This window comes from Pseudomonas sp. PDM10 (assembly GCF_014852295.1).
GTDB lineage: Bacteria > Pseudomonadota > Gammaproteobacteria > Pseudomonadales > Pseudomonadaceae > Aquipseudomonas.
On record NZ_JACVBJ010000001.1, the window covers coordinates 343,836 to 456,130 of the forward strand.

The window sequence follows — 112,295 nt, forward strand, 5'->3', positions numbered from 1 at the left end:
CGACACGGCGCGTCAGATCAATGTGACTGTCGCGCAGTATTTCGGAGCGGGCGGTAGTGTGGATACAGTGACGCCGGTTGGCAGCTTTCAACTCAAAACTTCCTGGACCCGATACAGCGCGACGATTCAAATACCGTCCCTGGCAGGCAAAACGTTGGGAAGTAGCGGCAATGACTTTCTGCGGCTCTCCTTCGACCTGCCTTTGAATGTTTTGCAGGTGATAGACCTGGCACAGATCCAGTTGGAAGAGGGGCGGGTGTCGACGCCGTTCGAACTCCGTAGTCCTGGCGATGAGTTGATGTTGTGCCAGCGTTATTACGAAAAAACCTATAGCCAGGATCTGCCGCCTGGAAGCATGACAGGTCCCTACGGTGCACTGTTGTCCACCGTGAGACAGGGCCAGACGGGATTTGCTTCACAACCCATGGCTCAGTGGACCTTCAAGGTTGAGAAGAGAACTATTCCAAGTCTCAGTTTGTTTGCCACTACTTCGAAGGGAGTCGCTGGGCAATGGCGTTCGGGGAGCGATGACGTTTCATCGGCTAATGCTCGACCTTTTGGGGTGTCGACTCGCGGCATCTGGGTAGATAACTCCGATATTGGGCTGGTTACTCAGACTTATTACATTCACGCCACTGCCGATGCCGAACTTTAAGGAGGTTTTCCCTATGCACTATCAACTCACTGAAGATCCGGCCACGGTCATTCGTCTGCCTGACGGAGCAACCGTGCCTCGGCATCACCGTTTCTGGGATGAATACCAGCAATGGCTGGCGAGTGGTGGTGTGCCATTGCTCGCCATGTTGGAAGACGATCCGGAGGCAGAACCTGAACCAGCCACAGTTGCCCGAGCCTGGCGGAACCAGGAACTGGCCGCCAGCCAATGGCTGGTCGACCGTGATCGCGATGAGCAAGCTGCCGGCACTCCGTTGACTTTGAGCAGCGATCAATATCATGAACTGTTGGATTACCGACAGGATCTGCGCGACTGGCCCTCGCTAGCCAACTTTCCAAAAGACTTCAGCAAACCCCTGGCGCCGGTCTGGTTTAAAACAACGGCAAATGGAACATGAACCATGTCTCTTACTTCAACGCAGTTGCAACAAATTTTTCCCAACGCCCGCTCTCAAGCGGGCGTTTTCATTTCCGCCCTCAACAGCGCCATGGCCCACCGCAATATCAATACCCTCAAACGCATCGCCGCTTTCCTCGCCCAAGTCGGCCATGAATCTGGACAATTGCAGTACGTGCGTGAAGTGGGCAATGACCAATACCTGAGCAAATATGACACTGGCACCCTTGCGGCTCGTTTGGGCAACACTCCAAAGGCGGACGGTGACGGCCAGAAGTACCGAGGCCGTGGACTGATCCAGATCACCGGGCGCAACAACTACCGTCAATGCAGTCTCGGACTCTTCGGTGATGATCGTTTACTGTTTTTGCCGGAACTACTGGAGCAACCGCAATGGGCCGCCGAGTCAGCCGCGTGGTTCTGGGAGCAAAATGGCTTCAATGAACTGGCCGACCGCGACCAGTTCAACAGCATCACCCGTCGCATCAACGGCGGCCTGAACGGTTTGCAGGATCGCTTGCAACTCTGGGCTCGGGCGAGGGCGGTGTTATGCCAGCCTTCGGTTTGATCCCGGTGCCTTACCACGTCATTGGCGTTGTTGTGTTTCTGGCTGTGTTGGCCGGCGGCTCGGCGGCGCTGGCCTGGCGCTTTCAGGATTGGCGTTATGGCCGGCAACTGGCGGAACAGGCCACGCTGCACGCCGAGGTACTGAATCAACTGACTCTGGCAGTCGCAACGCAGCAACAGGCCGAGCAGGACAAGCGTCTAGCACTGGAGCAGCGTCTTTCGACCAGCGAACAAACCCATTACCGAGCGCTTAGCGATGCCCAACGTGATCAAGGTCGCCTGCGCGATCGTCTTGCCACTGCTGATGTGCGCCTGTCAGTCCTCCTCGATGCCCGTGACGCGGCCTCTGTCTGTGCAGTGCCAACCGCCTCCGGAGCCAGCCGCGTGGATCATGGAATCGCGCGCGCCCGACTTGACCCTGCGCATGCTCAGCGAATTATCGCCATCACCGACGCCGGCGACCGCGGACTGATTGCCTTGCAGGCCTGTCAGGCTTATATCAGAGCCCTCGCTCGTTAACATTTTGATCGATCCTGCGCCTTGCAAGCGCGTTACGCTCGTGTACGGTAGTTCTCATTCCGCTTGCTCAGGAGATGACCGTGAAAGAAATCACCCAACTGGCCGCTGAACTTGGCAGGCGTTTGCAGGTTCTCAATGCCCACGTCACCGCCGCAGAGTCCTGCACCGGCGGCGGGATCAGCGAGGCGATCACCCGGGTTCCGGGGAGTTCGGCGTGGTTTGAGGCCGGTTATGTCACCTATTCCAATCGCCAGAAAACCGAGCAATTGAATGTCCCGGTCGAGTTGTTTTCGACGGTGGGGGCGGTCAGTCGCGAGGTCGTCGAGGCCATGGTCCGAGGCGCGCAGGAGAAAAGTCATGCGCGTTTTGCCGTCGCGGTCAGCGGTGTTGCAGGGCCGGACGGCGGTACCGCGAGCAAACCGGTGGGCACCGTCTGGCTAGCCTGGGGCGTCGGGGAGGCGGTGTTCAGCGAGGTCCGGCACTTCCCCGGAAACCGCGACGAGGTCCGCCGACAAACGGTCAAGGCCGCGCTAGAGGGGCTGCTGCGCCATACCGCTGGAGAAATCTCAAATCAGGGGTAGGCGATCCTGAAACGCTGTGGAATAATACTGGCTACTTATACAGGTGTTGGCCGTCAGGCCTTATTGATTACGTGAGGACTTTAATGGACGACAACAAGAAGAAAGCCTTGGCTGCGGCCCTGGGTCAGATCGAACGTCAATTCGGCAAGGGTGCCGTAATGCGTATGGGCGATCAGGACCGTCAGGCGATCCCGGCTATCTCCACTGGCTCTCTGGGTCTGGACATCGCGCTCGGCATTGGCGGTCTGCCAAAAGGTCGTATCGTTGAAATCTACGGTCCTGAATCCTCCGGTAAAACCACGCTGACACTGTCGGTGATCGCCCAGGCTCAAAAAGCCGGCGCGACCTGTGCCTTCGTCGATGCTGAACACGCCCTTGACCCTGAATACGCCGGCAAACTGGGCGTCAACGTCGACGACCTGCTGGTTTCGCAGCCGGACACCGGCGAGCAAGCCCTGGAAATCACCGACATGCTGGTGCGTTCCAATGCGGTTGACGTGATCATCGTCGACTCCGTGGCGGCTCTGGTTCCAAAGGCTGAAATCGAAGGCGAAATGGGTGACATGCACGTGGGCCTGCAAGCCCGTCTGATGTCCCAGGCGCTGCGTAAAATCACCGGTAACATCAAGAACGCCAACTGCCTGGTTATCTTCATCAACCAGATCCGTATGAAAATCGGTGTGATGTTCGGCAGCCCGGAAACCACCACCGGTGGTAACGCGCTGAAGTTCTACGCTTCGGTTCGTCTGGACATCCGCCGTACTGGCGCGGTGAAAGAAGGTGATGAAGTCGTCGGTAGCGAAACCCGCGTCAAGGTTGTGAAGAACAAAGTGGCTTCGCCGTTCCGTCAGGCTGAGTTCCAGATTCTTTACGGCAAGGGCATCTACCTCAACGGTGAGATGATCGACCTGGGCGTGCTGCACGGTTTCGTTGAGAAGTCCGGCGCCTGGTATGCCTATGAAGGCACCAAGATCGGTCAGGGCAAGGCTAACTCGGCCAAGTTCCTGGCAGACAATCCGGAAATTGCCGCCAAGCTCGAGAAGCAACTGCGCGACAAGTTGCTGACTCCAGCGCCGGACGTTAAAGCATCGCCAGTCAAAGAGACTGCTGATGACCTGGCTGACGCTGATATCTGATTGATCCGATGACCGCCGTACTCGATACACTCGTCGCGGTGCGGCGAACCGCAATGGACCTGCTCGCGCGACGCGAGCACGGTCGAGTCGAGTTGACGCGTAAACTGCGTCAACGCGGCGCTCTCCCTGAAATGATCGACACGGCACTCGACCGCTTGACGGAAGAAGGCCTGCTGTCCGAATCCCGTTATCTCGAAAGCTTTGTTTCCTACCGTTCCCGTTCCGGTTATGGCCCTTTGCGTATTCGCGAAGAGTTGAGCCAGCGCGGCCTGCAACGTACCGACATCGAACTTGCTTTACGCGAGAGCGGTATCAACTGGCAGGAGCAACTGGAAGACACCTGGCGGCGAAAGTTTTCCGGGCATTTACCGATAGACGCCCGGGAACGTGCCAAACAAGGCAGGTTCCTGAGTTATCGGGGATATTCCATGGAAATGATCAGCCGCTTGTTCAGCGGTAGAGGGATGGACGATTGACTGAAACGGCTCGCTATTTCGATAGCGGGCCGTTTTTTTTGCTTACGTAACCTTGGATGGTTCCCGCGAGCGCTGTTGCGCCTGGGGTTGGGATTGCGCCAGGTTTTCTGGCAGGTTGATGTAGTCCACCAGTTCCCGCAGGCGTCCATGATCACGGGCGTTGAAGGTGAAAGCGAGTCGCGCCAGGTGGCTGAACTGCGGTTCGTCGTGTTCCTCTCCGCTGTAAGCATGTTGATGGAAATGATCGCTCAGACACAGGTCGGCAAATGCCTCCTGCATGTGTTCGAGCGCCTGGTCGCTGAGCTTGTGATTCATGCGGATCACGAATTGATGCTTGAGCCAACGGCTGGAGTGGAAGTTGCTGTAGAACTGGTTGATCTGCTCCACAGCTTCTTCCACGCTGTAGACCAGACTGACGAGTTTCATATCGGTCGGCAGGATGTAGCGATTTTCCTCCAGTTGATGGTGGATGAAGTCCAATGCGCCTTGCCAGAACTTGCCGCCGGGAGCGTCCAGCAATATCACGGGCACCAGCGGGCTTTTGCCAGTCTGGATCAATGTCAGCACTTCCAGCGCTTCATCCAGGGTGCCGAAACCGCCAGGGCACAGGACCAGCGCATCGGCTTCCTTGACGAAGAACAGCTTGCGGGTGAAGAAGAAGTGGAAAGGCAGCAGGTTGGTGGTGCCATTCACTGTGGGATTGGCATGCTGCTCGAAGGGCAGGGTGATATTGAATCCCAAACTGTGTGCCAGGCCAGCACCTTCGTGGGCCGCCGCCATGATGCCACCACCGGCACCGGTGATGACCATCAGGTCTGAGCGCGCCAGCGCCGCGCCTAGCTCTCGGGCCAGACCGTACAGCGGATGTTCTATCGGCGTTCGGGCAGAGCCGAAAACGGTGACTTTGCGCCGCCCCTTGAACTGTTCCAGCACACGGAAAGCATGTTCCAGTTCGCGTAGGGTTTGCAGGGTGATCTTGGCATTCCAGCGGTTGTGATCTTCCTGGGCCATGCGTAGCACGGTCAGGATCATGTCGCGGTAGATCGGGATGTTCGGGCTGTTGGGTGAAACCAGGTTGAGTTGCTCTTCGACCTTGCTGATGAGGTCGTGGCCGCTTTCTTCAAAATGACGGCTCAGGAGGTCATTCGGTTGGTAAGGCATCAACTTCTCCTTCCATACAGGCTCTGTTTTTCCCTTGGATGAAGGAAACATTCGCACAACAAGACGCGCAATGGGCAGCCCCTTTCCTGCCCGGAAATGTAAACGTGAACACTATGAATCTAGACCGTCATAGCGTTTTTCGCTGACTTGATCATTGCGCTGCAAAGTCTTTCCTGGCAACCGCTTATTGTCGATTTGCAAGGTGCTTTCACCGCTCGTCTGAACGCAAGGCGAGAGTCCGACAGTCTGATTTACTAAATTACAGGCACGACACGACAACTTTGCGTCAAAGGCAGGACGCACGTTACAAGCGGTTCAAGGAATTTATCGCTCAAGCAAGGGCGAGGTGCAGGGAGGCGGGAAGGTATGGCCAGAGTTATTCTGGAGATCGATACGCAACTGTATCGATTACTGAAATCATCCGCCGAGGCTAATCATTTGAGTCTCGAAGAAGAGTGCTGCCGGCGTTTGGAGGGTGCCGACCGACGCTCGCGTTATTTGCAAGCGCTGTTGGCAGAACTGCGCGCCGAGGATGAACAGCGGCGCGCCAATTCCCGTTGATTACTTCTTCTTGGTCGGAGCCGCTTTCGGGCAGTCCGATTCCTGATAACTGGCGGAGCCGACTGAGCGGTTGGTCTTCACCTCAGTGAAGTCGTAACGCATGACCGCGCCCTTGGCCATCAGTTTGCGGAACGATGGGTTGTTGCATACAGAGGCGCCAAGCTGGAAATACACGGCTTTCGGGTCGGCACGCATCTTGTTGGCGTGGCTGCTTTGCACGCTCAAATGGTTGATCAGCGTGTTGCCTTCGACGGTGTAGCCCTGATCAAGAATGTCTTCGTTGATCGCCCGTGGAGTACCAACACTGCTTTGTATGGCGACGTTTCGCAGCTCTCTGTTGAGATTCTGCTCACTCAAGGAAGCAGCCTGAGCGCTGAAGGACGACGCCAGCAAAATGGCAGCGGTGGGAACGATAAGGCGCAGCATGAAACTCTCCTGGTTCAGTGACTGGTGGTTCGACCCGTCACATGACTGTGCGTTCAGTGGCGGCGAATTATAGGGGACGAGGCCTGGACGGTACAGGCTTGCGCCGGCTGCTCTGATAAACTGCCGCCACTTTCTGCCCTGCCGAGTGTTTTTCGTGTCGATTTTCTTCCCCTGCCGGCGTTGCCTGCGATGAACCCTGCAATCCCACGCTTTGCTGCAAACGCAGTCGCCCGCTTGCGCGATGAGCGAGAGGAAGAGGGCATCAAGCCGATTCAGGCCCGAGGCTGGAGGGCGCCGCGTTGCCGAGCCTGCCGTGTGATCGAGAGCCACTGCCTGTGCGCCTGGCGCCCGCAGGTGGAGGCCCGCTCTGGCGTGTGCCTGATCATGACCAACAAGGAAGTGTTCAAACCGAGCAACACCGGTTGGCTGATCGCCGATGTGGTGCGCGACAACCATGCGTTCATCTGGTCGCGTACGGAAGTTGATGAGCAACTGCTGGCGCTGCTGGCCGATCCGCAATGGCAGCCGTACTTGGTGTTTCCGGGTGAGTACGTCGAACCCGAGCGTGTCACAAACAGTGTCGATGCCGATAGTTCGAAGCGTCCACTGTTCATTCTGCTGGATGCCACCTGGACAGAAGCCCGGAAGATTTTCCGCAAAAGCCCCTACTTTGACCGGCTGCCGATCCTGAGCCTGTTGCCCGAGAAATTGTCGCGGTACCGGTTGCGTCGATCGACCCGTAGCGAGCATTTATGCACAGCCGAAGTGGCGGCACTGTGTCTCGATCTGGCGGGTGATACCGAGGCGGCGTCGGCACTGGACGCTTATTTCGACGTGTTCAGCCAACATTACCTTGATGCCAAACATCAGCTTGAAATGGATGTTTCAACACCGGCACACGCCGAACTGATGCCTTTTGTGTAAAACGGCGCACCTGTCACGCGCTGATTGTCGCCCATACTGCAAAGAACTGTACTGGCCATGCACCTTGACCACCCCGGCTTCGCTGGGCATGCTTGGCGCCGATTAGGGCGCGGCCAAAGTTTGATACGCCGTATTCTTTACGTGGATAGCCACGTGATTGGCGTTGAACGTGCCCTGTTGGTACAGCTCCGTGGCTGTACCTCGAGTTGTTTGAAAAACAGGATCATTTGAAAAATGGCCACATACGAAATCCTGATTGCCGATGACCACCCTCTTTTTCGTAGCGCCCTGCATCAAGCGTTGACCCTGGGCCTGGGCCCGGAAGTCCGTCTGGTGGAAGTGGCAAGCATTGCCGAGCTGGAAACCCGTCTGGACGAGAAGTCCGACTGGGATCTGGTCCTGCTGGACCTGAACATGCCGGGGGCCTACGGTTTTTCAGGGCTAGTGCTGTTGCGCGGTCAGTATCCGCAGATTCCGGTGGTCATGGTATCGGCCCAGGAAGAAGCCTCGATCATGGTGAAGTCCCGTGAATTCGGCGCTAGCGGCTTCATCCCAAAATCCAGTGATCTGAGCGTCATCCAGAAAGCCGTACGCGCGGTGCTCGATGGTGATGTGTTCTGGCCGCCCCAGGCGTTTGAGGCGGTCAGCGTTTCCGCCGAAGCCAAGGCCGCCAGCGAAGGCCTTGCGAGCCTGACGCCGCAGCAGTTTCGTGTTCTGACCATGGTCTGTGAAGGCTTATTGAACAAGCAGATTGCCTACGAGCTGAGCGTTTCCGAAGCGACGATCAAGGCCCACGTGACGGCGATTTTTCGCAAGCTGAATGTGCGGACCCGGACCCAGGCGGCGTTGCTTCTGCAACAACTTGAGTCAATTTCGAACTAACCAGGCGCGACGCGTTCACGCTTTTTTGACTGTGCTTAATCTAGCTTTCCCACTTCCTTTTTGGTCAGTTGCCTACTTTATGTCACCTTTCAAAGGCCAAACCGGCCTCAAACGCATCCTCAACGCTTCCGGTTATTCGCTGGACGGTCTGCGCGCAGCCTTCACCGGCGAAGCGGCCTTTCGGCAACTGGTGCTGCTCAACGTTATATTGATCCCGCTGTCGTTCTTCCTGAACGTCAGTCGCGTCGAGCAGGCGTTGCTGATTGCAGTCTGCCTGTTGGCGTTGATTGTCGAATTGCTCAATTCGGCAGTGGAAGCGGCCATCGACCGTATTTCCCTTGAATTGCACCCATTGTCCAAGAACGCCAAGGACATGGGCAGCGCCGCTCAGCTCGTAGCCTTGAGCATGATCGCGCTGGTCTGGGCGGTCATCCTGCTCTAAGCGATGGTGGGCAGAACGATCTCGTCGCTGCGCTGAACCCCTGCGGTGAACGCGCGGCACAGGTCGAGGAATTCACGCATCGCCGACGTCTGATATTTCTGTTTGTGCCAGATGAAATAGAACTGCCGCGCCAGGTCCAGATCTGGCGTCTCCACCGGCACCAGGCTGCCGCGCCGGAATGCATCGCGCAGTGCCAGGCGAGAAATGCAGCCAATCCCCAACCCGGACTCCACCGCACGCTTGATCGCTTCGGTGTGTTCCAGTTCCAGCCGGATATTCAGCGAGCTGCGATGGTGACGCATGGCCTGGTCAAAGGTCAGTCGCGTGCCGGAGCCCTGTTCCCGCAGAATCCAGGCCTCGTGGGTCAGCTCTTCCATGGTCGCCGTGCCGCGCTTGGCCAGTGGATGCTGGGGCGCACAGAACACCACCAGCTCATCCTCGACCCAGCTCTGCACTTCGATGTCCGGATGACTGCAGTCGCCTTCGATTAGACCCAGATCAATTTCATAGTGGGCAACTTGCTGCACAATGTTGGCAGTGTTCTGTACGTGCAGCTTCACCTGGCTTTCCGGATGGCGCTGCATGAAGCTGCCGATCAGCAAGGTGGCCAGGTAATTGCCGATGGTCAGGGTCGCGCCGACCGCCAGAGAACCGAATCCTGACTTGCCATTGAGCAAGTCTTCGATTTCTTTGGACTGGTCGAGCAGCGCCACCGCTTGCGGCAACAGCTGTTTGCCGAGGGCGTTGAGGCTCAGCCGTTTGCCGGCGCGGTCGAACAGCTGACAGCTGGACTGGCGCTCTAGCTCGGTGATCGAGGTGCTCGCCGCCGATTGCGAGAGGTTGAGCAGACCCGCAGCACGGGATACGCTTTCCTGCTGGGCAACGGCGACGAATACTTGAAGTTGACGGAGAGTAAATCGCATATCGATATAACCGATAACCCTTATCTTAATAATCCAGTTAACAGATATTGTCGCTGCCATTAGAATGCGATGCAATTGCGCACAGCAGCTCATTTTTTGCAGAGCAGGCGCAGAGCACGCGCAGACCAAATCTCCAGGAGTCCCACGTACATGAGCAACATGAACCACGAGCGTGTCCTCAGTGTTCACCACTGGAACGACACTCTGTTCAGCTTCAAGTGCACCCGCGATCCGGGTCTGCGCTTCGAGAACGGTCAGTTCGTGATGATCGGCCTGCAACAGCCCAACGGCCGGCCGCTCATGCGCGCTTACTCGATTGCCAGCCCGAACTGGGAAGAGCATCTCGAGTTCTTCAGCATCAAGGTGCCTGATGGCCCGCTGACTTCCCAGCTGCAGCATCTGAAGGAAGGCGACGAGATCATCATCAGCAAGAAGCCTACCGGCACGCTGGTGCTGGATGACTTGAAGCCTGGCAAACATTTGTACCTGCTCAGCACCGGTACCGGTCTGGCGCCGTTCATGAGCGTCATCCAGGACCCGGAAACCTACGAGCGTTTCGAAAAAGTGATCCTGTGCCACGGCGTACGCTACGTCAACGAAGTCGCTTACCGCGAGTTCATCACCGAGCACTTGCCGCAGAACGAGTTCTTCGGCGAGGCCCTGCGTGACAAGTTGATCTACTACCCGACCGTGACCCGCGAGCCGTTCGAGAACGAAGGTCGCCTGACCGACCTGATGCGCAGCGGCAAGCTGTTCAGCGACATCGGTCTGCCACCGATCAACCCGCAAGACGACCGCGCGATGCTGTGCGGCAGCCCGAGCATGCTCGACGAGACCAGCGAAGTGTTGAACAGCTTCGGCCTGAAAGTGTCGCCGCGGATGCGCGAGCCGGGTGATTACCTGATCGAGCGAGCGTTCGTCGAGAAGTAATAAGCCGCTGCACTGCTCTGCCTGTGGGAGTGAGCCTGCTCGCGATAGCGGACCGTCAGTCAACGTCATCGTTGAATGTTGCGCCGCCATCGCGAGCAGGCTCGCTCCCACATTGGTTTGGTGGTGACCAGAAAAAGCCCGCGTTGCCTGTAAAGGCAGCGCGGGCTTTTTCGTTTTTGGCGTTCAGACGTTCGCGGGAATGACTTCGAGAACGCGGATCAGGTCAGGCGTGGGGTAATGCCATCGCACATCCAGGTCCCAGAACTGCGCGCCGTATTCCCGTTCGGGTGTAGGAATCTGGTACGCCGGACGTGGGTCTTGTGCCAGACATTGCTCGATCAGCTCCACTAACGGTTCTTCGAGGCGCTGAGCATGGCCGTGGGCCTGTTGCAGCGCTGAATCCGTCCACTGCACGGGAATCAACTGCGGCGCGGCGCTGGCGATGCGGTTGGAGGCCGTATCGATGATGTCGGCGTAAGGCACGTAGGGTTTGATGTCGAGAATCGGCGTACCGTCCAGCAGGTCAATGCCGGATATCCACAGGCGATTGGCTTCAACCTTGTCCAGCTTCACCACGGATTGGCCGATGCCATTGGGTCGATGCGTCGCGCGGGTGGCGAACACACCCATGGATTTGTTACCGCCGAGACGAGGAGGGCGCACTTTCAGTCGTGGCTTTTCTTCCAGGGCCTGGTGAAACAGGAACAGCAGCCACACGTGGCTGACCTGTTCCAGACCTTGCACCGCATCGCCCTGATCGAACGGCGCCACCAGTTCCAGCACGCCGCGAGCGGCCGGGGCCAGTTGTGGCTGGCGCGGAATGGCGAACTTCTCCTTGAAACAGGAGCGCACGAAGCCGATGGGGGAAACGCTGTAGGTCATGGTCTGGGGTCGAGGCGGGGTGAGGGTGGGCATGATAACCCGAGCGACCGTCAGATCGGTGGCGCCTGTCAGTCCGCCATCGCGAGCAGGCTCGCTCCCACAGGGGATCTTCTGTGGTCAAAACATTGCGGCCACCTTGGATCAAATGTGGGAGCGAGCCTGCTCGCGATGGCCGCACCGCCGACTTTAGAGACTGAACCCACCATCCAAAGGAATAACATTCCCAGTCATATACGCCCCGGCCGTACTCGCCAGACTGATCGCCAGCGCCGCCATCTCTTCCTCCCGGCCCCAGCGTTTCATTGGAATCAACGCCGTGTCGTCGGCCAGCGCCTGCTCATCATTGCCGATGTGCTGAGTCATCTTGCTCGGAAAACGCCCCGGCGCGATGACGTTGACGTTGATGTGCTGGCTCACCAGCTCCCGCGCGAGAATCCGTGACAGTTGATGCAGGGCCGCTTTACTCGGCCCGTAGGCATAAGCCTGCTCGCCGAAGGACGAAATGCCCGCCACTGAACCGATATTGATAATTCGCGCAGGATTCGCTGCCGAACCGGCGTTGCGCAGCAGTGGCAAAAACTGCTGAATGCAGTTGAACACCGAGGTCACGTTGAGCTGCATGACCTTTTCCCAGCCCTTGACCGGGTAGCTCTCCAGCGGCGCGCCCCACGTGGTGCCGGCATTGTTCACCAGAATATCCAGATGAGTGATCTGCTCGCCCAGTCGCGTAGCCAGTTGAAGCACGCTTTCTTCGGTGGCCAGGTTGGCCGCCACTGCGTGGCAACGTCCGAATGCGCTCAATTCATCAGCCGTTTGCTGACAGGCTTCGGCATCCCGGGCGCAGACGTATACGGTGGCGCCGGCCTCGACATAGGCCTTGGCGATCATTTTGCCGATACCACGGGTGCCGCCGGTCACCAGGGCGGTGCGGCCTTGCAGGGAAAAGTACGGGTGCATGGCGAATCCTGAGAGCTGAGGGTCAATACACCCTAGTCGTCAGCCGCCGGAAGCGGAGCCACTATTTTTGCGAGGAATGAAGCGCTATACAGCTTTGCGACGCCGTCCCTTGTAGGAGCACAGCTTGCTGGCGATGGCGATCTCGAAAACGCTATCGCGAGCAAGCTTTGCTCCTACAGAGGGTGGGACGATTTACTGTGGACGCACGCGCAGGGTCAGGCCCTTGAGGAAGTTGCGCAGCAACTGGTCGCCGCACGGGCGATAGTTGGTGTGGCCGAACTTGCGGAACAGCGCGCTCAGCTCAGGCTTGGACACCGGGAACTCGGAAGCCTTGAGAATGGCGTGCATGTCGTCTTCTTTCAGTTCGAAAGCCACGCGCAGTTTCTTCAGGATGATGTTGTTGGTCACCGGTACTTCGATCGGCTGTGGTGGACGGCTTTCGTCCTTGCCACGCTTGAAAATCACCAGGCCATCGAGGAAATGCGCAATGACTTCATCCGGGCAGCGTACGAAGCCTTCCTCGTCTTCCTCTTTCTTGTCGAGGTACGTCACCAGGTCTTCCAGGGCCACGTCCATGCCGCCGAGCTTGATGACCTCGATGACTTTCTTGTCGCTGATGTCGAGCATGTAGCGCACGCTGCGCAGTACGTCGTTATGAATCATGGTGTGCAGTCCTGATATTCAGCAGTGGGCGCCGCATAAACAGCGGCGCCAAAATGTGTGGCGGTGCGAAAAGTCTTAGAACTTCTCTTTGCCGGACAGGTAACGCCATTGCCCCAACGGCACTTTGCCAATGGACACGCCGCCAATGCGGATGCGGCGGATGGCGACAACCTTCAGGCCGACGGCCTGGCAGAACAGGGCGATGACGCCCGGTTGTGGGTTCTTCATCGCAAAACGCAGGCGGTTTTCGTTCTGCCAGCTGGCTTTGACCGGCGGCAGTTCCTTGCCCTTATAGGTCAGGCCGTGGTTCAGGCGGTTGAGGCCGTGAGCCACCATGTCGCCTTCAACTTCGACCACATACTCTTGCTCGATCTTGGCGGAGTCGGCCGTGAGTTTGCGCAGGATCTTCCAGTCCTGGGTGAACACCAAAAGACCGCTGGCGTTGGCCTGCAGGTCGGTGCTGGCAGTCAGGCGCAGGAAGTGGCCCTTGAGCGGACGTTTGCTGAAGCGGTGTTCTTCGCTCAAGGTCTCGGCGCTGATCGTTGCCATGGCTGTTTCCGCATCCATGCCCGCAGGTACGTTGAACAGGATGGTCACCGGTTCCGGCGCAGTGGCCTTGGCTTCGGGATCAAGCTCGACTTTCTGGTTCTCGACCTTGAACTGCGGCTCGTCGATGACTTCACCGTCCACGGTGACCCAGCCGCCCTCGATGAACAGCTCAGCCTCCCGACGGGAACAGCCGACGAGTTCGATGAGGCGTTTGGAGAGACGAATCGGGTCAGTCATGACAGGGCCGTAACAAAAAAGGGGTGGGCATTGTACCTGCCTGGCGCCGGTTAATCCCGGCTCCATTTGCCGCATGTGCTTTTAATGTGGGAGCGAGCCTGCTCGCGATAGCGTCATCAGCTTCAACATCAATGTCGATTGATAGGCCGCTTTCGCGAGCAAGCCCGCTCCCACAGTTGTTCTGTGCTGTGTCAGCCATGCCGCGAATGTTGCTGGTTTTGACGCAAACGCATATGCAGCAACGGATAAGGCTGCCCCATGCCATCGACTTCCGACCGGCCAACCACCTCGAAGCCCTGTTTGAAATAAAAACCCAAGGCTTGCGGGTTCTGTTCGTTGACGTCCAGTTCATCGGCATTCAGGTGTTCCATCGCATAGCGTAGCAACTGCTTGCCCAGACCCTGGCCGCGGTGAGCCGGGTCGATGAAGAGCATTTCGATCTTGCCCGCCGCAACCCCGGCGAACCCGGTGATGCGCTGGCGCGGGTCTTTGGTGCAGATCAGCATCACCGCATCGAGGTAGCGGGTCAGCACCAGGTTCTTCAACAATTCGATGTAGCTGTCCGGCAGAAAGTCATGGGTGGCGCGCACCGAGGCTTCCCAGACCTGAGTGAGCTCTTCGTAGTCGCTCTGTTTCGGCGTGTGGATGACCGAATGTTGGCGCATGGCCGGCTGCCCCTTTTCCTGTGAATGTCGAGAATCCTTTCCTCACAAAACGATAGACGTAAAAAAGCCCCGCATCTCGTCAAGAGAGCGGGGCTTTTCGTATTTTTTGCGTTTAGATCTGTTCAGCCCACAGGTCGTATTCGTCGGCGTCGGTCACTTTGCACCAGACTTTATCGCCTGGCTTCAGGTTGCTGCCGTTGTCGATGAACACGTTGCCGTCGATTTCCGGAGCATCGAAGAAGCAGCGGCCAACCGCGCCTTGCTCGTCGACTTCATCGACCAGCACTTCGATTTCACGGCCGACGCGCATTTGCAGGCGTGCCGAGCTGATGGCTTGCTGGTGCGCCATGAAGCGGTCCCAGCGGTCTTGCTTGACGTCGTCCGGCACGATGGCCGCGTCCAGCAGGTTGGCCGGTGCGCCTTCGACCGGCGAATACTGGAAGCAGCCGACGCGATCGAGCTGCGCTTCGGTCAGCCAGTTCAGCAGGTACTGGAAGTCTTCTTCGGTTTCGCCGGGGAAGCCGACGATGAAGGTCGAACGGATGATCAGGTCCGGGCAGATTTCGCGCCAGTTCTTGATACGCGCCAGGGTCTTGTCTTCGAAGGCCGGGCGTTTCATCGCTTTCAAGATTTTCGGGCTGGCGTGCTGGAACGGGATGTCCAGGTACGGCAGGATTTTCCCGGCGGCCATCAGCGGAATCAGCTCGTCGACGTGCGGGTACGGGTAAACGTAGTGCAGACGAACCCAGACGCCGAGGGTGCTCAAGGCTTCACAGAGTTCGGTCATGCGGGTTTTCACCGGCGCGCCGTTCCAGAAACCGGTGCGGTATTTCACGTCGACGCCGTAAGCGCTGGTGTCTTGCGAAATCACCAGCAGCTCTTTGACGCCGGCCTTGACCAGGCGCTGAGCCTCGTCCAGTACATCACCGACCGGGCGGCTGACCAGTTTGCCGCGCATCGACGGGATGATGCAGAAGCTGCAGCTGTGGTTGCAGCCTTCGGAAATCTTCAGGTAGGCGTAGTGGCGCGGGGTCAGCTTGATGCCTTGCGGCGGCACCAGGTCGATCAGTGGGTTGTGATCCTGGCGCGGCGGCACGGCGTCGTGCACGGCGTTGACCACCTGCTCGTACTGCTGCGGACCGGTCACGGCCAACACGCTTGGGTGCACCTTGCGAATGTTGCCTTCTTCGACGCCCATGCAGCCGGTCACGATGACCTTGCCGTTTTCCTTGATGGCTTCGCCGATCACTTCCAAAGATTCAGCCTTGGCCGAGTCGATGAAGCCGCAGGTGTTGACCACCACGACATCGGCGTCCTCGTAAGTGGACACAACGTCATAGCCTTCCATGCGCAGCTGGGTAAGGATGCGCTCGGAGTCGACCAGTGCTTTGGGGCAACCCAGGGATACGAAGCCAACCTTTGGATTGGCCGGCGCAGGAGTGGTGGACATGTCTAACCTCGGTATTTGTGACGCCTCCAGCCGAAGACGGCAAGGCGACAAACGGGCACTTGGCGTGCCTCTGATCAAAAAGTGCGCAATTCTAGCGATGAGAGGCGCACTTGACCAGCTTTATGCAGGGAAATACGACGAGTGCTGCGCTATGCTTCGCGCCTTTACGCTTTACCGAATTTTTACAGTCAATGAAACGTCTGTAACCTTAAGTAAAACGGTGCATGCTGCACGGCAAAGCATAGTGCTTCTTATAAGAAGTCCGGATCTGGGTAGTAGGAGTTTTGGATGGGGCAGGCAAGTAGTCAGGCGGCGGGCGCTGAGCATTCGGCGGCAAAACCGATCGGCATGCTGGTCGCGGCGGTCGGGGTGGTTTATGGCGATATCGGCACGAGCCCGCTGTACACCCTCAAAGAAGTGTTCTCCGGTGGCTATGGCGTGCCGGTCAACCATGACGGCGTGTTGGGCATCCTGGCGCTGATCTTCTGGTCGCTGATCTGGGTCGTTTCGATCAAGTACATGATGTTCGTGCTGCGCGCCGACAACCAGGGCGAAGGCGGGATCATGGCCTTGACCGCTTTGGCTCGACGGGCCGCAGCGGGGTATCCGAAGTTGCGTAGTTTGCTGGTGGTCTGCGGGCTGATCGGCGCGGCGCTGTTTTATGGCGACAGCATGATCACTCCGGCGATCTCAGTGCTCTCGGCGATTGAAGGCCTGGGACTGGCTTTCGAGGGTATCGACCATTGGGTCGTCCCGTTGTCGTTGGTCGTGCTGGTGGCGCTGTTCCTGATTCAGAGTCACGGTACCGCGCGGATCGGCATCCTGTTCGGCCCAATCATGGTCACCTGGTTCTTGGTGCTGGGGGCGCTGGGCGCCTACGGCATCATGCAGCACCCGGAAGTGTTGAAAGCGTTGAACCCGGTGTGGGGCGTGCGCTTCTTCACCCAGCATCCGGGCATGGGTGTGGCGATCCTCGGCGCGGTGGTGCTGGCGTTGACCGGTGCCGAAGCGCTGTACGCCGACATGGGCCACTTCGGTCGCAAGCCGATCGCTCGCGCATGGTTCATCCTCGTGCTGCCGGCACTGGTGCTGAACTACTTCGGCCAAGGCGCGTTGCTGCTCGGTGACCCGGAAGCCGCTCGTAACCCCTTCTACCTGTTGGCACCGAGCTGGGCGCTGATTCCATTGGTAGGATTGTCGACCCTTGCCACCGTGATCGCGTCCCAGGCGGTGATTTCCGGTGCGTTCTCCCTGACCCGTCAGGCGATCCAGCTCGGTTACATTCCACGTATGCACATTCGCCACACCTCCAGTGCCGAACAAGGCCAGATCTACATCGGCGCGGTGAACTGGGCGCTGATGGTCGGCGTCATCCTGTTGGTGCTGGGCTTCGAGTCCTCCGGCGCGCTGGCTTCGGCTTACGGCGTGGCCGTGACGGGCACGATGCTGATGACCACCATCCTGGTGTCGGCAGTGATATTGCTGCTGTGGAAATGGCCACCGGTCCTCGCGGTTCCGCTGTTGCTCGGATTCCTCTTGGTAGACGGTCTGTACTTCGCTGCCAACGTGCCGAAAATCATTCAGGGCGGGGCGTTCCCGGTGATTGCCGGTATCGTGCTGTTTGTGCTGATGACCACGTGGAAACGCGGCAAGCAATTGCTGGTCGATCGTCTCGACGAGGGTGGCTTGCCGCTGCCGATCTTCATCAGCAGCATCGCCGTGCAACCGCCGCATCGCGTTCAGGGCACCGCCGTGTTTCTGACCGCGCGCCCGGACGCTGTACCCCACGCGCTATTGCACAACCTGCTGCATAACCAGGTGCTGCACGAGCAAGTGGTGCTGCTGACGGTGGTGTACGAAGACATCCCGCGGGTGCCTGCATCCCGGCGTTTCGAGGTCGATTCCTACGGCGAAGGTTTCTTCCGGGTGATCCTGCACTTTGGCTTCGTCGACGAGCCGGATGTGCCTCAAGCGTTGAAACTGTGTCATCTCGAAGACCTGGATTTCAGCCCGATGCGCACCACCTACTTCCTCAGCCGCGAGACGGTGATCGCTTCCAAACTCGAAGGCATGGCCCGCTGGCGTGAGGGGTTGTTCGCCTTCATGTTGCAGAACGCCAACGGCAATTTGCGCTTCTTCAATCTGCCGCTGAACCGGGTGATTGAACTGGGGACGCAGGTAGAGATGTAACCCACAACAAAAAGCCCCCGTTGCCTTGTGGTAGCGGGGGCTTTTTTGTGGGCGGTGTTTCGTCCTGAAGGCAATGAAGACCCCTTGTGGGAGCGGGCTTGCTCGCGAAGGCGGTCTGACATTCAACATTAATGTCGACTGACAGTCCGTCTTCGTCGGAACGCCGCCCGGACCAAGCCCGCTCCCACAGGGGATGTGCGGTCGTCTCTGCTCCTTTACTTTTGATCGGTTCGTGTTTTTTGCAGCTTGCTGTATGTCTAATTCGACGCAATACTCTGCGTAGAACTGTGTGTTCAAATTTGCATGATTGTGTAGAGAGGTGAGTATGACGGCATTACTAGAGCGTGCTGACCAAGCAATATCGGTGACTGCAATGGTTAGGGGGTTCAGCGCAAGGCTCAAAGAGATTTCCAGCCGAGCCACCGAGCGGCTGGTCATTTTCAAGGACAATCAGCCCGCAGCGGTCATTATCAATGTCGATGCGTATCAGGAAATGCTCGATGAGCTTGAAGATCTGAGGATTGAAGCAGCCGCTCGGGAGCGACTGATCGGTTTTGATCAGAGCAAGGCAGTCAGCCATGACGATATGCGGGCGCGGTACGCCAGGAAAGACTAAAGGAGCTGTGGATGGTTTGGGGCGTTATCTATCATCCAGAGGTTCAGAAGGATCTGGATCTGCTGGGCGCTGTAGCGGCGAACCGCATTCTTGATGTTATCGAAGAGCGGATTATAAATGGTGAGCCGGACAAGAGCGGCAAGCCACTAAGAGCCAGTCTTGCAGGCTGTAGACGGATCCGAACAGGCGACACGCGAATTGTTTATCGAGTCGATGGCAAGGCGATTCAGGTATTGATCGTTGCCGTTGGTGCTCGACGTGATGAAGAGTTCTACGGCGCGGCAGAGCGTCGTCTATAACCAAAAAGCCCCCGCAACTTTACGGCTGCGGGGGCTTTTTTGTGGACGCATTTCCCTGACGGCAATGCGCGTTCAGGCCGCTATTTTTTAGATTCAGCTTTTGTCCGGGCAGGTGGCGGTGGCGGCGTCAGTACCTTCACCGCATCATCAATCACGGCCTTGCTCATTGCCGTCAGATAATGCGCGGCCCAGGCATGTCGGTCGGTGTCTCGGGCGTAGGCAGCGTCTTTAGTCAGCTCCTTGGCAAGGAACAGAAAATCAGAAGCCATGGCTAACGCATCACCGAGGGGGACGTCTCGACTGACACGGAACAGTGGCTGGTTCGAGCAGTAGATGAAGGGGGTGAGGCCGATGGTTTTCAGTTCTGAGGGTGTGGGGGGATTTGTTTTGCTCATTGTTTCGCTCCTTAAAACGAGGAGCTGCCGCATTCGTTACCACACGAATGGGTGGCAGCTGTACGCAGGGTGGTAAACCGGAGGAGCAAAGAAACCGGCAGACCCGAAGGTCTCCCACGCACAGCCGCCATAACACAGGATTACAGACGTAAAAACGCACGAAATCGTGATGGGAGCGGTGTTGCACTTTGCCTAGCCGGGTTACCACACCCGATCGCTGAATGGTCAGCGACGTCCGGAGAGTATCCCGTCGAAGAAAAGCGCAACAAGGCATCAAAGTGCCCAAACGCAAGATTCGGAGTTTGCCTACAAGGTCCGCGGGTGTCATCCGATATTGCGACACCTTGAAGTAAACAAAACTAAACGCGGCGGGGCAGGTTTCTCAGTGAAACCTGATAAATATCGGAAGGGCTTGACGGTTCGGCATTTTCAATGAGACAAGTGTCCACGTTTTATGGAATGTGGACACTTGGAGTTTCTAGCTTCATGAAGAGTCAAGATGTTTTGCTTTTGTTCAAGATGGCCAGCCTGCACGCCCAGGAAGAAAACCTCTTTGGGAAGATGGAATCTGAGTCGAATTCGAACAGGGTTGAGGAATTGTTGAAGCCCCAGCAGATAAATCGAATGCCGGCAGGGGGGCGAGTGGGGGAGTCGCTAGCCACCTACCTTACTGGTGGTGAAGACGTGGTATTCCACCGCCGGGAGTTCGACTCACCTTTGGGCGAGGAGGATGGATGGGAGGGGTGGTCGGAATCCGTACCTTCTGCCCCGCTGACGGGCTGGAGTGAAGCTTACTCGTTGCGTGCGTTGTCAGCGTCTCTTGGGCTAAGCAAAAGTGAGATTTCCAACTCCATGGCAAGATGTCGCGAGTCTGGATTGCTGACCAATGACTACGACACCGGGCTTGCGAAAGTTAATCGGCGAGAGCTACTGAAAATCACCGAGCACGCTCTGAAATACTTTTTCCCCGTGAAGCCGGGCGCAATGGTTCGCGGTATTCCAACCGGCTTCGCAGCACCCGCGCTGTCCAAAAGCATCAAGAGCGCGGGCGGGCTGATTCCGGTTTGGCCTGATGCAGTCGGAACTGAGCGTGGTCAGGCGATAGAGCCGCTCTACAAAACTGTGCCGGAAGCGGTGAAGAAGGACAGAATCCTTTATCACTATCTAGCGCTTGTTGATGCGATCCGTCTTGGCGGCCCGCGAGAGTGTGGTGTGGCGGTTGGCATTCTAAAAGCAGGGATGGGGCTGAAATAACATGTCATCAAATGCTGATCACAACTATGAGCTCATAGAGTTTGTTGCAGACGGCTTGGGGGAGGAGTTTCTCGCTGAGGTTGCCTTCGTCGGCGGTTGCACCACGGCCATGCTGGTTACTGACGCTTCAGTGCTGGACGACATTCGTTTCACCGATGATGTTGACTTAGTGATCGAGCTGGCAGGTATTAGCGCCTGGCAACGCCTCACAGAACGGCTGGCGGCCAAGAACTTCAAGATCACCGGTGAGGATGAAGTTAACTGTCGTTTCCGCTTCAACGACGTCGTCGTTGATGTGATGCCTTCTGATCCTGCAGTTCTCGGATATGCCAATCGTTGGTTCGTGGAGGGGCTGTCGAGGGCTGATAAATTTACGTTGCCCGGCGGTACGGTCATCCAGATATTTAAACCGACCTACTTTCTTGCGACGAAGCTAGAGGCATTTAGCGGTCGCGGTGAGGGCGATCCGTACCACAAAGACGTCGAAGACATCATTATCTTGATTGATGGTCGTACAGAGCTTTTGGAAGAAGTTCGCCAGGCTGAGCCTGAGCTCAAAGGCTTCATTACGACTGGAATTCGAAAGCTCACGGCGCTCAGTGGTATCGACTACGTGATTGAAAGCTCGGGCTCGGTGCAGGCGAATCCAGGTAGAGGGCGAATCATCCACATGCGCATGAAGGATCTGGGCAGCGCATGAAATACACGAGCAGGTCAGTCATCGGACGGACCAGGAAAGCCAATCATGACTGTGCTGGAGCGCTGTGCGACGGCGACAGAGGGCTGTTCGTCATCACGGACGGTACGTCGAAGCCCGGCAGTGGCCAACTGGCTGAATGTTTCGTAAGAGGTGTTTTAGCGGCCTACCCGAAACACATGGATCGGGAGGGTGATATCACTGAGCATGGAGCAGTTGAGCAAATACTTGGTTCAGTGCTGGCCGAGCTTCACCCCACTTTGTATGCGGAGCAGACAGGAACTACGTGTTACCTGATCGGTTTTGCTGCTCATGGGAAGCTCACGCTTGCGTATGAGGGGGACTGTTCGTGCGGTGTAGTGACACCGACAGGCACGATCGAGTGGATTACGCCGCCTCACTGCAAGGCTAATTGGAGGCGCGACCGTTCGCACGGTGAGCTGGCGCAAGATCCGGCTCGAAACAGGGTAACCCGATGCCTGAAGGTTAATCGTGCCCCAGACCCTGACTTTGTCTTTCACCCATTGACCGTCGGTGAGCGACTGGTATTCGTAACCGATGGCTTCTGGGCGGAGTTAACGAAGTCTCAGCAAAGCAGCTTGCTGGCTGCTCCAGATAGCGACTTTATTGCTGTTGAAGACGACATAACGTGGATAGATGTTCAGCTTTAGTCTTGGAATCACAGAACATCTACATGAAGTCAGGCTCGCTGGTAGCGCTTCATGTTTGTTCATGTAAAAAAGCCCCCGCAACCATAAGGAAGCGGGGGCTTTTTTGTGTAGGTTTCCGACCCGGTTTTTCAGAAGCGGTACTGCTTGGCTTCCACACACATCCGGTGAAGTAACTCCTTAGCACTTGCGGGCGACAGGACATGGGCGTGCAGCATTCGCGAAAGGTGGGCGTACTCAAGACGCAACCCGGTCGCGAAAATGCCCGGATCGTCCGAGCCGATTACCACGCTGACAGGACCGTCTACAGGATGCTTGCCAAGACCCAGCCAGTTCCGGGCGTGGTGATCGTTGTAGCACTGGTGGATGCTGATCCGCAGGTTGCTGCTCGGCAGTGTCTCAATGGCAATCGAGCGTTCACGCAACAATCGCAGCACCGCGTTCTGAATGGCTCGGATGACCTTGGGGCGCAACACATCGTTCTCCTGCGAAACGACCACGTCCTCGCGTGCTGCCTTCAGCTCCTCGGTGCTCGCGTTTATGCCGTGTCGGCGTAAGAAGTGTTTGAGTGCATTTGAGTTGCGTTGACGGGCGTTGGCAAAGCAGCGCGCTTCGAACCTTCGATTGGGGTCCACATCCTCCAGACTCACGTTGTGAGCCAGCGGATCAAGTGAACGCAGTTTCCAAGCCTCGGCGAGGAGGTCAGGTGTGATGCGCGGCTCGTTCCAGATCTTCATCGACATGCGCTGGATCTCCGCTTCGATCAATGGCAGGCGATCGATGTGTGTGCGGGTCGAAAGCAACATTTCTCTGGCGAACACCAGGTCGTCCAGTCGATCCTCCACCGGCATGACCACGTAACCGCTGACGGCTTCCCACCATGCCTTCGGGTCTAGACCCGACGCCGTGCCGTGGCCAATCCGGCATCCCGCATCGAAGTCGAGGAAAACAACCGCTTCGTGGATCGCCCGGATCCCGGAGATGATGTGCCCGAAGTCTTCTCCGGCGTGATAGGTGAAACGGCGGATGCCGGCATGTCGCATGCGGCGAAACACCGGGGCGAACACCTCGGGGCCGGCGTGGCGTTCATTGCTGGCGGCATCGATACCGCGAATCAGCGTTTCGAGTCCGGGTGTGCGATGGATCAATGCCACAAGCGCCCGCGCGCGCTGATCGGATTCGTGGCGTACTTTCGCGTCCCGGCAACTCGCGCGCAATTTCTCCCCGCCAAAGAAGTCTTCGCGCTCTTTTTTATGGGTTTGTTTGACGAAGTGCGGCACCAGTCCGAGTCGCAAGCGTCGGGACGAGCGCGGAATATTGCTTTGGCTGGTCTGTTCTCGCCTATTGTCGAGTAATTGATCGTCCCCGACTTCGAGCCTACGGACCCGACTCAACAAGTCCGATAGGGAGCGATACTCGCGTGCTTCACGCATCACCCCGGCCGGCCGCGCAATGCCTTCGCCAAGAAACTCTAGGTAACCGCGCAGAATCACTCCGAGCAATTTTGCGGTGTCATCGGGAGTCATTTTCGGGGTGAACCGGCCTTCCAGAAAATCCACGCCTTTCTGCTGCCCTCGCTCGATTTGCCGGAATCGCTCGGCATAATCTTTCTCCGTCGCCTCGCGCAATTCGTTGAGCGTGATGTGCTGGAACTGGTCGAAACCTTTCTGGTTCGATTGTTGAACAAGTAGGCGACAGAACTGCGCCCGCAGCAGTGCGTAGTGCCAGAAGCGCAAACCTGCGGTGTGATCCAGACGGTTTTCGTCAAAGCCTTTGAGCAGGGACACTAGTTGCCAGGCTTCCTTGACCACTTTGGGTGTTTGCGCAGAAAAGCGACGCAGGCAGTTTTCCTGCGCACGGCGATAGGCCGCAACCGGAGGCTCGCAGAACGTCGGCTCAACGTTGGGCGTCGCGTGGTTCAACAGGCCTGCCTTGAGCGCGGCGGCGTCTTTGACCCGCAGCATCAGTCGTTGCGGTGTAAGGCCCGGATCTTCTTGCTGCAGCAAGCGCTTCACACCGTTGCCGATCGGCACCTTTATGCCGATGTCTTCTTTGATGGTCTTTGCCGTAAGCCCGCCGACGACTTGTTCCGGACGCTCCAGCGCATCGCACCAGACCTTCTCGGCCTCGGTGGTGCCATTGAGGTGCATATGGGTTTCATCTAGCCCCTCGGTCCGGCACAGGTGATCGAGAAACGGATCGTCGTCCACCGGCAAGGTGGAATCGCACAGCCATAGGTTCATCCGGGCGACCGCGCGTTGCAACTCATCGACTGACGGTGTGGCGTCGGACAAGTGCAGGCGCTCCGCCATCCAGGCTGACGTAATCAGCAGTGGCGGAACCACCAGCACGAGATCCTGCCAAGACTCGAGCAACCTTGTCCGAACCCGGATAGAACCATCGTTGCCCTCGCAGAGGAACATTTCGCCGAGGCAGGACAACAGTTCCGGCAGGTTGCCATTCAGATCATCGTCCGTCCTGACCTGCGGTTTCTGGGGGCGACCCAGGCGCAGGCTGCCCGGATACTGATTGGGCAGTGCCGTTCGGCCGTTGATCCGCTTCACTATCCGCGCAATCCGGTTCTCGACTCCCTCATCGGTCAACGAAGGATGGAGTCGGCGCATTTGCACGAAGCGTCCCGTGCAATGCTCTTCGTTCAGATTTGCCTTTTGATCCGGCGTGAAATGCGTGGCTAGGAGGGCCTTATCGGGCGCTAATTTCGACAGACGCTCGAATGCGCGCAACAGATCCAGGTTGGACAGTACGCATTTGGCGTAGTCCACCAGTTCTCGGGCTTCAAACAGCTCGTCTGCAAGGGGCGAGGACTGCTCGGATTTATTTCGTGACATTGCGCGGCACAACGTTCAGGACATCGTAGAAACCGTCCGCAAGCACTGAGCGCTGGTTGGCGGACTGAATGACGGCGCCGATCTTGATCCGGATTTTTGGTGGCGTCAGCCATTTCTCGAAGTCGAGAGAATTTACGTTGTTGAAAGCTGCCTGGTTGCTTTTCCAGTCCTTCAAGGCTGCGAGTGCAGTGCCTTTTAGTGAGCCTGCGGATGATTCACTCCGATTGTCGTCCTCGCGCGGATTGAGGAAAACCCAGACGAGTGGGCAAGAAAGTAGGATGACTGCCAGCGGGTGAAGCGAGAATTCCTTTTTGTTGGCAACGATGCGCAAAAGCGCCTCTCGGAAAGGTCGGTCGGAGGCCTTTGGACTTTCTTTGCGACCGGATAATCCTGAAGTGAGTACCAGGATACCGTGGAGGATGTTGGTGATTTGCCGATGTAGGATCTGTCCGCTTTTCCAGGACGATGTCACTTTTTCATCCAGATCCATCAAGTCATCATGAATTCGCGAAGCAATGCTCCCCAGAATGGCGGGAGAAACTGCTGCATTCAGGTGTTCGCTGCGGGCGAAGGCGTGCCATTCCTTAAGGTTCTGCACGAACTTTTCGAACTGACCATCATCCTCAACGTAGGTTATGCCCTCAGTAACATCCCATTCGTTATCGTTTTGCTCGTCATCCGCATCGATAGAAGTGTTGAGTTCATCGGGTGTTTTTTCACGCTTGAATGGAGGAATGACGGTGGAGACGCTATGTGATGTCAGGTCTGCAACGTCGTCGGACTTCAGTAAGTCTCCTATCACTGCGAAAAGTGAAAGTGCCGAGAGTGACCGAAAAACTTCGCCGCGCGCACTGAACCTTTTGTATACGATCAGGCTCAGAACCTCGCTGAACTTTTCAGTGCGGTCTTGCAGAAGGTCATCGATTGAAAACCAACCCACGCCCTGCCGAACTTGTAGTTTCTCGGCATCACCATCCGAAAGGCTGTTAATCCAGCTAAATGTTGATGCATCGCGGTATGTAGTCTCAAGCTCTGCCTTCAGTTCGGCTATGGTTAATTTTTCAAACTTTTTGCTCGCAAGACCGTAGACGCGCTGTAAATTGTCTTTCCAAGGAAGTCTTCGGGTCAGGCCGACAGAGCCAAAGGAGCTTGCACGCACTCGGCCGATCTCCTGACTGCGAGATCTGTCGATATTGCCGATTCTTGCAGAAATTTCCGGGAGCGACGGAGTGGATTGAGTCCAGAGGAAATTGAATATGGAGGTTCTGACCTCTTTGTCGACGTTCTCGGGGCGCCGCATCATCGTAACGGGCAGTGCGAGCGCAAACAGCGCCCTTAAAGCTCCTCCGTCTTGTGTATGAAGACCTTGGGCAAGTGCCAGCGCCAAGCAATGTAACGCGACGGCCCTTACCGGATCCACCGGAATGCCGAACTGGAGCAAGTCGGGTGCGTCGTCCTGATTAGCCAACCACTCGAAAGCGGATCTCAGGGTGTAATCGAAATTACCTCGTTCAATGAGGTCGGTTGGAACTTGGCTGGTTCTCAGGCGAGTTTCGAATACTTTCAAAATCATTTGGCGACTGGCTTTTTGATCGTCTTGGTTAAGCGCCTGCAGATAGCCAATTACCAGACGCAGGTGTTCCATAGAGACGAAGTCAAAAAAACGCTGTGACTGCCCCTCCTTTTCAAGCAGTAATTTTCGAATCTGCTCGTTAGCCCATAAAGCGAGTTCTTGTTCAGTCTTCTGGTTCTTGCCCTTATTCACGAAAACCTTTGACCCCAGCATGATTCCACCCAAAGGCAGCATCGCAATCCGGTTCTGCGGAGGTACGATTTTCAGAAGGTATTGTTCTTCCAACTCGAGTACCGCATTTCCGAGGTTTTGTTTGTCACCTCCGATGATGCCGGAATCGTATTTCAGAACTTGCTCGCCAAACGTGCTGTAGATATTTCGTCGTAGTAATCGGCCGTACAGATCTGGGTCGCCTGAAAGAAGCAGAACCAAGCGAGGTGAGGTCAAATACTTGCGAATGGTCTCGAGTATCGTGTGGCCGTGGGTAAAGTTCGTATCGACGTCGTCAAAGGCCAGTACGAAAGCTTTCTTTTTTAACATGTCCAGTGCTGTCTCAAGATAAACACCAAACTTGAGCTCGAACAACCGACCTTTCTTTGCCTTATGCAAGCCACGGCTCATGACCCAGTTCGCGTCCTCCCATTCGCTACCATAGGCTGAACTCGATCCGATTCCATCAAGCAACCCAAGGCCTTCAGACAAATTTTGCCGGGCTTTTTGCATTTGTTCGTTTTTGTCTGATAAGTCTTTAATTGCAGCTTCAATCATCGAGACGATGACGATGACAATGTTTTCTTTGGTTTCTATCAGTGTTGGATCAATCATCGGCAGCACATGGAGGTCACTTGATATACCGACAATATCTTGATCTTCTCCATCGTTCAGACGTTGAAGTGCGTTTAGAAGAAAGGTGGTTTTACCGCTGCCGCGTCCACCTTGAACGAGGATCGCGTTGTGCGGCCGTGGATAGCTCAAAGAGGATTCATTGAACTCGGAGTAACGCTTAGAAGGAATCCCCTTCAGTTGTTCGCCGATCAGTCCGTCCAGACGCTTGAGGGCATCCGCCTGCAGGATGTCATCGGGTTTTTCCAGCCTTTCCTTTTCGCTTTTGGAGAGGTTGATTACCAGCGTCTTTGTACTCATTTCGGTTTCCCTTCCTGAAAAATACAAGGAGTTTACTTGGATAGGGTTGTGATGGCGAGATAATGGCGTTGTCACTGAAACGCTGCCGGAATCCACTGGGTTTACCTCCTGACAACGAACCAATTGCTCACAAAAAAGCCCCCGCAACCTTAAGGCTGCGGGGGCTTTTTCTTGTGCGTTGCTCAGATCACTCTGGCGCCGCAGTATTTTGCGTCAGTGCATCCTTGGCCTGGCGCTTGACGATGATGTCCACCAAACGCTGTGCCAAAGCCGGATAGTTCTCGTCGAAGTGATGACCGCCAGGCAGCTTCATCGCCTCTCCAACCGCAGTCTTGTCGGTACAGCCGCTCTCGTCGACTTCCTCTTCACCGTAGATGCACACCACTTTCTCCGGCGGCAGCTTGGCCATTTCCGGGCCGGTGGCGGCTTCTTTGCCGGCGTTGCCGAGCCAGCCTTCGACTTCGATTTCGAAGCTCCCGGTGCGGGCGAAGGCCAGCAGGATAATTGCGTCGACGCGTTGCTGCTCCGATGGCTCCAGGCGGTTGTAGATCGCCGGCAGGACGTCGGCGCCGAACGAGTAACCGGTCAGGATGAAGCGCTTGGTGCCCCATTTCTGCCGGTAGTGCTGCATCAGTTCGGCGAGGTCCAGGGCGCTTTGCTCCGGGCTCTTGTGTTGCCAGTAGTAGCGCAGGGTGTCGATGCCGACGACCGGGTAGCCGATCTTCGCCATCTCGCCCGCTACGTCGCGGTCAAGGTCGCGCCAGCCACCGTCACCGGACAGGAACAGGGTCACGGTGTCCTTGGCTTGGCCGGCGGGCACTTCGACTACCGGGATCTGCAGGCCGCCGGCGGCTTTATCGCCGCCAACGAGGATCTTGCGCAGTTCGTTGTTCAGCACTTGCGGCAGGTTGATGTCGTAGTCGCTGATGCTGGTTTCGGCGTTGGGTTGGTCGCGCACGAAGCCGGCGCTGGTGTCGTCCGGGTTGTCATTCCAGGCCACCAGCCAGTGCCCGTGAGCGGCGCTTTTCGGTAGCAGGTGGGTGCAGCCTGGTTTTTCCAGGGCCAGGTCCACCGAGACGGCTTGAGCCTTGTCGTTCTTCTGCTCGGACAACCAGCGCCACGCCAGCACGGCGCCAGGGCCGATGCCGCTGACCAGGGTCGCCGGGCCTTTGAGTTCTCTGAGGGCCGATTGCAGGGCGCGACTTTGCAGCAGGCAGTCTTTGGGCAGGATCACCTGAACAATCTGCGCCGAACCGGTGCGGCTCAAGGTCATCAACTGTTTGTTGCTGAGCTTCTGGTCTTCATTGACCGCCACCAGCACCTGGGCGCGTGGCGTGTTGCCGGGGATGACACGGGTCATCGCGGCGCCATCGGCCGGCGTCAGCTGTTCGAGGGTCGGTTCGGGCGCCGGGCGTTTCAGGTACCAGTAACCGCCACCGAGAATCAGGGCCAGCACTACCAGTGTGGCCAGTACGTACCGCAAGGAGCGTTGAATCATCAGCGTTTCACCAATCCAGTCAAGCCGCCCGCAATCAGGGCAGCAGTGTCGGCCAGGGCAACCAGCGGATCGAGTCCGGCGGGCACGGCCATATAACGGGGTTCCCAGTCAGGCTGGAATTTGTCTTTGAAACGGCGCAAGCCTTGAAAGTTGTAGAGCTGCTCACCACGGCGGAAAACCATCGAACCCAGACGCTGGGTCAGTGGGGCACCACGACGGGGTTGCAACCCCGACAACGGCACCATGCCCAGGCTAAAGCGCGCGTATCCATGATTTTTATAATGTTGAATCAGGCCGACCATCATGAACTCCATGGTCAGCTTGGGGGCATCGGGGTGCGCGCGCATCAGATCGAGGCTGGCCAGGTCATGACCATAAGTCTCGAGCAGGTTGGCGAACGCCACTGGGCGCCCTTCGAAACGAATCACCGCGACGCGGAAATGTTTGAGGTAATCATCGCTGAAACGACCGAGGGAGAAGCCTTTCTCGCGCACGTTCTTGCCGGTCAGCCAGGCATCTGAAATTACCTTGAGTTCTTCCATCGGTGCTTGCCCTGGATCAAAGATCTCCAGCGACAGGCCATCGCGAGTGCCGCGGTTCCAGGTGTAGCGCAGGTCTTTCATCTCTTTGCCTTTGGCCTCGAGATCAAAGCGATGCAGATCGACCCGGGCTTCTTCGCCGAGTTTGATCGCGGTCAGGCCGATGTCCATGTAGTACGGCAGGTTCTCGGCGCGCACTTGATAGAACACAGGGCGGGCGTGGTGGATGTCGCAGAGGTCGCGGAACTGCCAGATCATTTCCGCCCGTTGCTGGGTCGGGCCGATCGGGTCATACAAGGCCACCAGGCTGCGACCACGGCGGGCGTACATGAGGAACGCCTCGTCGTTGGGGTGAAACAGCAACGCCTTGTCACCGGTCAGTGCGAGGCCACCATCCGGTTGTGCGGAGGCCATCAGGATCTTTACCGCGCGGTCCAGCTCATCGGCCGTTGGCAGATGGATCACCGGGCGCGCAGTGCGCAGCAGCCAGGTCAGGGACACCACCACCAGCAGCACCGCGGCGCCGAGCAGCGAGCGCAAGCCACGCGGGGCATCGGCGTCGAGGGTGAATTGCCACCAGAGCTGATGACTGTACGGGACGTCCTGATAGGCGAACAGCAACAGCCAGATCGACGCACCGAGTACGCACAGGCTCGCCACCAGATACAGCGGCGAGAACGGCACCTCGGTCAGGCGGCTGGGGCGATAGAACGAGCTGCGGAAAACCCCCAGCAAGCTCGCAGTTAGCGTCAGCAAGCAGGCTTCTTCCCAATCGAAACCCTTGAGCAGAGAGAGCAGGGCTGCGACCAGCAACAAGATGGTGGTCAGCATCCAGGCGGCCGACAGTCGGCGGCGCAGCCCTTGAGCCAACAGCAAGCAAAGCACGCCGATCAGGCTGGCACCGAAGTGCGAGGCGTCGACCAGTCGATGCGGGATCAGAAAACCGATGTGCTCCAGGCGTGTGTCGATTTCCGGGGTGGCGCCGGAGAACAGCAGCACCACGCCGGACAGAAACACCAGCACTGCCAGAATCGGCGCGGCCAGACCGGACGCAACCCTTAAGGACTGACGCGATTGAAACAGGCGCTGCCCTTCGTTGATCAGCAGGAATACGCAGGCCACCAGCAACGGCAGCACCACGTAGATCAGGCGATAGAGCAGCAGGGCGGCAGCGAGTGGCGCAGCGCCGAGTGTGTTGGAGAAGGCGGCCAGCAGAATCGCTTCGAATACCCCGACGCCGCCGGGAACGTGACTGAGCACTCCGGCGGCCAGGGCCAGCAGGTACACCAGCAAGAATGCGCCGAAGGGTGGCGCTTCTGGCAGTAACAGATAGAGCACGGTTGCCGCGGCGGCAACGTCCAGGGCCGTGATGATCAGTTGCAGGAACGTCAGGCGTCGGCCCGGTAGGCGCAAGGTGCGGCGTCCGACCTTGACCAGCAGGTTGTCCGGGTAAGGTTGCTCTGGCAGGCGGCGGCGGTAAATCCCGATGGCCAGTACGCTAAAGAGCAGCAAAACGGCCACGGCGATGGCACCCAGCATTGTCTCGGACAGACCCAGGGCGGCAGAGGCGCCAGGCAGATTGCTGAGGGTGGCGAGCGCCGCCAGTGGGGGCAGGGCGCAGCCGAGCGAGAGGCTGGCGAACAGCGTCATGTGAGCGACTTCAGAAGCGCCCAGGCCATGGCGTGCATATAAACGGTAACGAACCGACCCCCCCGAGAGCATCGAGAGGCCGATGGCATTGCCGATGGCGAAGGCGGTGAACCCGCCGAGGGCCAGGATTCGTGGCGCCAGTGCCACGCCCGCGTAGCGGCTGGCCGACCATTCGTAGCCCAGCAGAATGATGAAGCCGACCACGGTCGCACCCAGCGCACCCAATAATGCCGGTTTCGGAACGTCGAGAATCGAGTCGTGCAGAGCGTACAGATCGAGTTCGCTCAGCAGGTGGCGACAGGCAATCAGCGCGATAGCGAACAACAGCAAAGTGACGGCCAGGCCGATGGGCTGACGGTATTTGCTGATTCGATCAAGCAAGCGCAGACGCTCGGCCTTGATCGGTTGTGTCACTGTGACGGTGTCTTGTGAATCAGACGAGTTGGCGCGCATCAATCACCTCTTGGATTGTGCGCGACAGGATGGGGGTATCCAGCCAAGTTACCAATCCCTGTAGAAAAAAATAATCACAAATATTAACGCCTCTCACCGGCTATCGGCGATGGTACGTCATCAGTCGTAGAGGGTTCTGTCTGTGGCTCAGCATAGTCTGGACTCAGAGCATGGGTGAACCCGAACGGCTCGCTACACAATGGCAGATCATTGTTGCGAAAGGACTTTTTCAACGGATACAAAAAAGGCCACTCTTTCGAGTAGCCTTTTTTGATGTTTGGTTGCGGGAGCCGGATTTGAACCGACGACCTTCGGGTTATGAGCCCGACGAGCTACCAGACTGCTCCATCCCGCGTCTGTGTGGCGGCATTCTACAGGCGAACGCTGGAGTGTCAACCGTTAATCCTGAATAGGGTCAAATAAGCGTAAATGAGCGGCGAACGGTCGTGGGGGAGACTTAAGTTTCGGAATCGGAACGATTTCTCATTCCGCGCCGTCAGCCGTTACCCGCTCGTATCCATGCTCAGATTTACAAAAGAGACGCGCACAAAAAAGGCCACTCTTTCGAGTAGCCTTTTTCGATGTTTGGTTGCGGGAGCCGGATTTGAACCGACGACCTTCGGGTTATGAGCCCGACGAGCTACCAGACTGCTCCATCCCGCGTCTGTGTGGCGGCATTCTACAGACGAACGCCGGAGTGTCTACCGTTAATCCTCAATAGGGTCAAATTAGCGTAAATGAGTGGCGAACGGTCATGGGGGAGGCTTAAGTTTCGGAATCAGAACGATTTTTCAATCCTGCAACGTCAGCCGTTGCCCGCTCTTGCTATCTCGCATTTACAAAAGAGACGCGCACAAAAAAGGCCACTCTTTCGAGTAGCCTTTCTTGATGTTTGGTTGCGGGAGCCGGATTTGAACCGACGACCTTCGGGTTATGAGCCCGACGAGCTACCAGACTGCTCCATCCCGCGTCTGTGTGTCGGCATTCTACAGAGGATCGGCAGGCTGTCAACCTTCAATCCAGAGAAAACCTCTTCCCGTTCAATCGCTTAGCTCAAAAATAGGGCTGAGTGATTGGCTGTAAGGTCGGTGTGGCAAGGCTTTCAGCTCTATCGGGTGAAGCTTTTCGATTAAGAAAATAAATTCATCGGCACTTTTCCTACAAGTTGAAAAGAACATTCAGAGTACTGGTGCTATATACAGGTGTCAGTGAGATACTGCCAATCTGACTCGCCAGTACGCCATTTCTTCACCATGAACACTGCTTTTATATGACGCAGCGAAAAATCATCCACGTCGATTGTGACTGCTTCTACGCCGCCATCGAGATGCGTGACGACCCGCGCCTGGCCGGGAAGCCTCTGGCAGTGGGCGGTTCTGCGGATCGACGTGGAGTGATCGCCACCTGCAATTATGAGGCGCGGGCTTATGGGGTGCGCTCGGCCATGTCTTCCGGACATGCCTTGAAGCTGTGCCCTGACCTGACCATCGTCAAGCCACGCATGGATGCCTATAGAGAAGCCTCTAAGGAAATTCATACAATCTTTCGCGATTACACCGACTTGATCGAGCCGCTTTCCCTGGATGAGGCCTACCTCGACGTGTCTGACAGCGCGCATTTCGGTGGCAGCGCCACGCGGATCGCCCAGGACATTCGCCGTCGCGTTTCTAATCAACTGCACATCACCGTTTCGGCGGGCGTTGCGCCGAACAAGTTTCTGGCCAAGATCGCCAGCGACTGGAAGAAGCCCAACGGCTTGTTCGTCATTACGCCGGATCAGGTCGAGGATTTTGTCAGTGGTTTGCCGGTGAGCAAGCTGCACGGCGTTGGCAAAGTGACCGCAGACAAATTAGGCAGGCTTGGCATCGTCGATTGCTCGCATCTGCGTGAATGGGACAAGTTGGCGCTTGTGCGCGAATTCGGCAGCTTCGGCGAGCGACTCTGGAGTCTGGCCCGTGGGATCGATGACCGATTGGTGCACAACGACAGTCGTCGGCAGTCAATCAGTGTCGAGAATACCTACGACGTGGACTTGCCGGATCTGGTGAGCTGCCTCGATAAATTACCCGAGTTACTGGAAACCCTGGCCGGCCGCATGGCGCGAATCGACAGCAGCTATCGACCGGGCAAGCCGTTCGTCAAAGTGAAATTCCATGACTTCACCCAGACCACTCTGGAGCAGGCCGGGGCAGGGCGGGATTTGGGGAGCTATCAGTTGTTGCTGACCCAGGCGTTCAATCGGGGCGGGAAGCCGGTGCGGTTGCTGGGGATCGGGGTGCGGCTGGAGGATTTGCGGGGCGGGTTTGAGCAGATGGAGTTGTTTGAACGGTAGTGGCAGGGTTTTGGTGCTGTTGTGAATGTCAGGCCGCTTTCGCGAGCAAGCCCGCTCCCACAGTTGACCGCGTTATTCAGACGAATGCGGTCAACTGTGGGAGCGGGCTTGCTCGCGAAAGCGGTTTGACGAAGCTTTTTGGCTTTTAGTTCGGTCCCGGATCCGCGACCAGTCGCCCGGCATCCTTGGTCAATGACTTGAGGAATTCGGTCTGCAACTCGGGATCGTTGCGCGTCAGTTCGATCAGGCTTTGTTCCAGCTCGGTGGCTTCCTCTTCCAGGCCCAGTTCCGACAAACGTTTGACCCGGTGTACCCACTGGCTCACTTCGTCGTCTTCGAGGTCGTCGTAAATCAGCCCGTGAGCTTCGAGCAGCTTACCGCGCAAGGAGCTACTGACCGCCAGGGACGAATTGGTGTGCACCTCGTCCTGAGCATCCTGGACACTGATCAGCAGCCGGCTCAGATGATTGATGTCGTGTTCGGCGAACGGGCTGTCCAGCAGGTTCACGCGCAATACACCGTTTTTGTCGGTGCTCATCTCGAACGTTTCCTTGCCGGCCTTGACCTCAACCGGACGCTCGCTCCATGGCAGGCTTGAGTATTCGGTGCGCTTGTCGAGCTGGACCTCGTCGATTCCCGCCAGGTTCTGTTGCGCGCGACCATGAGACTGCACGTTCATGAACGGGTTGAGCCCGGCGAAACCGTAGCTCAACCAGTCTTTCGTCACGCTGTCCGGCAGGTTGCCGAGGGCGAATACGTTGACCACGTTCGCACCGACACCGGCCACCACGGCCACCGCACCCAGCGGGATCTCGTAAGCCTCCCGCCAGGGTTGGTAAGGCGTGTAGCGGTCGTAGTGGCGTGTGACTTCGAATTCGGTGACTTCGAAAGTCTTCTGCTCCTGGATCTTCACCCGACGTTGCGGCAGCTCAAGCACCTTTGGCTCGCCGACATCGATCTGCAGGCTGTGATCGAGCAATTTACGCTCGACACGTTCCTCGTGCTCGCTGCGTTGTGACATGTGATTGGCACAGCCGCTGACCAGCAGGGTGCCGCACAGGGCGGCACCACCGAGGCCTAAGGTGTTTCGCTTGAACATGACTTCTCTATCTGGTGTCAGCGGCGGATACGGGACTGAAGGAAGGCCAGCACGTCTGCGACCGGCAGCGCTTGCGCTTCGGGCTCGGTGCGGCTCTTGTATTCAAGATTGCCTTCGGCGAGGCCGCGGTCACTGACCACGATCCGGTGAGGAATGCCGATCAGCTCCATGTCCGCGAACTTGATGCCCGGGCTGGTTTTCTTGTCGCGGTCGTCCAGCAGTACTTCGAAGCCGGCGGCCGTCAATTCTGCATACAGCTTGTCGGTGGCTTCGCGAACCTGTTCGGTTTCGTAGCGCAGCGGTACCAGAGCGATCTGGAACGGGGCCAGCGTGTCGCTCCAGATGATCCCGTTGGCGTCGTTGTTCTGCTCGATGGCTGCAGCCACCACGCGGGAAACGCCGATGCCGTAGCAACCCATTTCCAGGGTGACTGGCTTGCCATTCTCGCCCAGCACTTCGCACTTCATCGCTTTGCTGTACTTGTTGCCCAGCTGGAAGATGTGCCCGACTTCGATGCCGCGCTTGATTTCCAGGGTGCCCTTGCCATCCGGGCTCGGGTCGCCGGCGACCACGTTGCGCAGGTCGGCAACGGTCGGAACCGGCAGATCACGCTCCCAGTTCACGCCGAAGTAGTGTTTGTCGTCGATGTTGGCGCCGATGCCAAAGTCGCTCATCAATTCGACGGAACGGTCGATGATGATTGGCAGCGGCAGGTTCAGCGGGCCCAGGGAGCCGGCGCCGGCACCAATAGCGTCGCGCAGTTCGGCTTCGGAGGCCATGACCAGCGGGCTGGCAACGCCAGGCTGGTTGCCGGCCTTGATTTCGTTCAGCTCGTGGTCGCCACGGATGATCAGGGCAATCAGCTTGCCTTTCTCTTCAGCGTGAACCACCAGGGTCTTGATGGTCTTTTCAATCGGCAGGTTGAAGCCTTCGACCAGTTGCGCGATGGTCTTGGCGTTCGGCGTGTCGACCAGGCGCAGCTCTTCGGCAGGTGCGGCGCGGGAAGTTTCGCGTGGCACGGCTTCGGCTTTCTCGATGTTCGCCGCATAGTCGGAACCGTTGCTGAAGACGATATCGTCTTCGCCGGATTCGGCCAGTACGTGGAACTCGTGGGAGCCTGCACCACCGATCGAGCCGTTGTCGGCTTCAACCGGGCGGAATTTCAGGCCCAGGCGGGTAAACACATTGCAATACGCCTGGTGCATACGGTCGTAGGTGACCTGCAGCGATGGCTGGTCAGCGTGGAAGGAGTAGGCGTCCTTCATGATGAATTCGCGACCGCGCATCAAGCCGAAGCGTGGACGGATTTCGTCACGGAATTTGGTCTGGATCTGGTACAGGTTGATCGGCAGCTGTTTGTAGCTGCTCAACTCGTTGCGCATCAGGTCGGTGATGACTTCTTCGTGAGTCGGGCCGGCGCAGAAATCGCGACCATGGCGATCCTTGAAGCGCAACAATTCAGGGCCGTATTCTTCCCAGCGACCGGATTCCTGCCACAGCTCAGCCGGTTGGGTACTCGGCATCAACACTTCGAGAGAGCCCGCGGCGTTCATTTCTTCACGAACGATGGCTTCGACCTTGCGCATTACTCGCAAGCCCATCGGCAGCCAGGTGTACAGGCCCGAGGCGAGTTTGCGGATCATGCCGGCGCGCAGCATCAGCTGATGGCTGATCACGACCGCGTCGGAAGGCGTTTCTTTCTGTGTGGCGAGCAAAAATTGACTGGTGCGCATGGTTGGCCGTTGTCGGTTGCTGATGACGAGAAATGACTGAGCATTGTACGGGCGAGATCTGCTGGCGTACAGGCGTGCGGTCAGCGGGGTGTGGCGGGAGGGCGGGAATCCCCCCGCCCTCTGCGCTGCTTCCTGCTGAAGAACCTACGATTCTTCCGCGACCTGGGTCGGAACCGGTTCTGGTGTCGGCGTTGGCGTCGGGCCTTCGCGGCGGCTTTCCTGGAACCAGTGCAGTGCGATCAACAGCAGCGTCGGAACGCCCAGCAGGGCAGTGATCAGGAAGAAATTGTGATAACCGAATTTCTCCACCATGACCCCGGAGTAGCCGCCGATCAGGCGTGGCAGCAAAAGCATGATCGAGCTGAGCAGGGCGTATTGGGTCGCCGAGAACTTCAAGTTGGTCAGGCTCGACAGGTAGGCGACAAACGCCGAGGTCGCCAGGCCCGAACTGAAGTTATCCAGGGAAATGGTGAGGATCAGCATGTTCAGGTTGGCGCCCATGTCGGCGAGCATCAGGAACAGCAGGTTGGTGCCGGCTGATGCAATGCCGCCGATGAGCAGAATCGGCAAGATGCCGAAGCGCACAATCAGCAGGCCGCCCATGCCGGCGCCGACCAGGGTCATGATCAGGCCAAAGATCTTGCTGACGCTGGCAATCTGATCCTTGGTGAAGCCCTGGTCGATGTAGAACACGTTAGCCATCACGCCCATGACCGTATCGGACATCCGATAAGTGGCGATCAGCCCAAGCAGCAGGAACGCTTGCCAACGGTAGCGCAGAATAAAGTCGTTGATCGGCGTCAGCACCGGCGCCAGGCCGCGGCGGCCAATGGCCGACAGGCATATAGCGGTGAGGGTGGTGTAGAGGATCGCCCGCAGGAACGCGCGGTCTTCGAGCAGCAGGTCGAGCACGCTCACGCCTTCGAACAGCACGCTGGCGAAATCGGTGTTGTACAACTGAGTGAACATGGCCGGCACGGAAACCAGCAGCACGATCAGCACAAACACCGATGCCAGTTGATGCACAAAGCTGTAGCGCCCGGCCTGAAGCTGCGTGCGTAGCGGCACCGGCGGTTCGCGCATGAAAAAGGAGGTCAGCAGCGCTGGAACCATCAAGGCGCCGAACAGGATGTAGGTGCCGGCCCATGCCGAATGCTTATAGTTGAAACCGGTGGAGCCGAAGCCTTCAGCGAAGAACAGGGCGCCGGCGGTGGCCAGCAGCGCGGCGATCCGATAACCAGACATGTAACTGGCGGCGAGCGCGGCCTGGCGGGTGTCGTCGGCGATTTCCAGGCGATAGGCGTCGACCGCGATGTCTTGCGTCGCCGAGGCGAAAGCAACGACCACGGCAATGGCGATCAGCCAGGACAAATGCTTTTGCGGGTCGCAGAAACCCATCCCGATCAGGCCGAGAATGACCAGTGCCTGGGAGAGCACCAGCCAGGAACGTCGGCGACCGAGCTTGCCGAGCAATGGCAGGCGCCATTGGTCGAGCAGCGGTGACCAGACCCATTTAAAGGCGTAGGCCAGGCCTATCAGGCTTGCATAGCCAATGGTTTCGCGCGCTACGCCAGCTTCGCGCAGCCAGACCGAAAGTGTCGAAAACACCAGCATGTAGGGCAGGCCGGCGGCGAAACCAAGCAGCAGCAGTACAAGCGTCGAGGGGCTGGCATAGGCGGCGAGCGCGGCGCGCCAGGTTTTACGGGGCATGGGCTGGAGTCTGCCTCAAGAAATACGGAAACAAAGCGCGCACTCTAACCGCTGTGCTCTACCGGGCGCCAGCCATGGCGCTGAATATCAACACGATTGTTCAGGATACTGATGCCCTCCATGCGCAAACGCGCGCGTTGTTCATCCCCCGAAGGGCTGCCTGCAGGCAGGCTGATACGCCCGCCGGCGCCGAGCACGCGGTGCCAGGGTAATTTGCTGTCGCCCGGCAGTTGGCTCAGTGTCCGCCCGACGAAGCGGGCGGCGCGACCCAGTCCCGCCAACTCGGCGAGCTGACCGTAACTCACGACTTTGCCCTCTGGGACCTGCGCCAGAGTCAGGTACAGCGCCGTGCGTCGGATTTGCGCCGGACTATCGGTTTCAGTGCTGGAGTCGGTCACGTCGGCAGTTCCTGAAAAAAAGTTCGCATTACCGTCTGTAGAGTAAATCCTGGATCAGCTATTGAGAAATGAACTCAATAGAAATAGTCGGGTCAGTCCTTGCTAGGGTCTTATTCGTATGGGTAATGCCGACTTTTTTTCGCAAACTTGAGCCTGTATTTGCTTATGTTGTCCAGATCCCTGCTGTGCCTTGCTGTCGTCAGTGCCTCCACGCCCTTGCTCGCCGATACCGTCTGGTTGAAGAACGGTGACAAGCTGAGCGGCAAGATCACCGTTTTCGATGGCGGCAAGCTGTTGATCCAGACCGAATACGCCGGTGCCGTCCCGATCGACTGGAAGCAGGTCAAAACCCTGGAAAGCGATCAGCAGTTGCTGGTCAAGCAGGACGCCTACACCGGTGAAAAGGCCAAGGCGCTGCATGCGGCAGAAGACGGCAAGGTCACCCTGGCCAACGGCGACGCTCCCAAGACTGTGGAGCTGGCCAGCATTCAGCAGATTCTCAAGCCAAAGCCTGTCATCGAGGATTTGGTGTGGAAGGGTAATGTCGATGCAGCGCTGGATTATCAGCGGGCCGAAAAAGACACCGACGATTACGATATCGACTTCAAGACCACTGCGCGTCATGGCAGATGGCGACACACCGCAGAAGGCGAGTACAACCGCGAATTTCAGGATGATGTGGTCACTACCGACAACTGGCGGGGCGAATACTCGCTCGACCGCTTCCTGACCGAGAAGTGGTTCTGGCAGGGCCGCGCAGTCTATAAACGCGACAAGGTCGAAGAACTCTCTCGTCAGCGCACCGTCGGTACCGGCCCCGGTTACCAATTCTGGGACGACGAGCTGGGCGCGTTCTCGCTGGGGTCGCTGGTCAACCGCACGGACTATGAGTTCGCTGACGGCAGCAAGGAAAACTTCTATTCCGTGGCAATGAAGTGGGATTACAACCGCTACCTGATCGGCAAGAAGGTGGAATTCTTCACCAATGGCGAAGTGGGCAAGCCGTTGTCGGGCGTAGCGGATTACGCGCTCGATGCTGAAATGGGCTTGCGCTACAAAGTGACCGAATGGGCATCGCTTAACCTGAAGGCCGAACGAGACATCATCAGCGGCACCGATGAGGCTGATCTGGACAAGACTCGGTACACCGCCGGGTTTGGTGTGGCCTGGTAAGACGCAAAAAATCGCAGCCATGGGCTGCGATTTTTTTTGCCTGCAAAACAGACAGGCACAAAAAAGCCCCGCTTTTGAGGGCGGGGCTTTTTACTAAAGCAAGTACAAGTTAGATAACTTGAACTTCTTCAGCTTGCATGCCTTTCTGACCGCGGGTAGCGATGAAAGAAACCTGTTGGCCTTCTTTCAGGCTTTTGAAGCCGTCGGATTGGATAGCTTTGAAGTGAACGAACAGGTCGTCACCGGATTGTGGAGTGATGAAGCCGAAGCCTTTTTCATCGTTGAACCACTTAACGGTACCAGTTTGGCGATTAGACATGGTGTAACTCCTTGAACAAAGATAACTGCGACTCAGGAAGAACCCTGGCCGAGACTGAGTGCAAAGAGCAGGAAAAATTCTTGTAGATGGTTGGATCGAAATTCAACATATCGTGTAGAGATTCTCAGTGACACAAGCAGCACAGTGGCGCCACCTTAACCCTTTTTCAGGAACGTGCCAATGCTTGCGGTGAAGGTTTCTCTGTTTTCATGACTGACGGTCCGCTGGTTTTCCCCCAAGGGCCGGAAATTACGGGGGATCGCCAAGATTTGTGACCCGGACTTTGAACCCGAAGCGCGCGCCCGGTAAGATGCCGGACAGATTTTTTCCACCTCGCTATTCAGGACACCCGCCATGAGCATCAAATCGGACAAGTGGATTCGCCGCATGGCGCAAGAGCACGGCATGATCGAGCCCTTCGTAGAGCGCCAGGTGCGCGGCAGCGACGATAGCCGTGTGATCTCCTACGGCGTGTCGAGCTATGGCTACGATGTGCGTTGCACAAATCATTTCAAGGTGTTCACCAACATCAATTCGGCAATCGTCGACCCGAAAAACTTCGATGCCGGCAGCTTCGTCGATATCCACAGCGACGTGTGCATCATTCCACCGAACTCCTTCGCCCTGGCCAGCACCGTCGAATATTTCCGCATTCCGCGTAATGTATTGACCATTTGCTTGGGTAAAAGCACCTATGCGCGCTGCGGTATTATCGTCAACGTCACGCCGCTTGAGCCTGAGTGGGAGGGTCATGTGACCCTGGAGTTCTCCAACACCACCAATCTGCCGGCGAAAATCTACGCGAACGAAGGCGTGGCACAGATGCTGTTCCTTGAATCCGACGAAGAGTGCGAAGTGTCCTACAAGGACCGTGGCGGCAAATATCAGGGCCAGCGCGGCGTCACCCTGCCACGCACCTGATCCGTTCGTCCGGGAAGTCGTGGGAATTCTTGAGCGGGTAGACACTCTATTGGGTGTACTGCCCGGTTCGCGCAACGCGGACGGGCCATCGCTCAGGAGTGCCCTATGAAGATCGATCCGCGAATAAGTGCCGAACTGGCAAGGCTTGAGCCCAATCAGGTTGGCGTTTTGGCCTGGTCCTTGTTGGCACATCCACCTATCAACATGGCAGGGGGCATCCCTGGTCAGCCTGATCCCGATACCCCCAACGAACAACCTACCGAGCCCGGTGAGCCTACCTTGCCGGATGAGCCGCCTCCCGCGCCTGTAGCCTGATCCCAAAACGCGTGTAGGAGCAAAGCTTGCTCGCGATGAATGCGACGCGGTCCATTAACGACCGAGTTATCGTTCATCGCGAGCAAGCTTTGCTCCTACGGGTGGTGGGTTACTTGAGGTTGCCGCTCAGGAACTGCTTCAGCCGCTCACTCTTCGGATTGCCCAACACGTCTTCCGGTGCACCTTCTTCCTCCACCAATCCCTGGTGCAGGAACAACACCTGATTCGAGACCTTACGGGCGAAGCTCATTTCGTGGGTCACCATGATCATGGTTCGGCCTTCCTCGGCCAGACCCTGAATCACCCTGAGCACCTCACCCACCAGTTCGGGATCGAGGGCCGAGGTGGGTTCGTCGAACAGCATCACTTCTGGCTCCATGGCGAGTGCCCGGGCAATCGCTACGCGTTGCTGTTGACCACCGGAAAGAAACGCCGGGTATTGATCCGCTACGCGCGAGGCCAGGCCGACCTTGTCGAGATAGCGTCGGGCACGGTCTTCGGCTTCCTGCTTGCTGCACCCCAGCACCCGACGCGGGGCCATGGTGATGTTTTCCAGCACCGTCATGTGGCTCCACAGGTTGAAGTGTTGGAACACCATGGCCAGGCGGGTGCGGATCCGTTGCAGTTCATTGGCATCGGCCACGTGCATGCCGTGGCGATCCTTGATCATGCGGATATTCTTGCCGTCCAGGCTCATGGCGCCGTCGTTGGGCTGTTCGAGAAAGTTGATGCAACGCAGGAAGGTACTTTTGCCCGAGCCGCTGGCGCCGATCAGGCTGATGACGTCGCCGGTGTTGGCCTTGAGCGAAACGCCTTTGAGTACTTGATGTTCGCCATAGCTTTTATGCAGGCCTTCAATGGTCAGTTTGTACATGGGGCATGCATCCTCAAGGCGAAAGTAGGTAGCCGCTGCGATAGGCTTCGGTGCCCGCAATGTGGGCGATCACCATGCCGGCAGTGGCCATGCGCCGTAGCGAGCGGGCGTACATCAACCCGGCGACGGTGCAATGAACGGGGGTGACGCGGTCAAGGATCGGGTCGATGATTTCAGCAATCAGTTGCCCGGCTTCGAGGTATTCCCCTGGTAGCGCGATAAACACCAGCAGCCCGCCGACCGGTGTCGCTACCGGTTCAACACCGGCCAGTGGCGTAGCCGGGTAGGGCAGTTCAGGCAGCGACGCGGGTTCGCCGGCAATGGCGCCGAAGTGAGTCAGGTAATTGATCAGCGCCTGGCAATCAAGGCTGGCCAGCGGGTGATTGACGTCACCCTGGCCGCGCAATTCGACGGTGACCGAAAAACTGCCCAGCGGAATATCAAAGTGTTCGCCGAAGCGTTCCTTCAACTGCCACCAGAGCAGGGTGAAGCATTCATCGAACGACTGACCGCCGGAGTCGGTCGCCAGCAGGCTGGCTTCGGCACCGATGTACCGCGCCAGCGGCTCGACCTGCGGCCAGGCCTCGGGCGTGGTGTAAAGGTGGGTGACCGCTTCGAAATCGCAATGCAGGTCCAGCACCATGTCGGCATCGCAGGCCAGTCGTTGCAGAGCCAGGCGCTGGGATTGCAGTTGCGTGCTGGCCGTCTGTTGGGCGAGGGCATTGCGCAGGCTGCTGCGAATCAGTTCGAGGTTGTGCTGCGGATCGTCGCCGAGCAGGCCTTCGATCTCGTTGCCAACGGCTTCGCTCAAGTCGACGAACCAGCGATTGAAGTTCTGCCCGCTTTCGAGGTCGTAACGGCCCAGCGGCACATCCATCAGCACTTGTTCGAGGCCTGCGGGGTTGGCCACCGGCACCAGCACGATTTCGCTGCGCAAACGGCCGGCGGCTTCGAGTTCCGCCAGACGTTGCTTGAGGTGCCAGGCAACCAGCATGCCGGGCATTTCGTCGGCATGCAGGGATGACTGGATGTAAATCTTGCCTTTGGCCGATGAGGGGCCGAAGTGAAAGCTGTGAATCTGTCGCGCGGTCCCCGGCAGCGGGGCCAGCAGGTCATGAATCTGGTGGCGCATGTCTCTTTATCCCTAAAGCGGGTCCTAGTGGGTCGGCCCGAGGAAGGCCAGCCATCGGCGTTCGGCGAGGCGGAACAGGCCGACCAGCGCAAAGGTAACGGTCAGGTAGATCAGCGCGGCGATGCCGAACGACTGGAAGGTCAGGAAGGTCGCCGAGTTGGCGTCCCGCGCGACTTTCAAGATGTCCGGGATGGTCGCGGTGAAGGCCACGGTGGTTGAGTGCAGCATCAAAATCACTTCGTTGCTGTAATAAGGCAACGAACGACGCAGGGCCGAAGGCATGATCACGTAGGCATAAAGCTTCCAGCCTGTCAGACCGTAAGCCTTGGCCGCTTCGACTTCACCATGCGCCATGCTGCGAATCGCCCCGGCGAAAATCTCCGTGGTGTAGGCGCAGGTGTTCAGGGCGAAGGCCAGGATCGTGCAGTTCATCGCATCGCGAAAGAACGCATCCAGCACCGGTTGGGCGCGCACGGCGGCCAGGCTGTAGATGCCGGTGTAGCAAATCAGCAGCTGGATATACAACGGCGTACCGCGGAACAGGTAGGTGTAGAACTGCACCGGCCAGCGGACGTAGAAGTGTGGTGAAACCCGGGCGATGGACAGCGGAATCGACACCAGGAAGCCGATGAAGATCGACGCGCTGAGCAGCCACAGGGTCATGGCCAGGCCGGTGATGTTGTTGCCGTCGCTATAAAGGAAGGGTTTCCAGTATTCCTGCAGGAGTTCGATCATCGTACGGCCTCCCGGGAACCGGCGGCGTAACGACGTTCGAGCCAGCGCAGCACGAAGTTGGAGGCGCTGGTGATCAGCAGGTAAATCAGCGCTGCAAGCACCAGGAAGTAGAACAGTTGATAAGTGCTTTTGCCGGCATCCTGCGCAGCCTTGACCAGGTCGGCGAGGCCGATGATCGAGACCAGTGCGGTGGCCTTGAGCATCACCATCCAGTTGTTACCGATACCCGGCAGGGCAAAACGCATCATCTGCGGGAACACTACGATCCAGAAACGCTGGCCGCGCTTGAGGCCATACGCGGTTGCCGCTTCGACCTGGCCCCGTGGGACCGCGAGAATCGCGCCACGAAAGGTTTCGGTGAAGTACGCGCCATAAATAAAGCCCAGGGTGATGACCCCGGCGCTGAACGGGTTGATCTCGATGTATTCCCATTCCATGAAGTCGGTAAACGACGTCAGCCAGGTTTGCAGGCTGTAGAAGATCAACAGCATCAGCACCAGGTCCGGCACACCGCGAATCAGCGTGGTGTAGACCTGCGCCGGTACGCGCACCAGTTTGACTTTTGACAGTTTTGCACTGGCGCCGAGCAGGCCGAGCAACACGGCTACCAGCAGCGACAACGCCGATAATTTGATGGTCATCCAGGTGCCTTCCATCAGCAACGGACCGAAGCCCTTGAGGCTGAAGGCGGAGAGCCCCAGGTTTTGTAAGAGGTTTTCGAACATAAATCAGCAACCTGATCGGATGAAAAAAGCGCCCATCGCGAGATGGGCGCCGGGCATTATTTGCCGCTGTACAGATTCAGATCGCCAAAGTGTTTCTTCTGAATGGTGGCGTAGGTGCCGTCGTCGTGTAACGCTTTGATACCTTTATCAAGAAGTGCCTTGAGGTCTTTGTTACCTTTCGAGATACCGACAGCTGTTTTGGCTGGCAGCAATTCGTTGTCGACCGGCTTGCTGACTTCGTAATTGGCACCTTGTGGCGACTTCAAAAAGCCCAGTTCGGCCTGCAGCATGTCCTGGATGCCGGCGTCGAGACGACCGGAAGTCAGGTCGGAATACACCTGATCCTGGTTGGCGTAGGCCTGGGTTTTCACGCCCGCCTTGTCCAGAACGGCTTTGGCATAGGCTTCCTGGATGGTGCCTTGTTCGTAGCCGACGGTTTTGCCCTTGAGCGAAGCGACGTCTGCGGTTATGCCAGAACCTTTCTTGGACACGTAAGCGGTTGGGCCGGAGAACAGCTCGCTGGAGAAATCGATGACTTTTTCGCGGGCCGGGGTGACGGTCATCGAAGAGATCACGCCGTCGAATTTATTGGCTTTCAGGCCCGGAATCATGCCGTCGAAATCGCTTTCGACCCATTTGCACTTGACCTTCAGCTCGGCGCAGATCGCGTTGCCCAGATCGATGTCGAAGCCTACCAGGCTACCGTCAGCCGCTTTTGACTCAAACGGCGCGTAGGAAGGATCAACGCCAAAACGCAATTCCTTGTATTCCTTGGCCAGCGCGGAACCGGCTGCCATGCACAACGCCAGTGCAGAAAGGGTCAGCAATGCTTTTTTCATTATTCAATCCCTAAAAACCAATATGAGCGCTTGTGGCGCAGAATTATTGTTACTGGAAAGCGTAAGACCCTATGAAAGTAGCAATTTCCGAACCAGAGTCCCGAACAAGTGTTTTAAAAGGTGATTCAAGAAATGGCAAGGAGGGATTTGTGCACGAAAACGGGCGTTGAAAATTTGATGCACCAATATAGATCGGATCACCACAAAACCCTGTGGGAGCGAGCCTGCTCGCGATGAGGGGTGTCAGTCGAAAAATTGTTACCTGATACACCGCTATCGCGAGCAGGCTCGCTCCCACAGGGAATCGGATTAACCGAGTAAATCCTGCAACGTTCCCAAATTGTCAGCTTCCTCAACCGACTTATCCTGCCGCCAGCGCAGCATCCTCGGAAACCGCACTGCAATCCCGCTCTTGTGTCGCCTGGACAGGGCGATGCCCTCAAATCCCAGTTCAAACACCAGACTCGGGGTGACACTGCTCACTGGCCCGAATTTCTCTACGGTGGTCTTGCGCACGATGATGTCGACCTGGCGCATTTCTTCGTCGGTCAGCCCTGAATAGGCTTTGGCGAACGGTACCAGTGCGCGTTTGCTCGCGTCAGGCGTTCCGTCCCACACGGCGAAGGTGTAATCGCTGTAGAGACTGGCGCGGCGACCATGGCCGCGTTGCGCATAAATCAGCACCGCATCGACGCTGAACGGGTCGACTTTCCATTTCCACCAGACGCCCATGTCCTTGGTCCGCCCGACGCCATAAAGCGCATCCCGGGCCTTGAGCATCATGCCTTCGACACCGAGCTTGCGGGAGGCTTGCCGTTGTCGGGCGAGGTCGAACCAGTCTTCGCCAGTGAGTACCGGTGAGGCGAGTAACACCGGGTTGTTGCCGCTGGCGACGACATGCTCCAGTTGAGTGCGACGCTCGGACTGAGGCTGGTTGCGCCAGTCTTCACCCTGCCATTCCAGCAGGTCGTAGGCGAGGATCACCACCGGCACTTCTTCGAGGATTTTTTTGTCCAGGGTTTTACGACCGATCCGCTGTTGCAGCAGCGCGAATGGCTTTACTGCAGGTGCAGCCGGGGAATGAGGGTTGAAGGCGTCCTCGGTGGTGGGTTGTCCGGTTTTCCAGGCGACGATTTCACCGTCGATCACCGTACCGTCGGGCAAGCAGTGAACCAGGCTATCGAGTTCGGGGAAGCGCTCGGTGACCAGTTCTTCACCTCGCGACCAGATCCACAGTCGCCCGTCGCGTTTGACCACCTGGGCGCGAATGCCATCCCACTTCCATTCCACTTGCCAATGGCTGGCCGGGCCGAGCAGGGCTTCGAATTGTTCAACGGGTTGAGATAACGCGTGAGCGAGGAAAAACGGGTAGGGCTGACCGCCACGTTGGGCATGTTCGTCAGCCGATTCGGCGGCGATCAACTTCAAATAACCGCACGCGTTCGGGCGGTTGGACAGGTCGGTGTAACCCACCAGACGCTGGGCGACGCGTTTGCTGTCGAGCCCGGCCATGGCCGCCAGGGCGCGGGTCACCAGCAACTTGGAAACGCCAACACGGAAACTGCCGGTGATCAGTTTGATGCAGAGCATCAGGCTCTGGCGGTCCAGTTGCGACCACAGGGCAGGCAGTCGCTCGGCGAGGACTTGCGGGGTTTCACCGCGCAGCGGCAGCAGTTTGCGTTCAATCCAGACCGCTAATCCATCGTTGGAACTGTGAAGCGCTTCGGGCAGCACCAGCGAAATGGTTTCCGCCAAATCGCCGACCGCCTGATAACTCTCTTCGAACAGCCACGGCGCGAGGCTGGAGATCTCAACCGCCAACTCTCGCAGGATGCGCACGGGCACCAGTTGCCGAGGTCGCCCGCCGGACAAAAAATAAACAGCCCATGCGGCATCTTCCGGCGCTGCCTCGGCGAAGTAGTGTTGCATCGCCACCAGTTTGGCGTTGCTCGACGTCGTGGCATCGAGTTCGGCATACAAATCGGCGAACGCCTTCATGGCAGCACCTCGGCGCTCTTGGGTTCGACGGCTGCGTTTTCTTCCTCATCGTCGCCGTATTCGGTGCTGAAACTCATGGCATCGAGACCCTGTTCGCGCAGATGGCGCACCAGTACCCCGACCGAGCCGTGGGTCACTATCACCCGCTCAGCACCGGTCTGTTCGATGGCCCAGAGCAGGCCCGGCCAGTCGGCGTGGTCAGACAGTACAAAGCCACGATCCACGCCACGTCGCCGCCGTGTGCCACGCAAACGCATCCAGCCGCTGGCGAAACCATCGCTGTATTCGCCGAAGCGCCGCATCCAGGTGCTGCCGCCAGCCGAAGGCGGGGCGAGGACCAGCGCCTTGCGCATCATGGGGTCGCTTTTTTGTACTTCGCCGGCATAGATCGTGGGCGGTAAATAAATACCACCTGCGCGGTAAACCTGATTGAGCGGTTCCACGGCGCCATGCACCAGAATGGGGCCGAGGCTGGCGTCAATGCCGTGGAGAATTCGCTGCGCCTTGCCGAAGGCGTAGCAGAACAACACGCTGGTTTTGTCGGTGGCGGCGTTGGCTTGCCACCACTGATTGATCTCGGCAAAGACATGCGCCTGGGGTTGCCAGCGATAAATAGGCAGACCGAAGGTCGATTCAGTGATGAAGGTATCGCAGCGCACGGGTTCGAACGGCGCACAGGTGCCGTCGGGTTCGATTTTGTAGTCGCCCGAGGCGACCCAGACTTCGCCGCGATATTCCAGGCGCACCTGTGCTGAGCCGAGGACATGCCCGGCGGGGTGAAAACTCAGGGTGACGCCATTGTGGGTCAGGGGTTGACCGTAGGGCAGGGTTTGCAGGTTGATGTCTTGACCCAGTCGCGCACGCAAAATCCCTTCGCCGGGAGCGGCCGCCAGATAATGCCGGTTGCCGATGCGGGCATGGTCGCCGTGAGCGTGGGTGATGACTGAGCGTTCGACCGGCAGCCACGGGTCGATGTAGAAATCCCCGGCCGGGCAGTACAAACCTTCAGGACGCGCGATAACAAGATCCATGTTGTTACCAAAATCGAGGGACTTGTTTGCTATGAGGTTTGCGCGAGACGAGAAGTTCTATTTATTTTTCGGGGGATTAAAGATCGTTCCCACGCTCTGCGTGGTAACGCCTCAAGGGACGCTCGGCGTCCAGTGACGCGGAGCGTCACGGGCTGCATTCCCACGCAGAGCGTGGGAACGATCAGGTGGCGGCGGGGTTACTTGCCAGGTGTCAGAGTCAACTTCTTGTTGCCATACACCTTGTCAAAGTTCTGCGGCTGCATCGGCAAACTCATGTATTGCCCCTTCAGCCACGGATCAATGCTGTCGAGGTAGTTCGGACTCGCCGGATTACCGGATTGCCCCGTACCGTTTTGCCCCATCAGCGGTTCCGCCTGGCCGAAGTCGACGATAAAGCGCATGGCTGGCGCCAGGGTGGTGTTGAAATCCTGACCCCAGGCGAATGCTGCGGTATTCAGCGTGGTGTGGTCGCCACCGGCCGCCAGTGGACCGCGCACCGTCTGGCCGCTGGCGTTTTTCCACTCGTAGCGGTGCAGTTTGCCCCATTGCCAGGCTTTGTGATCGCCACCCAACTGGCTGTCGCCCGCGCTGATCGCTGCCGCCAGACTGCGGGCGAGGATCGCCGGTTTATCTTCTTTCTGCGGCGTGCGAGCGTCATCCCAGAACGGACTGTCCTCACGCCCCAACAGATGATCAGTCTGGGCCGCATAGGACAACTTGCCGTTGGCGATAAAGGCTTTCCACGCCGGGCTGCTTTCCGGGCCCAGTTCGTCGAGGAAGATTTGCTGGGTGCTTTGCTGCAGGAACAACTCGTAAATAGCGGCATCGGCGGAGGTCGGGCTGAGTTTGCCGTCGAAGGCCATCAGGCGGGTATACGCCTCGCGAGCCTTGCCACGATCCGCCTCAGGCAACGCTTCAATGGCCTGCTTGAGTGGCTTGGCCATGCCCGGTGCTTCGAACATCTTCTTCAGCTTGGCTGCGAAAGTGGTGGTCTGGTCGTATTGCATGGCGATCAGGCTGCGCGTGTCGTGTTTGCCCACGCCTGCCAGTTCGGCCAGGCGTTCACCACGCTCCGGTGCCGACCAGGAATTGGACAACTGCATGCCGTAGCCATGCGCAATGACTCGCTGGTTGGCGGTGCCGAGCCAGCCTTGGGCTGGATCCTGGTCATAGGGGTGGAGCATCGGGTCGGCATAACCATCCCAATCGTAACGACCTTCCCAGCCCGGCGACGGCAGCAGGCCTTCGCCTTCGCGACGGTTCGGGAAGCGACCGGTGACTTGCCAGCCGATGTTGCTGGCGTCGGCAAATACCAGGTTCAGCGCGATGGCGCGGATTTCGCGGCTGGCGTCCGAGGCTTTCTCGACGGTCTGGGCGCGGGACAGGTCGAAAAACGCGTCCAGGCTCTTGTCATCGGTGAAGTTCGGCGTCTGCAAGGCCAGGCCGAAACCATTAGCCAGCGTCGTGCCTTGGGCACTGTTGAGCAGCGGGCCATGGCGGGTTTCGTACACCACTTCGCGAATAGGCCGCTGGCCTTTGACGAAGTAAGTTTCGTTGCGCACGATCGCCGGCTGCCATTTGCCACCCACCTCGTAGGAAAGACCATTGCCCTGGCGTTTGATTTTTTCCAGGAACAGGTCCTGGTTGTCGCCCATGACGGCGGTCATGCTCCAGGCCACTTTGCCGTTGAAACCGCCGAGTACCATCGGCAAACCGGCAATCGTCACACCAGAAGCCTGGTACTTCGGCGTGCGAATCTGCACGTAGCTGAACAACGATGGCACGCCCTGTGGGCCATGGCTGTCGCTGGCCAACAGGCTTTTGCCGCTGCGGCTGCGTTGCGGGCCGATCGCCCAGTTGTTCGACGAGGTGGCGCCCAGCAGATTTAGGTCGGACAGTTGGCTCGTGGCTTTGCTGATCTCGGCCAGGCCCGGGACTTGCCCGTTGAGCTTGATGCCCTGAAGTTTTTCAGCTTCGGCCAGCGGCAGTTTTTCATCGGGAGCGGATGGGGTCAGCCACGGGAGTTTGTCGGTGCTGACGGTCTGGGCCAGCATCAGCGAGGCAATCTCTTCCGGCAGGTTGGCCGATTGGCTGAAGTTCAGCAGGCAGAAAATCAGCGCCGAGTCTTCCGGCTTCCAGTATTCAGGTTTGTAGCCGGTGGCCGCGAGGTCTGCCGGCAGTTTGTCGCGATAGCGGAACAGGTAGGCGTTGACGCCGCGGGCATAGACTTCGAAGAAGCGTTTGAGGCGCGGCGAAGATGCCTTGTACAGCTCGTCGGCGCTTTTCTTCAGATTGACGGCGCGCATATATCGGTCAGCGTCGAGCAGGTCCGAACCGGACATCTCTGACAAACGGCCCTGAGCCAACAGGCGCAGGGTGACCATTTGCGTGATGCGGTCGGTGGCGTGGACGTAACCCAGGGTGAACAGCGCGTCGTGGAAGGTGTTGCTTTCGATCAACGGCATGCCCATGGCATTGCGGCGTACCGAAACGTTCTGCGCCAAGCCCTTGAGCGGCTGCACGCCGGTGGTCGGCGGGAGGGTGTCCTGGGTGTTCCAGGTCTGACAACCGGTCAGGCTCAAAACACCGGCCACTGCTGCGGCAACGCCGAACCGGGGAAGAAAATGTGTAAGGGCTGGCGAGGCCATGGCAAAGCTCCTGCGGGGGGGTAGCGTCATTAAAGGCGCTACGTTAGTGAGCAGGAGGTGCCCGCGCAAGCGGCGGCGGGGTTATTTCTTCGGTGATCGTTCCCACGCTCTGCGTGGGAATGCAGCCCGTGACGCTCCGCGTCACATCTAGAGCCGAACGCAGAGCGTCCGTTGAGGCATTCCCACGCAGAGCGTGGGAACGATCTTCAATGAAGGTCAGGGTTTTGGCGGGTTGATTTTGGCCACCAGCGCATACGCCTTCACCGTCGCCGGACGGCTCTGGATGTGGTTGTACCAGCGCAGCACGTTGGGGAAGTCTTCCAGGTTCTGACTCTGCCACTTGTGGGAAACGATCCACGGGTAGATCGCCATGTCGGCAATGCTGTATTCGCTGCCGGCGACGAAGTCTTTATCGGCCAGCTGCTTGTCGAGTACCCCGTAGAGGCGGGCGGTTTCGTCGATGTAGCGCTTGATTGCGTAGGGGATTTTCTCCGGCGCGAATTGGCTGAAGTGATGATTCTGCCCAGCCATCGGCCCCAGGCCGCCCATCTGCCAGAACAACCATTGCAACGCTTGTTGGCGACCGCGCAGGTCTTTGGGCAAAAACTTGCCGGTTTTCTCTGCCAGGTACAACAAAATCGCCCCGGACTCGAACAGTGCCAACGGCTCACCGCCATCGGCCGGTTCGGGATCGACGATGGCCGGAATTTTGTTGTTCGGGGAGATTTTCAGGAAATCGGGTTTGAACTGGTCGTTCTGGCTGATGTTGATCGGGTGCACGTTGTAGGGCAGGCCGGCTTCTTCCAGGAATATCGAGATTTTGTGGCCGTTGGGGGTGGTCCAGTAATACAGGTCGATCATGGAGTACTCCAAATCAAAAGATGTCGTTACTTGCGGACAGCAAACGCCGGCATCAGGTCGTCCTGTTTGCGTTCGATAGCTTGCCTGTAGGAACAGGTGATGCTGAAGTGCGGGAAATTCAATGACCCCGCATGAGAAAAACCGGCATGGAGCTCAAAACAAACGCGGCGCTGATCATCATCGATCAACAAAAAGGCATCCTGCATCCCAAACTCGGTCGCCGAAATAATCTTCAGGCCGAGCAGCGAATCCTCGATTTGCTAGGGCATTGGCGTCGAACCGGGCGACCGGTGATTCATGTGCAGCACTTGTCCCGGTCGCCGGAATCGGTGTTCTGGCCGGAGCAGTCGGGGGTGGAATTTCAGGAACGGTTTCAGCCACAGACCGGTGAGCAGCTTGTTCAAAAGCAGGTGCCGGATGCGTTTTGTGCAACGGGGCTTGAGAAAAGTTTGCGAGCGGCGGGGATCGATCAGTTGGTCATTGTCGGCGTAGCGACCAACAACTCAGTGGAATCCACGGCGCGAACGGCCGGGAATCTGGGGTTTGAAACGTGGGTCGTGGAGGATGCGTGTTTTACCTTCGACAAGGCTGACTACTTTGGTAAAGCCCATACAGCCGAGGAAGTGCATGCGATGTCGTTGGGGAATTTGCACGGAGAATATGCGACGGTCGTGAGCACCACACAGATTTTGCAGCCTGGCTGAAATCCCTGTAGGAGCGAGCCTGCTCGCGAAAGCGGTGTAACTGACACATTGATGGTGGATGTGCCGCAGTCATCGCGAGCAGGCTCGCTCCCACATTGGAATTCGGGTGTTCACATAGTTTGTGTTCAATGCAAAACCCTGTGGGAGCGGGCTTGCTCGCAAAGGCGATTCAACAGGCGAAGAAGTTCTTCGCCCGAAGCATCAAGCGCCGTGGCACTTCTTGAATTTCTTGCCGTTGCCGCAGGGGCAAGGGTCATTGCGGCCGACGTCTTTCAGGGCGTTGCGCACCGGTTCCTGGTGGGCGTGGCCGCAGTTCGGGCCGTGGACATGGCCATGGTCGTGATCATGGTGGTCGTGATGGTCATGATCGTGGTTGCAGTCAGGGCCATGGACATGGGGTTGCTGGGTCATCGGTTTTGCTCCGGAATTAAATCGGCGGGGATTATCACGCCATTGCGCGCCAGGTGCACGTAGTGCGCGATGAATAAACCGGTTTCCAGTTCACCTTCCAGACGATAGGGAATGGGCTGGTCGGGTTTTTTCAGCAGTTTCACCAGATCCCGCACCTTGGGCCACAGGTTGGTGCGGATCGGCACTTTAAAGTAGGTACTGTGTTTGGGGCCGACCGTAAACCAATGTTCGTGCTCGCCTTCGGTCAGCAACATGTCGCCCAAGTGAATGCGGTACTCGATGCCTCGCACCGTCAGGTCACTGTCGTTGGGGTTGTCGACGCGAAAGTGCAGCAAGAATTTTTGCTGCATCAATTTGGCCTGGACCACTTCGACCTTGACCAGATGCACCTGCGGTTCCGGTTCATCATCGCTGAACCAGGACACACAACCGCCAAGCCCCAGAAAAAGGAACAAGGTGAGCATCTGTAAGACGCGCCGCTGACTGAGCATGGAGTGACTCCCTTTGATGCCCAGTCTAGTCTCTTGCGATTACCTCAACTGCTGAAATAACCCGCACAACACTTCTTGAACTTTTGTCCGCTGGCGCAAGGGCACGCATCATTGCGCCCGGCCTTGAGTTGTACGGTGGGGTCGATGAAGTACCAGTGGCCGGCGTTCTGCACGAACGACGAGCGTTCGCGGTGGCTGTGTTCACCGCTGCCGTCGTGCCAGCGCGCGGTAAATGTCACGAAGGCATGTTCCGGCTGACCGCCCAAGACCTCGGAGCTTTCTAGTTCAAGGCCCAGCCAGGTGCTTTGGGCGCTCCAGTCGCGGATGGACTGCCGATCCAGGCCTGCCTGTTGTGCGGGCAGGGTGGTCGCCACCAGATAATCGATCAGCCCCAGTACGTAGGCGCTATAGCGCGAACGCATCAAGGCTTCGGCACACGGCGCCGGATGGCCGGCATGGTAATGGCCGCAGCAGGCATCAAGCGGGATGCCGCTACCGCAGGGGCAAATGGATGTACTCATCGCGTTACCACCAATATTTCCCGAAGTTTTCCGGATTGGCCCAGAACCGTGAGTTGAGCCAGTCGGGGACTTGTTTGTAGTCAAGCAGATCATAGGTGAACAGGGTCAGCACTTGATCGTCGCGCTGGAAGCGTTCGCTGGCTTGCAGGGCCAGGGAGAAAAAATCGGTTTCCTGCCAGCCGCTGGCCGGCAAGTCCGCCAGCACCGCGATGCGACTGGCGTTGAGGTTACGGATCCCGCCCAGCAGGTTCAGGCCCTCGCGTTTGGGCAAGTGTTCGAGGCAATCGACCACCAGCGCCAGGTCAAACCGGCGCGCCGCCAGTTCGGCCGGCAACACCCCGGGTGCCGCATGGGCCACACATGTTTCCGGGTGCGCCAGCTTGAAGGCCTCGAGCGCGGGGAACTCGCTGGCGCCAATCAGCAACAGGCGCGCGGGGGCGTAACGATCAAGCAAAGCGGCCAACGCCTGCTGGGGCGTGCGCGAAGAAATACCTGCAATCATCGAAGATCCTCAATCAGAGCTGCCAAGACTAGCCTGCTCAAAGGGCCGGGCCTAGAGGTGGTTTGTCGCAAAAGCGTCGATCTACCGTGAACACAGGATAAAACTGCAATGGCCTATTGCTGGCGGAGATTAAAACTCGGGTCTTTACTACCTGAAATCGGTTTTAAGCCGATCCCCTCAGGAGAAAACTAGATGAGCATAGTTCGCACAGCATTACCCTTGGTTCTGCTAACCAGTGTGTTGACTGGTTGCGCAGGTTTGCAGAAAACCGACTGGCCGACCTGTGCGGCGGTCGGTGGCGTCGTGGGTGCCGGTCTCGGCGCGACCGAGAGCTCGGCATGGGCGGGGTATGGCGCGCTGCTTGTCGGCGGCACGGCTGCGGCCTATTGCTGGGTTCACGGTGATGGCGACGAAGACGGCGATGGCGTGCCGGATAGCCGCGACAAGTGCCCGGGAACACCTCGAGGCGTGCGGGTCGATGCCGACGGTTGCCCTCCACCGGTGCCTGCGCCAGTGGTCGAAGAAAAGGCTGTGGTTAAAGAAGAAGTCATCGTCATTCGCGATGTTCACTTCCAGTTTGACAAGGCCACCCTGACCCCTTCCGATAAAGAGGTACTCAACACAATCGCCACTCGCCTGAAGCAGGAATCGAGCACCACCCAGTTGACCGTAACCGGCCACACCGACAGCGTGGGCAGCGATACCTATAACCAGAAACTGTCGGATCGTCGTGCGCACTCGGTGGTTGAATACCTGATTTCCCAGGGCGTACCCCGCAGCGAATTCGTGTCTGTGACCGGTGCCGGGGAAAGCCAGCCGGTTGCCGATAACAAAACCGCTGACGGCCGCGCGTTGAACCGTCGCACGGAAATCAAAATCAACCGCTAACCTCTCGTACTCCGCGGCTTGTGCAGTCGCGGATGCGCGTCTTTACTCCTGTGTGACCGGCATTGGCCGGTAACACAGGAGCTTTCACCATGAGTGTTCTCACACGGACCGTCTTGCCGGTTGTGCTGCTGGGCAGCCTGTTGACCGGTTGCGCTACTCACAGCGATGGCACCGCCCCCCTCAATCAACGAACCTGGCCAATCTGCAGCGTTATCGGCGGCCTGGTCGGTGGCGGTCTGGGCGCTCTCCAAAATGGCGGTTGGGCGGCCGGTGGCGCGGCGCTTGGTATCTTGACCGGTGGCTTGATCTGTTATGCCCAGGATGGCGACGAAGACGATGATGGAGTCTTCGATCGACGTGATCGCTGCCCTGATACGCCCGCCAATACTCCCGTCGAACATCATGGTTGCCCATTGCCGCAGTACCCGGCCAGCGTGAAACCTGAACCTGCGCAATCGGAGGTCATCACCCTGAACGACGCGGGCGATGTGCTGTTTGCCTTCAATCAATCCGAACTGACCCCGGCCGCGCAGAGCAAGCTGGATTCGCTGATGCCCAAACTGCAAAGCGCCGATGTGGTGAGCGTCAAGGTGGTCGGTCATACCGACAACGTCGGCTCGGACAGCTATAACCAGGCACTCTCGGAACGCCGCGCCAGTAGCGTGGCGGCCTACCTGTTGAGCCAGGGCCTGGCGCCGAACAAGCTCACCAGCGAGGGCAAGGGCCAAAGTCAGCCGGTGGCCGATAACGAAACGGAAGAAGGACGGGCGAAAAACCGTCGGGTGGAGTTGCACATCAATCGCTGAGCCCCGTGATAGAGCCGTCGGGCCACAATTGAAGTCGGTCCGGCGGCCATTCGGCGGCCTTCATGAAGAATTTTCCGTTGCCCTCTGGCTTAACCCGCGTGTAAGCCGGTACTGTGCGCGCAAAGAATAATTCTCAGCGGGGGAGCGTATGAACGTGTTTTGGGGGCTGGGGAAGTTGTTGACCCTGCTGTTCTGGCTGGTGGTGCTGGCCAATCAGCTCATGCCGTTTGTCAAACCTCTGCATCTGCTGGTCGATCTGGCCGGCGGCCTGCTGGCCTGCCTTCATCTTCTTGAGGCGGTGTTCTGTTTCCGCAGCCTCAGAGGTCGCGCTCACCCTTGGCTTGATCGCCTGAATATCCTCTTTTTCGGCGTTTTCCACCTGCAAACCCTCCCGGCTCCGACCGCTCCTAAGGCTTCCCATGCGTAAACTCTGTCTGCTCGCTGCACTCATCAGCCCATTGGCCTGCGCCCAGGTGGTGAGCGTCGAAACCAACTCGCTGATGCGTTTGCCCAACACCGCCAGCACCTTGCAGCTGGAACGCCTGGAAGTGGCCGACTACGGCACGTTATTGATTCCCTCGAATGTGACGGAGGTATCTGTCGGTGAATTGCGTCTGGGTCGTGAAGCGCGGATCGCCATCGTACCCGGCGAACAGCCGCTTGAGCTGAAGGTCAGTCGTGCGCAATTGTCGGAAGGCAGCCAGATCACGGCACGCGGTGCGCCGGGGACTTACCTCAAGGCAGCCCGCTCCGGGCGTAACCTGAACTTGCAGATCAAGGCATTGAGTGCGCCGCAATTGTGGGTGGACGCTCGTGGCGGTGCGGGCGCACCGGGTTTCGTCGGTCTCGATGGGGCCAACGGTCAGGCACCGGGTTGTACCTGGGGCCAGGCCGGTCGTGGTGCCGATGGTAGTGATGGTAGCGACGGTCAGCCCGGCGCGCCGGGTGCACTGGTTCGTCTGGAAGTGCCACGCGATTACCCGGCGGAGCTGATCAAGGTTCAGGTGGCCGGGGGTGACGGCGGTGTGGCCGGGCCTGGCGGTAAACCGGGCGCAGGTGGCAAGGCCAAGGGCTGTTTCGTTTACAAGGCCGATGGCGGCAAGAACGGCCGCCCTGGCGCTGACGGTCAGCCGGGGCCTGCCGGTGCGGCAGGTTCGGTGACCGTTCAGCGTCTGTAAGAACGACTGAGCTCCCCTGTGGTGAGGAAGCTTTGTGGCGAGGGGATTTATCCCCGTTCGGCTGCGAAGCAGTCGTAAAATCAGGCTGCGCGGAGTCTGGATTGGGGCCGCTTCGCAGCCCGACGGGGCGGTGCGACGTTTCGCTAAATCCCCTCACCACAAAGTCCCCCTCGCCACAAAAGCTGTGAGGCTTTAGAACATCGGCCGCGCCGCAGCAATCGCCACCAACACCAACCCGACAATCAGATTAATCCCCACCAACTTGCGAATTTTCCCAAGCGTCGCCGCCCCGGTCGGCCAATCCTGCGCCGTCACTGCCGTGCGCAACTCTGGCAACAACAACGCCTGAATCCGGATAAACAGCGCCGTCATCACCACGTACAACCCCATCATCACCTGCACATACCGCGGTGCCGCTTCAAAACCGCTGAACTGCAAATGAATCATGCCCACACCGCTGATCGGCAACAGCACCACCGCGACCCAGACCCAGCGGAAAAAACCTTGAAACACTTCTACCCACAGCTTCAACCGGGCAGGGCCTTCAAGTGCCTTCATCGCCGCGGGGCGCAAGACCATCCACGCGAAAAACATGCCGCCAACCCAGATCAGGGCTGACAGGACATGCAGGGTGTAAAGGATGCCAAAAGGTGTCATTGAGGTACTCCGTTCTGCGCGGGATTAATTAGCGCGGTATGATAGCCGCCGAACCGAACCACTGAAAATTTATCCAGCGTTTTTTGCGCCCGACAATCCATGATCAGCACTGAACTCAAAACCACGATCCAGGGCGCCTACTCGCGTTTTCTCGAAGCCAAGAGCCTCAAGCCGCGCTACGGCCAACGCCTGATGATCGCCGAAATTGCCAAGGTCCTCGGTGACATCGACACCGACGACGAAGGCCGGCGCAGTGGCGACCCCGCGATCGTCGCGGTGGAAGCCGGCACCGGTACCGGCAAAACCGTGGCCTACAGCCTGGCCGCCATCCCCACGGCCAAGGCCGCCGGCAAACGCCTGGTGATTGCCACGGCCACCGTGGCCCTGCAAGAGCAGATCGTCTACAAGGATTTGCCCGACCTGATGCGCAACAGCGGGCTGAATTTCAGCTTTGCCCTGGCCAAGGGGCGCGGGCGCTACATGTGCCTGTCCAAGCTCGACATGTTGCTCCAGGAAGGTCACGCACAAACCGCCACGGCGCAGCTGTTTGAAGAAGAAGGTTTCAAGATCGAGGTCGACGAGGCCAGTCAGAAGCTGTTCACCAGCATGATCGAGAAACTCGCCGGCAATAAGTGGGATGGCGACCGTGACAGCTGGTCCACTGCCCTGGAAGACGCCGACTGGGCGCGACTGACCACCGATCACAGCCAGTGCACCAACCGCCATTGCCCGAACTTCGGCCAGTGCGCCTTCTACAAGGCCCGGGAAGGCATGGGCAAGGTCGACGTCATCGTCACCAACCACGACATGGTACTGGCCGATCTGGCACTGGGCGGCGGCGCCGTGTTGCCGGACCCGCGCGACACCATCTACGTGTTCGACGAAGGCCACCACCTGCCGGACAAGGCCATCGGCCATTTCGCTCATTACACGCGTCTGCGTTCCACCGCCGACTGGCTGGAAACCACCGCCAAGAACCTCACCAAATTGCTGGCTCAACATCCGCTGCCGGGCGACCTGGGCAAGTTGATCGAGCAGGTGCCGGAACTCGCGCGGGAGATCAAGACCCAGCAGCAATTCATGTTCAGCGCCTGCGAGCAGGTCGCCGATTTTAAACCGGGTGAAGACGTCGAAGGTCGCGAGCGGCCGCGTCATCGCTTCGTCGGTGGGGTGATTCCCGAGCACATGCGCGAAATGGGTGTCGAGCTGAAGAAGGGTTTTGCCCGTCTGACCGATCTGTTTACCCGTCTCACCGAACTGCTCAAGGAAGGCATGGACGGCGAGGTCAACATCGGCATCGCCAGCAACCAGGCCGAAGAGTGGTATCCGCTGTTTGGCAGCCTGTTGTCCCGTTCTTCGGGCAACTGGGAGTTGTGGGTCGCGTTCACCGCTGAAGACCCGGAAGACAACCCGCCGATGGCCCGCTGGTTGACCCTGGCCGAAAGCGGCTCGCTGTTCGACATCGAGGTCAACGCCAGCCCGATCCTCGCGGCGGAAATGCTCCGTCGCAATTTGTGGAACGTGGCTTACGGCGCTCTGGTGACCTCCGCGACCCTGACCGCGCTCGGCACTTTCGATCGCTTCCGCATGCGCGCCGGTCTGCCGAAAAAAGCCGTGACCGCGGTGGTTCCGAGCCCGTTTCATCACGCCGACGCTGGTGTGCTGCGGGTGCCGGACCTGAAGGCCGATCCGCGTGATGCGCCGGCCCATACCGCAGCGATCATTCGCGACTTGCCGGCCTTGGTGGAAGGTTCGCGCGGCACCCTGGTGCTGTTTTCCTCGCGCAAACAGATGCAGGACGTGTTCGACGGCCTCGACCGCGACTGGCGCAAGCAAGTGTTCATTCAAGGCAACCTGTCGAAACAGGAAACCCTGAACAAGCACAAGGCGCGGGTCGATGGCGGCGATTCCAGTGTGTTGTTCGGCCTGGCGAGTTTTGCCGAAGGGGTGGATTTGCCGGGTGCGTACTGCGAGCACGTGGTGATCGCGAAGATTCCATTCTCGGTGCCCGATGATCCCGTCGAAGCGGCCCTGGCCGAGTGGATCGAGGCTCGGGGTGGCAATCCGTTCATGGAAATCTCCGTGCCGGATGCTTCGCTGAAGCTGGTCCAGGCCTGCGGTCGCTTGCTGCGTACCGAAGAAGACCGCGGCACCATCACCTTGCTCGATCGACGCCTGGTCACCCAGCGTTACGGCAAGGCAATCCTCAATGCGTTGCCACCCTTCCGACGTGAAATTTCCTGATACAGGGCTGGGCAATTTTGCCCAACCCGTTGTCTATCTCTCTACCATCGCTTTTCCACTGGCCATTGTTGGTCGTTAGGGAGAATTTCGTTCTCATGATTCGCCGTTCGTTGCCCGCTGTATTCGCTCTGATGTTCGCAGCCCCTTTGCTGGCGGCTCCTGCCGGCCAACAGACGCTGTTCAACTTTGTGCGCCCCGCCGATGTGGTCCAGGTGGCGACTCAGGACGCCAGCCTGCCGCAATCCAACGCCGAGCAAACGGCCGAAGGCGAAGTGCTGCGTCGGGTGACGTTCAACCCTGTGGCACAACCGACCTTGCGTCTGACCCCGCAGACGGGCGCCTGGGACTGGTCGCAGTCGGGCTTCATGAGCTTGCGGATTCAGAGCGCAATGGACTGGGCCGTGACCCTGTACGTGAAAATCCAGAGCAACGATGGCAAGACGCTGGTCAGCCGCGTCGACTTGCCGGCCGGCCCTGCGCAAACCTTGTTGGTGCCGCTGCAGCCCTTTACGCCATTGAGTCTTGGCCTGAAAGCCGGCCCGCCAATGCCGATGACGTTCGATGGCCAACGCGTATTGCTGGCCAGCAGCGCCGGTGAGCTGGAGCGCAGCCAGGTAGTGTCGGTGACCTTGTCGATGGATCAGCCGAAAGTCGCCCAGAGCATCCTGCTGGAACGCTTTGGCGTGCAGGACGGCGATGCGGTTACCCAAGCGGCTTTCGGCGGGCTTGTAGATGCTTACGGTCAGTCGACCCGAACCAAATGGCCAGAGAAAGTCAGCAGCGACGAGCAACTGAAAAGCGCGGCCGCCAAGGAACATCAGCAACTGAAAACCTGGCTGGCCGAGCGCGAGAAGTCCTCCCTGGACAAGTTTGGTGGCTGGAACAAAGGCCCGTCATTCAAGGCCAGCGGTTTTTTTCGCACGGAGAAGCGCGACGGTCGCTGGTACCTGGTGACCCCGGAAGGCCATCCGTTCTATTCGCTCGGGGTCAACACCATCACCCCGGATGTCGACCAGACCTACGTCGCCGGCCGCGAGTGGATGTTCGAGTCCCTGCCCAAACCGGACGAGCCGCTGGCTAGCCATTATGGTGAAGGCGATAACCGTGGCGGCAACGGCGTCGATCAGGGCCGAGGCTACAATGCCGGTCGCTGGTACGACTTCTATGGCGCCAACTTGCAGCGTCTGTATGGTCCGCCGTGTGTGGTGACCAGCGACACCAAGGCCGGTGTCGCCGAAGCGGCCAAGGCTGACGCGGTTGCGGCAACGGTGGAGAAGGCTGCTGAGCAACCGGTCGTTCCTTCGACGGCCGAATCCGGTGTCGCCGAAGCCGCCAAGACCGGCGCTGTTGAAGCGACCGCCGCGAAAGCAGCTGAGCAAACGCCTGCCGAACCCTGCAAAGCGGCGGTTGATGAACAGCGCTGGGCCAGCCACACCCTTGATCGCCTGCAAGCCTGGGGCTTCAACACTATCGGCAACTGGAGCGCCCCGGCGCTGGCCAACGCTGATCGCGTGCCGTACACCTTGCCGCTGTCGATCGTCGGCGATTACGCCAGCATCAGCACCGGCACCGACTGGTGGGGCGGCATGCCCGATCCGTTCGACCCGCGTTTCGCCATGGCCACCGAACGTGCCGTGGCCATCGCCGCGCGCGACCATCGCGATGATCCATGGCTGATCGGTTACTTCGCCGACAACGAACTGGCCTGGGCCGGTCCCGGCGACGACCCGAAAGCCCGTTACGCCCTGGCCTACAGCACCTTGAAAACGACCACCGACGTGCCGGCCAAACGCGCGTTCCTCAAGCAATTACGCGACAAGTACCGCAACCAGGCAGGCCTGTCGAAAGCCTGGGGCATTGACCTGCCAGCCTGGGAATTGATGGAAGATCCGGGCTTCGAAGCGCCGCTGCCAAGTGCCGAGCACCCGGAAATCGAAGCCGACTTCAAATACTTCCAGAAGGTCTTCGCCGACACTTACTTCAAGACCATTTCCGACTCGCTCAAGTGGCACTCGCCGAATCAGCTGTTGCTGGGCGGCCGGTTTGCCATCAGCACCCCCGAAGCAGTTGAGTCCTGCGCTCAGTATTGCGACGTGCTGAGCTTCAACATGTACACCCTGCAACCGCAGGACGGTTACGACTTCGCCAAGCTGCGCAGCCTGGACAAACCGGTGCTGATCACCGAGTTTAACTTCGGCTCGGCCGATCGTGGCCCGTTCTGGGGCGGTGTGACGCAATTGCCCAAGGAAGAAGACCGTGGGCCCGCTTACGCCAATTTCCTCAAACAGGCGATGAGCGAACCGTCGATCGTCGGCGTTCACTGGTTCCAATACCTTGACCAACCGGTTAGCGGTCGTCTGCTGGATGGCGAGAACGGTCACTTCGGGCTGGTGGGCATTACCGATCTGCCGTTCCAGGGTTTCGTCGATACCGTGCGCAAGAGCAATTTGCAGACCGTCGATCAGCTCGGTAAAGAGGCCGAGAAGGCCAAGACTGAGGCGGATAAAGCCGGGCAAGCAGCTCAGGGCGGCAGAAAAGGCGAGGCTGGCAAAGGCGCAGGGCAGGGCGCTGGCCATGCGGGTGGGCATTCCGGCAATGGCCACTGAGTCCTGTTAGACCGCGTTATCGTTCTTCGCGAGCAGGCTCGCTCCCACAGGGGTCCAGCGTGAACCCTGTGGGAGTGAGCCTGCTCGCGATGGCGCCCGCCAAGGCACCATAAAATTCTGATCCAATCCATGGGCAACCGACCGCCCAGCCTGCAACAGTTCCCAAAACCCTCTAGGGCTGGAACAATGCGGGCCACTTTGTAGAGCTTTATATCCGGGGAGTTGCGGGTGCAGATTCAGGGTTTTTACGAGCTGAAGTTCGAAGCGGTGCGTGAAGCTTTCGCGGCGCTGTTCGACGATCCTCAGGAACGGGGTGCAGCGTTGTGCATCAAGATCGGCGGTGAAACCGTGGTCGACCTTTGGGCCGGCAGCGCGGACAAGGACGGCACCGAAGCCTGGCACAGCGACACCATCGCCAATCTGTTCTCCTGCACCAAGACCTTTACCGCGGTGACCGCCCTGCAACTGGTAGCCGAAGGCAAGCTGCAACTGGATGCCCCGGTTGCCCGCTACTGGCCCGAGTTCGCCGCCGCCGGCAAAGAGTCCGTTACCTTGCGTCAATTGCTCTGCCATCAGGCCGGTCTGCCGGCGCTGCGTGAGCTATTGGCCCCGGAAGCCCTTTACGACTGGCAAACCATGGTTGACGCCCTGGCCGCCGAAGAACCGTGGTGGACGCCGGGAAATGGTCACGGTTATGCGGCTATCACCTACGGCTGGCTGATCGGTGAGTTGCTGCGGCGTGCCGACGGTCGTGGGCCGGGTGAGGCCATCGTGGCGCGAGTCGCGAAGCCTTTGGGCCTGGACTTTCACGTCGGCCTGGCGGATCAAGAGTTCCATCGCGTGGCGCACATCGCCCGTGGCAAGGGCAATGTCGGCGATGCCGCCGCCCAGCGCTTGCTGCAAGTGACCCTGCGCGAGCCGACGGCCATGACCACGAGGGCGTTCACGAACCCGCCGTCGATCATGACCAGCACCAACAAACCCGAGTGGCGACGCATGCAGCAGCCGGCCGCCAATGGCCACGGCAATGCCCGCAGCCTGGCCGGGTTCTATGCCGGTCTGCTCGATGGCAGCTTGCTGGAAAGCGAAATGCTCGAGGAACTGACCCGCGAGCACAGCCTCGGCGAGGACAAGACTTTACTGACCCGGACCCGTTTCGGCCTGGGTTGCATGCTCGATCAACCGGACGTCCCCAACGCCACCTACGGCCTCGGCCCTCGTGCGTTCGGTCATCCAGGGGCGGGCGGTTCCACCGGCTTTGCTGACCCGGAACACGATGTGGCCTTCGGCTTTGTGACAAATACCTTGGGACCGTACGTCTTGATGGATCCGCGCGCACAAAAGCTTGTGCGAGCACTGGCCACTTGTCTGTAAAACGCGCTCAGGGGTTCCAGGGCCGGAACCCCAAGGCCTTTTTGATTTCCAAGCGTCTGTTTATCCGGGTCAATCCGGCCTGATAGTTAATTACTTCATTTTGTGGATATCCAATGTCTTCCAATAAAACCCTCGCTTTGGCTCTGTGCTTCGCTATTACCGGTTGCGCACAAACTCCACAAAGTGACTCGGATGGCAGCAGCTGGTGGCCGTTCGGCTCTTCCGACAAAGTCGCCGCTAAAGGCCCGGCTCCGGCTCCGACCCCAGTCCCGGCACCTTTGAAGCCTGCCGCGACCGCTCCGGTGGCCAAGGCTGAAAGCTCCAACCCTTGGTACTGGCCATTCGGTTCCGATGAAGTTCTCGACAAGAAGCCAGAGGTGAAAGCTGAAGCCAAGCCCGAAGCCAAACCGGTCGAGGTGGCCAAGGCCAAGGCCGATGCAGGTGGCAATTGGTGGTGGCCGTTCGGCGGCAAAGAGCAAAGCACTGCCAAAGCCGTGCCGATGCCTGATCCTAAAGTTACCCAAGCCTGGCTCGACGACTACGAGCCGCGCTTGCGCGAAGCGGTCAAGGGCAGCAACCTGCAACTCGAACGCCGTGAAAACGTATTGGTGGTGACTGCGCCGGTAGAAGGCTCGTTCAACCCTGACCGTCCGGCCATGCTGCTGCCGGTGACCCTCGGCCCGTTCACCCGCGTCGCGAAAATTCTTGAAGTCGATCCGAAAACTGCCGTGCTGATTCTGGGCCACAGTGATACGTCGGGTGCCGCACCGGCCAACGTGAAACTGAGCCAGGAGCGTGCCCAGGCCGTGGCAGCGATTTTCCGTCTCAGCGGTCTGCAGCGTGATCGCCTGATGCTGCGCGGTATGGGTGGCGAAGCCCCGCGTGCTGCCAACGACAGCAATGAAGGCCGTGCCTTGAACCGTCGCGTCGAACTGCTGGTGACCCCGCAAAACACCATGGTCGCGTTGCTGAGCAAGTACAACATGCCGGCCCCGGCGCCAGTGAAATTGGTCGCTGCCCAGGACGTCAAGCCAGTAGTCAAACCGGTCACCCCGGCGCCAGCCGCGAAGAAAGCCGATGTGCCTGCGGCGAAAAAAGCCCCGGCCAAGAAAGCCGCCGCCAAGAAGGCACCGGCTAAAACTGCAACGCCGGCGAAAAAGACTGCCCCGGCCAAAGCCGCTGCCGACACGAAAAAAGTCGCCGACAGCGCCGATACTGTAAAAAAGTGATTCGTTAACCAAAAGGAATGCGCCATGACCCAGGGCCTGGCTGATATGCGTCGCGACTACACCCGTGATGGCCTGACCGAGGCGCAAGCCCCGGCCGAGCCGTTCGCGCTGTTCCATCAGTGGTTCGCCGACGCGGTGAAAACCGAGCAGGCGCCGGTGGAAGCCAACGCCATGACCCTGGCCACCGTCGATCAGGACGGTCGGCCGCATTGCCGCATTCTGCTGCTCAAGGGGCTGGACGAGCAGGGTTTCACCTTCTTCACCAACTACGACAGCGCCAAGGGCCAGCATCTGGCCGCGAACCCGTTCGCGGCCATGACCTTTTTCTGGCCGGCCCTGGAGCGTCAGGTGCGCATCGAAGGGCGGGTGGTGAAGGTTACGCCCGAGGAGTCCGACGCCTACTTCCAGGTTCGGCCGCTGGGCAGTCGTCTCGGTGCCTGGGCATCGCCCCAGAGTCGGGTGATCGCCGATCGTGCCGAGCTGGAAGCGCTGCTCAAGAACACCGAGCAACGTTTCAGCGACACACAACCTCATTGCCCTGAGCACTGGGGTGGTTACCGTTTGTTACCGGAGCGCATCGAGTTCTGGCAAGGCCGTCCGAGCCGCCTGCACGATCGCCTCAACTACCGCTTTCAGGGCGCCGACTGGACTCTTGAACGTCTGGCACCTTAAGCCGTCTACCGATCGGGATAGCCTGCCGCAGCGGCTTCAAGCCACTGCGGCAGGTCTCGGCGCTTGATCTTCTGCGCTTGAGCGTTCGCCAGTTGCTGGAGCATGAACGCCTTTTTCTGCTCGTCTTTACCCGCCAGTGACAACGCCAGATCGCGGTCCATCCAGCGTTTGATCCGCACGTATAGCCACCAGTGGAAATACAATCCGGCAACGGTAGTGACGACAATGATGAAGTAATCCATGACAATCCTTGGGGCAGCGGCGCAGATTCCGGAATTTGCCGCTACTGTGTGGTGAGTTCGTGGAGGTGCCTGTACCGGGCCTGAATCAAACCAATTTTATCCGGGCGAGGCCGTGACAGGCGTCAAGCTGCGGAGTTTAATGAATACTTGTCCTTTGGAGTTGATGCTATGCGTAAGTCTGTTCTGCTGGTTGCTTCCTTTTCCACGATGGCGATGTTGCTCACTGGCTGCCAATCGAGCCTGACCGGTGACTCCTACTCCCGTGACGAAGCGCGTCGCGTGCAGACCGTTCGCATGGGCACCATCGAATCCCTGCGGCCGGTCAAAATCGAAGGCACCAAAACCCCAATCGGCGGCGCAGCTGGCGCCGTCGTGGGCGGTGTCGGCGGTAGCGCCATCGGTGGCGGTCGCGGCAGCATCGTTGCTGCCGTTATCGGCGCAGTCGCCGGTGGCCTGGCAGGTTCTGCAGCCGAAGAAGGCCTGACCCGCACTCAGGGCGTGGAAATCACCGTGCGCGAAGACGACGGCAGCATGCGCGCCTACGTGCAACAGGTTCAGGAAAATGAAGTGTTCCGTGTTGGCGAGCGTGTGCGGATTGCCACTGTTGATGGGACGAGCCGCGTTTCGCACTAAGCGAGAATACGGGTAAAAGAAAACCCCGATCAGGTGACTGGTCGGGGTTTTGTTTGTTAAGGATTGTCACTGCGCGGCGCGGGGGCCTATAAAATATTCCAGCCCCTCGGGGAAGTCGATTTCTAATAGCTCTGCAACCTGTAGGATTTGAGCACCTGTCAGTTCCAGTTCTCCAGGCTCTATTTCTTCCAGTTTTTTTGACTCGGTCAATTGAGCCAATGCCTGGTTCATCTCATAGTCTTTGATGGTCAGTTGGAACTGCAATGAATCATCTTGTTTTTCATCAGGGTAAAAACCGGTGATGGATAGATAGCGCATAGTTTTCTCTTCAGTTTCTTGAGGTTTTTCTACCAGGCTTTGCCTTTTTAGTTCGCTCGCCAGTTACGTGATTGAATTCGCCCAAATGCACTCCGAATTTATCGTAAAGCTCTACAGCACCGCTTTTGGAATCCCATTCATATATACGGCCTCTGCGGTCTAGCCATCGGGCTCGTTTTTTACCTCCACCTCGAACTGAAACCTTCGGTTTTACGGGGAGTGCATCAGGGAAGCCTGGGAGGGTTTCTGGATCATCGTAGTACTTATGATCCCCCGGCATGCTCATCACTACATAAACCGGATTTACCCCTGAACCCAGCGGAAACACAAGAATGAAATCCTTGTACTCCGGCGGGTAAACCGGATTCACGATGATGCTATCCGCCGCTTTCGTCGGCGGATAAACCCAAATGTGCGGCGCTTGCGGAGCTGCTTCCAGCGCTGGAATACCAAGGATGTCGGAACCATCCACAGCCGGTGTCCAGATCAGCTCAACACCATCCCCCAGATCCGCCACCTGCTGACTGCCGCGCAAGCTGAACTGCACGACATCAACCATTTCCCAATCACGGTTCTTGCCGGTGTAGAAACCGTATCCCTTGAGACTGCCGTCAGCTTGTTGCTCGACCCTTAGCCGAACACGAGTTCGAGCCTGTTTCAGGGCGCGTAACTGATCTTCGGTATAGAGCGCGCTATCGCCGAGACTCGGCGTCCAGAAGAACGCGACCAGGCCGGCCAATAGGGTGGTTCCAGCAGCACCGAGTGCTGCGGTGGGAACAGCGATAGCCGGGGCGCGAAGAGCCATTCGGCCGATACCGAGCGAGACGGTACTGCCGCTGATGGTTTCAAGATTCAGCAGCCCGGCATCGTCTGCCTCGCGAGCACCGAGCCAGGCGACTTCTCCGTAGTCCTTGAGGTTGTCGGTGGGCACCATCCCCGAAGGATTCGAGTAATCGATGATGGCGTCGGGAAGCTTGCAGGACTTGGCGAATACGCATCCTGCGCGAACGGGTTCGTGCTTTTTCGCGACGACCTCACGACTCCGTTCGAAGGCGTGTTGCCTCGCGAGCATCGCGTCGTAAGCGTTTTGTCTGGCATCCCGCGCGGCCAGTTCGGTGGCCGTCATAAAGCGGTGAGTGACGTGATGACCGTCGCCTGACGGAGGGTTCTTGACCTGGGGAATGTCCTTATTGCCAGCCACTGATCTTCCTTGCGTTCGAACATCGACAGCCCCCAACAAAGGGGCTGTGCGACGTTAACGAACGAGGCTGATCGTGGCTGTAGGACGAGTCTTGAATGACGCTAAGAGTTGTCTCTGTTTATCAGGATTGCAGAGTGGCGCTCTTGCGACTCGCCGCCGCCGTCACCGCATAACCAATCAATGCTGCCAGTATCGAACCGGTCAAAATCCCCATCCGGTCCATCCCTGCGTATTCACTGGCACCCGGCACAAACGCCAGGGAGCCGACAAACAGGCTCATGGTGAAGCCAATGCCGCAGAGGATTGCCACGCCCATTACCTGGCCCCAGTTGGCGCCTTGGGGCAGGGCGGCAATGCCGATTTTCACGGCCAGCCAGGTCAGGCCGAAGACGCCGAGGGTTTTGCCCAGCAGCAGACCGACTGCGATGCCCATCGGTACGTGGTGGGTGAAGCTTTCGGCGGTCACGCCACTCAGGGACAGGCCGGCGTTGGCGAAGGCGAACAGTGGCAGGATGCCGTAGGCCACCCATGGATGCAGGGCATGTTCGAGGGTCAGCAGCGGCGAAGGTTCGGCGTTTTTCGTGCGCAGGGGAATGCAGAAGGCCAGGGTCACACCGGCCAGTGTCGCGTGGACACCGCTCTTGAGCACGCAAACCCAAAGAATCAGGCCGATGATCATGTACGGCCCGAGCTTGACCACCCCGAGCCGGTTCATCGCGATCAGTGCCACGATGCACGTCGCGGCCAGGGACAGCGAAAGGGTCGAGAGCGTACCCGAGTAGAAGATCGCAATGACGATGATTGCGCCGAGGTCGTCAATAATCGCCAACGTCATCAGGAAAAGTTTCAGCGACACCGGTACCCGCTTACCCAACAGGGCCAGTACGCCGAGGGCGAAGGCGATGTCGGTGGCCATCGGGATGGCCCAGCCACCCAGGGCTGCCGGGTCATCGCGGTTCAGAAACCAGTAGATCAACGCCGGAACCACCATGCCGCCAATCGCCGCCGCGCCGGGCAGGACGATTTGCGACGGTTTCGACAGTTGACCGTCGAGGACTTCGCGCTTCACTTCCAGACCGATCAACAGGAAAAACAGGGCCATCAGGCCGTCGTTGATCCACAGCAGCGCCGGTTTGGCGATTTGCAACGCACCGACCTGCGCCACGACCGGAGTGTCGAGAAAACTGCTGTAAAGCCACGACAGCGGGGAATTGTTGATGATCAACGCCAGGGCAGCAGCGGCGATCAATAACAGTCCGCTGGCAGCTTCCAACTGGAAGAAACGCGTGAAAGTGCTACGCAGAGGCAAGGTCGCTCTCCATCGGTGAATTCAAAAGGTGGCACACCCTAACCCGTACCGTTAGTTGTTAAAACAAAAGTTATATTCTTTTTTGTTATATGTCGTTACAACGTGAACGATCAGCAGGGACCTGAGCCTAGCAGTTGTCGGGCGTATTGAACCTCAGCTGTACCTGTGCGTGATGTAGGTTTTTTCCTAAGCTTGTTAGCTGAGCCTTGCAACAAGGCCGACTCAACGAGAAAACCACCATGAGCGACAACCGACAGTGGGCCCGCGAAGCCATCCGGATCATCGAGGCCGACTTCCAGCGCAGCGCCGACACCCACCTGATTCCCTTGCCGCTGCCGGGTTTTCCGGGCATCGAGTTGTATTTCAAGGATGAGTCCAGCCATCCCACCGGCAGCCTGAAGCACCGCTTGGCGCGCTCGCTGTTTCTGTATGCGCTGTGTAACGGCTGGCTCAAGCCCGGGGCGCCGGTGATTGAAGCGTCCAGCGGTTCGACGGCGATTTCCGAGGCGTACTTCGCCAGTTTGCTGGGCTTGCCGTTCATTGCGGTAATGCCGGCGAGCACGTCCAAAGAGAAGATCGCGCAGATCGCTTTCTACGGCGGCAAGAGTCATTTGGTCGACGATCCGACGCAGATCTACGCCGAATCCGAGCGCCTGGCCCGGGAACACGATGGGCATTTCATCGACCAGTTCACCTATGCCGAGCGCGCTACCGACTGGCGGGCGAACAACAACATCGCCGAGTCGATCTTCCAGCAAATGCGCTTCGAACTGCACCCCGAGCCGAGCTGGCTGATCTCCAGCCCCGGCACCGGCGGCACCACCGCGACGCTGGGCCGTTACGTGCGTTACCGACAATATTGCACCCGCGTGCTCTGCGCCGATGCCGAGCGCTCGGTGTTCTTCGATTACTACCAGACCGGCGACGCCAGCCTGCGCCTGGATTGTGGTTCGCGGATTGAAGGCATTGGCCGGCCTCGGGTCGAAGCGTCGTTCCTGCCCAAAGTGATCGATGCGATGGTCAAAGTGCCGGACGCGTTGTCTCTGGCGGCCATGCATTACCTGGCGCAGCGTTTGGGACGTCGAGTCGGCGGGTCGAGCGGGACCAACCTGATCGGCGCGTTGATGGCGGCCCAGCAGATGGCGGCGGCGGGGGAGTCGGGGTCAATCGTGGCGATTCTGTGTGATGGCGGCGAACGCTATGCCACCACTTATTACGATCAGGATTGGCTCAAGGGCCAGGGGTATGAGTTGAGCGGTTTGATGGATGCGGTGGCAGCAAGCGTTGAGCGCGGCGAGCCGCTGCCGGCCAGCGTGCTGCGCGCCAATATCTGACACGCTGAAAACCAATGTGGGAGCGAGCCTGCTCGCGATATCGGTAAATCAGTCAACATCTCTGTTGAATGTTAATCCGCTATCGCGAGCAGGCTCGCTCCCACAGGGTATTGCGTTGTTTCAGGCGTCGCGTATCAGGCCTCGAGGCCGAGGATGTCGCGGGCCACGGCTTCTGCAATCCGAATCCCGTCGACACCCGCCGACAGAATCCCCCCCGCATAACCCGCGCCTTCACCCGCCGGGAACAGACCTTTCACGTTCAGGCTCTGCATCGACTCGTTACGGGTAATCCGCAGCGGCGACGAGGTACGGGTCTCGATCCCGGTCAACACCGCGTCGTGCAGCGAGTAACCGCGAATCTGCTTCTCGAACGCCGGCAACGCTTCGCGAATGGCTTCGATGGCGAACGCCGGCAAGGCCAACGCCAGATCACCCAAGGCAACCCCCGGTTTGTAGGACGGCTCGACGCTGCCCAACTCGGTGGACGGCTTGCCGGCAATGAAGTCGCCGACCAGTTGCGCCGGCGCTTCGTAGTTGCTGCCGCCCAACACAAAGGCGTGGGATTCCAGGCGTTCCTGCAACTCGATACCCGCTAGCGGGCCGCCCGGATAATCGACTTCCGGGGTGATCCCGACGACGATCCCGGAGTTGGCGTTGCGCTCGTTACGCGAGTACTGGCTCATGCCGTTGGTGACCACGCGGCCCGGCTCGGACGTCGCCGCCACCACGGTACCGCCCGGGCACATGCAGAAGCTGTAGACCGAACGTCCGTTGCTGGCGTGGTGCACCAGTTTGTAGTCGGCGGCCCCGAGTTTCGGGTGGCCGGCGTACTTGCCCAAGCGTGCACGGTCGATCAGCGATTGCGGGTGTTCGATGCGGAAACCCACCGAAAACGGCTTGGCTTCCATGAACACGCCACGGCCATGCAGCATGCGGAAGGTGTCCCGAGCGCTGTGGCCGAGGGCCAGAATCACGTGTTTCGAGTGAATCTGCTCGCCGCCGTTGAGCTCGACGCCGACCAGTTGCCCATCCTCGATCAATACATCGGTCACCCGCTGCTGGAAGCGCACTTCGCCACCCAACGCGCGAATCTGCTCACGCATGTTTTCCACAACACCGGTCAGACGGAACGTACCGATGTGCGGTTTGCTGACGTAGAGGATTTCTTCCGGAGCACCTGCTTTGACGAACTCGTGCAGGACTTTGCGACCGATGAATTTCGGGTCCTTGATCTGGCTGTAAAGCTTGCCGTCAGAGAACGTCCCCGCGCCACCTTCACCGAATTGCACGTTGGATTCCGGGTTAAGCACGCTTTTACGCCACAGACCCCAAGTGTCCTTGGTGCGCTGACGCACTTCGGTGCCGCGCTCGAGGATGATCGGCTTGAAGCCCATTTGCGCGAGCAGCAGCCCGGCGAAAATCCCGCACGGACCGAAGCCCACGACGACAGGACGTAGCTCAAGATCAGCCGGCGCCTGGCCGACCGCTTTGTAGCTGACATCCGGCGCCACGTTGACGTTACGATCATCGGCGAACGTGCGCAGCACCGCCGCCTCATCGCGAACGTTGAGGTCGATGGTGTAGATGAAGCACAGCTCGGAGGACTTTTTGCGCGCATCGTAGCTGCGCTTGAACAAGGTGAAATCGAGCAGGTCATCACTGCTGATGTTCAGGCGCTGCACGATGGCAGGGCGCAGGTCTTCTTCGGGATGGTCGATCGGCAGCTTGAGTTCGGTGATTCGTAACATGACAGGATCCGGTTCGCGGGGCGCAAAACTGCGCCAAGGCGTTTGAAGCCCGCGATTATAAGCCTCAACGAATGATTCCCGTGAGGCTAAAACGATCAGTCGTTACGCGATCCGCCGAAATACCCGCAGCCACGCTGAACCTGACCGTCGATGCGCAGTTCGGCGCTCATGTGCTGGACGCTGCCGGTGGTGCTGTCGACGCAACGTTGCGGCGCGACCCACAGTTCGATGTGCTGGTTATTGGCTTCGGTGCTGAGGTTGAAGCGGCCATCGCCCAGTTGCTCTTCAACGTAGGGCACGGCCAATGGCGGCTGACCGGCGCGCTCGATGACCATCCCTTTGCCGCTGACTTTCACGTTCCACTCAGGCCCATGGCCGGCAGCGCGCAGAATCAGCACTTTGAAATTCGGATCGTTGCATGCAGTGCCCGAGCGCTCGACGCGGTACAGCTGCGCAAGGTCGAGACGGCTGTCGACGACCCGCCCGCGTACGTCAGCAAACAGCTTGCCCTGAGCATCGGCCAGGGTCGCGGCCTCTTGCAGGAGGCTGGTGCCACCGGTGTCGTTGACCACATAACTGCGCTGTTCATTGCACGGCTGGAACAACAGCTTGCCGTCGGCCGCCGTCAATTGGCCCTGCATGCGGGTCTGACCCACGTGGGAGGCACTTTCACGCGGGCCGTCGAGCAACTGGCAAGCGGCAAACAACGGAAGCAGGGCAAAAAGGACTAAGGAACGGGCAACACGCATCTTTGAGTCTCCAGACAAGTGCCGCCACGTTACTCAGCCTGACCGTTCATCACAACCCCACTACTTTTGAATTCGATTCGCCCATCACTTGTAGGAGCACGGCTTGCCCACGTGAAAGGTCTGACCTGTTTGCAGGCCCTCGACGCTTTTGGCGTAGGCCAATGCCACGTCCGCTGCCGGAACCGGTTTGTAGCCGCGGAAATACGGCGCGTATTTGCCCATGGCTTCGACCAGTACGTTCGGGCTCACCGAATTGACGCGCAGGCCGCGAGGCAGTTCGATCGCTGCGGCGCGGACGAAGCTGTCCAGGGCGCCATTGACCAGCGCTGCCGAGGCGCCGCTACGGATCGGGTCGTGGCTGAGCACGCCCGTGGTGAAGGTGAACGAGGCGCCGTCGTTGGCGTACTCGCGGCCGATCAGCAGCAGATTGACCTGACCCATCAACTTGTCTTTCAGGCCCAGTGCGAAGCTTTCTCCGGTCATTTCACCGAGGGGGGCGAAGGTCACGTTGCCGGCGGCGCAGACCAGTGCATCGAACTTGCCGGTTTGCTCGAACAGCTTGCGAATCGATGCGCTGTCGCTGATATCCACATGGAAATCACCGCTGTTGCGGCCGATGCGGATGATCTCGTGACGCTCGGACAGCTCCTTGTCGACCGCTGAACCGATGGTGCCGCCTGCGCCTATCAAAAGAATTTTCATGCTGCTGTTCCTTGAGTGGTTGAAAGTGGCTTCAGTCTAGAGTGGTTTTTTCCATCGATAAGCGTGCTAATAGGCAACCTTTGGTTTTCAAATGGAAACAATCCATGAGCGAAATGGATGATCTGGCGGCGTTCGCGATATTGATTGAAGCAGGCAGTTTCACACTGGCGGCGCAGCAACTGGGGTGCAGCAAAGGTCAGTTGTCCAAGCGCATCAGCCAACTGGAATCGCGGTTTTCAGTGGTGCTGCTGCAACGCACCACCCGCCGTTTGAGCCTGACGGCCGCGGGCGCGGCGCTGTTGCCGCAAGCCCAGGCGCTCGTAGTCCAAGTCGAGAGGGCGCGTCAGGCATTGGCGCGGCTGAAGGACGACATGGCCGGGCCGGTGCGTATGACGGTTCCGGTATCGCTGGGGGAAACCTTCTTCGATGGCTTGTTGCTGGAGTTTTCCGGCAAGTACCCTGAGGTGCAGATCGAGCTGGACCTGAGCAACAACTACCGTGATTTGTCCCGCGACGGGTTTGATCTCGCGGTTCGCTCCGAGGTGGGCAATGACGAGCGCCTGGTGGCCCGACCGCTATTGGCCTGGCACGAAATGACCTGCGCCAGCCCGGCTTACCTTGAGCAATACGGCGAACCGCTGACGCCGCAGGCCCTCGCTGAACATCGCTGTCTGCTCAACAGTCACTACAGCGGTCGCGAAGAGTGGCTGTATCACCAGCAACACGAGTTGTTGCGGGTGCGCGTGTCGGGACCGTTCGCCAGCAACCATTACAGCCTGCTGAAAAAAGCGGCACTGGCCGGCGCCGGCATTGCGCGGTTGCCGTCCTACCTGCTGCAAGCGGAATTGGCTGACGGCCGTTTGCGCTGGCTCCTGCGTGACTATCAGACCCGCCGCATGCCGATGTACCTGGTGCATCCCTATCAGGGTGGATTGCCGAAGCGCACACAGGTGTTGGCGGACTATTTGATTGGCTGGTTCAAGCGCAGCGGTGAAGCGCTGGATCGGCTCCAGCACACCACATAGATCCCTGTGGGAGCGAGCCTGCTCGCGAAAGCGGTAGGGCAGACAACATTTCTGTTGAATGTGAAATTGCATTCGCGAGCAGGCTCGCTCCCACATTGGATTTTCGTTGTTTTGGGATTTGAGTCGGGCACAAAAAAAACGGCCCGAAGGCCGTTTTTTGTTTACCGCAAAGACTCAACCACCCAGGTACGCTTCACGCACTTTCGGGTCAGTCAGCAATGCTTCCCCAGTACCTGTCATCACCACCCGGCCGTTCTCCAGAACGTACGCACGGTCGGCAATTTTCAACGCCTGGTTGGCGTTCTGCTCCACCAAAAACACCGTCACGCCATCCTTGCGCAGCTGTTCGATGATGTCGAAGATCTGCTGGATGATGATCGGTGCCAGGCCCAATGAAGGTTCATCGAGCAGCAACAGCTTGGGTTTGCTCATCAGCGCGCGGCCGATGGCGAGCATTTGCTGTTCGCCGCCGGACATGGTGCCCCCGCGTTGGGCGAAGCGTTCTTTCAGGCGTGGGAAAAGTCCGAGGACCTTGTCCATCTGTTCCTGATAATCGCCCTTGTCGGTGAAGAACCCGCCCATGGCGAGGTTTTCTTCCACGGTCAGACGGGCAAACACCCGACGACCTTCCGGCACGACGGCGATGCTCTTGCGCATGATCTGCGAGGAACTCTGACCGACCAATTCCTCACCCATGTAGCGGATGCTGCCACTGTGGGCTTGCGGTGAACCGCAGAGCGTCATCAGCAGAGTCGATTTGCCGGCACCGTTGGCGCCGATCAGGGTCACGATCTCGCCCTGGCGGACTTCGACGTTGACGCTATGCAGGGCCTGGATCTTGCCGTAGAAGGTGGAAACGTTTTCGAATTGCAGCATTTACGCTTCCCCCAGGTAGGCTTTGATCACTTCGGGATTGTCGCGGATCTGTTCCGGCGTGCCGTCGGCCAGAGGTGTGCCCTGGTTGATCACGACGATGTGGTCGGAAATGCTCATGACCAGTTTCATGTCGTGTTCGATCAGCAGCACGGTGACATTGTGCTCTTCACGCAACATGCTGATCAGCGCCTTCAGGTCTTCGGTTTCCTTCGGGTTCAGGCCGGCGGCCGGTTCGTCGAGCATGAGGATCCGCGGACGGGTCATCATGCAGCGAGCGATTTCCAGACGACGTTGCTGACCGTAGGCCAGGGTGCCGGCAGGACGGTTGGCGAATGCCTTGAGGTTGACCTTGTCCAGCCAGAACTCGGCGAACTCCATGGCCTCGCGCTCGCTCTTGCGAAACGACGGGGTCTTGAACAGACCGGCCAGGAAGTTGGTGTTCAGGTGACGGTGCTGGGCGATCAAGAGGTTCTCGACCGCCGTCATGTCCTTGAACAACCGCACGTTCTGGAAGGTGCGCACCACGCCTTTGAGGGCGATCTTGTGGCCGGGCAGGCCCTGGATCGGCTCGCCGTCCAGCAGGATGCTGCCGCCACTCGGCTGATAGAAGCCGGTCAGGCAGTTGAACACGGTGGTCTTGCCGGCGCCGTTGGGGCCGATCAGTGCCACGACCTGTTTTTCCTTCACGCTCAGGGCTACGCCGTTGACCGCCAGCAAGCCGCCGAAGCGCATGCTCAGATTTTCTACTTTGAGGATCTCGCGGCTCATTTGCGCAGCTCCATGTGAGGACGTTGCATGGGCAGCAGTCCTTGAGGACGCCAGATCATCATCAGCACCATCAAGGCGCCGAACATCAACATGCGGTATTCACTGAACTCACGCATCATTTCCGGCAACAGGATCATCACCGTGGCGGCGAGTACGACGCCCAGTTGCGAGCCCATGCCACCCAGCACCACGATGGCGAGGATGGTCGCCGACTCGATGAAGGTGAACGACTCCGGTGTCACCAGGCCCTGACGCGCGGCGAAGAAGCTGCCGGCAAAACCGGCGAAGCACGCACCGAGGGTGAAGGCCGAGAGCTTGATGACCGTAGGATTGAGACCCAGCGCACGGCAGGCGATTTCGTCTTCACGCAGCGCTTCCCAGGCACGGCCCAGCGGCATGCGCAGCAAGCGGTTGATCACGAACAGGGCAAACAGCGCCAGCAACAGCGCAACGAGGTAAAGGAAGATCACCTTGTTGATCGAGTTGTATTCCAGGCCGAAGTACTCGTGGAAGGTCTGCAGGCCTTCAGCGGCTTTGCGTTCGAAGGTCAGGCCGAAGAACGTCGGTTTCTCGATGTTACTGATGCCGTTCGGACCCCCCGTGAGGCCGGTCAGGTTACGCAGGAACAGACGGATGATTTCACCGAACCCCAGGGTCACGATTGCCAGATAGTCACCGCGCAGACGCAGCACCGGGAAACCAAGCAGGAAGCCGAAGGTGGCCGCCATCATCCCGGCGATCGGCAGGCAGATCCAGAAGCTCAGACCGTAGTAGTGCGACAGCAGCGCATAGCTGTAGGCGCCGACGGCATAGAAGCCGACGTAACCGAGGTCGAGCAGACCGGCCAGACCGACCACGATGTTCAGGCCCAGGCCGAGCATCACGTAGATCAGCACCAGCGTGGCGATATCCACCGCACCGCGGGAACCGAAGAACGGCCAGACCAGCGCACCGATGATCAACGCGATGATGATCCAGCGCTGAGTGGTGGGCAGGGTCAGGAACGTACTGGCCTTGGCCGGCATCACCGGCAGGTTCGGCGAGGATTTCCAGGCCGAGCTGATCTGCTGGTCGAACAATACCCGCAGGAACATCAGCACCGAGCACACGGCGATGGTGATCAGCGTTGTAGTGCTGGTGCCATGGACTTCGAGGTTGATGCCGACGATGGTCAGTTTCAGACCGAGTACCGGGTAGGCAACGGCCCACACCAGCAAGGCGCTGAACAACGCCTGTTTAAGATTCCTAGTCATACTTTTTCAACCTCCGGACGGCCCAACAGGCCGGTAGGCCGGAACAACAACACCAGAACCAGTAAGCCGAACGCCACAACGTCCTTGTACTGGTCGCCGAAGATATCGGCACCAAAGGCTTCCGCCACCCCCAGCACAATCCCGCCGAGCATGGCGCCGGGGATGCTGCCTATGCCGCCCAGTACCGCTGCGGTGAAGGCTTTGAGGCCGACCAGGAAACCGGCGTTCGGGTTGATCACGCCGTATTGCATGCTCAGCAATACAGCCGCGATGGCTGCCAGTGCGGCACCGATGACGAAGGTCAGGGCGATGATGTTGTTGGTGTTGATACCCAAGAGGTTGGCCATCTTGATGTCTTCGGCACAGGCGCGGCAGGCGCGACCCAGGCGAGAGCGGGAGATGAACAGCGTCAGGCCGAGCATGGCGACAAAGGTCACCACGAACACCACGATTTGCATGTAGGAAATCAGCACTTCATGTGCGCCACCTGGCCCGATGGAGAAGTTACCGGGGATCAGGTTGGGGATGGATTTGTCCTTGGAGTCTTGCGCCAACAGAACCGTGTTCTGCAGGAAGATCGACATGCCGATGGCGGAAATCAGCGGGATCAGACGGTTGCTGCCGCGCAGAGGGCGGTAGGCGATTCGTTCGATGCTGTAACCGTAGGCACTGGTCACGACAATGGTCGCGAGAAAAGCGGCGGTCATCAACAGCGGAACACTGTCGAGTCCCATCATGGACAGGCCCGCAATGGCGATGAACGCCACGTAGGAACCAATCATGTACACCTCGCCGTGGGCGAAGTTGATCATTCCAATGATGCCGTAAACCATCGTATAGCCGATGGCGATCAGGGCATACGTGCTGCCAATGGTCAAACCATTAACCAGCTGTTGGAAAAAGTGATAGATGTCAGGCATTACAGCGCTCCTAAAAACCTGATACGCATTTCACTGGTGGAGTCATTTTCCCGCTCGAGCCCCGTGGATCTGCATCCACTTCGAACGCGAGGTTTGCCAGCGAACCGCTGATGACGGTTTTGAGATTTTCAGGTGGGGAGACTGGCGGATCACGCCAGCGCGGCCCAATACGTTCGTAAAACAAAGCCCACGGCACGCCGTGGGCTTTATTGGCAGTCAGTCAGGCAACGCCTTACTGAGGCTTGGCTTCAGTTTTAGGTTTGCCGAAGTGCCACTCGTAAACCACAAATTTGAAGTCTTTCAGGTCGCCCTTGGCGTCGAAGCTCAGGTCGCCAGTCGGGGTTTTGAAGGAACCTGCGTGGATGGCTTCAGCCACTTTGGCAGCGTCTTCGCTCTTGGCAGCCTTGATGCCGTCGGCAATCACGGTCACAGCCGAGTAGGCCGGGAACACGAACGGACCGCTCGGGTCTTCTTTCTTGGCTTTGAACGCGTCAGCCAGGGCGACGTTGGCCGGATCCTGGTCGAAGGATTTCGGCAGGGTCACCAGCAGACCTTCGGAAGCGTCTTTGGCGATCTGCGAAATGGAGTCGTTACCCACGCCTTCCGGCCCCATGAACTTGGCTTTCAGGCCTTTTTCCTGGGCTTGACGCAGGATCAGGCCCAGCTCCGGGTGGTAGCCGCCGTAGTAGACGAAGTCGACGTTGGCTTGCTTGAGCTTGGAGATCATCGAAGAGAAGTCTTTGTCGCCGGCGTTGATGCCTTCGAACACGGCAACCTTGACGTTTTTGCCTTCCAGGGTTTTCTTCACGGCGGTGGCGATGCCTTCACCGTATTGCTGTTTGTCGTGCAGAACAGCAACGATCTTCGGTTTTACGAAGTCGGCAATGTAGTTACCGGCGGCAGGGCCCTGGGCGCTGTCCAGACCGATAGTACGGAAGATCATTTTGTAACCGCGATTGGTGATGTCCGGGCTGGTGGCAGCCGGGGTGATCATGATCACGCCTTCGTCTTCGTAAATGTCCGAAGCCGGTTGAGTGGAGCTGGAGCACAGGTGACCGACCACGAACTTGACGCCGTCGTTGACGACTTTGTTCGCGACCGCTACCGCTTGTTTTGGATCACAGGCGTCATCGTATTCAACGGCTTCAAGTTTCTTGCCGTCTACGCCGCCTTTGGCGTTGATCTGTTCGATGGCCATTTTGGCGCCACTGAACTGCATGTCGCCGTATTGGGCTACAGGGCCGGTTTTAGGGCCGGCGATGCCGATCTTGATGGTGTCAGCTGCGAACGAATGGCTGGCAACCCCGGCCAGAACCATAGCGGCAAACAGTTTGGAAATCTGCTTAGTAGCCTTAGTCATAGTGCTCCACTCTTACTGTTGTAGTTTTTATAGTCCTGGCGCCGTAGCAGCAGAACCGGGTCAGATATCTTCGATATCCTCCGGAAAATGCCCCCGGCAACTGTACCGGTACAGTGTAGAGCGCCAATTGTTAGCCTGGGAAGCTGGCGCCAGGGGGCAAAACCTGAGGGTGTCGCTTTTTTGAAAGAAAAAGACAGAATGGCGGCGGGGGTTATAGCTGAAATATCAGCAATCCTTGGCTTTCCTGCTGTTTTCAATCGGTCACTCAATTGCATCCGGGTTTTTCTGCCAGACCACCAACGTTATGATTACGTCGATTTCTTTTCCGGACAGGACCCATGACTCAAGAACCTAGCACCCTCTATGCCAAGCTGCTTGGTGAAACCGCATCTATTACCTGGAAGGAGCTGGAGCCGTTCTTCGCCAGGGGTGCCCTATTGTGGGTCGATCCCGGTCTGGATTTGATTGCTGCAGCGGAGGCAGTCGCGACCGACGAAGGCGAGAAAGTGGCTGCCTGGCTGGCCGCTGACAAGGTCGCCAAGCTGTCTGAAACGCGGGCGCTGGATCTTTTCGAACGCGATCCGGAGCTGTGGGCAGTGGTCGTTTCGCCGTGGATTATGATCCAGGAAAGGGCGGTGAGCTGAAGATGCGCACTCTATTGGTGCGCGACCTTGTCGGGCAAAAGTGTGTAGCCGAGTAGCGTGATGGCACGTTGCCGTAGAGAAAGGCCACAGACGGGCCAGCATCACGGTGACGTAAACGTAACGGGAACAGTTTATCGAGCAGCCGATTGGCTGCTTAATTGTTTCTGGATGTGATCGTTCCCACGCTCTGCGTGGGAATGTATCCCGGGACGCTCTGCGTCCCAAAGCGGACGCAGAGCGTCCATTGAGGCATTCCCACGCAGAGCGTGGGAACGATCGACAAGGGGCCATCACTGACTAAGCCGTCTTGCCCGTATGGTTATTCAAAGAAATAACCTTGGTCTTGCCAATCCGGTGACGATAAATCTCGCGCAAGTACTTGATCGCCTTCTTTACGCAATCCCGGGACAGACGAATGTCATTGATCGAGACGAACTTGTCTTTGTCGTTGATCAGCTCGCGGTACTTCTTCTCGTACATCGGTTTGATCGCGTACCAATTGGTGTCGAGGATCTTCGCCGGGTTCTCGAACTCATTCAGCAGCTCGTCGATACGGTCCTCGTCGAACTCTTCATTAATGATGAAGTCCAGGATCGAGTTATCCAGAGTCTCGTCAAAGCGGTACGGGTTTTTCGCGAAGCAACGCTTGATGAAGGCCACGATCAGCGTCAAGAAATCGTCCGACAGGCACGGGCTCTTGGCGATCAGGGTGGTCAGCGACAAGTTGGCCGAGGCGCCGATGACCAGCGCATAACGCTTGAGCGTGGTGTTCGGGAACAGGCTGTTGAGGTGGGTCTTCAACCGGTTCAAGTCCATGTAGGACAGCTTGTAGTCCTTTGGCAGCGAAACAATCGAGACCACCGACGAGCAGTTCTTGAAGAAGTGCAGGTCGTGCAACGCGGCCGCGTCGTACCCCGAATTCTTGTACTGCTCCAGCGAGGCGCGATAGCGCTTGGATTCGATCGGCAACAGGCTGATGCCTTCGATCGCCTGGGTCACTTTGTTGAAGTGCGGCAAGTCGATGGAGCGGAAGAACAGGTCGTCGATGTTCAGGCGCTGCGGTTCTTTCTCGAACACTTTGAACTTGTCGCTGCTCGGCGGCGGCGTTTCCGGCACCACGGACTCGGCGTAGGCAATCGCTACGGGGCCGGCCAGGCTCATGAACAGGTCGTTGGCGTCGAGGCGAATGGTTTCGCCAATGTCGATACCGGCGCGACGGAAATAGTTCTGGTCGTAGTCGGTGGTTACCGCTTGCGCCGTCAGAATGTTGAAGATCTGCTGTGAGATGTATTGGTTAGCGTGCTTTTCCATCGCGTTGACGTCGATGTTCTGGATGTTGCCGTCATCGCTTTCTTCGGCATAACGCATGATGTCGTTGGAGATCAGCATCATGGCGTTCCATGGGCGGATACGACCCATGACACTGGCTTCGCTGCTGTCTTCGTTGGCGAAGTTGTAGGAGAAGTCCCACTCTTCCGACAGGTATTTACACAGCAGACGACCGGCGTTGATGTGCAGCGCCTCGGACATTTCGCTGCGGTGATCGGAAATGTTCGGCAGCACGCAGATGCCGCTGGTGAAGATCGGCTCGAAGACGAAGGAATGACCGCTCTTGCCGTCGTGCTCGTCCATCGGCTTGGTGTCGAACGTCTTGTTCATGTACGAGTGTTGCTGGGCCAGGCCGAATTCCGAGGCCATGCCCGAACCGGTACCGCCACCGGCGCTGAAAATCGAGAAGTACAGGCGCGATTGGTTGGCCTTGATCCCGCAGCTGTCGATCAGGTACGAGTGAATCATCTTCCAGTCAGGGCTGGAGAAACGCTGGGTGTCCTTGTTCAGGATGATCTTGGCCAGGTACTGACCGAGGATCGGCGCGTTACCGGCGCCACCGGCGTGGACTTCCGACAAGTCCATGATTTTCATTTTGCTGTAGTCGCGCAGGAAGCCGCTTTTTTCGCCCTTGCGCGAGAAACGGATGCGGCCGGCGATGTCTTTGTCCAGGTCGCCGAGCATGACCAGCGGTTCTACCAGGAACACCGGTTTGGTGGCCTTGTTCGGCCCCAGGCGCAGGTTGTTGCGAATCCACTGTGCCGGGCTGTAGCCCTTTTCGGCGAAGCGTTTGTCCGGCGACAGGCGATCTTCGTTATTGAATTCGTTGAGGTAGAACTTACGGGCGTTGTACACCAGCTCCGCGACGTCCAGCGCGATGTTCGAACCGCAGCGACCCAGGCCGATCAGGCACACCGACGGGAATTCCTGATCGCTGTGATGTTCGCTGTCGCCTTCCAGATGCGGTGGGCGCGGGAACACCATGTCGCGCAGACCGTCGAGGTTATCGAGGATACGATCGGTATTGGTCTCGGTGAAGTACAGGTATTGCTGAGTCGCCAACGGGCGCGATGGTGTCAATGGCTTTGACGGTGCGGGGCTGTTTGCCGCCGGGCTCAGCGTCAGATCGGATATCGCAGCGGCCGGATTGTTTTTAGAAGTCATTGTGCGCCATGTACCTGGGCTGGTTGGTTGAGCGACACGGTGTCGTCGAACCATCACGGATGGGATCTCGCGTTTTTTTTCAGCGCGTATTTGGCCCAAGCGTCAGGGCCTTGGCCTGAGCATCGCTCGGGGGAATCCTTTCCTAAGTCATGATGAATCGGCCAATATTCGACGATCTTTAATCAAAAGGAGGCCAAATGATGGCAGCGTTACCTTCACTCGGGTTTGCCGGGGTCGGCCTGATGGGCTTGCCAATGTGCCAGCGCCTGTTGGCAGCGGGTTACCCGCTGACGGTGTGGAACCGCAATCCAGCCAAGTGCGCGCCGCTGGTCGAGGCCGGTGCACGACAGGTCGCCACGCCGGCTGAGCTGTGTCAGCACGCTGACGTGGTGATGTTGTGCCTGGCGGACACGTCGGTGGTTCGTGAGGTGGTGTTTGGCGCGGCAGGAATTGCGCAAGGTGCGAAAAGCGGTCAATTGCTGGTGGATTTTTCCAGCCTGGAACCTACCGCGACGCGGGAAATGGCGACAGCGCTGGTCGGCCAGGCCGGCATGAGCTGGCTGGATGCGCCGGTGTCCGGCGGAGTGGTCGGCGCCGAGGCTGGCAGCCTGGCGATCATGGTGGGCGGTGAAACGGCGGATCTTGAGCGCGTCAGGCCTGTGTTGTTGAACCTTGGTCAGCGCGTGACCCACATGGGCGCCGTCGGAGCGGGGCAGGTGACCAAGGCCTGCAATCAGATGATCGTCGCCTGCAACGCGCTGGTGATCGCCGAAGTCGTGGCGTTGGCCGAGCGTTCCGGGGTGCAGGCCAGTCTGATCGCCGAGGCGCTGGCAGGCGGGTTTGCCGATTCAAAGCCCTTGCAGATCCTCGGTCCGCAAATGGCCGAAAGCCGTTTCGAACCGGTGAAATGGCATGTGCGCACGCTGCTCAAGGACCTCGATACCGCGGTGAAGTTTTCCCGTGAGCAAGGCTCGGCCACGCCGATCAGTGGACTGGCCGCACAATTGATGCGACTGCATGGGAGCCAGGGATTCCTGGAAAAAGATCCGTCGACGCTAGTGCAGTTGTACCGCGAGCCAGACTCAAAGGGCTGACAGTGTGCAGGTGCTTGCGCTGGTTGATTTCGTTCAGCACCGGACGCAACTGCGCCAGCGGTATTGGACGACTGAGCAGGTAGCCCTGCACGAAGTCGCAGCCGTTACGCTCCAGAAACTCGTATTGCTCAAGGGTTTCGACGCCTTCGGTCACCACCTGCAAATGCAGCGTGTGGGCCATGACGATGATCGCTTGAACGATTTCCATGTCCTGGGTGGCCTTGGGGATGTCCTGGATGAACGAACGGTCGATCTTCAGCGTGTTGAGTGGCAGTCGTTTGAGATAGGCCAGTGATGAGTAACCGGTGCCGAAGTCATCAATCGACAGCGACACGCCGAGGGCACGAATCTGGCGCAGCAACACCAGCGTATCGGCGATGTTGCCCATCAGCGCATTTTCCGTCACTTCCAGTTCCAGCCGCTGCGGCGCCACTCCGGCGACCCGCAGCGCGTGTTCGATTTCATCGGCCAATGATTCGCGCGCCAGGTTCAGGGGCGAGCAGTTCACGGCGATGTGGAGTTCTTCGCAACCCTGACGCGACAACTCGCCCAGGTCCTCACAGGCTTTGCGCAGGACCCAGTTATCCAGTTCGGCAATCAGGCCGTTGGCCTCGGCGATGGCAATGAACCGGTCCGGTGCCAGCAGTCCGTGAACCGGATGTTGCCAGCGGACCAGCGCTTCAAGTTTGCTGACCTGAGCGGTTTTCAGGTCATAGATCGGTTGGTAATAGAGCATCAGTCCGGTGTTTTCGCGCAGGGCGTGGCGCAGCTCTTCTTCCAGTTGCAGTTCCAGCGTCGCGCGGGTTTTCAGGTTTTCGCTAAAAAAATTCAAGCCATTGCGCCCGCTGTCCTTGGACTGATACAGCGCCAGGTCAGCGTTTTTCAGCAATTCTTCGCAGGTCTTGCCATCTTCCGGAAACACGCTGATACCGATACTGGTGGTCATGACCATGCGCCGCCCGGACAGCTCGATGGGCTCCTTCATTTTCGCCATGATGCGTTGGGCCATGTGCCGCGCTTCATCATGATCATGCAGGCTGATGAGGATGCAAAACTCGTCGCCTCCGAAGCGCGCAACGACATCTTCGTGGCTGCGAACCGAGCACTTTATGTGGCTGGCCAGGACTTTGAGCAATTCGTCGCCGGCATCATGGCCGAGGCTGTCGTTGATCCGCTTGAAATGGTCGATGTCCAGGAACAGCACCGCCAGCATGCCGCCTTCGTTGGTTTTCTCGATGAGTTTCTCGGCAAAAATCTGGTTGAAGCCACGGCGGTTGATCAGGTTGGTCAGGGGGTCATAGTGCGCCACCTGTTGTAACGACATCCGCGCCTGGTCCAGTTGACTGAGCAGGGCGTTGACCCGTTGCAGATCGCGCTCCTTGTTTTGCAGCTTCTTGTCCGCCAGCGCCGCGCTGATGCTGCTGCCGATGATCAGCAGCGTCATGACCGCCACCGTCAGACCCAGTTGCAGATGATTGTTTGCGCCGGGCAGCGGCAGGAGGCTGTCGGTGGGCAGCACCAGATTGAAGGCGGCCATGGCGGTGACGTGCATGCTGATAATGCCTGCGCCGAGCACCAGGCTGGCGCTGTATTTGAGCAGTTGATGGAACAGTCCGGTGCCGTCGCGCAGATGACTTGATATCAGCAGGGCTGCAAGGCTGGCACCGATGGCGAACACAATGGAGAGGGCGAACAGCGAGGGTTGGTAATAGGCCATCGCACTCGAACGCATGGCGGTCATGCCCACGTAATGCATGGTGGCGATGCCCAGGCCAATGCAGATCGACGCCTGGAGATATTGCCAAAAACTCAGGCGAGGATGGCTGAGAGCATGCATGGCCAGCCACGAGGCGAGCAGGGCGATCAACAGAGAAAGGAGAATGATGGATAAGTCATATTGAATGTCGATCGGCGCCTTGAATGCCAGCATGCCGATGAACTGCATGGCCCAGATCCCCCCCGCCAGGCAACTGGCACCGACCCAGCGCCAGAGCCGCTGCGAGGCGGGTTTTTCCACGTGACCGACCCGTTCGGCCATGTCCAATGTGGCAAAGCTACCGACACCGGCGACCAAATAGGCCAGCAGAACCAGAAAAGGGTCAAGTGTGCCGTTGAGTATTACCTGGCCGTTCGCCGTCAGCTCGGTAATGAAATGCAACCCAAGCCACTCCATAGCATGCCCCATTGTCATCCTGGCTGGCGCCATGAACGCTGGCGAATGCATTGGAGTATAGAAGGCGTGTTTAGAGTGCAAACGATAGTGGCACGTTGGCCCTAACCATTTTGGAATGAGCGTTAGAGCGTTTGGAGATAAATGGTGTATCAGCTGCGACATCTTCCATGGGCGGATATCAGCTTTACAAATAATGACAGACAGCTATGGCGGGCCTGACTAGATTGCAGGTTCCGGGCTCGGATGCGCTGGCAGTGAAGCCCCAATAACAATAAAAGAGACGGACCCATGCAGAACTCGACCCAAGCGGCGAATGCCTGGCGCATTCTGTTCCTGCTGTTCCTGGCCAACCTGTTCAACTTCTTCGACCGCACCATTCCGGCCATCATCATCGAACCGATCCGCATGGAATGGCACCTCAGCGACTTTCAGCTGGGGATCATCGGTACCGCATTCACCCTCGTTTATGCCATTGCCGGCCTGCCTCTGGGACGGATGGCCGATACCGGTTCGCGCAGCAAATTGATGGGCTGGGGCCTGGCGGCGTGGAGCGGGCTGACGGCGGTCAACGGACTGGTGGGGAGTTTCTGGGCGTTCCTGATCGTGCGCATGGGCATCGGCATCGGTGAAGCCAGTTACGCACCGGCCGCCAACTCGCTGATCGGCGACCTGTTCCCGGCCCACCGCCGGGCGCGGGCGATGGGTATCTTCATGCTGGGGCTGCCGTTGGGACTGCTGTTAGCGTTCTTCACCATCGGCGCGATGGTCAAGGCGTTCGACAGCTGGCGCGCGCCGTTCTTTATCGCGGCAGTGCCGGGGCTGATCCTGGCGATCTTCATGTTCTTTATCAAAGAGCCGAAACGCGGCGCCGCAGAGAGTGTGCAGGTTTCTCAGGAGCGCGTAGACCGGCCAATCCGTCGGGTGTTGGCGGTGCCGACTTTCCTGTGGCTGGTGATGGCGGGGCTGTGCTTCAACTTCGCCACGTATGCCTGCAACTCGTTTCTGGTGCCGATGCTGCAGCGCTATTTCCTGATGCCATTACAGGAAGCGGCGGTGGCGACCGGGGTGATCGTCGGCGTGACCGGATTGTTCGGCCTGACACTGGGCGGTTGGGTCGCGGACAAGATTCACCAGCGGGTGGCCAATGGCCGACTGCTGTTTGCCGCGTTCAGCTTGATCATCTCGACGGTGTGCACGGCGTGGGCGCTGCATTCCGGGCGGATCGAGATCGGTGTGTTTGTGGCGGTGTTCAGTGTGGGCTGGTTGTTTGCCTACAACTTCTACACCTGCGTTTATACCGCCATTCAGGACGTAGTCGAGCCGCGCTTGCGAGCTACGGCCATGGCGCTGTTCTTTGCCGGGTTGTATTTGCTGGGGGGTGGTTTGGGGCCGGTGGTGGTGGGGGCATTGTCCGACCACTTTGCGCATACGGCGATGCTCTCGGCCGGAGCTGAACAGATGACCGAAGCGTTCAAGGCTGTCGGCTTGCACGACGCGATGTATTTGATCCCGGTGGCGCTATTTTTCACCATGGTGTTTCTGTTCCTGGCTTCGCGGTGTTTTGTGCGCGATGCCAAGCGGATGAAGGAAGGGTTGGTGGCGGTGGTTGAGCCTGTGGGGGCTGCGGTGACTGCATGATCGCCATCGCGAGCAGGCTCGCTCCCACAGGTGATTAATGGTGTTCATAAAATAGTGTGGCCACATCAGATCCCCTGTGGGAGCGAGCCTGCTCGCGATGAGGCCATCAGCAACACCACAACAATCAAGCAGAAAAAAGGCCCGCATCGCTGCGGGCCTTCTTTTTATAGCGGGGTGGAGCAGGGGATTTAGCCCGCCACCAACACCCGAATCGCTTCCAGCCGCAGCGCAGCCTTGTCGAGCATGGCCAGGCCTTGCTCGCGTTGCTTGCGCAGGGCAACCAGTTCGCTGTCGCGCACGGTCGGGTTGACCGCTTGCAACGCGGTCAGGCGCGCCAATTCTTCGTCGGTGTCGGCGGCCAGGCGACGCTGCGCCTCAGCCACGCGCTCGGCGTGACGCGGGAAGATTTTCTCTTCACCGGCGTTGATCCGTGGCGTCAGCTGATCGCGCTGAGCCTGGATGAACTTGTTGGCGCTGGCACGCGGCACGCTTTCCAGCTGATCGTTAAGGGTTTCGAACGACACACGGGCCGACAGGTCGTTGCCATTGGCATCGAGCAGGCAGCGCAGGGCGGCCGGCGGCAGGTAACGGCCCAGTTGCAGCGAGCGCGGGGCAACCACTTCGCTGACGTAGAGCAATTCCAGCAACACGGTGCCGGGCTTCAATGCCTTGTTCTTGATCAGCGCCACGGCGGTGTTGCCCATGGAACCGGACAAGACCAGGTCCATGCCGCCTTGAACCATCGGGTGCTCCCAGGTAATGAACTGCATGTCTTCGCGAGACAGCGCCTGGTTGCGGTCGTAAGTGATGGTCACGCCTTCGTCGTCGCCCAGCGGGAAGCTGGCGTCGAGCATTTTTTCGCTCGGCTTGAGGATCAGCGCGTTTTCCGAATGGTCTTCGCTGTCGATGCCGAAGGCGTCGAACAACGTTTCCATGTAGATCGGCAGGGCGAACTGGTCGTCTTGCTCAAGGATGTCCTCGACCAGTGCATCACCTTCGCCAGCGCCGCCGGAATTGAGTTCCAGCAAGCGGTCACGGCCGGTATGCAGCTCGGCTTCCATGCGTTCGCGCTCGGCGCGGGCTTCGTCTATCAGCGCTTGCCACTCGCCGTCGTCGGCATTTTCCAGCAGCGGCAGCAGGCGCGGGCCGAACTGATGCTGCAGGGCGTTGCCGGTCGGGCAGGTGTTGAGGAACGCGTTCAGCGCTTCGTGGTACCACTGGAACAGGCGCTGTTGCGGGCTGGTTTCCAGGTACGGCACGTGCAGTTCGATGATGTGCTTCTGGCCGATCCGGTCCAGACGACCGATACGCTGCTCCAGCAGGTCCGGGTGCGAGGGCAGATCGAACAGCACCAAGTGGTGCGAGAACTGGAAGTTACGACCTTCACTACCGATTTCCGAGCAGATCAGCACTTGTGCGCCAAATTCTTCGTCGGCGAAGTAGGCGGCGGCGCGGTCACGCTCGAGGATGTTCATGCCTTCGTGGAAGACCGTGGCCGGGATGCCGGAGCGCACGCGCAGGGCGTCTTCCAGATCCATGGCGGTTTCGGCGTGGGCGCAGATCACCAGCACTTTGGTGCGCTTGAGCATCTTCAGCGTGTCGATCAGCCACTCGACGCGCGGGTCGAATTTCCACCAGCGTTCTTCTTCGTTGGCGTCCGGCTGGGCCTGGAAGCTGACTTCCGGGTACAGCTCGGCGTGATCACCCAATGGCAATTCGAGGTATTCGTCGGGGCATGGCAGCGGGTACGGATGCAGTTTGCGCTCCGGGAAACCCTGCACGGCGGCGCGGGTGTTGCGGAACAGCACGCGGCCGGTGCCGTGGCGGTCGAGCAGTTCGCGGACCAGACGGGCGCTGGCTTCGGTGTCGCCATCGTTGACGGCGGTCAGCAGCGCTTCGCCTTCGTTGCCGAGGAAACCGTGAATGGTCTTGTGTGCTTCAGGCGACAGGCGCCCCTTATCCAGCAGCTCCTGGACGGCTTCGGCCACCGGGCGATAGTTTTCGCTTTCGGCGCGGAAGGCGTGCAGGTCATGGAAACGGTTCGGATCGAGCAGGCGCAGACGCGCAAAGTGGCTGTCCTGACCCAGTTGTTCCGGGGTTGCGGTCAGCAGCAAAACGCCGGGAATGACTTCGGCCAGTTGTTCAACCAGCGAGTATTCCGGGCTGGCCTTGTCTTCATGCCACACCAAGTGGTGCGCTTCGTCGACGACCATCAGGTCCCAACCGGCGGCGAACAGCGCGTCCTGGGCCTTCTCGTCTTCTACCAGCCACTCGAGTGCAACCAGCGCGAGCTGGGTGTCTTCGAACGGGTTGGCGGCATCGCTTTCGATGAAGCGTTCTTCGTCGAACAGCGCAACTTGCAGGTTGAAGCGGCGGCGCATCTCGACCAGCCACTGGTGCTGAAGGTTCTCCGGAACCAGGATCAGCACGCGGTTGGCGCGGCCCGAGAGCAGTTGGCGATGGATCACCAGGCCGGCTTCGATGGTTTTACCCAGACCCACTTCGTCCGCCAGCAGAACCCGCGGCGCAATGCGGTCGGCGACTTCACGGGCGATGTGCAGCTGGTGCGCGATCGGTTGCGCACGTACGCCACCGAGGCCCCAAAGCGCGGACTGCAATTGGCGGCTGGTGTGTTCCAGGGTGTTATATCGCAGGGAGAACCAGGCCAGCGGGTCGATCTGCCCGGCGAACAAACGATCGCTGGCCAGACGGAACTGAATGAAGTTCGATAGTTGGGTTTCCGGCAGGGTAACCACTTCGTTGTGCCCGTTGAGGCCGTGGTAAACCAGCAGGCCGTCGATGTCGTCGACTTCCTGTACGGTCAGTTTCCAGCCTTCGAAGTGAGTGATCGAGTCACCCGGCGAAAACCGCACGCGGGTGAGGGGCGCATTCCGTAGCGCGTACTGGCGAGTCTCGCCAGTGGCCGGGTAGAGCACGGTCAACAAGCGGCCGTCCTGTGCCAGAACGGTGCCTAAACCCAGCTCGGCTTCGCTGTCACTGATCCAGCGTTGCCCCGGTTGATACTGCTGCGCCATGCTGCCTGACTCCCACCTTGAAAAAGCGGGCTATCTTAACGGAATGAGGGCTTCAGGGCCAAAGGACTCTCATAAAAACTCGCAGTCTTACGTTAGTCCAATGATGCAGCGCCTGCAGGTCGGGGCACCTATTCGTGCCAAACGGGTCACAGTTTGCGACCGATGGCTCAAGTCGGCATCCCCGCAGCCGACAGCCTGCTGACAGGAGACCAATAATTATGCTGCTACCGATGCTCCCCTTGAGTGCCGTGCCAATCACCTCACAGCAGGATCCGATTCGCCAGCGGCCGGATATTCCACCCGTGGTCCCGGTGCAGGAAAGCTCCAACGAAAGCACCATCGACCTGCAGCAGCGCGATCCGGAAGAGGCGGGGTTTCAGCTGCGCGAGGAACAGCGCCGCAAGCAGGAGCAGCAAAGGCGCCGCCGCGAAGCTGATGAAGATCCTGAAGAACACCTGGCGATTCCTGGTGACGAGCTCAACGCCGACAATACCGTGCCAGTGGCGCCATTGATGGAAGATCAGCCACGGCAGGGTTTGTGGGTCGATATCCAGATTTGAGCTCATGGCTGGTCAGCGCTGCCATCAGACCGCATTATTGGCACATCCTTGCCTGCAGATGCGGCCACTGAATTCATTCCAAGCGATGCCTGAGCACCATGAGCCAAGACGACAAGCTGATCGACCTCAACGCCGAACGCGCCAAGCGGGTTCATGACCTTAATGAAAAGCGCCTGAACGAAGTGCGCCAGGCATTCGAGCACGCCATGCCGTTGGGTAAAGCGAAGAAAAAGCCGAAGAACAAACCGAAAAAGCGTTGAAACACCCTGCATCGATTGATGCAGGTCAGTTATTTCCCCTCCTTTACGCCCAGTCTCGGGCGATATTGATCCCGGTCAATTTATTCTCCTGCCTGATTGGTTAACTTAGCCCCATCGCAACAAAGCAACCGCAGGAGGCCAGTCATGTTTCTCGACAACGTGGTGATCGCCGGAGTGCTGACAGTCGGCCTCATGGTTCTGTTTTTTGCAGGGTTTGGATTTTTTATCTGGAAAGATTCGCACAAGCGCAAACCGTAGGTCTTTCTGGAAGCAATGAGCACGCAAGGCATTTTGGGCAACTTCGGTTGCCCTTTTTTTTGCGTCTGAAAATCTATCCAAATACGCCGACCCATTGTAGGAGCCGAGCTTGCTCGCGATGGGGCCATAACATTCAACATCCATTTTGCCTGTAAGGCCGCTATCGCGAGCAAGCTCGGCTCCTACAGGTTTTGTGGTGTTTTGAGTTTCCGGTGGGCAATAAAAAGGCGCGAACCTCACGGAACGCGCCTTTTTCGTTGCAGCGATGTATCAGCTGCCCAGTGCCTTCGACGCAAGCCAGAACAGGCCGGCCGACAGGGCCACTGTGGCTGGCAGGGTCAGGATCCAGGCCAGCAGGATGGTTTTGACGGTGCCACCCTGAAGGCCGCTTTTATTGGCGACCATGGTGCCGGCCACGCCCGAGGACAGGACGTGGGTGGTGGAAACCGGCAGGCTGAAGATGTTGGCCAGGCCGATCATGCCCGCGGTGGTGATCTGTGCAGACATGCCTTGAGCGTAGGTCATGCCTTGCTTGCCGATCTTCTCGCCGATGGTCAGAACCACACGCTTCCAGCCAACCATGGTACCCAGGCCGAGTGCCAGAGCGACCGCCAGAATCACCCAGAACGGGGCATATTCGGTGGTGGTGGTCAGGTCTTTGCGTAACTTGTCCAGGTCAGCCTTTTCACGGGCAGCGAGACCAGGAAGCTTGCTGACTTTCTTCGCTGTGTCGTCCAGGCAGAGCAGGTAGCGACGCACTTCGATGCGGCTTTCCGCCGGCAGCGAGTGGTAGTCCGCTACACCTTTAAGGGTGCCGAGCAGGGCGGTGATGGTCGGTTCGGTCTGTTGCGGATTGCAACGGAATTTCTCCGGCAGGTCGCCTTCCACGCTTTTGCCCAGGGCCAGGAATTCACCCAGCGTATCGGCATTGCGCTTGTAGAACTGGCTCAGGTGCAGGGTCGCGTCGCGAGTCCGTTCGATCTGGTAGGTTGTGCTGCCCAGGTCGAGTACGAACTGCGCCGGCACGATACCGATCAGCACCAGCATGATCAGGCCGATACCTTTCTGGCCATCGTTGGAACCGTGCACGAAGCTCACGGCCATGGCCGAGATCACCAGTACCAGACGGTTCCAGAACGGTGGGTGCTTCTTGTCATCGAGCTTGCGGCGCTGGTCCGGTGTCTTGTGCATCTTCGACAGCGGACGCCACCATTTCAGTCCGATGAGGACCAAAGCGGCAACGAGGAAACCGGCCATTGGCGAGAACACCAGGGACGCACCGATATCGATCGCTTTCTGCCAGTTCACGCCATCAGCCAACGGAATGTCGTTGATCAAGGCGTTGGCAAGGCCGACACCGAGGATCGACCCGATCAGCGTATGGGAGCTGGAAGCCGGGATACCGAAGTACCAGGTGCCCAGGTTCCAGGTGATAGCAGCGGCGAGCAACGAGAACACCATGGCCAGCCCGTGACCGGTGTTCACATTGATCAGCAGCTCTACCGGCAGCAGGTGGACGATGGCATACGCCACGCCGACACCGCCCAGCAGCACGCCAAGGAAGTTGAACACACCGGAAAAAAACACCGCCAGATGGGGCGGCATGGCTTTGGTGTAGATAACAGTGGCCACCGCGTTAGCGGTGTCATGAAAGCCGTTGATGAACTCGAAGGCGAGGACAAAGGCCAGGGCGAGCAAGAGGCTCACAAGCACCCAAGCATCTAGTCCGCTGAATAAATCGATCATGAAGGTTTTCTGACCCGGTCGTAAGGGGGCGCGATTATGCCAGAAAAGACTGCTAATCAATGCACTTGCTGCTCATCGGTAACATTCTTCAACGAATTAATTTTCGGCAACGGCCCAAGCCCCAGGTTTTTACTGGGTTTTGCAAGTCATTGAATTTCTTTGAAAAGGCCGCAGACACAAGGCGTTCTCTCGTAGGAGCAAGAGGTTTTAACGCTTGTGTGAAATATCTGAAAAGAGGGCCAGAGATGCGCCATTTACCTCATCCGGTGGGTGAGGTGACCGCTGCCCGCTGGTAGCGGGCGCGAAAGGCATCATCGATACATCCCGTTTTTAACGGGTGCAGACGCAGACCCTTGAAAGGATTCAGGCCGAGGGCTTATGGCTCTTCGGCTTTGAGTTCCTTTTCCATTTTCTGCAATTCTTGAGTGAAAGCCTGATCCTGAACGGTGGCGCGTTTACGCCAGGGTTTGCGTTCCGGTTCGGGCTGAGCGGCGTAGGTGGTGACTTCCCCGCCGTAAACTTCCTTGTAACGTTGTTCCTGGCGCTCAAGTTCCGCGCGCAGTTCGTCTTTCGTCACAGTGCTACCTGATTGAGTTGAGATAAATTCTGGTGAAACGACTGCATCAAATGTATTTGACCACGCTCGTCGAATGGAACAAGGCCCGCAAAGGCATCATTTTTTACGGCGTTGCGATCAATTACTTCCATGTTGCAGGCGGCCACGGCACCAGAGATAAACAGCTGACGTAGCATCAGTTTCCTGTTTCAGCGAACACCTTGGCGAAGCATATGCAATGAATGTCAGGCGTTTGCTGCGGGTAACGGCGATGGAACATCGCGCTACCGGGCGGCGGAATCGGCAATTAAAAACCGGTCACCACTGAATTTCATTATAGCGGTCGATTCGAAGAACACTATCGCCAAAGAGTTAAAAGTGGGTCTTGATGTGTGATTGTTTTGTTACTCGCAACTTTATACGGCTAATAGGTGGTTCTGCGGCACGACGTTACAGTGATGCCTTTCTGACGCCATGAAGTCGAACAAGTTAGGACATTACATCGAACCTTCTAGTTTGCGTCAGAGCCAGTGTAAAAAACTGGTGCAGGCAAGCCCGTTCAATAAAATCGAATCGGCGGGTCCGATTGCGATTATCGGTCGATGGTTCGATAATCGCACGGTGTTGGCTGGCCGGGGTTGTGCGAGGGACCGGCTGCCGCTTGTAATAGCCGCTGAACCGTGTGGGAAAAGGACCTTTTATGAACGATCAAATGCGCAATTCCTTCGCTTCAGTGGCGCCGCCGATCGTTGCCTCGCCCGCCAAGCGGATCCAGGCACTGACCGGCGACCCGGATTTCATGACGTCCTTGGCCCGAGGCCTGGCTGTGGTGCAGGCGTTCCAGGAACGCAAACGTCACCTCACTATCGCCCAGATCAGTCATCGCACGGAAATTCCCCGCGCCGCTGTGCGACGTTGCCTGCACACGCTGATCAAACTCGGCTACGCCACCACCGACGGCCGAACCTATTCGCTGTTGCCAAAAGTACTGACGCTTGGCCATGCCTATGTGTCCTCGACGCCGCTGGCGGTTTCCGCTCAGCCCTACCTGGACCGCATGAGCGAGCAACTTCATGAAGCTTGCAACATGGCCACTCTGGAAGGCGATGACATCTTGTACATCGCTCGTTCGGCCACCACCCAGCGACTGATTTCCGTCGACCTGTCGGTCGGTGGACGTCTGCCTGCCTATTGCACTTCGATGGGTCGGATTCTTCTCGCAGCGCTGGACGATACGTCACTGCGCGAGTACCTCGACCATGCCGAGCTGCAAGCCAAGACCAGCCGAACCCTGCACACCCCCGAGGCGTTGCTCGAATGCCTGCAAGAGGTGCGGCAGCAAGGCTGGTGCATCGTCGATCAGGAACTGGAGCAAGGTCTGCGCTCGATTGCCGTTCCGGTGTACGACGCTTCCGGCCAAGTGGTGGCGGCGCTAAACGTCAGTACCCACGCCGGCCGAGTCAGCCGCAACGAGCTGGAACAACGTTTCCTGCCTGGCCTTCTGAGCGCGAGTCGCGACCTCAGCGCGCAACTCTTCGCCTAAGCTGTTCGATAAACGCACAGAGTCGCGTTTATCGAATTGACGCTCTTTCCCTTGGATCATTAATGTCGCGGCAGCGTCATCCGGCGCTGCTGTTCTCGCTCCATTGCCGGGCGACGACCCCAATAATAATGAGAAGAGGCACCTCCCATGCGTACGTTTCCCGACTGTCGCTGTTCCCATCGGTTTCCCTGCCGGAACCGCATCGCCTGATTCCGATCCCCCTTTCTTGTGACAGCGTCAGCCTTGGCTGACACCCGTTCGACTGCGTTCTTTGCGTGGAATAAAAATAATGAACCAGCCCCAGTCTGCTGTAGGAAACTGCCTCGACGTGCAGTCCTTCATCAATGCTCAACCCATTTCGCGCTACCAATGGCGAGTGGTGATCCTGTGTTTCCTGATTGTTTTCCTCGATGGCCTCGACACGGCGGCCATGGGTTTTATCGCGCCCGCCCTGTCTCAGGATTGGGGCATCGACCGCGCCAGTCTCGGCCCGGTGATGAGCGCGGCGCTGATCGGAATGGTCTTCGGTGCACTGGGTTCTGGCCCATTGGCTGACCGCTTCGGGCGAAAAATCGTACTGGTGGGCGCGGTGCTGTTGTTCGGCGCGTTCAGCCTGGCTTCGGCTTACAGCACCAACGTCGATCAGTTGCTGGTGCTGCGATTCCTCACCGGCCTGGGCCTTGGTGCCGGTATGCCGAACGCCACGACGCTGCTGTCCGAGTACACCCCGGAGCGCAAGAAGTCCCTGCTGGTGACCAGCATGTTCTGCGGCTTCAACCTCGGCATGGCGGGCGGCGGTTTCATTTCCGCCAAACTGATTCCGGCCTTTGGCTGGCACAGTCTGCTGATGATCGGCGGGATTTTGCCGCTGATCCTCGCCGTCGTATTGCTGTTCTGGCTGCCGGAATCGGCACGCTACCTCGTCGTCCGCAATCGCGGCACTGACAAAGTGCGCAAGACCCTGGCGCCCATCGATCCAACCGTCGTCGCCCAGGCTTCCAGCTTCAGCGTGCCGGAACAGAAAACCGTGAAGGCCCGCAACGTGTTCGCGGTGATCTTCTCCGGCACCTACAGCACCGGCACTTTGTTGCTGTGGCTAACCTATTTCATGGGGTTGGTGATCGTTTATCTGCTGACCAGTTGGCTGCCGACGCTGATGCGTGACAGTGGCGCGAGCATGGAGCAGGCGGCATTCATCGGCGCGTTGTTCCAGTTTGGCGGGGTGTTGAGCGCGGTGGGCGTGGGCTGGGCGATGGACCGGTTCAATCCGCACAAGGTTATCGGCATTTTCTATCTATTCGCCGGGGTGTTTGCCTACGCGGTAGGGCAGAGCCTGGGCAACATCACGCTATTGGCGACGTTGGTGCTCGTGGCCGGGATGTGCGTCAACGGTGCGCAATCGGCGATGCCTTCTCTGGCGGCGCGTTTTTATCCTACGCAGGGGCGGGCGACCGGGGTGTCGTGGATGCTCGGGATTGGCCGCTTTGGCGCGATTCTCGGCGCATGGATGGGGGCAACGCTACTGGGGCTGGGCTGGAACTTTGAACAAGTGCTGACAGCGCTGGTGATTCCAGCGGCATTGGCGACCACGGCGGTGGTGATCAAGGGCATGGTCAGCCATGCGGATGCGACCTGAGGGCAGTTTCCGGAATTGTTATTGAATTGACGGGCCTCTTCGCGAGCAAGCCCGCTCCCACAGTTGATCGCATTCCCCTGTGGGAGCGGGCTTGCTCGCGAAGCATTTGAACTTATCGATAGGCAGGCAACAATGTGTTCGATAAACGAACACTCAGTCGATTATCGGATTGTTTGGCGTTTTTCAGGGGCTTACTCTTCAGTCATTCCGGCGCTGCGCATCGCGCCTTTTTCTTCCACTGTCGGTTCATAACAAAACGGGAGCCTGCCCCATGGCTGAAATCCTTTCGCTGCACGACGCGGTGAAGCAATTCGTTAACGACGGCGATACCGTCGCGCTCGAAGGCTTCACTCACCTGATCCCTACGGCGGCGGGTCACGAAATCATTCGTCAGGGCAAGAAAGACCTGACCCTGGTGCGGATGACGCCTGACCTGATCTACGACCAGTTGATCGGTGCCGGTTGTGCTCGCAAGCTGATTTTCTCCTGGGGCGGCAACCCGGGCGTCGGTTCGCTGCATCGCCTGCGTGACGCCGTAGAGAAACAGTGGCCGCACGCGCTGGAAATCGAAGAGCACAGCCACGCCGACCTGGCAAACGCCTACGTCGCTGGCGCCTCCGGCCTACCATTTGCGGTGCTGCGTGCCTACGCCGGCTCCGACCTGCCGAAGGTCAACCCGCTGATCAAAACCGTCACCTGCCCATTCACCGGTGAAGTATTGGCGGCCGTGCCTTCGGTGCGCCCGGACATCACCGTGATTCACGCGCAGAAGGCTGACCGCAAAGGCAACGTGTTGCTGTGGGGCATTCTCGGCGTGCAGAAAGAAGCGGCACTGGCCGCCAAGCGCTGCATCGTTACCGTCGAAGAAATCGTCGATGACCTCAATGCTCCGATGAACTCCTGCGTTCTGCCGACCTGGGCCTTGAGCGCGGTCTGCCACGTCCCTGGCGGCGCGCATCCGTCCTACGCGCACGGCTACAACGAGCGCGATAACCGTTTCTACCAGGCTTGGGACCCGATTGCCCGCGACCGTGACACCTTCACCGCGTGGATCAACGAGTACATCCACGGCTGCGCTGACTTCAGCGAGTTCCAGGCCAAACTGGCCGCTGCTTCGGAGGCCAAGTAATGACTTACACCACCAATGAAATGATGACTGTCGCCGCTGCCCGCCGTCTGAAAAACGGTTCGGTGTGTTTCGTCGGCATCGGCCTGCCGTCGAAAGCCGCCAACCTGGCGCGTCTGACTTCCTCGCCGGATGTAGTCCTTATCTACGAATCGGGTCCGATCGGTGCCAAGCCGAGCGTACTGCCGCTGTCGATCGGTGACGGTGAGCTGGCGGAAACCGCTGACACCGTCGTCCCGACCGGTGAGATTTTTCGCTATTGGTTGCAGGGCGGGCGCATCGACGTCGGTTTCCTCGGCGCCGCGCAAGTCGACCGCTTCGGCAACATCAACACCACCGTGGTCGGCGATTACCATCAGCCGAAAGTCCGCCTGCCGGGTGCCGGTGGCGCGCCGGAGATCGCTGGCTCGGCGAAAAGTGTGCTGATCATCCTAAAGCAGTCGGCGCGCTCCTTTGTCGACAAACTCGACTTCATTACCTCGGTCGGCCATGGCGAGGGCGGTGATTCGCGCAAGCGTCTCGGCCTGCCGGGCGCCGGTCCGGTCGGCATCATTACCGACCTGTGCATCATGGAACCGGAAGCCGGCACCCATGAATTCGTGGTCACCGCACTGCACCCGGGCGTGACCCGCGAGCAAGTGACCGCGGCCACCGGTTGGGCTGTTCGTTTTGCCGAGCACGTTGAAAACACCGCCGAGCCGACCGAAGTCGAACTGAAGGCGCTGCGTGATCTGGAAGCCCGCACTGCCGCGGCCCACGGTCAAGCACCGGGAGAAGCCTGATGCGCGACGTTTATATCTGCGACGCGATTCGCACCCCCATCGGCCGTTTCGGCGGTGGCCTGTCGGCGGTTCGCGCCGACGACCTGGCCGCCGTGCCGATCAAGGCATTGATGGAGCGCAACCCGTCGGTGGACTGGAACGCAGTGGACGAGGTGTTCCTCGGTTGCGCCAACCAGGCCGGCGAAGACAACCGCAACGTGGCACGCATGGCGTTGTTGCTGGCGGGCCTGCCGGAAACCATTCCGGGCGTGACCCTCAATCGCCTCTGCGCCTCGGGTATGGACGCGATCGGCACTGCCTTTCGCGCCATCGCCAGTGGCGAGATGGAGTTGGCAATTGCCGGCGGCGTCGAGTCGATGTCCCGCGCACCGTTCGTGATGGGCAAGGCCGATGCGGCGTTCTCGCGCAACATGAAGCTGGAAGACACCACCATCGGCTGGCGTTTCATCAACCCGTTGATGAAAGCCCAATACGGCGTGGATGCGATGCCGCAGACCGCCGACAACGTGGCTGACGATTACGAAATTTCCCGCGAGGATCAGGACGCTTTCGCACTGCGCAGTCAGCAGCGGACAGCCGCCGCGCAAGCCGCAGGATTTTTCGCCGAAGAAATCGTTGAAGTGCGCATTGCCCACAAGAAGGGGGAAAGTGTCGTCAGCCAGGATGAGCATCCTCGCGCAGACACCACCCTGGAAACCCTGGCCAAACTCAAACCGGTCAACGGTCCTGACAAAACCGTCACCGCCGGCAATGCTTCCGGGGTGAACGACGGTGCCGCGGCGTTGATTCTGGCCTCGGCCGACGCCGTGAAAAAGCACGGCTTGACCGCCCGCGCCAAAGTGCTGGGCATGTCGAGCGCCGGTGTCGCACCCCGGGTGATGGGCATTGGCCCGGTGCCGGCGGTGCGCAAACTGACCGAACGTCTCGGCCTGGCGGTCAGCGATTTCGACGTGATCGAACTCAACGAAGCGTTCGCCAGCCAAGGCTTGGCCGTGCTGCGTGAACTGGGGCTGGCGGACGATGCAGCCCAGGTCAATCCGAACGGTGGCGCCATTGCCTTGGGCCATCCGTTGGGCATGAGCGGCGCCCGCCTGGTACTGACCGCGCTGCATCAGCTGGAAAAGACCGGTGGCAAGAAAGGTCTGGCGACCATGTGCGTCGGCGTTGGCCAAGGTCTGGCTTTGGCGATCGAACGGGTCTGACACGCGGCGTAACTAATAAGAACTGAGGAAATGCTCCATGACTGACAAGCCTGGTTACCGCCGCCCGCAAGAGGGCACCCAGCCGGATTACCTGCACCCGGCCTATCAATCCACCAATCGTCGCTCGCCGTCCAAGCCGTTGGTGTTTTTGCCCCATTCGCTGTCGGAAATTACCGGTCCGACCATCGGTGCCGAGCGCATTCAAGCGCAGGACAACGACCTGACCGCCCAACACAAAGGCGAGCCACTGGGCGAGCGCATCATCATTCACGGCCGCGTGCTGGATGAAGACGGTTTGCCGGTGCCAGGGATTCTGGTGGAGATCTGGCAGGCCAACGCCGCCGGTCGCTACAACCATGATCGCGACCTGCACGATGCACCGCTGGACCCGAATTTCACCGGTACCGGCCGCACCGTGACCGACGCCGATGGCTGGTACCAATTCCAGACCATCAAACCCGGCGCCTATCCGTGGGGCAACCACCACAACGCGTGGCGCCCGGCGCATATCCATTTCTCACTGTTCGGGCCGAGTATTCTGACGCGCCTGGTCACTCAGATGTATTTCCCGGGTGATCCGCTGCTGGCGTATGACCCGATCTACAACTGCGTACCGGACACCAGCGCCAAAGAACGTTTGATCGCCAGTTTCGACCTGGAAAAAACCATTCCTTCCTATGCCCTCGGTTATCGCTGGGACATCGTCTTGCGCGGCCGCGAAGCCACGCCGATGGAGAAATAAGATGACGCTGAACGCGACCACATCCCACACCGTCGGGCCGTATTACCACATCGGTTTGACCTGGCTGAACCGCGAAGACCTGACCGTCGAACAAACCCTCGGCGAGCGCGTGGCGATCACCGGGCAAGTCATCGATGGCAACGGCGACATCGTCAACGACGCGATGCTGGAAGTCTGGCAGGCCAACGCCGCCGGCAAGTACGACCACCCTGAAGACGATCAGGACAAACCCCTGGACCCGAACTTCGAAGGGTTTGGCCGGGTGCCGGTGGATGCCGAAGGGCGCTTTCGTTTCACCACGATCAAGCCGGGCACGGTGGAAGGCTTGAACGGAACGACTCAGGCGCCGCACTTGGTTGTGCTGGTGTTTGCTCGCGGGTTGGTGAAGCACTTGCTGACGCGGATTTACTTTGACGGCGAACCGGCCAACGTGGCGGATCCGCTGCTGGAATGTGTGCCGGCTGAACGCCGCAGCACCTTGCTGGCGAAGCAGGATGCGTCCGGTGTGTACCAGTGGAATGTGATCCTGCAAGGCACCGACGCCGAGACGGTGTTCTTCGATTATTGATTCCAACCTGATCGTTCCCACGCTCCGCGTGGGAATGCCGCCATGGACGCTCTGCGTCCACTGTGACGCGGAGCGTCACGGGATGCATTCCCACGCAGAGCGTAGGAACGATCAGTGTGAAGAGTGCATCTGTGGAACGGGGCTGTTGCAAAGTGTGTCTAGACTCTCACAGTCCCCATTGAGTAAAAAACAATGACAACTGATACCGCTACTACAGCGCACTACACCGGCGAAGAGCGCAGTAAAAGGATCTTCGCGATTGTCGGCGCCTCGTCCGGCAACCTCGTCGAATGGTTCGACTTCTACGTCTACGCCTTCTGTGCGATCTATTTCGCCCCTGCCTTTTTCCCGTCCGATAACCCGACTGTGCAGCTGGTGAATACGGCTGGTGTATTCGCCGCCGGGTTCCTGATGCGGCCCATCGGCGGCTGGATCTTTGGCCGGCTGGCGGACAAGCATGGGCGCAAGAATTCGATGTTGATCTCGATTCTGATGATGTGCTTCGGTTCGTTACTCATCGCTTGCCTGCCGACCTACAAGGACATCGGCGTCTGGGCGCCGATCATGCTGCTGTTCGCCCGCCTGATTCAGGGGTTGTCGGTGGGCGGTGAGTACGGCACCACCGCGACCTACATGAGTGAAGTGGCCCTCAAGGGCCAGCGCGGTTTCTTCGCCTCGTTCCAGTACGTGACGCTGATTGGCGGGCAGTTGCTGGCGGTGTCGCTGGTGGTAATCCTGCAACAGTTCCTCACTGAGGATGATTTGCGCGCCTATGGCTGGCGGATCCCGTTTGTCGTCGGTGCGTTGGCGGCGTTGATTTCGCTGTTCCTGCGTCGTTCGCTCAAGGAAACCACCAGCAAGGAAATGCGCGCAAACAAGGACGCCGGCAGCATCCGTGCGCTGTTCCGCGACCATAAAGCGGCGTTCATCACCGTGCTCGGTTACACCGCTGGTGGCTCGCTGATTTTCTACACCTTCACCACGTACATGCAGAAATATCTGGTGAACACCGCCGGCATGCAGGCCAAGACCGCCAGCTACATCATGACCGGCGCGCTGTTCCTTTATATGTGCATGCAGCCGTTGTTCGGCATGCTCGCGGACAAGATCGGCCGACGTAACTCGATGCTGTGGTTCGGCGCCCTCGGTACGCTGTTCACCGTGCCGATTCTGTTGAGTCTGAAAAGCGTCAGCAGTCCGTTCCTGGCCTTCGTACTGATTACCGTGGCGCTGGCAATCGTCAGCTTTTACACCTCCATCAGCGGCCTGGTAAAAGCCGAAATGTTCCCGCCGGAAGTGCGCGCCTTGGGCGTCGGCCTGGCGTATGCGGTGGCGAATGCAATCTTCGGCGGTTCGGCGGAATACGTGGCCCTGAGCCTCAAAGCCGGGGGCATGGAAAACTCCTTCTACTGGTACGTGACGGTGATGATGGCGGTGGCGTTCCTGTTCAGCCTGCGCTTGCCGAAACAGGCGAAGTATTTGGAAAACGACCTTTGATCTTTACCCGTGGGCCTGACCGGCCCACGCCTCCAGGGACTGTTTATGAACGAGCGACCGGGCAATCAATTGTTCGATGCCTATTTCACTGCCCGCGACATGCGTGAGGTGTTCTGCGATCAGGGTCGGGTTCAAGCGATGCTTGATTTTGAAGCGGCGCTGGCTCGGGCCGAGGCGCGAGTCGGGCTGATTCCGCAAACGGCTGTCGCGCCGATCGAAGCGGCCTGTCACGCCGGGCATTACGACTTCGCGGCGCTCGGCGAGGCGATTGCCACGGCCGGCAATTCGGCCATTCCGTTGGTCAAGGCGTTGGGTAAACAGATCGCGGCCAACCATGCCGAAGCCGAGCGCTATGTGCATCTGGGCGCGACCAGCCAGGACGTGATGGACACCGGTCTGGTGTTGCAACTGCGTGGGGCACTGGAGCTGATCGAAAACGATCTGGCGCAACTGGGCGAAACGCTGGCGACCCAGGCGTTGCGCTACGTCGCCACACCGCTGGCCGGGCGCACCTGGTTGCAGCACGCGACACCCGTCACCCTCGGCATGAAAATCGCCGGTTGGCTGGGCGCTGTCACTCGCAGCCGGCAACGTCTGCAACAACTCAAACCGCGACTGCTGGTGCTGCAATTCGGCGGCGCCTCTGGAACCCTCGCGGCCCTCGGCGAGCAGGCGATGCCGATTGCCCACGCGCTGGCTGAAGAATTGAAACTGACATTGCCGGATCAACCTTGGCACACCCAGCGAGACCGCTTGGTGGAGTTCGGCTCGGTACTGGGATTGATCGCCGGCAGCCTCGGTAAACTGGGCCGTGACATCAGCCTGTTGATGCAGACCGAAGCCGCTGAAGCGTTCGAACCTTCCGCGCCGGGCAAGGGCGGCTCTTCAACCATGCCGCACAAACGCAACCCGGTGGGCGCGGCGGTACTGATCGGTGCTGCGACGCGCGTTCCGGGTTTGCTCTCGACGCTGTTCAGCGCCATGCCTCAAGAACACGAGCGCAGCCTGGGCCTGTGGCATGCCGAGTGGGAAACCCTGCCGGAGATTTGCTGCCTGGTGTCCGGCAGCTTGAAACAAGCGATGCTGGTGGCGGACGGACTGGAAGTGGACGCCGAACGCATGGCCCGCAACCTCGATCTGACCCAAGGCCTGGTGCTCGCCGAAGCGGTGAGCATCGTCCTCGCTCAACGAGTGGGGCGCGACACTGCGCACCATTTGCTGGAGCAATGCTGCAAGCGTGCAGTAGCTGAACAACGTCATCTGCGAGCGGTACTCGGCGACGAGCCGCAAGTGACCGCCGAACTGTCGGATGCTGAACTCGATCATTTGCTGGACCCTGCCCATTACCTCGGTCAGGCCCATACCTGGGTCGAGCGAGCGGTGGCTGAACATTCTGCGTTGACTGCCTGAAGGAGATTGCTGTGGCTTTCGTACAACTCGCCGAGGGCGAACTGCACTACCAAATTGAAGGGCCGCAACTCGATGGCCCGGCGGATGCGCCGGTGCTGGTGCTGTCCAACTCGCTGGGCACCAACCTGCACATGTGGGACGCGCAGATTGCGGCGTTCACCGAGCATTTTCGTGTGTTGCGTTTCGACACCCGGGGCCATGGCCAATCGCTGGTCACGCCCGGGCCGTACAACATCGAGCAACTGGGCCATGACGTGCTGGCGCTGCTGGATGCGTTGCACATCGAACGCGCGCATTTCTGCGGTCTGTCCATGGGCGGGCTGATTGGCCAGTGGCTGGGGATCAACGCGGGTGATCGCCTGAACAAACTGGTGGTGTGCAACACCGCGGCGAAAATCGGCGATCCGTCGGTGTGGAACCCGCGCATTGAAACCGTGCTGCGTGACGGTTCGGCCGCCATGGTCGCGCTGCGTGATGCGTCGATTGCGCGCTGGTTCACCGCAGATTTTGCTGAAGCCAATCCTGCTGCGGCGAAAAAAATCACGGACATGCTCGCGGCCACCTCGCCTGAAGGCTATGCCGCGAATTGTGCCGCCGTGCGCGATGCCGATTTCCGCGATCAGCTGTCCTCGATCAAGGTGCCGCTGCTGGTCATCGCCGGCACCGAAGACCCGGTCACGCCGCCGTCCGGCGGGCACTTCATTCAGGAACACGTGCAGGGCGCCGAGTACGCCGAGTTCTACGCCGCGCACCTGTCCAACGTTCAGGCCGGTGCTGCATTCAGCGAGCGCGTGTTGGCGTTTTTGTCAGCTGATTAAGGGGATTGTTGTGGACGAGAAACAACGCTACGACGAGGGCCTGAAAGTCCGTCGCGCGGTACTCGGCGACGCCCACGTCGACCGCAGCCTGAATGCGCTGACCGAGTTCAACTCGGAGTTTCAGGAGATGATCACCCGCCATGCCTGGGGCGACATCTGGACCCGTCCGGGACTGCCGCGCCACACCCGCAGTCTGATCACCATCGCTATGTTGATCGGCATGAACCGCAATGAAGAACTCAAACTGCACCTGCGCGCCGCCGCCAACAACGGCGTGACCCGCGGCGAGATCAAGGAAGTGATCATGCAGAGCGCAATCTACTGCGGCATTCCGGCAGCGAATGCGACGTTCCACCTGGCGGAGTCGGTGTGGGATGAGTTGGGGGTTGAATCGCGGGAGTGATCCTGGCGATTTGCGGTGTCTGAGCTGACGCCATCGCGAGCAGGCTCACTCCCACAGTGATCCGGTTTGAACGCAATTCTTGTGTTCACCGAAAATCCCCTTTGGGAGCGGGCTTGGTCTGGGCGGCATTCCGACGAAAGCGGTGGGTCAGCTTGCATCGATGCTGAAGGTTAAACCGCCTTCGTCGGAATGCCGCCCAGACCAAGCCCGCTCCCACAGGTTTAAACCGTGGCCACAATGAAAATCCGCTTGAACGGAAACAACGTGTGCCCGTCACTCTCCGGCGGGTAGTGCGCATGCACGCGCATCAGGTAGTGGTAGATGAACCGCGCCTGTTCATCATTCTTCAGGCCCTGCATCACCGGCCGCAGCGCCGAGACTTTGACCCAGTCATAGATCGGTGACTTGCCGTCGACAACCTGTAGCTGTTCGGTCTCCCAGATATCCAGGGTCTGGGTGATCGGCGAAAGCAACCGATAGTAACTTTCCAAAGACAACAGCGGCCGCGCCGCCATGGCCTCGCGCAACTGCGGGGGGCCGAGTGGTTTGCCACCGGGGCCTGCCTCTTCAAGGGTGTCGAGCATCAGTTTGTACCACAGCGCATCCCGCCAGTCGGGCATGTGCGCGGCCAGGCATCCACCCGGATTGAGCTGGCCGAGCAGTCGCGGCAACAACTGTTCGTGACCACTGACGAAGTGCAGTACGGCGGCGGCGAACAGCAGGTCCGCCGGTTGTTCGGGTTGCCAGTCGAGTAGATCGCAATGTTTCCACGACGCCTTGATCGGCAGACAACGGGCTTCGTCCAGCATTTGCTGCGAACTGTCGATGCCCTGCAACTGCGCTCGAGGCCAGCGCTTGGCCAACACTTGCGTGGCGATGCCGGTGCCGCAACCCAGGTCGTAAATGCGTTTGGGTTGTTTGAGATCAACGTGATCAAGCAGTTCGCTCACCGGTCGTTGTCGAAGACGCGAGAATTGTTGGTAAGCCTTGGCGTCCCAGTCGGTAGAGACGGGTGCGGATTTGAGTCGAGCGATCATGAGGTGGTCCTCTGGTGATCAGTGGTGTCTTCCGATGACAGCCTGGCTCAAGTCTTGGGGACCAACATCAACAGATAACGGAAGTGGGGGAGGGCTGCATTTCGCCTGAGTCCTGTCAGGTTTTTTCACTGTAATTGAAGCTCGGCAAAGCGCCAGCCAGCCTGACAGGCGGCTGGCTGACTGATCGCCTTACAACAAGCTGATCGGATAGCTTACGATCAACCGGTTCTCATCGAACTCGTTGTTGCTGAAGTCACGACGAATGGTCGAGTTGCGCCATTTGAGGTTGAGGTCTTTGAGTGCGCCGCTTTGAACGGTGTAGCCCAGTTCGCTTTCGCGGCCCCATTCCTTGCCGTCGGTGATGGTGCCGGTATGGACGTTGTCGCCGCTGATGTAACGGTTCATCAGGGTCAGGCCGGGAATGCCGAGGGCGACGAAGTTGTAGTCATGGCGTACCTGCCAGGATTTTTCTTTCGCATTGTCATAACTGGCGTTGTAACTGTCATTGGCCAGGGTGCCGCCGCTGGTGCCGTTGACCCGCATCCAGGCGTTGTCGCCGGTGAGTTTTTGCAGGCCGACATAGAAGGTGTTGCCGCCGTATTTGGCCGAGAACAGGCCCGACCAGGTCTTGTTGTCCAGCTCGCCGGCCCGGGCGCTGCCGTCATCCTTGCCATAGAAAAAACCAAGGTTGGCGCCCAGGGTCCAGTCGCCGATGGGCTGGCTGTGGATCAGATTCACGTATTGCTGGCTGTAGATGTCCTTGAGTTCGGCGTTCCACACACCGATCTGGGTGCGCTTCTCGTTGAAGGCGTATTCGCCACCCTGAAAGTTGAAACGGTCGGAGGTGAACGCTGGTTTTCCGGTCATCGACATGTCGTTCATGCTGCTGTCGTCGCGCGGACTGTTGGCGCGGAACTGGCCGCCGTAGAGCGTCAGGCCGTTGATTTCCTTCGAGGTGATCTGGCCGCCACGAAAGGTTTGTGGCAGTGAACGACCGTCGTCCGAACGCAGGATCGGCAGCACCGGCATCCATTCGCCCACCTTCACTTCGGTCTGCGACAGCTTGGCCTTCAACGCCACGTTGGTGCGACCGAAGTTGTCCGCCGGGCGACCGTCGTGATCCAGCGGCAACAACTGCGTGCCGCCCGTGCCTTTACCACCGTCGAGTTTCACCGAGTACAGCCCCAGCACATCCATGCCGAACCCGACGGTGCCCTGGGTGAACCCGGACCTGGCATCGAGGATGAAGCTTTGTGTCCACTCTTCTGCCTTGCCCTGGGCTTTGGTCGGGTTGGTGAAATTGCGATTGATGTAGAAGTTGCGCAGGTTCAGGTTGACCTTGGCACCTTCGACAAAGCCTGACTCCTCGGCCATGGCGGGCAGAGCCGTACTGGCCAGTGCAATGGCGATGAGGCTGGGGAACCAGTATTGAGTGTTGGAAGGTGTCATGTGTGCGGGTCTCTCTAGTTTTTAGGTGTGAAACGGGGCGCTGCCGCAACTGGGGGGTTGCAGACAAAAATTCTGAATTCGGGATAAAAACGAACGGGATCAGCCGGACAGGGCAGGGCGCGGGGGCATGTGTCGAACCTGTTGTTATTGGTCTTGTGCGACGAATGGTGCGGGGGATGGGCGGGAGGGTTCAATCGGGGAAAGCGGGTTTTGGGCGATTATCGAACATAAGATTGGCCGGGGATTTGTATTGTTTGGGCGGGCCTCTTCGCGAGCAAGCCCGCTCCCACAGGGGATCTAGGGTGAACACAATATTGATGACCAGCAGAGATCAACTGTGGGAGCGGGCTTGCTCGCGAAAGCGTCGGCATTGCCACTACACCTTTCCCCCGCAGACAACAAAAAGCCCACCAAAAGGTGGGCTCCTTGTTTTACAGCGTTATCAGAACAACTTCAGCTTCGGCGCTTCTTCTTTCAACGGTTCGTTCTTCGCGGTCTGCTCGTTCCAGCCACCGCCCAGTGCCTTGTACAGATTGACGGCACTGACCAGTTGCGCCAGACGGTCGGTGATCAGTACTTGTTCAGCACTGAACAGCTGACGCTGAGCATCGAGGAAGGTCAGGTTGCTGTCGACACCAATGCGATAACGACGCTCGGCCAGACGGTAGTAGTCCTGGTTGGCGTTGACGAAATCACGCTGGGCCTGCAACTGATCGGTGTAGGTCTGGCGCGCGGCCAGGCCGTCGGCGACTTCCTGGAAGGCCGTTTGAATGGACTTTTCGTAGTTCGCCACGCCGATGTCTTTCTGGATTTTTGAATAATCCAGGCTGGCGCGCAGGCTGCCGGCGTTGAAGATTGGCAGGTTGATTTGCGGCTGGAACAACCAGGTGCCCGAACCGCCCTTGAACAGGCCGGACAGGTCCGGGCTCAGGGTCCCGGCGTTGGCCGTCAGGCTGATGCTCGGGAAGAACGCCGCCCGCGCCGCGCCGATGTTGGCGTTGGCGGCTTTCAGGTTGTATTCGGCCTGAAGGATGTCCGGACGCCGTTGCAGCAAGTCCGATGGCAGACCGGCCGGCACTTCGCTCAGCAGGTCGTCAGCCAATGGCTTGGCCGCTTGCAGATTGGCCGGGATGCCAGTGCCGAGCAGCAACGCCAGGCTGTTTTCATCCTGGGCGACTTGACGGGTGTACTTGGCTTTTTGCGCGCGGGCGTTTTCCACCGAGGTACGCGACTGGGCCAGGTCCAGGGCCGAGGCCACACCCACTTCGTTGCTGCGGGCGGTGAGCTTGTAGCTCTCCTCGAACGCACCCAGGGTGTCCTGGGTCAGTTTCAGCAGTTCCTTGTCGGCCTGCCAGGTCAGGTAGGCGTTGGCCACACTGGCCACCAGGCTGATCTGGGTGCTTCGTCGTGCTTCTTCGGTGGCGAAGTACTTCTGCAGGGCTTCTTCGCTCAGGCTGCGAACCCGACCGAACAGGTCAAGTTCATAGGCGCTGATGCCGACCGTGGCCGAGTAGGAACTGTTGATGTCCGTTTGGCCGGTCTGCGAGGCCCGGGCCGGGATCCGCTGACGGCTGCCGGTACCGTTGGCCGACACGGCCGGGAACAGATCGGCACGCTGGATGCGGTATTGAGCCGCAAAGGCGTCGATGTTCAGCGCCGCGACACGCAGGTCACGGTTGTTTTCCAGGGCGACCTGGATCAGTTGTTGCAGCGCCGGGTCATGGAAAAACTGCTTCCAGCCCTGTTCAGCGGCAGCCTGGGCAGGCGCCTGGGCCGGTGAATACGCCGGGCCTTGCGGGTACTGACCCGCTACCGGTGCTTCAGGCTGCTGATAATCGGGTATCAGCGAGCAGCCACCGAGCACGAAGGCGGCAACAGCCAGGGAAAGTAGCGACTTGCTCATAAGCCAGCCTCTTTAGAAGGTTCTAGAGCGTCGTCCTGGTCAGCAATTTTGCGCTGCCCCATGGCCGACACGGTGACGAAAAACAGCGGGACCCAGAATATCGCCAAAACGGTGGCGGTGATCATACCGCCAATCACCACGGTACCGATGGCGTGTTGGCTACCCGAGCCGGCGCCAGTGGAAATGGCCAGCGGCACGACGCCCAGGACAAACGCCAGGGACGTCATGATGATCGGACGCAAACGCATGCGGCAAGCCTCGATGGCGGCCTCCTGCAAGCTCTTGCCCTGTTCATGCAGGTCTTTGGCGAACTCGACGATCAGAATGGCGT

The 112,295-nt window shown here is 58.8% G+C and carries 107 protein-coding genes and 3 tRNA genes (2 of these 110 cut by a window edge); 52 read left to right on the top strand and 58 right to left on the bottom strand.

Going from position 1 to position 112,295, the window contains the following annotated elements:
- The 7 genes from IB252_RS01605 to recX form a co-directional block, all read left to right on the top strand.
- Positions 1 to 655 carry the 3' portion of a carbohydrate binding domain-containing protein gene (locus IB252_RS01605; RefSeq protein ID WP_192406427.1) on the top strand. 557 nt of this gene lie to the left of the window's left edge, so the window shows 655 of its 1,212 coding nt (coding positions 558-1,212); its start codon lies beyond the left edge, outside the window; the stop codon is at positions 653 to 655.
- A gap of 13 nt (positions 656 to 668) precedes the next feature.
- Positions 669 to 1,073 (top strand): phage tail assembly chaperone, encoded by a 405-nt coding sequence (locus IB252_RS01610; RefSeq protein ID WP_225607254.1) that lies wholly within the window; start codon positions 669 to 671, stop codon positions 1,071 to 1,073.
- A 3-nt stretch (positions 1,074 to 1,076) separates the two neighbouring features.
- Complete coding sequence (locus IB252_RS01615; RefSeq protein ID WP_192406431.1) at positions 1,077 to 1,640, top strand: glycoside hydrolase family 19 protein; 564 nt, start codon at positions 1,077 to 1,079, stop codon at positions 1,638 to 1,640.
- Positions 1,622 to 2,158, top strand: coding sequence for a lysis system i-spanin subunit Rz (locus IB252_RS01620; protein ID WP_192406433.1), 537 nt, complete (start codon positions 1,622 to 1,624; stop codon positions 2,156 to 2,158). Before IB252_RS01615 ends, IB252_RS01620 begins: the two co-directional genes overlap by 19 nt.
- Positions 2,159 to 2,238: 80 nt before the next feature.
- Positions 2,239 to 2,739 carry a CinA family protein gene (locus tag IB252_RS01625; protein ID WP_192406436.1) on the top strand — a complete coding sequence of 167 codons (501 nt, stop codon included), beginning with the start codon at positions 2,239 to 2,241 and terminating at the stop codon, positions 2,737 to 2,739.
- Positions 2,740 to 2,822: 83 nt separating this feature from the next.
- Entirely contained in the window at positions 2,823 to 3,875 is a 1,053-nt protein-coding gene (gene recA, locus IB252_RS01630; protein ID WP_007907270.1) for a recombinase RecA, read from the top strand.
- Between the two features lie 8 nt (positions 3,876 to 3,883).
- Positions 3,884 to 4,351: a recombination regulator RecX gene (recX, locus tag IB252_RS01635; RefSeq protein ID WP_046046277.1), complete on the top strand. Its 468-nt coding sequence runs from the start codon at positions 3,884 to 3,886 to the stop codon at positions 4,349 to 4,351.
- Between the two features lie 42 nt (positions 4,352 to 4,393).
- Here the strand turns inward: recX and IB252_RS01640 are convergent, their stop codons facing one another.
- Positions 4,394 to 5,512 carry a TIGR00730 family Rossman fold protein gene (locus IB252_RS01640; RefSeq protein WP_111450984.1) on the bottom strand — a complete coding sequence of 373 codons (1,119 nt, stop codon included), beginning with the start codon at positions 5,510 to 5,512 and terminating at the stop codon, positions 4,394 to 4,396.
- 366 nt (positions 5,513 to 5,878) lie between these two features.
- On the opposite strand from IB252_RS01640, the gene IB252_RS01645 reads away from it, so the two are divergent.
- The gene (locus IB252_RS01645) at positions 5,879 to 6,073 is read left to right on the top strand and encodes a hypothetical protein (RefSeq protein WP_192406438.1); all 195 of its coding nucleotides are present in this window, start codon (positions 5,879 to 5,881) and stop codon (positions 6,071 to 6,073) included.
- On the opposite strand, the gene IB252_RS01650 is transcribed toward IB252_RS01645, so the two are convergent.
- A complete protein-coding gene (locus IB252_RS01650; RefSeq protein ID WP_111450982.1) occupies positions 6,074 to 6,499 on the bottom strand; it encodes a PA3611 family quorum-sensing-regulated virulence factor in 426 nt (141 codons plus the stop codon). It lies immediately after the preceding gene.
- 189 nt (positions 6,500 to 6,688) lie between these two features.
- Between IB252_RS01650 and IB252_RS01655 the strand changes: the two genes are divergently transcribed.
- From IB252_RS01655 to IB252_RS01665, 3 genes are all read left to right on the top strand, one after another.
- The gene (locus IB252_RS01655; protein WP_111450981.1) at positions 6,689 to 7,423 is read left to right on the top strand and encodes a tRNA-uridine aminocarboxypropyltransferase; all 735 of its coding nucleotides are present in this window, start codon (positions 6,689 to 6,691) and stop codon (positions 7,421 to 7,423) included.
- 234 nt (positions 7,424 to 7,657) lie between these two features.
- Positions 7,658 to 8,305, top strand: a complete 648-nt coding sequence (gene erdR, locus IB252_RS01660) for a response regulator transcription factor ErdR (protein WP_033053926.1) — start codon at positions 7,658 to 7,660, stop codon at positions 8,303 to 8,305.
- A 79-nt stretch (positions 8,306 to 8,384) separates the two neighbouring features.
- Entirely contained in the window at positions 8,385 to 8,747 is a 363-nt protein-coding gene (locus tag IB252_RS01665) for a diacylglycerol kinase (RefSeq protein ID WP_008153979.1), read from the top strand.
- Here IB252_RS01665 and IB252_RS01670 read toward each other — a convergent pair.
- Positions 8,744 to 9,670 carry a LysR family transcriptional regulator gene (locus IB252_RS01670; RefSeq protein ID WP_008153977.1) on the bottom strand — a complete coding sequence of 309 codons (927 nt, stop codon included), beginning with the start codon at positions 9,668 to 9,670 and terminating at the stop codon, positions 8,744 to 8,746. The two genes, IB252_RS01665 and IB252_RS01670, sit on opposite strands and share 4 nt — an antisense overlap.
- Before the next feature lie 150 nt (positions 9,671 to 9,820).
- Between IB252_RS01670 and fpr the strand changes: the two genes are divergently transcribed.
- A complete protein-coding gene (gene fpr, locus IB252_RS01675; protein ID WP_003443014.1) occupies positions 9,821 to 10,600 on the top strand; it encodes a ferredoxin-NADP reductase in 780 nt (259 codons plus the stop codon).
- A 183-nt stretch (positions 10,601 to 10,783) separates the two neighbouring features.
- On the opposite strand, the gene tsaA is transcribed toward fpr, so the two are convergent.
- The 6 genes from tsaA to rimO all read right to left on the bottom strand — a co-directional run bounded on the left by tsaA (position 10,784) and on the right by rimO (position 16,003).
- Complete coding sequence (gene tsaA / locus IB252_RS01680; protein WP_111450979.1) at positions 10,784 to 11,482, bottom strand: tRNA (N6-threonylcarbamoyladenosine(37)-N6)-methyltransferase TrmO; 699 nt, start codon at positions 11,480 to 11,482, stop codon at positions 10,784 to 10,786.
- A gap of 186 nt (positions 11,483 to 11,668) precedes the next feature.
- Positions 11,669 to 12,439, bottom strand: coding sequence for an SDR family oxidoreductase (locus tag IB252_RS01685; RefSeq protein WP_192406440.1), 771 nt, complete (start codon positions 12,437 to 12,439; stop codon positions 11,669 to 11,671).
- Positions 12,440 to 12,631: 192 nt separating this feature from the next.
- Entirely contained in the window at positions 12,632 to 13,102 is a 471-nt protein-coding gene (locus IB252_RS01690; RefSeq protein ID WP_192406442.1) for a DUF1456 family protein, read from the bottom strand.
- A 75-nt stretch (positions 13,103 to 13,177) separates the two neighbouring features.
- Complete coding sequence (locus tag IB252_RS01695) at positions 13,178 to 13,888, bottom strand: rRNA pseudouridine synthase (RefSeq protein WP_192406444.1); 711 nt, start codon at positions 13,886 to 13,888, stop codon at positions 13,178 to 13,180.
- 191 nt (positions 13,889 to 14,079) lie between these two features.
- Positions 14,080 to 14,553, bottom strand: coding sequence for a GNAT family N-acetyltransferase (locus IB252_RS01700; RefSeq protein ID WP_192406446.1), 474 nt, complete (start codon positions 14,551 to 14,553; stop codon positions 14,080 to 14,082).
- A gap of 112 nt (positions 14,554 to 14,665) precedes the next feature.
- Positions 14,666 to 16,003, bottom strand: coding sequence for a 30S ribosomal protein S12 methylthiotransferase RimO (gene rimO, locus IB252_RS01705; RefSeq protein WP_008153968.1), 1,338 nt, complete (start codon positions 16,001 to 16,003; stop codon positions 14,666 to 14,668).
- Positions 16,004 to 16,291: 288 nt separating this feature from the next.
- Here rimO and IB252_RS01710 point away from each other — a divergent pair, with 288 nt between their 5' ends.
- From IB252_RS01710 to IB252_RS01720, 3 genes are all read left to right on the top strand, one after another.
- Positions 16,292 to 18,193, top strand: a complete 1,902-nt coding sequence (locus IB252_RS01710) for a potassium transporter Kup (RefSeq protein ID WP_192406448.1) — start codon at positions 16,292 to 16,294, stop codon at positions 18,191 to 18,193.
- Between the two features lie 325 nt (positions 18,194 to 18,518).
- Complete coding sequence (locus IB252_RS01715) at positions 18,519 to 18,809, top strand: type II toxin-antitoxin system Phd/YefM family antitoxin (RefSeq protein WP_192406450.1); 291 nt, start codon at positions 18,519 to 18,521, stop codon at positions 18,807 to 18,809.
- A gap of 11 nt (positions 18,810 to 18,820) precedes the next feature.
- A complete protein-coding gene (locus IB252_RS01720) occupies positions 18,821 to 19,108 on the top strand; it encodes a type II toxin-antitoxin system RelE family toxin (protein WP_192406452.1) in 288 nt (95 codons plus the stop codon).
- Positions 19,109 to 19,188: 80 nt separating this feature from the next.
- Here IB252_RS01720 and IB252_RS01725 read toward each other — a convergent pair whose 3' ends face one another.
- Positions 19,189 to 19,503 carry a DUF3077 domain-containing protein gene (locus IB252_RS01725; protein ID WP_192406454.1) on the bottom strand — a complete coding sequence of 105 codons (315 nt, stop codon included), beginning with the start codon at positions 19,501 to 19,503 and terminating at the stop codon, positions 19,189 to 19,191.
- Positions 19,504 to 19,989: 486 nt separating this feature from the next.
- Between IB252_RS01725 and IB252_RS01730 the strand changes: the two genes are divergently transcribed.
- From IB252_RS01730 to IB252_RS01740, 3 genes are read left to right on the top strand one after another with little or no spacing between them, the layout of a single operon-like run.
- Positions 19,990 to 20,757: a MarR family transcriptional regulator gene (locus IB252_RS01730; RefSeq protein ID WP_225607256.1), complete on the top strand. Its 768-nt coding sequence runs from the start codon at positions 19,990 to 19,992 to the stop codon at positions 20,755 to 20,757.
- A gap of 1 nt (position 20,758) precedes the next feature.
- The gene (locus IB252_RS01735) at positions 20,759 to 21,457 is read left to right on the top strand and encodes a hypothetical protein (protein WP_192406456.1); all 699 of its coding nucleotides are present in this window, start codon (positions 20,759 to 20,761) and stop codon (positions 21,455 to 21,457) included.
- Entirely contained in the window at positions 21,454 to 22,125 is a 672-nt protein-coding gene (locus IB252_RS01740; RefSeq protein ID WP_192406458.1) for a PP2C family protein-serine/threonine phosphatase, read from the top strand. Before IB252_RS01735 ends, IB252_RS01740 begins: the two co-directional genes overlap by 4 nt.
- Before the next feature lie 128 nt (positions 22,126 to 22,253).
- Here IB252_RS01740 and IB252_RS01745 read toward each other — a convergent pair whose 3' ends face one another.
- The 7 genes from IB252_RS01745 to IB252_RS01775 form a co-directional block, all read right to left on the bottom strand.
- Positions 22,254 to 24,971 carry an adenosine deaminase gene (locus IB252_RS01745; RefSeq protein WP_192406459.1) on the bottom strand — a complete coding sequence of 906 codons (2,718 nt, stop codon included), beginning with the start codon at positions 24,969 to 24,971 and terminating at the stop codon, positions 22,254 to 22,256.
- Entirely contained in the window at positions 24,958 to 27,687 is a 2,730-nt protein-coding gene (locus tag IB252_RS01750; protein ID WP_192406461.1) for a hypothetical protein, read from the bottom strand. The genes IB252_RS01745 and IB252_RS01750 overlap by 14 nt, the downstream gene beginning before the upstream one ends.
- A 187-nt stretch (positions 27,688 to 27,874) precedes the next feature.
- Positions 27,875 to 29,185, bottom strand: coding sequence for a virulence factor family protein (locus tag IB252_RS01755; RefSeq protein WP_192406463.1), 1,311 nt, complete (start codon positions 29,183 to 29,185; stop codon positions 27,875 to 27,877).
- Complete coding sequence (mprF, locus tag IB252_RS01760) at positions 29,185 to 31,827, bottom strand: bifunctional lysylphosphatidylglycerol flippase/synthetase MprF (RefSeq protein ID WP_192406465.1); 2,643 nt, start codon at positions 31,825 to 31,827, stop codon at positions 29,185 to 29,187. Before mprF ends, IB252_RS01755 begins: the two co-directional genes overlap by 1 nt.
- Positions 31,828 to 32,105: 278 nt before the next feature.
- Positions 32,106 to 32,182, bottom strand: a tRNA-Met gene (locus tag IB252_RS01765).
- Between the two features lie 231 nt (positions 32,183 to 32,413).
- A tRNA-Met gene (locus IB252_RS01770) sits at positions 32,414 to 32,490 on the bottom strand.
- Between the two features lie 230 nt (positions 32,491 to 32,720).
- Positions 32,721 to 32,797: transfer RNA gene (locus tag IB252_RS01775), tRNA-Met, on the bottom strand.
- Between the two features lie 300 nt (positions 32,798 to 33,097).
- Here IB252_RS01775 and dinB point away from each other — a divergent pair.
- Positions 33,098 to 34,159 carry a DNA polymerase IV gene (gene dinB / locus IB252_RS01780; RefSeq protein ID WP_008153950.1) on the top strand — a complete coding sequence of 354 codons (1,062 nt, stop codon included), beginning with the start codon at positions 33,098 to 33,100 and terminating at the stop codon, positions 34,157 to 34,159.
- A gap of 145 nt (positions 34,160 to 34,304) precedes the next feature.
- Here the strand turns inward: dinB and IB252_RS01785 are convergent, their stop codons facing one another.
- The 4 genes from IB252_RS01785 to IB252_RS01800 form a co-directional block, all read right to left on the bottom strand.
- Positions 34,305 to 35,258, bottom strand: a complete 954-nt coding sequence (locus IB252_RS01785; RefSeq protein WP_111450971.1) for a hypothetical protein — start codon at positions 35,256 to 35,258, stop codon at positions 34,305 to 34,307.
- Positions 35,259 to 35,275: 17 nt separating this feature from the next.
- The gene (locus IB252_RS01790; protein WP_111450970.1) at positions 35,276 to 36,991 is read right to left on the bottom strand and encodes a proline--tRNA ligase; all 1,716 of its coding nucleotides are present in this window, start codon (positions 36,989 to 36,991) and stop codon (positions 35,276 to 35,278) included.
- Between the two features lie 144 nt (positions 36,992 to 37,135).
- On the bottom strand, positions 37,136 to 38,701 hold the full coding sequence (locus tag IB252_RS01795) for an AmpG family muropeptide MFS transporter (RefSeq protein ID WP_008153940.1): 1,566 nt from the start codon (positions 38,699 to 38,701) through the stop codon (positions 37,136 to 37,138).
- Positions 38,702 to 38,745: 44 nt separating this feature from the next.
- Positions 38,746 to 39,099 (bottom strand): MGMT family protein, encoded by a 354-nt coding sequence (locus tag IB252_RS01800; protein WP_192406467.1) that lies wholly within the window; start codon positions 39,097 to 39,099, stop codon positions 38,746 to 38,748.
- 165 nt (positions 39,100 to 39,264) lie between these two features.
- Here IB252_RS01800 and IB252_RS01805 point away from each other — a divergent pair, with 165 nt between their 5' ends.
- Positions 39,265 to 40,272 carry a DUF481 domain-containing protein gene (locus tag IB252_RS01805; RefSeq protein WP_111450969.1) on the top strand — a complete coding sequence of 336 codons (1,008 nt, stop codon included), beginning with the start codon at positions 39,265 to 39,267 and terminating at the stop codon, positions 40,270 to 40,272.
- A 109-nt stretch (positions 40,273 to 40,381) separates the two neighbouring features.
- Here IB252_RS01805 and IB252_RS01810 read toward each other — a convergent pair whose 3' ends face one another.
- A complete protein-coding gene (locus tag IB252_RS01810; RefSeq protein ID WP_002554837.1) occupies positions 40,382 to 40,591 on the bottom strand; it encodes a cold-shock protein in 210 nt (69 codons plus the stop codon).
- A gap of 354 nt (positions 40,592 to 40,945) precedes the next feature.
- Here IB252_RS01810 and dcd point away from each other — a divergent pair, with 354 nt between their 5' ends.
- Together dcd and IB252_RS01820 are read left to right on the top strand one after the other, a co-directional pair.
- Positions 40,946 to 41,512 (top strand): dCTP deaminase, encoded by a 567-nt coding sequence (dcd, locus tag IB252_RS01815; protein ID WP_007904652.1) that lies wholly within the window; start codon positions 40,946 to 40,948, stop codon positions 41,510 to 41,512.
- Between the two features lie 105 nt (positions 41,513 to 41,617).
- Complete coding sequence (locus IB252_RS01820; protein WP_008153934.1) at positions 41,618 to 41,827, top strand: hypothetical protein; 210 nt, start codon at positions 41,618 to 41,620, stop codon at positions 41,825 to 41,827.
- 109 nt (positions 41,828 to 41,936) lie between these two features.
- Here IB252_RS01820 and IB252_RS01825 read toward each other — a convergent pair whose 3' ends face one another.
- From IB252_RS01825 to IB252_RS01865, 9 genes are all read right to left on the bottom strand, one after another.
- Complete coding sequence (locus tag IB252_RS01825) at positions 41,937 to 42,701, bottom strand: ABC transporter ATP-binding protein (RefSeq protein WP_192406469.1); 765 nt, start codon at positions 42,699 to 42,701, stop codon at positions 41,937 to 41,939.
- A 13-nt stretch (positions 42,702 to 42,714) separates the two neighbouring features.
- Positions 42,715 to 43,833, bottom strand: coding sequence for a succinylglutamate desuccinylase/aspartoacylase family protein (locus IB252_RS01830; RefSeq protein ID WP_192406471.1), 1,119 nt, complete (start codon positions 43,831 to 43,833; stop codon positions 42,715 to 42,717).
- A gap of 24 nt (positions 43,834 to 43,857) precedes the next feature.
- A complete protein-coding gene (locus IB252_RS01835; RefSeq protein WP_140892483.1) occupies positions 43,858 to 44,568 on the bottom strand; it encodes an ABC transporter permease in 711 nt (236 codons plus the stop codon).
- Positions 44,565 to 45,293, bottom strand: a complete 729-nt coding sequence (locus tag IB252_RS01840) for an ABC transporter permease (protein ID WP_111450966.1) — start codon at positions 45,291 to 45,293, stop codon at positions 44,565 to 44,567. The genes IB252_RS01835 and IB252_RS01840 overlap by 4 nt, the downstream gene beginning before the upstream one ends.
- 56 nt (positions 45,294 to 45,349) lie before the next feature.
- Entirely contained in the window at positions 45,350 to 46,132 is a 783-nt protein-coding gene (locus tag IB252_RS01845) for a transporter substrate-binding domain-containing protein (protein WP_111450965.1), read from the bottom strand.
- A gap of 309 nt (positions 46,133 to 46,441) precedes the next feature.
- Positions 46,442 to 48,130, bottom strand: coding sequence for an ATP-dependent DNA ligase (locus tag IB252_RS01850; RefSeq protein WP_192406473.1), 1,689 nt, complete (start codon positions 48,128 to 48,130; stop codon positions 46,442 to 46,444).
- Complete coding sequence (locus IB252_RS01855; RefSeq protein WP_192406475.1) at positions 48,127 to 49,161, bottom strand: ligase-associated DNA damage response exonuclease; 1,035 nt, start codon at positions 49,159 to 49,161, stop codon at positions 48,127 to 48,129. Before IB252_RS01855 ends, IB252_RS01850 begins: the two co-directional genes overlap by 4 nt.
- A gap of 197 nt (positions 49,162 to 49,358) precedes the next feature.
- Positions 49,359 to 51,809, bottom strand: coding sequence for a penicillin acylase family protein (locus tag IB252_RS01860; RefSeq protein WP_192406477.1), 2,451 nt, complete (start codon positions 51,807 to 51,809; stop codon positions 49,359 to 49,361).
- Between the two features lie 216 nt (positions 51,810 to 52,025).
- Positions 52,026 to 52,670: a glutathione S-transferase N-terminal domain-containing protein gene (locus IB252_RS01865; RefSeq protein WP_192406479.1), complete on the bottom strand. Its 645-nt coding sequence runs from the start codon at positions 52,668 to 52,670 to the stop codon at positions 52,026 to 52,028.
- Between the two features lie 146 nt (positions 52,671 to 52,816).
- On the opposite strand from IB252_RS01865, the gene IB252_RS01870 reads away from it, so the two are divergent.
- A complete protein-coding gene (locus IB252_RS01870; RefSeq protein WP_192407556.1) occupies positions 52,817 to 53,374 on the top strand; it encodes a cysteine hydrolase family protein in 558 nt (185 codons plus the stop codon).
- A 201-nt stretch (positions 53,375 to 53,575) separates the two neighbouring features.
- Here IB252_RS01870 and IB252_RS01875 read toward each other — a convergent pair whose 3' ends face one another.
- The 4 genes from IB252_RS01875 to IB252_RS01890 are packed head-to-tail and all read right to left on the bottom strand — an operon-like array spanning position 53,576 to position 55,299.
- Positions 53,576 to 53,785 carry an SEC-C metal-binding domain-containing protein gene (locus tag IB252_RS01875; RefSeq protein ID WP_007906737.1) on the bottom strand — a complete coding sequence of 70 codons (210 nt, stop codon included), beginning with the start codon at positions 53,783 to 53,785 and terminating at the stop codon, positions 53,576 to 53,578.
- A complete protein-coding gene (locus tag IB252_RS01880) occupies positions 53,782 to 54,276 on the bottom strand; it encodes an LEA type 2 family protein (protein ID WP_192406481.1) in 495 nt (164 codons plus the stop codon). The genes IB252_RS01875 and IB252_RS01880 overlap by 4 nt, the downstream gene beginning before the upstream one ends.
- Positions 54,277 to 54,320: 44 nt before the next feature.
- Positions 54,321 to 54,797: a YchJ family protein gene (locus IB252_RS01885; RefSeq protein ID WP_192406483.1), complete on the bottom strand. Its 477-nt coding sequence runs from the start codon at positions 54,795 to 54,797 to the stop codon at positions 54,321 to 54,323.
- Between the two features lie 4 nt (positions 54,798 to 54,801).
- A complete protein-coding gene (locus tag IB252_RS01890; RefSeq protein ID WP_111450958.1) occupies positions 54,802 to 55,299 on the bottom strand; it encodes a DUF6231 family protein in 498 nt (165 codons plus the stop codon).
- Positions 55,300 to 55,491: 192 nt separating this feature from the next.
- On the opposite strand from IB252_RS01890, the gene IB252_RS01895 reads away from it, so the two are divergent.
- The 4 genes from IB252_RS01895 to IB252_RS01910 all read left to right on the top strand — a co-directional run bounded on the left by IB252_RS01895 (position 55,492) and on the right by IB252_RS01910 (position 58,171).
- Complete coding sequence (locus IB252_RS01895; protein ID WP_123365910.1) at positions 55,492 to 56,187, top strand: OmpA family protein; 696 nt, start codon at positions 55,492 to 55,494, stop codon at positions 56,185 to 56,187.
- A gap of 89 nt (positions 56,188 to 56,276) precedes the next feature.
- A complete protein-coding gene (locus tag IB252_RS01900) occupies positions 56,277 to 56,993 on the top strand; it encodes an OmpA family protein (protein ID WP_192406485.1) in 717 nt (238 codons plus the stop codon).
- 148 nt (positions 56,994 to 57,141) lie between these two features.
- Complete coding sequence (locus tag IB252_RS01905; protein WP_192406487.1) at positions 57,142 to 57,420, top strand: DUF1145 domain-containing protein; 279 nt, start codon at positions 57,142 to 57,144, stop codon at positions 57,418 to 57,420.
- A complete protein-coding gene (locus IB252_RS01910; protein WP_192406489.1) occupies positions 57,413 to 58,171 on the top strand; it encodes a collagen-like protein in 759 nt (252 codons plus the stop codon). The genes IB252_RS01905 and IB252_RS01910 overlap by 8 nt, the downstream gene beginning before the upstream one ends.
- Before the next feature lie 192 nt (positions 58,172 to 58,363).
- Here the strand turns inward: IB252_RS01910 and IB252_RS01915 are convergent, their stop codons facing one another.
- Positions 58,364 to 58,828, bottom strand: a complete 465-nt coding sequence (locus IB252_RS01915) for a CopD family protein (RefSeq protein ID WP_192406491.1) — start codon at positions 58,826 to 58,828, stop codon at positions 58,364 to 58,366.
- Positions 58,829 to 58,927: 99 nt separating this feature from the next.
- Here IB252_RS01915 and dinG point away from each other — a divergent pair, with 99 nt between their 5' ends.
- The 5 genes from dinG (at position 58,928) to pdxH (ending at position 66,953) form a co-directional block, all read left to right on the top strand.
- Positions 58,928 to 61,072 (top strand): ATP-dependent DNA helicase DinG, encoded by a 2,145-nt coding sequence (gene dinG, locus IB252_RS01920; RefSeq protein WP_008153901.1) that lies wholly within the window; start codon positions 58,928 to 58,930, stop codon positions 61,070 to 61,072.
- Positions 61,073 to 61,167: 95 nt separating this feature from the next.
- The gene (locus IB252_RS01925) at positions 61,168 to 63,678 is read left to right on the top strand and encodes a beta-galactosidase (protein ID WP_192406493.1); all 2,511 of its coding nucleotides are present in this window, start codon (positions 61,168 to 61,170) and stop codon (positions 63,676 to 63,678) included.
- 228 nt (positions 63,679 to 63,906) lie between these two features.
- Complete coding sequence (locus IB252_RS01930; protein WP_192406495.1) at positions 63,907 to 65,052, top strand: serine hydrolase domain-containing protein; 1,146 nt, start codon at positions 63,907 to 63,909, stop codon at positions 65,050 to 65,052.
- A gap of 113 nt (positions 65,053 to 65,165) precedes the next feature.
- On the top strand, positions 65,166 to 66,281 hold the full coding sequence (locus IB252_RS01935) for an OmpA family protein (RefSeq protein ID WP_192406497.1): 1,116 nt from the start codon (positions 65,166 to 65,168) through the stop codon (positions 66,279 to 66,281).
- Between the two features lie 24 nt (positions 66,282 to 66,305).
- Positions 66,306 to 66,953 carry a pyridoxamine 5'-phosphate oxidase gene (pdxH, locus tag IB252_RS01940; RefSeq protein WP_111450948.1) on the top strand — a complete coding sequence of 216 codons (648 nt, stop codon included), beginning with the start codon at positions 66,306 to 66,308 and terminating at the stop codon, positions 66,951 to 66,953.
- A 5-nt stretch (positions 66,954 to 66,958) separates the two neighbouring features.
- Here the strand turns inward: pdxH and IB252_RS01945 are convergent, their stop codons facing one another.
- Positions 66,959 to 67,195 (bottom strand): hypothetical protein, encoded by a 237-nt coding sequence (locus tag IB252_RS01945; RefSeq protein ID WP_192406499.1) that lies wholly within the window; start codon positions 67,193 to 67,195, stop codon positions 66,959 to 66,961.
- 168 nt (positions 67,196 to 67,363) lie between these two features.
- Between IB252_RS01945 and IB252_RS01950 the strand changes: the two genes are divergently transcribed.
- The gene (locus IB252_RS01950; RefSeq protein ID WP_056739294.1) at positions 67,364 to 67,828 is read left to right on the top strand and encodes a glycine zipper 2TM domain-containing protein; all 465 of its coding nucleotides are present in this window, start codon (positions 67,364 to 67,366) and stop codon (positions 67,826 to 67,828) included.
- A gap of 66 nt (positions 67,829 to 67,894) precedes the next feature.
- On the opposite strand, the gene IB252_RS01955 is transcribed toward IB252_RS01950, so the two are convergent.
- From IB252_RS01955 to nhaA, 3 genes are all read right to left on the bottom strand, one after another.
- The gene (locus IB252_RS01955; RefSeq protein WP_192406501.1) at positions 67,895 to 68,146 is read right to left on the bottom strand and encodes a pyocin S6 family toxin immunity protein; all 252 of its coding nucleotides are present in this window, start codon (positions 68,144 to 68,146) and stop codon (positions 67,895 to 67,897) included.
- 10 nt (positions 68,147 to 68,156) lie between these two features.
- Positions 68,157 to 69,347 (bottom strand): S-type pyocin domain-containing protein, encoded by a 1,191-nt coding sequence (locus tag IB252_RS01960; protein WP_192406503.1) that lies wholly within the window; start codon positions 69,345 to 69,347, stop codon positions 68,157 to 68,159.
- Between the two features lie 121 nt (positions 69,348 to 69,468).
- Positions 69,469 to 70,656: a Na+/H+ antiporter NhaA gene (gene nhaA, locus IB252_RS01965; RefSeq protein ID WP_192406505.1), complete on the bottom strand. Its 1,188-nt coding sequence runs from the start codon at positions 70,654 to 70,656 to the stop codon at positions 69,469 to 69,471.
- 239 nt (positions 70,657 to 70,895) lie between these two features.
- On the opposite strand from nhaA, the gene IB252_RS01970 reads away from it, so the two are divergent.
- On the top strand, positions 70,896 to 71,990 hold the full coding sequence (locus tag IB252_RS01970) for a PLP-dependent cysteine synthase family protein (RefSeq protein WP_192406507.1): 1,095 nt from the start codon (positions 70,896 to 70,898) through the stop codon (positions 71,988 to 71,990).
- Between the two features lie 134 nt (positions 71,991 to 72,124).
- On the opposite strand, the gene IB252_RS01975 is transcribed toward IB252_RS01970, so the two are convergent.
- The 3 genes from IB252_RS01975 to IB252_RS01985 all read right to left on the bottom strand — a co-directional run bounded on the left by IB252_RS01975 (position 72,125) and on the right by IB252_RS01985 (position 75,189).
- Positions 72,125 to 73,738: an NAD(P)/FAD-dependent oxidoreductase gene (locus tag IB252_RS01975; RefSeq protein WP_192406509.1), complete on the bottom strand. Its 1,614-nt coding sequence runs from the start codon at positions 73,736 to 73,738 to the stop codon at positions 72,125 to 72,127.
- A 95-nt stretch (positions 73,739 to 73,833) separates the two neighbouring features.
- On the bottom strand, positions 73,834 to 74,487 hold the full coding sequence (locus tag IB252_RS01980) for a COG3650 family protein (protein ID WP_192406510.1): 654 nt from the start codon (positions 74,485 to 74,487) through the stop codon (positions 73,834 to 73,836).
- Positions 74,488 to 74,571: 84 nt separating this feature from the next.
- Positions 74,572 to 75,189, bottom strand: coding sequence for a short chain dehydrogenase (locus tag IB252_RS01985; protein ID WP_192406512.1), 618 nt, complete (start codon positions 75,187 to 75,189; stop codon positions 74,572 to 74,574).
- A gap of 104 nt (positions 75,190 to 75,293) precedes the next feature.
- On the opposite strand from IB252_RS01985, the gene IB252_RS01990 reads away from it, so the two are divergent.
- Positions 75,294 to 76,214, top strand: a complete 921-nt coding sequence (locus IB252_RS01990; protein WP_192406514.1) for a LysR family transcriptional regulator — start codon at positions 75,294 to 75,296, stop codon at positions 76,212 to 76,214.
- Between the two features lie 174 nt (positions 76,215 to 76,388).
- Here IB252_RS01990 and IB252_RS01995 read toward each other — a convergent pair whose 3' ends face one another.
- From IB252_RS01995 to IB252_RS02015, 5 genes are all read right to left on the bottom strand, one after another.
- Positions 76,389 to 77,090: an ABC transporter ATP-binding protein gene (locus IB252_RS01995; RefSeq protein ID WP_008147292.1), complete on the bottom strand. Its 702-nt coding sequence runs from the start codon at positions 77,088 to 77,090 to the stop codon at positions 76,389 to 76,391.
- Complete coding sequence (gene livG, locus IB252_RS02000; RefSeq protein WP_008147293.1) at positions 77,091 to 77,858, bottom strand: high-affinity branched-chain amino acid ABC transporter ATP-binding protein LivG; 768 nt, start codon at positions 77,856 to 77,858, stop codon at positions 77,091 to 77,093.
- Positions 77,855 to 79,111: a high-affinity branched-chain amino acid ABC transporter permease LivM gene (locus tag IB252_RS02005; RefSeq protein ID WP_111450937.1), complete on the bottom strand. Its 1,257-nt coding sequence runs from the start codon at positions 79,109 to 79,111 to the stop codon at positions 77,855 to 77,857. The genes livG and IB252_RS02005 overlap by 4 nt, the downstream gene beginning before the upstream one ends.
- Positions 79,108 to 80,031 carry a high-affinity branched-chain amino acid ABC transporter permease LivH gene (gene livH, locus IB252_RS02010; RefSeq protein WP_008147295.1) on the bottom strand — a complete coding sequence of 308 codons (924 nt, stop codon included), beginning with the start codon at positions 80,029 to 80,031 and terminating at the stop codon, positions 79,108 to 79,110. The genes IB252_RS02005 and livH overlap by 4 nt, the downstream gene beginning before the upstream one ends.
- Positions 80,032 to 80,263: 232 nt before the next feature.
- On the bottom strand, positions 80,264 to 81,391 hold the full coding sequence (locus IB252_RS02015) for a branched-chain amino acid ABC transporter substrate-binding protein (protein ID WP_008147297.1): 1,128 nt from the start codon (positions 81,389 to 81,391) through the stop codon (positions 80,264 to 80,266).
- Between the two features lie 338 nt (positions 81,392 to 81,729).
- Here IB252_RS02015 and IB252_RS02020 point away from each other — a divergent pair, with 338 nt between their 5' ends.
- Positions 81,730 to 82,035: a DUF2288 domain-containing protein gene (locus IB252_RS02020; RefSeq protein WP_192406516.1), complete on the top strand. Its 306-nt coding sequence runs from the start codon at positions 81,730 to 81,732 to the stop codon at positions 82,033 to 82,035.
- Positions 82,036 to 82,332: 297 nt separating this feature from the next.
- On the opposite strand, the gene IB252_RS02025 is transcribed toward IB252_RS02020, so the two are convergent.
- Positions 82,333 to 84,528, bottom strand: a complete 2,196-nt coding sequence (locus IB252_RS02025; RefSeq protein ID WP_192406518.1) for a hypothetical protein — start codon at positions 84,526 to 84,528, stop codon at positions 82,333 to 82,335.
- 197 nt (positions 84,529 to 84,725) lie between these two features.
- Here IB252_RS02025 and IB252_RS02030 point away from each other — a divergent pair, with 197 nt between their 5' ends.
- Entirely contained in the window at positions 84,726 to 85,622 is an 897-nt protein-coding gene (locus IB252_RS02030) for an NAD(P)-dependent oxidoreductase (protein WP_192406520.1), read from the top strand.
- On the opposite strand, the gene IB252_RS02035 is transcribed toward IB252_RS02030, so the two are convergent.
- Positions 85,513 to 87,795, bottom strand: coding sequence for a putative bifunctional diguanylate cyclase/phosphodiesterase (locus IB252_RS02035; RefSeq protein WP_192407558.1), 2,283 nt, complete (start codon positions 87,793 to 87,795; stop codon positions 85,513 to 85,515). The genes IB252_RS02030 and IB252_RS02035 overlap by 110 nt on opposite strands.
- A gap of 288 nt (positions 87,796 to 88,083) precedes the next feature.
- Between IB252_RS02035 and IB252_RS02040 the strand changes: the two genes are divergently transcribed.
- Entirely contained in the window at positions 88,084 to 89,433 is a 1,350-nt protein-coding gene (locus IB252_RS02040; RefSeq protein ID WP_192406522.1) for a spinster family MFS transporter, read from the top strand.
- Positions 89,434 to 89,621: 188 nt separating this feature from the next.
- Here IB252_RS02040 and rapA read toward each other — a convergent pair whose 3' ends face one another.
- Entirely contained in the window at positions 89,622 to 92,468 is a 2,847-nt protein-coding gene (rapA, locus tag IB252_RS02045; RefSeq protein WP_192406524.1) for an RNA polymerase-associated protein RapA, read from the bottom strand.
- A gap of 218 nt (positions 92,469 to 92,686) precedes the next feature.
- Between rapA and IB252_RS02050 the strand changes: the two genes are divergently transcribed.
- The 3 genes from IB252_RS02050 (at position 92,687) to ccoM (ending at position 93,546) form a co-directional block, all read left to right on the top strand.
- Positions 92,687 to 93,028: a hypothetical protein gene (locus IB252_RS02050; RefSeq protein ID WP_056739321.1), complete on the top strand. Its 342-nt coding sequence runs from the start codon at positions 92,687 to 92,689 to the stop codon at positions 93,026 to 93,028.
- 98 nt (positions 93,029 to 93,126) lie between these two features.
- On the top strand, positions 93,127 to 93,288 hold the full coding sequence (locus tag IB252_RS02055; RefSeq protein ID WP_095128014.1) for a hypothetical protein: 162 nt from the start codon (positions 93,127 to 93,129) through the stop codon (positions 93,286 to 93,288).
- Between the two features lie 144 nt (positions 93,289 to 93,432).
- Positions 93,433 to 93,546, top strand: coding sequence for a cytochrome c oxidase subunit CcoM (gene ccoM, locus IB252_RS30400; protein WP_318183103.1), 114 nt, complete (start codon positions 93,433 to 93,435; stop codon positions 93,544 to 93,546).
- A 270-nt stretch (positions 93,547 to 93,816) separates the two neighbouring features.
- Here the strand turns inward: ccoM and IB252_RS02060 are convergent, their stop codons facing one another.
- From IB252_RS02060 to IB252_RS02070, 3 genes are all read right to left on the bottom strand, one after another.
- Positions 93,817 to 95,292: an inorganic phosphate transporter gene (locus tag IB252_RS02060; RefSeq protein ID WP_111450929.1), complete on the bottom strand. Its 1,476-nt coding sequence runs from the start codon at positions 95,290 to 95,292 to the stop codon at positions 93,817 to 93,819.
- A gap of 376 nt (positions 95,293 to 95,668) precedes the next feature.
- Positions 95,669 to 95,869: a hypothetical protein gene (locus tag IB252_RS02065; protein ID WP_007935837.1), complete on the bottom strand. Its 201-nt coding sequence runs from the start codon at positions 95,867 to 95,869 to the stop codon at positions 95,669 to 95,671.
- The gene (locus IB252_RS02070) at positions 95,866 to 96,045 is read right to left on the bottom strand and encodes a hypothetical protein (protein WP_132834329.1); all 180 of its coding nucleotides are present in this window, start codon (positions 96,043 to 96,045) and stop codon (positions 95,866 to 95,868) included. The genes IB252_RS02065 and IB252_RS02070 overlap by 4 nt, the downstream gene beginning before the upstream one ends.
- A 503-nt stretch (positions 96,046 to 96,548) precedes the next feature.
- On the opposite strand from IB252_RS02070, the gene pcaR reads away from it, so the two are divergent.
- The 11 genes from pcaR (at position 96,549) to pcaC (ending at position 107,575) form a co-directional block, all read left to right on the top strand.
- Entirely contained in the window at positions 96,549 to 97,391 is an 843-nt protein-coding gene (pcaR, locus tag IB252_RS02075; protein WP_008147316.1) for a pca regulon transcriptional regulator PcaR, read from the top strand.
- A 289-nt stretch (positions 97,392 to 97,680) separates the two neighbouring features.
- Positions 97,681 to 99,027, top strand: coding sequence for an MFS transporter (locus IB252_RS02080; RefSeq protein WP_111450928.1), 1,347 nt, complete (start codon positions 97,681 to 97,683; stop codon positions 99,025 to 99,027).
- A gap of 271 nt (positions 99,028 to 99,298) precedes the next feature.
- Entirely contained in the window at positions 99,299 to 100,156 is an 858-nt protein-coding gene (locus tag IB252_RS02085; protein ID WP_059407998.1) for a CoA transferase subunit A, read from the top strand.
- Positions 100,156 to 100,935: a CoA-transferase subunit beta gene (locus IB252_RS02090; RefSeq protein WP_095632377.1), complete on the top strand. Its 780-nt coding sequence runs from the start codon at positions 100,156 to 100,158 to the stop codon at positions 100,933 to 100,935. Before IB252_RS02085 ends, IB252_RS02090 begins: the two co-directional genes overlap by 1 nt.
- Positions 100,932 to 102,137 (top strand): 3-oxoadipyl-CoA thiolase, encoded by a 1,206-nt coding sequence (pcaF, locus tag IB252_RS02095; RefSeq protein WP_178082216.1) that lies wholly within the window; start codon positions 100,932 to 100,934, stop codon positions 102,135 to 102,137. The genes IB252_RS02090 and pcaF overlap by 4 nt, the downstream gene beginning before the upstream one ends.
- Before the next feature lie 37 nt (positions 102,138 to 102,174).
- Positions 102,175 to 102,879 carry a protocatechuate 3,4-dioxygenase subunit beta gene (gene pcaH, locus IB252_RS02100; RefSeq protein ID WP_111450926.1) on the top strand — a complete coding sequence of 235 codons (705 nt, stop codon included), beginning with the start codon at positions 102,175 to 102,177 and terminating at the stop codon, positions 102,877 to 102,879.
- Between the two features lies 1 nt (position 102,880).
- Complete coding sequence (gene pcaG / locus IB252_RS02105) at positions 102,881 to 103,447, top strand: protocatechuate 3,4-dioxygenase subunit alpha (protein WP_192406525.1); 567 nt, start codon at positions 102,881 to 102,883, stop codon at positions 103,445 to 103,447.
- A gap of 192 nt (positions 103,448 to 103,639) precedes the next feature.
- On the top strand, positions 103,640 to 104,944 hold the full coding sequence (locus IB252_RS02110; protein ID WP_192406527.1) for an MFS family transporter: 1,305 nt from the start codon (positions 103,640 to 103,642) through the stop codon (positions 104,942 to 104,944).
- Positions 104,945 to 104,989: 45 nt separating this feature from the next.
- Complete coding sequence (locus tag IB252_RS02115) at positions 104,990 to 106,354, top strand: 3-carboxy-cis,cis-muconate cycloisomerase (RefSeq protein WP_192406529.1); 1,365 nt, start codon at positions 104,990 to 104,992, stop codon at positions 106,352 to 106,354.
- A gap of 11 nt (positions 106,355 to 106,365) precedes the next feature.
- On the top strand, positions 106,366 to 107,172 hold the full coding sequence (pcaD, locus tag IB252_RS02120) for a 3-oxoadipate enol-lactonase (RefSeq protein WP_192406531.1): 807 nt from the start codon (positions 106,366 to 106,368) through the stop codon (positions 107,170 to 107,172).
- 10 nt (positions 107,173 to 107,182) lie between these two features.
- Entirely contained in the window at positions 107,183 to 107,575 is a 393-nt protein-coding gene (gene pcaC / locus IB252_RS02125; RefSeq protein ID WP_008147336.1) for a 4-carboxymuconolactone decarboxylase, read from the top strand.
- A gap of 221 nt (positions 107,576 to 107,796) precedes the next feature.
- Here the strand turns inward: pcaC and IB252_RS02130 are convergent, their stop codons facing one another.
- From IB252_RS02130 to emhB, 4 genes are all read right to left on the bottom strand, one after another.
- Positions 107,797 to 108,612 (bottom strand): methyltransferase domain-containing protein, encoded by an 816-nt coding sequence (locus IB252_RS02130; RefSeq protein WP_192406533.1) that lies wholly within the window; start codon positions 108,610 to 108,612, stop codon positions 107,797 to 107,799.
- Between the two features lie 189 nt (positions 108,613 to 108,801).
- Entirely contained in the window at positions 108,802 to 110,061 is a 1,260-nt protein-coding gene (locus IB252_RS02135) for an OprD family porin (protein WP_192406535.1), read from the bottom strand.
- A 442-nt stretch (positions 110,062 to 110,503) separates the two neighbouring features.
- Positions 110,504 to 111,964 (bottom strand): efflux RND transporter outer membrane subunit EmhC, encoded by a 1,461-nt coding sequence (emhC, locus tag IB252_RS02140; protein ID WP_192406537.1) that lies wholly within the window; start codon positions 111,962 to 111,964, stop codon positions 110,504 to 110,506.
- On the bottom strand, positions 111,961 to 112,295 hold the 3' portion of the coding sequence (gene emhB / locus IB252_RS02145) for an efflux RND transporter permease subunit EmhB (protein WP_192406539.1). The gene runs 2,830 nt beyond the window's last position; the window shows 335 of its 3,165 coding nt (coding positions 2,831-3,165); its start codon lies off the right edge, out of view; the stop codon is at positions 111,961 to 111,963. Before emhB ends, emhC begins: the two co-directional genes overlap by 4 nt.

What these genes read in the sequence shown, in the direction of transcription:
- IB252_RS01610 (WP_225607254.1), top strand. Translation starts at nt 669, where the DNA reads ATGCACTATCAACTCACTGAAGATCCGGCCACGGTCATTCGTCTGCCT.
- IB252_RS01615 (WP_192406431.1), top strand. Translation starts at nt 1,077, where the DNA reads ATGTCTCTTACTTCAACGCAGTTGCAACAAATTTTTCCCAACGCCCGC.
- IB252_RS01620 (WP_192406433.1), top strand. Translation starts at nt 1,622, where the DNA reads ATGCCAGCCTTCGGTTTGATCCCGGTGCCTTACCACGTCATTGGCGTT.
- recA (WP_007907270.1), top strand. Translation starts at nt 2,823, where the DNA reads ATGGACGACAACAAGAAGAAAGCCTTGGCTGCGGCCCTGGGTCAGATC.
- recX (WP_046046277.1), top strand. Translation starts at nt 3,884, where the DNA reads ATGACCGCCGTACTCGATACACTCGTCGCGGTGCGGCGAACCGCAATG.
- IB252_RS01640 (WP_111450984.1), bottom strand. Translation starts at nt 5,512, where the DNA reads ATGCCTTACCAACCGAATGACCTCCTGAGCCGTCATTTTGAAGAAAGC.
- IB252_RS01645 (WP_192406438.1), top strand. Translation starts at nt 5,879, where the DNA reads ATGGCCAGAGTTATTCTGGAGATCGATACGCAACTGTATCGATTACTG.
- IB252_RS01650 (WP_111450982.1), bottom strand. Translation starts at nt 6,499, where the DNA reads ATGCTGCGCCTTATCGTTCCCACCGCTGCCATTTTGCTGGCGTCGTCC.
- IB252_RS01655 (WP_111450981.1), top strand. Translation starts at nt 6,689, where the DNA reads ATGAACCCTGCAATCCCACGCTTTGCTGCAAACGCAGTCGCCCGCTTG.
- erdR (WP_033053926.1), top strand. Translation starts at nt 7,658, where the DNA reads ATGGCCACATACGAAATCCTGATTGCCGATGACCACCCTCTTTTTCGT.
- IB252_RS01665 (WP_008153979.1), top strand. Translation starts at nt 8,385, where the DNA reads ATGTCACCTTTCAAAGGCCAAACCGGCCTCAAACGCATCCTCAACGCT.
- IB252_RS01670 (WP_008153977.1), bottom strand. Translation starts at nt 9,670, where the DNA reads ATGCGATTTACTCTCCGTCAACTTCAAGTATTCGTCGCCGTTGCCCAG.
- fpr (WP_003443014.1), top strand. Translation starts at nt 9,821, where the DNA reads ATGAGCAACATGAACCACGAGCGTGTCCTCAGTGTTCACCACTGGAAC.
- tsaA (WP_111450979.1), bottom strand. Translation starts at nt 11,482, where the DNA reads ATGACCTACAGCGTTTCCCCCATCGGCTTCGTGCGCTCCTGTTTCAAG.
- IB252_RS01685 (WP_192406440.1), bottom strand. Translation starts at nt 12,439, where the DNA reads ATGCACCCGTACTTTTCCCTGCAAGGCCGCACCGCCCTGGTGACCGGC.
- IB252_RS01690 (WP_192406442.1), bottom strand. Translation starts at nt 13,102, where the DNA reads ATGATTCATAACGACGTACTGCGCAGCGTGCGCTACATGCTCGACATC.
- IB252_RS01695 (WP_192406444.1), bottom strand. Translation starts at nt 13,888, where the DNA reads ATGACTGACCCGATTCGTCTCTCCAAACGCCTCATCGAACTCGTCGGC.
- IB252_RS01700 (WP_192406446.1), bottom strand. Translation starts at nt 14,553, where the DNA reads ATGCGCCAACATTCGGTCATCCACACGCCGAAACAGAGCGACTACGAA.
- rimO (WP_008153968.1), bottom strand. Translation starts at nt 16,003, where the DNA reads ATGTCCACCACTCCTGCGCCGGCCAATCCAAAGGTTGGCTTCGTATCC.
- IB252_RS01710 (WP_192406448.1), top strand. Translation starts at nt 16,292, where the DNA reads ATGGGGCAGGCAAGTAGTCAGGCGGCGGGCGCTGAGCATTCGGCGGCA.
- IB252_RS01715 (WP_192406450.1), top strand. Translation starts at nt 18,519, where the DNA reads ATGACGGCATTACTAGAGCGTGCTGACCAAGCAATATCGGTGACTGCA.
- IB252_RS01720 (WP_192406452.1), top strand. Translation starts at nt 18,821, where the DNA reads ATGGTTTGGGGCGTTATCTATCATCCAGAGGTTCAGAAGGATCTGGAT.
- IB252_RS01725 (WP_192406454.1), bottom strand. Translation starts at nt 19,503, where the DNA reads ATGAGCAAAACAAATCCCCCCACACCCTCAGAACTGAAAACCATCGGC.
- IB252_RS01730 (WP_225607256.1), top strand. Translation starts at nt 19,990, where the DNA reads ATGAAGAGTCAAGATGTTTTGCTTTTGTTCAAGATGGCCAGCCTGCAC.
- IB252_RS01735 (WP_192406456.1), top strand. Translation starts at nt 20,759, where the DNA reads ATGTCATCAAATGCTGATCACAACTATGAGCTCATAGAGTTTGTTGCA.
- IB252_RS01740 (WP_192406458.1), top strand. Translation starts at nt 21,454, where the DNA reads ATGAAATACACGAGCAGGTCAGTCATCGGACGGACCAGGAAAGCCAAT.
- IB252_RS01745 (WP_192406459.1), bottom strand. Translation starts at nt 24,971, where the DNA reads ATGTCACGAAATAAATCCGAGCAGTCCTCGCCCCTTGCAGACGAGCTG.
- IB252_RS01750 (WP_192406461.1), bottom strand. Translation starts at nt 27,687, where the DNA reads ATGAGTACAAAGACGCTGGTAATCAACCTCTCCAAAAGCGAAAAGGAA.
- IB252_RS01755 (WP_192406463.1), bottom strand. Translation starts at nt 29,185, where the DNA reads ATGATTCAACGCTCCTTGCGGTACGTACTGGCCACACTGGTAGTGCTG.
- mprF (WP_192406465.1), bottom strand. Translation starts at nt 31,827, where the DNA reads ATGCGCGCCAACTCGTCTGATTCACAAGACACCGTCACAGTGACACAA.
- dinB (WP_008153950.1), top strand. Translation starts at nt 33,098, where the DNA reads ATGACGCAGCGAAAAATCATCCACGTCGATTGTGACTGCTTCTACGCC.
- IB252_RS01785 (WP_111450971.1), bottom strand. Translation starts at nt 35,258, where the DNA reads ATGTTCAAGCGAAACACCTTAGGCCTCGGTGGTGCCGCCCTGTGCGGC.
- IB252_RS01790 (WP_111450970.1), bottom strand. Translation starts at nt 36,991, where the DNA reads ATGCGCACCAGTCAATTTTTGCTCGCCACACAGAAAGAAACGCCTTCC.
- IB252_RS01795 (WP_008153940.1), bottom strand. Translation starts at nt 38,701, where the DNA reads ATGCCCCGTAAAACCTGGCGCGCCGCGCTCGCCGCCTATGCCAGCCCC.
- IB252_RS01805 (WP_111450969.1), top strand. Translation starts at nt 39,265, where the DNA reads ATGTTGTCCAGATCCCTGCTGTGCCTTGCTGTCGTCAGTGCCTCCACG.
- IB252_RS01810 (WP_002554837.1), bottom strand. Translation starts at nt 40,591, where the DNA reads ATGTCTAATCGCCAAACTGGTACCGTTAAGTGGTTCAACGATGAAAAA.
- dcd (WP_007904652.1), top strand. Translation starts at nt 40,946, where the DNA reads ATGAGCATCAAATCGGACAAGTGGATTCGCCGCATGGCGCAAGAGCAC.
- IB252_RS01820 (WP_008153934.1), top strand. Translation starts at nt 41,618, where the DNA reads ATGAAGATCGATCCGCGAATAAGTGCCGAACTGGCAAGGCTTGAGCCC.
- IB252_RS01825 (WP_192406469.1), bottom strand. Translation starts at nt 42,701, where the DNA reads ATGTACAAACTGACCATTGAAGGCCTGCATAAAAGCTATGGCGAACAT.
- IB252_RS01830 (WP_192406471.1), bottom strand. Translation starts at nt 43,833, where the DNA reads ATGCGCCACCAGATTCATGACCTGCTGGCCCCGCTGCCGGGGACCGCG.
- IB252_RS01835 (WP_140892483.1), bottom strand. Translation starts at nt 44,568, where the DNA reads ATGATCGAACTCCTGCAGGAATACTGGAAACCCTTCCTTTATAGCGAC.
- IB252_RS01840 (WP_111450966.1), bottom strand. Translation starts at nt 45,293, where the DNA reads ATGTTCGAAAACCTCTTACAAAACCTGGGGCTCTCCGCCTTCAGCCTC.
- IB252_RS01845 (WP_111450965.1), bottom strand. Translation starts at nt 46,132, where the DNA reads ATGAAAAAAGCATTGCTGACCCTTTCTGCACTGGCGTTGTGCATGGCA.
- IB252_RS01850 (WP_192406473.1), bottom strand. Translation starts at nt 48,130, where the DNA reads ATGAAGGCGTTCGCCGATTTGTATGCCGAACTCGATGCCACGACGTCG.
- IB252_RS01855 (WP_192406475.1), bottom strand. Translation starts at nt 49,161, where the DNA reads ATGGATCTTGTTATCGCGCGTCCTGAAGGTTTGTACTGCCCGGCCGGG.
- IB252_RS01860 (WP_192406477.1), bottom strand. Translation starts at nt 51,809, where the DNA reads ATGGCCTCGCCAGCCCTTACACATTTTCTTCCCCGGTTCGGCGTTGCC.
- IB252_RS01865 (WP_192406479.1), bottom strand. Translation starts at nt 52,670, where the DNA reads ATGATCGACCTGTATTACTGGACCACCCCCAACGGCCACAAAATCTCG.
- IB252_RS01870 (WP_192407556.1), top strand. Translation starts at nt 52,817, where the DNA reads ATGGAGCTCAAAACAAACGCGGCGCTGATCATCATCGATCAACAAAAA.
- IB252_RS01875 (WP_007906737.1), bottom strand. Translation starts at nt 53,785, where the DNA reads ATGACCCAGCAACCCCATGTCCATGGCCCTGACTGCAACCACGATCAT.
- IB252_RS01880 (WP_192406481.1), bottom strand. Translation starts at nt 54,276, where the DNA reads ATGCTCAGTCAGCGGCGCGTCTTACAGATGCTCACCTTGTTCCTTTTT.
- IB252_RS01885 (WP_192406483.1), bottom strand. Translation starts at nt 54,797, where the DNA reads ATGAGTACATCCATTTGCCCCTGCGGTAGCGGCATCCCGCTTGATGCC.
- IB252_RS01890 (WP_111450958.1), bottom strand. Translation starts at nt 55,299, where the DNA reads ATGATTGCAGGTATTTCTTCGCGCACGCCCCAGCAGGCGTTGGCCGCT.
- IB252_RS01895 (WP_123365910.1), top strand. Translation starts at nt 55,492, where the DNA reads ATGAGCATAGTTCGCACAGCATTACCCTTGGTTCTGCTAACCAGTGTG.
- IB252_RS01900 (WP_192406485.1), top strand. Translation starts at nt 56,277, where the DNA reads ATGAGTGTTCTCACACGGACCGTCTTGCCGGTTGTGCTGCTGGGCAGC.
- IB252_RS01905 (WP_192406487.1), top strand. Translation starts at nt 57,142, where the DNA reads ATGAACGTGTTTTGGGGGCTGGGGAAGTTGTTGACCCTGCTGTTCTGG.
- IB252_RS01910 (WP_192406489.1), top strand. Translation starts at nt 57,413, where the DNA reads ATGCGTAAACTCTGTCTGCTCGCTGCACTCATCAGCCCATTGGCCTGC.
- IB252_RS01915 (WP_192406491.1), bottom strand. Translation starts at nt 58,828, where the DNA reads ATGACACCTTTTGGCATCCTTTACACCCTGCATGTCCTGTCAGCCCTG.
- dinG (WP_008153901.1), top strand. Translation starts at nt 58,928, where the DNA reads ATGATCAGCACTGAACTCAAAACCACGATCCAGGGCGCCTACTCGCGT.
- IB252_RS01925 (WP_192406493.1), top strand. Translation starts at nt 61,168, where the DNA reads ATGATTCGCCGTTCGTTGCCCGCTGTATTCGCTCTGATGTTCGCAGCC.
- IB252_RS01935 (WP_192406497.1), top strand. Translation starts at nt 65,166, where the DNA reads ATGTCTTCCAATAAAACCCTCGCTTTGGCTCTGTGCTTCGCTATTACC.
- pdxH (WP_111450948.1), top strand. Translation starts at nt 66,306, where the DNA reads ATGACCCAGGGCCTGGCTGATATGCGTCGCGACTACACCCGTGATGGC.
- IB252_RS01945 (WP_192406499.1), bottom strand. Translation starts at nt 67,195, where the DNA reads ATGGATTACTTCATCATTGTCGTCACTACCGTTGCCGGATTGTATTTC.
- IB252_RS01950 (WP_056739294.1), top strand. Translation starts at nt 67,364, where the DNA reads ATGCGTAAGTCTGTTCTGCTGGTTGCTTCCTTTTCCACGATGGCGATG.
- IB252_RS01955 (WP_192406501.1), bottom strand. Translation starts at nt 68,146, where the DNA reads ATGCGCTATCTATCCATCACCGGTTTTTACCCTGATGAAAAACAAGAT.
- IB252_RS01970 (WP_192406507.1), top strand. Translation starts at nt 70,896, where the DNA reads ATGAGCGACAACCGACAGTGGGCCCGCGAAGCCATCCGGATCATCGAG.
- IB252_RS01975 (WP_192406509.1), bottom strand. Translation starts at nt 73,738, where the DNA reads ATGTTACGAATCACCGAACTCAAGCTGCCGATCGACCATCCCGAAGAA.
- IB252_RS01980 (WP_192406510.1), bottom strand. Translation starts at nt 74,487, where the DNA reads ATGCGTGTTGCCCGTTCCTTAGTCCTTTTTGCCCTGCTTCCGTTGTTT.
- IB252_RS01985 (WP_192406512.1), bottom strand. Translation starts at nt 75,189, where the DNA reads ATGAAAATTCTTTTGATAGGCGCAGGCGGCACCATCGGTTCAGCGGTC.
- IB252_RS01990 (WP_192406514.1), top strand. Translation starts at nt 75,294, where the DNA reads ATGAGCGAAATGGATGATCTGGCGGCGTTCGCGATATTGATTGAAGCA.
- IB252_RS01995 (WP_008147292.1), bottom strand. Translation starts at nt 77,090, where the DNA reads ATGCTGCAATTCGAAAACGTTTCCACCTTCTACGGCAAGATCCAGGCC.
- livG (WP_008147293.1), bottom strand. Translation starts at nt 77,858, where the DNA reads ATGAGCCGCGAGATCCTCAAAGTAGAAAATCTGAGCATGCGCTTCGGC.
- IB252_RS02005 (WP_111450937.1), bottom strand. Translation starts at nt 79,111, where the DNA reads ATGACTAGGAATCTTAAACAGGCGTTGTTCAGCGCCTTGCTGGTGTGG.
- livH (WP_008147295.1), bottom strand. Translation starts at nt 80,031, where the DNA reads ATGCCTGACATCTATCACTTTTTCCAACAGCTGGTTAATGGTTTGACC.
- IB252_RS02015 (WP_008147297.1), bottom strand. Translation starts at nt 81,391, where the DNA reads ATGACTAAGGCTACTAAGCAGATTTCCAAACTGTTTGCCGCTATGGTT.
- IB252_RS02020 (WP_192406516.1), top strand. Translation starts at nt 81,730, where the DNA reads ATGACTCAAGAACCTAGCACCCTCTATGCCAAGCTGCTTGGTGAAACC.
- IB252_RS02025 (WP_192406518.1), bottom strand. Translation starts at nt 84,528, where the DNA reads ATGACTTCTAAAAACAATCCGGCCGCTGCGATATCCGATCTGACGCTG.
- IB252_RS02030 (WP_192406520.1), top strand. Translation starts at nt 84,726, where the DNA reads ATGATGGCAGCGTTACCTTCACTCGGGTTTGCCGGGGTCGGCCTGATG.
- IB252_RS02035 (WP_192407558.1), bottom strand. Translation starts at nt 87,795, where the DNA reads ATGGAGTGGCTTGGGTTGCATTTCATTACCGAGCTGACGGCGAACGGC.
- IB252_RS02040 (WP_192406522.1), top strand. Translation starts at nt 88,084, where the DNA reads ATGCAGAACTCGACCCAAGCGGCGAATGCCTGGCGCATTCTGTTCCTG.
- rapA (WP_192406524.1), bottom strand. Translation starts at nt 92,468, where the DNA reads ATGGCGCAGCAGTATCAACCGGGGCAACGCTGGATCAGTGACAGCGAA.
- IB252_RS02050 (WP_056739321.1), top strand. Translation starts at nt 92,687, where the DNA reads ATGCTGCTACCGATGCTCCCCTTGAGTGCCGTGCCAATCACCTCACAG.
- IB252_RS02055 (WP_095128014.1), top strand. Translation starts at nt 93,127, where the DNA reads ATGAGCCAAGACGACAAGCTGATCGACCTCAACGCCGAACGCGCCAAG.
- ccoM (WP_318183103.1), top strand. Translation starts at nt 93,433, where the DNA reads ATGTTTCTCGACAACGTGGTGATCGCCGGAGTGCTGACAGTCGGCCTC.
- IB252_RS02060 (WP_111450929.1), bottom strand. Translation starts at nt 95,292, where the DNA reads ATGATCGATTTATTCAGCGGACTAGATGCTTGGGTGCTTGTGAGCCTC.
- IB252_RS02070 (WP_132834329.1), bottom strand. Translation starts at nt 96,045, where the DNA reads ATGCTACGTCAGCTGTTTATCTCTGGTGCCGTGGCCGCCTGCAACATG.
- pcaR (WP_008147316.1), top strand. Translation starts at nt 96,549, where the DNA reads ATGAACGATCAAATGCGCAATTCCTTCGCTTCAGTGGCGCCGCCGATC.
- IB252_RS02080 (WP_111450928.1), top strand. Translation starts at nt 97,681, where the DNA reads ATGAACCAGCCCCAGTCTGCTGTAGGAAACTGCCTCGACGTGCAGTCC.
- IB252_RS02085 (WP_059407998.1), top strand. Translation starts at nt 99,299, where the DNA reads ATGGCTGAAATCCTTTCGCTGCACGACGCGGTGAAGCAATTCGTTAAC.
- IB252_RS02090 (WP_095632377.1), top strand. Translation starts at nt 100,156, where the DNA reads ATGACTTACACCACCAATGAAATGATGACTGTCGCCGCTGCCCGCCGT.
- pcaH (WP_111450926.1), top strand. Translation starts at nt 102,175, where the DNA reads ATGACTGACAAGCCTGGTTACCGCCGCCCGCAAGAGGGCACCCAGCCG.
- pcaG (WP_192406525.1), top strand. Translation starts at nt 102,881, where the DNA reads ATGACGCTGAACGCGACCACATCCCACACCGTCGGGCCGTATTACCAC.
- IB252_RS02110 (WP_192406527.1), top strand. Translation starts at nt 103,640, where the DNA reads ATGACAACTGATACCGCTACTACAGCGCACTACACCGGCGAAGAGCGC.
- IB252_RS02115 (WP_192406529.1), top strand. Translation starts at nt 104,990, where the DNA reads ATGAACGAGCGACCGGGCAATCAATTGTTCGATGCCTATTTCACTGCC.
- IB252_RS02130 (WP_192406533.1), bottom strand. Translation starts at nt 108,612, where the DNA reads ATGATCGCTCGACTCAAATCCGCACCCGTCTCTACCGACTGGGACGCC.
- IB252_RS02135 (WP_192406535.1), bottom strand. Translation starts at nt 110,061, where the DNA reads ATGACACCTTCCAACACTCAATACTGGTTCCCCAGCCTCATCGCCATT.
- emhC (WP_192406537.1), bottom strand. Translation starts at nt 111,964, where the DNA reads ATGAGCAAGTCGCTACTTTCCCTGGCTGTTGCCGCCTTCGTGCTCGGT.